Raw genomic sequence first — 115343 nt, 5'->3', positions numbered from 1 at the left:
TGCCGACGAGCACGAACCCGATGAGGAACCTGGTGAGGCTCCGCTCTAGCATGACGTACACCCCGGTGCCGTACATGACGGCCATCAGGACGACGAGGGTCAGAGAGGCGCTCATCGTTCGGCCTCACTCGCCGAGAACTCGTCCGTACTCTGCTCGTCGATGTCGGCTTCCTCCTGTTGACGGTCGACTTCGGCCCCGAGACTGCGCAGGATGTCGAGCGCCAGTCCGACGACGACGAGGTAGACGCCGATGTCGAAGATGCTGGACGTGCCGAACGAGAGGTGTCCGAGGATCGGGACGTCGGCCGAGAAGTACGCGGACTGGAGCGCCTCGCCGCCGAAGAACAGGGAACCGACGGCCGTCCCCACCGCGAGCAGCAGCCCGACGCCGAGCACCTTGCCCGCGTCGATCGGCACGGCTTCGCCGAGCTCGTAGCGTCCGCCGGCGAGATACCGCATCACGAGCGCGAGGCCGGCGAGCAGACCACCGGCGAAGCCGCCGCCCGGCTCGTTGTGGCCGACGAAGAGCAGGAAGACGGAGACGACGATCGCCGGGTGGAAGAGGAGCCGCACGAGGACCTCGAGGAGGATCGAACGGTTCGCCTCGGCGATCGCCCGGCCACCGATGAGCCATGAGTGCCGCCCCACCGCATCGCGAGGCGCCTCCATCTCGCTGTCCGCGAGGTGGGGGTCGGACACGACCTGGGATCGGAGGCCCGGGATACGTCGGCGCCGCGCACCGCTGAGGCGCGGGACCTCGGCGCCCCGCTGTGAGACGAAGAGCAGGCTCGCGATACCGGTGGCCACCACGACGAGCACGGAGATCTCCCCCATGGTGTCCCAGGCTCGGATGTCGACGAGCATCACGTTGACGATGTTCTTGCCGTGGCCCTCCTCGACGGCGAGCCGGGGCAGCTCGGTCGCGATGCTCTCGGCCTGTCGCGCGCCCAGGGCGATGACCCCGATGAGCCCCATGACCAGGCCGGTCAGCGTCCCGATGACGACCCGACGGACGCGGTGGACCGGGGCGTTGCGCTGGGCGATCTTGGCCGGGAGTCGGCGGAGCACGAGGACGAACACCACGATCGTGATCGTCTCGACGAGGGCCTGGGTCAGCGCGAGGTCGGGAGCGCCGTGCAGGGCGAACAGCGCCACGAGCCCGAAACCGGTGACGCCGACGAGCAGCACGGCGGCCATGCGCTGCTTCGCCCGGGCGGCCGCGATCGCCGCGGTCGCCATGATGAAGGCGATGGCCACCTGGGCGGGATAGTCCCACAGCCGGATCTCGCTCGGCCAGGCACGCCCGAGGAGGGCGATCGTGCCGAGGGTCAGGACGAAGACCACGAGGATGGTGGACAGGTACTGGACGAGCCCGCCGCGCTGGGCGAACAGGGTGACCTTCGCGGAGAGCCGGTCGATGCCCTGGGTCGCCGCCCAGTAGCCCTTCGAGGAGTCGATGAGGGGTGGCAGGCGGTCCTGCAGACGCGCGACCGGGAGCCTCCAGCGGAAGAGCAGCAGACCGAGCAGCACCACGACGGCCGAGATGCCGAGCGCCGGCTCGAGGCCGTGCCAGAGCGCGAGGTGGTAGTCGCCCTCCCCCACGGAGTCCGCGTACGGCGCGAGCACCGCGTCGATGGGCTTCGTCGCGAAGCCGAGAGCGATGGTCGCGACGGCGAGGATGCCCGGCGCGATCATGATCGTTCCGGATTCGGCATGCAGTTCGGTCGGCGCGGCGCCGCGTCGGTCTCCGAAGGCGCCCCAGAGGAACCGGGCGCTGTACGCGACGGTCAACACGGACCCGACGGCAGTGCCGATGATCGCGACCCAACCCCACACGTCGCCCTCGAGCGCGCCCTCCAGCAGTGAGGTGAAGACGGCCTCCTTCGCGACGAACCCGAAGAGCGGTGGGATACCGGCCATCGACGCGACCGCGATCGCCGCGATGACGGCGAGCACCGGCGTCTGACGCCCGAGACCGGAGAGGTGCCGCCAGTCACGCGTCCCAGCACGGTGGTCGATGATGCCGACGACGAGGAAGAGTGCCGCCTTGTAGATGGCGTGGGCGAGCAGGAGCGCGACGGCGGCCAGGGCCGAATCACGGGTGCCGTACCCCGAGATGACCATCAGGAACCCGAGTTGGCTCACCGTCCCGTAGGCCAGGACCAGCTTGAGGTCGTACTGACGCAGCGACCGCCAGGCCCCGGCGACCATGGTGAGGACGCCCAGACCGACGAGCATCGCGTCCCAACCCGGGGTGTCGGCGTAACCGGGAGCGAGTCTCGCGACGAGGTAGATCCCCGCCTTCACCATCGCCGCAGCGTGCAGGTATGCGCTCACGGGCGTCGGTGCGGCCATCGCGGCCGGCAGCCAGAAGTGGAACGGCACGAGCGCCGACTTCGAGATCGCGCCGACGAGGATGAGGAGGATGGCGACGGTGGTCGCGGGGCCGGTCAGACCCTGCTCGACGATCGAGGCGAGCGAAGTGCTCTGCGCCTGCACGGAGATCATGATGACGCCCACGAGCATGACGAGCCCGCCGAAGGTCGTCACGAGGAGCGCCTGCAGCGCGGCACCGCGACTCTCCTTGCGATCGGTGTAGTGCCCGATCAGCAGGTAGGAGAGCACACTCGTGATCTCCCAGAACATGAACATGACGATGATGTCGTCGGCGGTCACCAGGCCGAACATCGTGCCGGCGAAGGCGAAGAGGAGCGCGGCGAAGCGACCGAGGCCGGGCTCGGTCGACGAGAAGTAGCGGCCGCAGTAGAGCAGCACGAGGGCACCGACGCCGGTGACCACGAGGGACAGCAGCCAGGCGAGCGTGTCCATCCGGAACGAGAGCGCGATGCTCAGCTGCGGGATCCACTCGATCGTCTCGACGACCGTACCGCCGGACGTGACCGTGCCCGTTTGGAAGAGCGTCCAGACGAATGCCGCCGCGGGCATACACGCGATGACGTAGAAGACCTTCGTCGACAGCACTCGAGTGAGTGTGGGCGTGGCGACGGCGATCGCAGCAAAAACTAGCAGGATTGTCGCCATGCAGGTCTCCCGGGTGGTGGCGGCCTCTGGACTCCCAGGTTAGCAGCCCGTCGGTACCCCTCCGACCCCAGGAACGACGACAGGCCCCCGCCGAAGCGGGGGCCTGTCGTCGACTCGGCAGCGTGTGACAACGTCCGGAGTGGAGATGGGGGGAATTGAACCCCCGTCCACTGCTGTGATTCTGCGCCTTCTACGGGCGTATCCCTTAAAATGTTCTACTCGGCCCCGACCATTGACAAGGGCATCTTGGTCGACGGGCCCAGCCGAAGAAAAGTCCCGGATGACGTCGCGGCTCCGTCATCCAGCAAGTCCCCTAGATGACGCCAGGATCCGAGACGGGGACACGCTCGGTCTGACGGACTATCGGGCTCGCTTAAGCAGCGAGGGCGAAGTCAGTGCGCTTAGAGTTGGCACTTGTTGTTTTGCAGAGATCGTTAACGAGATAACCCTGCATCCTCGACCCGCTTCTCGCAGTTTCGCAGGCAATGTCGAAACCGATCATCCCCATGGACTCAGCGCCTCGGAGAACGAGGCGAAGAGGGTCGTTGTCACACGCTGTCGAGTTGTCAATCCACCGCGAACGGTGAACGAGCACCTTGCGGTGCAGCTTGCAAGTCTACCGCGCCCCAGGGGCACCTGTCACCTATTCGCCGAGCCGGTTCCTGGTGGCCATCGCACGCGCGGCCTCACGGGTGTCCTGCTTCTCGCGGAGGGCATGCCGCTTGTCGTATTCCTTCTTACCCTTCGCCACGGCGATCTCCACCTTGGCCTTGCCGTCCTTGAAGTAGATCTTCAACGGCACGAGGGTGAAGCCACCCGGGGCGATCTTGTGGGCGATCTTGTCGATCTGCTCGCGGTGCAGCAGCAGCTTGCGCTTGCGCCGTGGCGGGTGGTTCGTCCACGTGCCCTGACCGTACTCGGGGATGTGCACCGCGTCGAGCCACGCCTCACGGCGGTCGATGAAGGCGTACCCGTCGACGAGCGACGCCCGCCCGGCTCGCAGCGACTTCACCTCGGTACCCGTCAAGACCATGCCGGCCTCGTAGGTGTCCTCGATCGTGTAGTCGTGGCGGGCCTTGCGGTTCGTGGCCACGACGTTCTCGCCCCGTTCCCTCGGCACGGTGTACTCCTGACGTTCTGGTTCGGATCCATCGGAACGGACCGGCCGCGATCGCGGCAGCCTGTCAGTCTAACGCAGAGCGAGCGGTGCGGCGGCCGCACTGCCTCCCCGTTAGACCTTGAGGTACCGCGAGATCGCGAAGTTGGCCGAGATCGCCGCCAACAGCACGCCGACGAGCAGCAGGATCGGGAGAACCACGAAGGCGTCACCGAGATCGACGAAGTTGACGTACCGCATGCGGTCCGCCAGGTATCCCTGGACGAACACCTGGACGATGGTGATCACCGCCCCGGCCGCGAGGATGGAGCCGATGAGCGCGGCGAACACACCCTCGAGGATGAACGGTGTCTGGATGAACCGGTTCGATGCACCGACCAATCGCATGATTCCGAGTTCCCGGCGTCTCGAGTACGCCGACAATCGGATGGTCGTCGCGATCAGCAGGGCTGCGGCGACCAGCATGAGTGCCGCGATCCCGATCGCCGTGTAACTGGCGATGTTCAGGACCGAGAAGATCTGGTCGAGGTACTGGCGTTGATCCGTCACCTGCTCCACGCCCGCGACGCCGGAGAACGCCTCGACGAGCACGTCGGACTGCGAGGCGTCCTTCATGTTCACCCAGAAGGTCTCGGGCAGCTGGTCCGCCGTGACGAACTGTGCGATGTCGTTGCCCTTGAACTGCTCTTGGAAGTTCGTGAACGCCTGCGCCTGGTCCTCGAAGTAGAACTTGTCCACGAAGGGTGCGAGGGTCGACGACTCCAGCGCACTCTGGACGGCGGCGCGCTGCTCTTCGGTCGCGGCGCCGGCGGCGCAGGTGTCGCCCGCGCTGTCGGCGGTGCAGAGGTAGATCGCGACCTGTGCGCGGTCGTACCAGTAGTTCTTCATCTGGCCGATCTGCATCTGCAGCAGGACGGCCGTACCGACGAAGGTGAGCGAGATGAACGTCACGAGCACGACGGAGACGACCATCGAGACGTTGCGACGCAGGCCGTTCCAGACCTCGGACCAGATCAGTGCGAGTCTCACTTGGTCGGCCCCACGTTCTGCTCTCCGTCTTCAGTGCCGCGCGCCGCGGCACGCAGGCCGAGTCGCTCGGCGAGCGACAGGTGTTCGACCTCGATGGGGTCGATCTCGTTGCGTGCCGGGAGCCCGATGGGGCCCGTGGCGTTGCTCAGGCGTTGCGGAGGCGCGACCTCCGGGACCGCAGCCGCCGGCGGGACGGCGGGCTCCGCTTCCGGCGTCGACGGCTCGGCCTCGGGCGCTTTCGGTGTCGACTCCTCGGTTCGCGTCGCCGGGGTTTCAGCCTCGGTGACGGGCGCTGCGGCCGATTCCTGGATCGGCGTCGAGCCGGACACCCGGGTGACGACCTCGTCGGTGTCGGCCTGCGGCGTGGTCTCGCGCGAGACCGCGGCGGGCGCGGTCGGTGCGGCTGGAGCGGTCGGCGTGGCGGCGGTGGCGGCGACCGCAGCTGCGGCCACGGCACTCGTCGTGGGCTCGGAGCTGGCAGCGACGGATGAGGTCGTGGTCGTCACCGGAACCGAGGAGGTCTCGACGGCGGGTGCGACCGGGGTCGAGGCCGTTGCGGGGGTCGTCTGCGCCGACGGGGCGGCAGCCTTGGAGGATCCTCTGACGAGACCCGGGATGGCCGCGGTCGTGCCGTATCCACCGTGGCGTTCGTCACGGACGATCTGACCGTCCTGCAGCTCGATCACCCGGCGCTGCATCTGATCGACGAAGCCGGCCTCGTGCGTGGCCATGACGACCGTCGTCCCACCGGCGTTGATGCGCTCCAGCAACTGCATGATGCCGGCGCTGGTGGCGGGGTCGAGGTTACCGGTCGGTTCGTCGGCGAGCAGGATCTGCGGCTTGTTGACGATCGCGCGGGCGATGGCGACGCGCTGCTGCTCACCACCGGACAGCTCGTGCGGCAGGCGCTGCGCCTTGCCGTCGAGTCCGACCATCTTGAGGACGTCGGGGACGGCCTCCTGGACGAATCCGCGCGACTTGCCGATCACCTGGAGGGTGAAGGCGACGTTCTGGTAGACCGTCTTGCTCGGCAGCAGTCGGAAGTCCTGGAACACGACCCCGAGGCTGCGCCGGAAGTACGGCACCTTGCGGTTCGAGATGGAACCGAGGTCGTGGCCGAGCACATGGATCTTGCCCTTGCTCGGCTTGTCCTCCTTGAGCATCAGGCGGAGGCAGCTCGACTTCCCCGACCCCGAGGCACCGACGAGGAAGATGAACTCTCCCCGGAGGATCTCGAAATCGACGTCGTTGAGCGCGGGACGCGAGGTTCCCGGATACTTCTTGGAGATGTGATCAAACCGAATCATGGCTCCTTGAGCTTAAGGAGCGACCTGCCGATTACGGGCAGGACACGCCCGCGATCCGTACCCTGTACGAGGGCTGGGCGAACACTATGCCGCGCTGCGCTACTCCGGCTTCGACATCGACCGCCAGCGGATGCCCGCGGCGATGAACCCGTCGAGATCGCCGTCGAACACCGCTGCGGGGTTCCCCTGCTCGTGCTCCGTCCGCAGGTCCTTGACCATCTGGTACGGCGCGAGCACGTAGGAGCGCATCTGATCGCCCCAGCTCGCCGTGATGGTGCCGGCCAGCTCCTTCTTCGTCGCGGCCTCCTGCTCCTTCTGAATCAGGAGGAGCCGTGACTGGAGCACCCGCATCGCCGCGGCGCGGTTCTGGATCTGGCTCTTCTCGTTCTGCATCGAGACGACCGTGCCGGTCGGCAGGTGGGTGATGCGAACGGCGGAGTCGGTCGTGTTGACCGACTGGCCGCCAGGGCCGCTGGACCGGAAGACGTCGACACGGATGTCCGACTCGGGGATCTCGACGATCTCCGTCTCCTCCATGAGCGGTATGACCTCGACGGCGGCGAAGCTCGTCTGTCGCTTGCCGGCGGCACCGAAGGGGCTCATGCGCACCAGGCGGTGCGTGCCCGCCTCGACGCTCAACGTGCCGAAGGCGTACGGTGCGTCGACCTCGAAGGTGGCCGACTTGATGCCGGCCTCCTCCGCGTAGCTCGTGTCCATGACGGTGACCGGGTACTTGTGCTGCTCGGCCCACCGCAGGTACATACGGAACAGCATGTCGGCGAAGTCGGCGGCGTCCACACCACCGGCGCCCGCGCGGATGGTGACGACGGCGGGGCGCGGGTCGTACTCGCCGCTCAGCAGCGTCTGCACCTCGAGGTCGCCGAGCACCTTCTGGAGGCTGATGAGCTCCTGGCGGGCCTCTTCGGCCGACTCCTCGTCCTGGGCGTCGGTCGCGAGTTCGATGAGCACCTCGAGGTCGTCGAGCCGGTTCGCGATGCTGGTGATGCGGGCGAGCTCGGACTGACGGTGGCTGAGGGCGCTCGTCACCTTCTGCGCGTTCGTCGTGTCGTCCCAGAGATCCTGGGCACCCGCCTGCTCGCTCAGCGTCGCGATCTCGGCTTCGAGACGGTCGACGTCGACGACGGTGCGGATGTCGTCGAAGGTCGAGCGGAGGGTACTGATCTGTGTGGAGAGGTCCAAGTCAAACATTTGGCTTCAGCCTACCGCGCAGGGCCGCGGGCGTACGATCGAGGGGATGACTTCCGACGAACGCCCGTTCCAGCTGCGCTCCGTGGCCGTCTCGGTCTTCCTCCCCACACTGTTGTTCTCGATCGGTGAAGGCGCCATCATCCCGATCATCCCGGCCGTCGCCGGGAACCTGGGGGCGACGCTCGCCGTCGCAGGCGTCATCTCCTCGCTCATCATGCTCGGCGAACTCGTCGGCGACGTCCCGTCCGGGTGGATCGTCAGTCGGATCGGCGAACGCTTCGCGATGATGTGGGCGGCGCTGCTCGCGGTCGTCGGGGTCGCGACGGCTGCCATCTCCCCCAACCCGTTCGTCCTCGCCGTGGGCATCTTCTGCATCGGGCTCGCGACCGCCGTGTTCGGTCTGGCCCGGCACGCGTTCATGACGACGTACGTGCCGATGCGGTACCGGGCGAGGGCGCTCTCCTCCCTCGGCGGTGTCTTCCGCGCCGGCACGTTCATCGGCCCGTTCCTGGCCGCAGGCGTCATCCACCTCACCGGGACGTCGCAGGCGGCGTTCTGGGTGATGGTCATCTGCTGCGCCGGCTCCGCGGTCACCCTGCTCGTCCTCCCCGACCCGGCGGAGATGTTCGGGCGGCCGCCGTCGACGCGCACCGCCGACGGCGAGGAGCGGACCGAGGGTGAGGAGCTCGCGTCCGAGGAATCGAGCGGCCTCATCGCGTCGATCCGCGCGCACGGCGCCGTCCTCACCCGGATGGGCACCACCGCCGCACTCGTCGGCGCCCTGCGCTCGTGCCGCGCGGTGCTACTCCCACTGTGGGCCGTGAGCATCGGCGTCTCGGAGACGGACACGGCGCTCATCATCGGCGTCGTCGGCGCGGTGGAGTTCGCCCTCTTCTACGCCAGCGGTCAGGTGATGGACCGCTGGGGGCGGATCTGGACCGCCGTCCCCTCGATGATCGGGCTGGGCTCCGGGTTCATCGTCCTGGCCTTCACGCACGACCTCGATGAGGCACGGGTCTGGTTCATCGCCGTCGCGCTCGTGCTGGCACTGTCCAACGGGCTCGGTAGCGGCATCCTCATGACCCTCGGCTCCGACCTCGCGCCACCGGACCGTCCCGCGCCGTTCCTCGGCGCCTATCGCTTCCTGGGCGACGCGGGCACCGCCGCCGCTCCACTGGCGATGTCCGGGATCACCGCGGCTGCGTCGATCTCCCTCGCCGCCGGCACCATCGGCGGTGTCGGGCTCATCGGCGCGTTCCTCCTCTTCCGGTTCATCCCCCGCTTCATCGATCGCGGCACGCGCCCGTTCCCCTGATCGTCGGCAGGTCCGTCCGCCCTCACCAGAAGACACTGCGCGCACTCGCGGTCGCCTCGATCCGGAGGCCCTGCGGGACGAACAGCGTCAGCATCGGCGGCCGCCAGTCCGACGCCAGCGAGACCTCCGCGCTCCGGCCGTCGGGCGTCCGCGCCGCGACGATCTCGACTCCGGTGAGCGCACCCGCACCACCGGTGGCGAGGTCGTCGCGTGCACTCGAACGGACCGAGTCGTCATCGAGGACAGGTCGGAAGGTTCCGTCGGGCTGGATCGTGACGTCGTCGATGGAGAAGGACTCCGCGGCGGTCGCGGCCAGGCGGTCGGCGAGGTCGAGGAGCCGCTTGTGCTCCACGTATAGGGATGTGGCAGCGCTCCCGACGAGGACCACGGCGAGCGCCACCACGGCGAATCCGATGGTCAGGAGCATGGTGGACCCGTCCTCCTGACCGACGTCCGGACGCCGTCGTCCTTCCGGCGCCCTCATCCCGCCTCGCTGAACCGGGAGTCGAACCGGGAGATCGGTGCCGTCGCGGCGCCGGTCACGGGGACCGCGGCCTGGACGCCGACGATCTCGGGCATCAACGGCAGGACGACGAGGATGTCGACGGTGACCGTGACGGCACCGCCGCGCTGCCCGCACGGGAGACCGGCGGGCGCACAGTCGAGCGTGACGGATGCCTGGGACCGGTCGAGCCCGAAGTCGTCGAGCGCGAGTGCGAGCGCGTCCTCGACGCGGTCGCGACCCCTGGCGTCGTCGTCGGCCCGAGCGTAGAGTTTCGCCGCCTGCGCCGCAGCCCCGCCAGCCGCGAGCACTGCGGCCTGCACCTCGGCGAGCGCGACGATGAGATAGACGATCGGCACGAGGAGGACCAGACCGACGGTGATGAACTCGAGGGAGGCCGATCCGTCGTCGTCCAGTGCGGTCGGTCGGTGACGCAGCTCATCACTCGAGTGTCTCGAGGACCGCATGACCCTCCACCTCCAAGACGCCGGGCAGTCCGATCAAGCCCACGACCGGAAGCGGTGCGCGGACGGTCACGGTGACGACGCTTGCTCCGCGATGATCGGCCAGCGTGGCGCTGACGTCACCCGTGTAGCCCTCCCCCACGGCGACGGCGATGAGCTGGCGTGCCCGGTCGGCGCCGTCGAGCAGCTCGGTGTCGGCCAGTGCGCCGAACCGGGCTCCCTCCGCCGCCGCGTCGATGAGCGTGTTCCGGACGTGCAAGGCGAGCGCGAGCTGGACCACGGACATCATCAGGACGGTGAGGATCGCTCCGACGAACACGAACTCGGCGACGGCTGATCCGTCCTCGCCGCGCAGGAGTCGCGTCCGCCATCCGCCGATCCCGGGCTCAGATGCCGGAGACACGGTCGATGGCCTGTTCGAACACCTGCGTGAGCGCCGGGCCGGCGACACCCCAGATGAGGAGGACGAGCCCGGCCGTCATGAGGGTGATGAGGACCCAGCCGGGGACGTCGCCGCGCTCCTCGGCGACGAGGGAACGACTCCGGTGGAGCGTGCGGTCGAGGAAGGAGGGGGAGGACATGTGGAACCTTTCGTCAGAAGCCGGTCCGGAGCACGAAGACTCCGGGGAAGACGGCGATGATGATGGACAGGGGCAGGATGAGGAAGACGAGGGGCACGAGCATCGCGACCTCCTTCTTCCCGGCGGATTCGAGGAGACGGCGTTTGGCGGTGTCGCGTCCGTCGTGTGCGTGATCGAGGAGCACGGCTGCGACCGGTGTGCCGCGTTCGAGCGCACCGAGGATCTGGTCGACGCATCGCGACAGCATCGGCATCGCGAGTCGTGCTTCGAACTGCCGGAGTGCGGTGGCGAACGGGATACCGGTGGAGACGTCCGCCATCACCCGGCGGAACTCCCTACCGAGCTCCCCGCTGGACCCGATGCGCGCCACGCGGTCCATGGCATCCGTGATCGCCTCGCCCGCCGCGAGACTCAGACTGAGGAACTCGAGCACCGTCGGCAGCTCCTCCTCGATCCGCGCGAGGCGGCGACTGGCGGCGAGCGCCAGCAGCTGGTCGCGGAGGACGATCCCGGCCACCGCCCCGACCGCGGGAAGCGGTGCTGCGAACGGGAGTGGGAGCCGACCGTTGCTGAAGGAGAACACGGCGAGCGCCGCCGCGACCGCGAAACCGCCGAGCCCCCAGAGGAGTTGCAGCAGTCGGTACCGCTCGAGCGTCGGGCCCCCGGCTTGACCCAATCGACGGATGACGAGTTGCTGATCGGCGCCGACCAGGCCGAGCGACCATCGAACGGCGCGGAGGACCGGGACCAGCAGGGTCCCGAGGACCGGTAGCGGGTCGGTCGAGCGGCGCGCGGCTTGTGACCGGGCGTCGCTGGAGAGGTCGGCGACGTAGGGGGCGATGCGGTCCGCGAGCCGCGGTCGTCCGAGTGCCGGCAGGAGCATCGCGAGCGCCCAGAGGCCGACCCCGAGCAGCGCTCCGAGGCTGAGCGCCCACGCTCCGTCGGCACTCACCGGAACCACCGTCGTTCGGGCTGGAGGCGTCCGACGCGGAGCATCGCCTGGTAGGCGAGCGCGGAGACCACGACGCCGGCGATGATCAGGACCGCTCCTTCCCGGGAGTTGTAGGCGGCCGAGGCTTCCGGCCGGGACGACAGGAGCAGGAGGATCGCCCATGGTGCTGCGACGCCCAGCCTGGCGGCGTTCACCACCCAGGACTGTCGCGCCTCGGCCTCGGCTCGGATGGCCGACTCCTCACGCAACCCCGCGGACAGCGCTCGGAGCACCGCCGGCAGTTCCGTGCCGCCCACGTCGCGGGCCATGCGCACCGTCTCGAGGATGCGGTCGGCGACCGGGTCGGCGAGCGCGGTCTTCAGGTCGTCGATGCCGTCGGCGAAGCGGCCGGCAGCCCGGTAGTCGGCGCTGAACGCGGCGAACGCCGGGCGGAGCGGTGCGGGTCCAACGGTGTCGAGCGCAGCCACCGCATCCGGGAGCGAGAGCCCTGACCGGATCGCGGACAACAGGTGGTCCACGACATCCGGCCACAGTCCCCGCTGCAGGCGACGTCGAGAGGTGGCGCGGGCTCGGAGCACGATCACCGGGGCGACGAGTCCGGCGACGGCGACGACGGCGCTCAACGGCAGGACCCGGCAGAGCGCCTGGACCACTGCGCCGGAGACGAGACCGGCGAGGACGGAGACCACGATGGCGGCCGCCCAGTACCGACCGGGCAGACCGGCCAGGATCAGGAGTTCGCGGAGCGCAGCGACCGGCCTCCACCGCTCCAGGGTGTCGCGTAGCGGCTCAGGGTCCGGCCACCACCAGGGTGCGACGGTGAGGAGGAGGCCTGCGGCGAGGACCGCTCCGACGACGAGACTCATCGCTCGCCGACGGCGAGGATCGATGCGAGCGAGATCCCGGCCGCACGGTACTTGGCGTCGTTCAGCGGGAAGCGACCGGTCGCGCGGAGCTCTCCGTCGCGCTGCTCGAAGAGCGTGGAGGCCTCGATCATGTGGGACTCCCCGCTCCCGCCGACCGCGATGATCTCCGCCACCCGCCGGCGTCCGGAGCGGTCGAGCTCGCAGTGCACGACGAGGTCGACACAGGATGCGACGGCCGGGCGCACGAACCCCGAGTCGATGTTCCGCCCCGCCAGCAGTGGCAGCGTGCAGAGCTTGCCGATCGCGTCGCGCGCGGAGTTCGCGTGGATACTGCAGAGCCCGGGCAACCCGCTGTTGAGGGCGATCAGAAGGTCGAGGCTCTCCGCCTCCCGGACCTCACCGACGACGATGCGGTCCGGCCGCATCCGGAGCGCCTCCTTGATGAGCCGCCGGAGGGTGATCTCTCCCGTGCCCTCGAGGCTGGCCTGTCGGCATTGCATCGCGACGACGTCGCGGTTGCCCGGCGCGAGCTCAAAGGTCTCCTCGACGGTGACGATGCGGAGGGCTGGGTCCAATGAGGCGATGAGGGCGCCGAGCATCGTGGTTTTGCCGGCCTGCGTCGCTCCCGACACGAGCAGGTTCGCCCCCGCGGTCATGCTCGCGCGCAGGAACTCGGCGGCCTGATAGCTGATCGACCCCGCGGCCACCAGCTGACCGAGATCACGGATCCGCGCAGAGAACTTCCGGATGTTGATGGACATGTGCCGACGCGTGACGTCGGGGATGACGACGTGCAGCCTCGAGCCGTCCGGAAGCGAGGCGTCGACGAACGGGTTCGCGAGGTCGACCCGTCGACCGGTGGCGCGAAGCATCCGCTCCACGAGGTCGCGGACGTCACCCTCGCCGAGGACCACGTCCGTGAGCTCCGACACCCCGCCGCGGGCGACGAACACCTTGGTCGGCTCGTTGATCCAGATCTCCTCGACACCCGGATCATCGAGCAACGGCTGGATCGCACCGAACCCCGTCACCGCGGCGAGCACCTCGCTCGTCATCCCGTGCTCATCATCGATCAGCGGCGTCGTGTCGTTCAACGCCCGCTCGTTGTAGCGACGCACCTCCTCACGGGCGATCCTCCCCGCTCCCCCACGCCGACCCGGCTCCCCGAACTCCTCACGCACCCGGTCACGCACGCGCGCCGTGATGATCTCCGCCGCTGTCCCCATGCCGCCATCCTGACGAACACCGGCCACACCCCGCAGCAGTTATCCACAGCTCCACCCGCTCGACGCGTCACCGAGCGGTCACTAGGCTCGGGGACCGTGCCGACCACCTTCCGCATCGACGGCTCCCGCATCCACGACATCTCCTCGTTCTACGAGGTGATGAACGAGCTGGTGATGCAGGACGAGGACTGGGATCTCGGCCCGAGCCTCGACGCCCTCGACGACGTCCTCTACGGCGGGATCGGCTCGCTCCGCGATCTCGACGACATGCACTTCGTCTGGACGGAGCATGACGCGAGCCGCACCGCACTCGGCGTCACGGCGACCCGCGCCTGGTTGCAGAAGAAGCTCGAGCGGGGCGCACCGTTCGACACGGCCCGGATCGCCGCGCAGCTCGACGACCTCGACGCCGGCCGGGGCAAGACCTACTTCGACCTCCTCCTCGAGGTCTTCGCCGGCCACCCGGACATCCGACTCGAACTCGCCTGACCCGGTCGGAGCCCGGCGGTCGCGGTCAACCCGCCGCGCTCAGACCGTGGCAAACCGCTTCGCCGAACGCTCCTTCGCCTTCTGCGCCTCGACCTCGCGATCCTTCGGCGGGGCGGTCGTCACGAGGTCTTCGAGCAGATGGCGGGTGATGTGGGCGATCTCCGCGACCGCTCGATCGAACGCCTCAGCGTTCGCCTGGGACGGCTTCGTCGACCCGCTGATCTTCCGCACGTACTGGAGCGCCGCGGCCTCGACCTCGTCGTCGGTCGCCGCCGGCTCGAAATTGTGAAGGGTGTGGATGTTCCGGCACATGCAGGCATGGTAGCCCCGACGCACACCAGGATCCAGAGGTGATTTCGATGCTGGTCCCAGGCCGCAACCGCTTGCGGCGGTCGACCCGAGCCGGAAGAGTGGGCGCCATGATCAACGGCTACACCGCAGACCAGGTCCGAGCGGCAGAGGCACCACTCTTGGACGCAGGGGAACCGCTCATGGCGCGAGCCGCCCACGGCCTCGCCGAAGAACTGCGGGCGGTGCTCGCCGATCGCACGGCGGGCGTCGAGGGCGAGGCACCCGAGGTTTGGAAGATCCTGCTGCTCGTCGGCTCAGGCGACAACGGCGGTGACGCCCTCTTCGCGGCGGCGGAGCTCGCCGGCACGACCGGTCCGGACGACGTCCCGCTCGACCTCGTCGTGGCGAGGACCGGTGACCACGCCCACGAGGCGGGCTACGCCGCGGCGGTCGAGGCCGGTGTCCGCTTCCTCATGAACTCCCCCGCCGAACCGGACGACACCGCCGACGAGGCCAAGGGCGCCGCGATCGTCGTCGATGCCGTCTTCGGGATCGGGGCAAGCCGGAACCCCACCCTGCGCGGTGCGCCGAAAGCGATCGTCGAGGCGGTCCTGCCGGTCGTGCAGAACTCCGGCGGACCGACCGTCGTCGCCGTGGACGTCCCGAGCGGCATCGACCCCGACGAGGGAAGCGTCCCCGAGGGTGCTGTCCTGCCGGCGGAGGTCACGGTCACCTTCGGCGCGGTGAAGGCCGGGCTCCTCATCCCACCCGGCTCGGCCTACGCCGGCGACGTCCGCCTCATCGACATCGGTCTCGGACCGCAGCTCGCCGACGTCACGCCGTTCACGACGCTCGACCAGGCGGACGCCTGACGAGCAGCCACGCACGGTTCGCCGCCTGGGCGGTCGGCATCACCGACCGTCCAGGCGGTGCATGACGTTCAGGACCCGACGGCGGCAGCCGATCGCCCTGATGCGACACCCGCGAGCGCGTGGCCCGCGAGCGAGCCGAGGGTCCGGAGCCCGTCGCGCGACAGCACCGACTCGAGGTGCCCCTGGACCGACGCGAACCCACGACCACGCATCGCGAACACGTCGCCGGACGCCGCATCGGCGGCGATCTCGACCCCACCGACCGGAGCCTCACCCGCCAGCCGTGCGGTGAAGGTGTTGTAGAACCCGATCAGCGACTGCTCACCGAAGAGGTCGAGGTCGAGCTGCAGCCCCTGTCGTGGCGCGTCGAGGCGTTCGATCGGCAGCCCGAGCTGGATCGCCAGCACCTGATGGCTCAAGCAGACGGCGAGCAGCGGCGCTCCGGCGGCGAGACGCGCGGATACGATCTCGTGCATCCGGCGGACCCGCGGGTCGGCGAGGTCGAGCGGGTCGCCTGGACCCGGGCCGGCGACGAGGAGGTCGACGTCCACGAGCGCGTCGGTCACCGCCGACCAGTGCTCCACGCTGACGGTCATCCCGAAGTGGCGCAGCTGGTGGGCGAGCATCGCGGTGAACTCGTCCTCGGCGTCGACGATGACCGCGGTACGGCCCGACAGTGAACCGACGGGCGCCGGGTGCTGCGGCTGCAACCAGAAGGACGCCAACCGCTCGTTCCGCGCTCGGAGCGCGTCCTGCACTCCGGGTTCCGCCGCGAGGTCGACGGTCGGGCCGAGTTCGGCGGGTGCCATGACGCCGAGCGCAGTCAGCACGCCGGCCGCCTTCGCCGCCGTCTCGGCGACCTCCGACTCGGGATCCGAGTGACGGACGAGCGTCGCACCGGCGGGAACGCGGACGAGACCGGCGTCGTCGACGTAGGCGGTACGGATGAGGATCGGTGCGTCGAGTTCGTAGTCGCCGTCGCCCACCGGGGTGAACAGCGCGAGCACGCCGGAGTAGTAGCCGCGCGCGTTCCGCTCATGGCGGGCGATGACCGAACACGCGTTCTGCATGGGCGAGCCGGTGACCGTCGGTGCGAACATCGTCAACCGCAGGACCTCGCGGACGTCGAGTTCGCTCGTCCCGGCGAGCAGGTACTCGGTGTGGGTGAGGCGCGACATCTGCTTGACGTAGGGGCCGAGGATGCGTCCACCGGAGGCACACACCCGGCTCATCATCTTCATCTCCTCGTCGACGACCATGAAGAGCTCTTCCGTCTCCTTGACGTCGCCGAGGAACGCGCGGAAGTCGTCGCCGGTCGCGCCGGAGCGCGGGTGGCGGAAGGTGCCGCTGATGGGGTTCATGGTGACGGTGCGTTCACCGGTCGACGCGTCGCGGGCGACCGCGACGTGGCGCTCGGGCGTCGCACCGGCCATCGAGACGCCCGGCGTGTGCACGGCGAAGGTCCAGTAGGCACCGGTCTCCCCCGACAGGAGCGCCCGCAACCAGGCGAGGACGGCGCGCTCGGCCGGCACCTCGGTCGTCGCGGTGAACTCGCGGCGGATGACGAAGTTGGCTCCCTCGCCGCGTCCGATCTCGTCCTCGATCACGCGGCGCACGATCGACGCGTAGTCCTCGTCGGACACGTCGAACCCGCCGTCGACCAGCGGGACCGCGTCGGCGGGGAGTCGGTCGAGCAGCTCGGCGAGCGTCACCGTCTCGCGCTCGCTCACCACGAGGCAGCGCAGAGGGGCACCGTCGTCCATCGCCGCGAAACCGCGCTCGCGCACCTGGCGGTAGGGCACGAGGGTGAGAACCTCGGGCTGGTGGTCGTCGCCGGCGGATCCGAGCGGGATGTCGGCGAGCGACTCGACGTCGACGACCTCGCCCGTGCAGAGGTCGACGGTGTCGCTGCCGTGTCGGCGGAGCACCGCGAACGGGAAGTCGGGGCCGGCGTGCAGCACGCGGTGGAGCAGGGTGGTCATGGTGGTGTCCTCAGGCTGGGACCGATCCGACAGGGCCTCCGAACGAGAACGACCGCCCTGTCAGGCGGTCGAGTCGTCGTGTGTGCACGTGCGCGGTCCGCCTAGGAGGCGGGCCACCAGCTCGTTGCACACGTCGTTCGCATGGAGCCGAGCATACACGGGCCGACCCGGGCTCCGCTGGCCGCGGCTCATCCTCGAAGCTCAGGACGTTCCCGACCTCGCTCCCGTAGACTGAGCGGGCCGCGGGAGTGGTGGAATTGGCAGACACGCAGGATTTAGGTTCCTGTGCTTTCGAGCGTGAGGGTTCAAGTCCCTTCTCCCGCACGCGACATCGTCGTACGCCGTTCCATCCCTCCCCCGACAGCAGGAGCTCCGCATGGTCCACACCGCCCTCATCCCCTGGCTCGACCCGGAGGGCATCATCACGGCCGTCGGTCCCTGGGCCCTCGTCGTGGTCTGCGCGATCGTCTTCGCCGAGACCGGCCTCCTCGTCGGATTCCTGCTCCCCGGCGACACCCTGCTCGTCATCACCGGCCTCCTCGCGTTCGGCTCCGCCCGCGTCATCGAAATCGACATCTGGTGGGTCTGCCTCGCGATCGGGTTCTCGGCGTTCCTCGGCGGCGAGGTCGGATACCTCATCGGGCACAAGCTCGGGCCGAAGGTGTTCGAACGCAAGGAGTCCGGCCTCTTCAGCATCAAGAACGTCGAGCGCACGAACGCCTTCTTCGAGCGCTTCGGCGCGCTCGCGGTCATCCTGGCGCGCTTCGTCCCGATCGTCCGGACCTTCGCCCCGGTGGCGGCCGGCATCGGCCACATGAACTACAAGAAGTATTCGCTCTACAACCTCATCGGCGCGCTCATCTGGGGCGCCGGGCTCACCTTCTTCGGCTACCTGCTCGGGTACATCCCCCCGGTCGCCACCTTCGTGCAGAACTACATCGACGTCATCCTCATCGGGGCCGTCGTCCTCACCCTCATCCCGACCACCTGGCACTACATCCAGTCCAGCCGGAAGGCGAAGGCGCTGCAGGGCACCATCACCGAGGAGGAGCGTCGGGCTGCGGCTTCGAAGCTCGCCGACCAGGACGTCTTCAAGCGCGACCGCGGGAACGACACGGTCTGATCACCGGTGGCGCCGCTCGCACGAGCGGTCGCGACAGCCGGGCCCGCCCCGCACGTCAGCGGTGGTGGGACTCCTCGTGAGAGGCGTGCTCCTCGGGTTCCAGCTGGAACGTCGAGTGCTCGACGTCGAAGTGGTCGTGGAGGCACGAACCGAGACGGTCGAGCAGCTCCCCCGTGCCACCATCGGCGAACACCTCCTGCTCGACGACGACGTGTGCCGAGAAGACCGGCTGTCCGGACGTGATCTGCCAGACGTGGACGTCGTGAACGGCGACGACGCCGTCGGTGCCGAGCAGGTGGTCCCTGATCTCCTGCACGTCCGTGTCGGACGGTGCGGACTCGCTGAGGACGTGGACGACGTCGCGGAGCAACGACCACGCCCGCGGCACGATCATCGCGGCGATCGCGAGCGACGCGATGGCATCGGCCTGAGCGAAACCCGTCGCCATGATGACCACCGCGGCGATGATCACGGCGATCGAACCGAGGAGGTCACCGAGGACCTCGAGGTACGCACCGCGCATGTTGATCGACGTGTCACGGCCGCCGCGCAGCACCTGGAGGGCGGCGAGGTTCGCCACGAGACCGATGACGGCGACGATCAACATCGGAAGGCTCCTGACCTCCGCGTCCGCCGGCTCGACGAGGCGGGACACCCCCTCGATGAGGACCGACACCGCGACGGCGATCAAGATGAGCGCGTTGATGAGCGCTCCGAACACCTCCGCGCGCTGATACCCGAAGGTCTGCCGGTCGGTGGCCGGTCGGGCGGCGACGATCGTGGCGACGAGCGCGATGATCAGCCCGGTGAGGTCGGACAGCATGTGCCCGGCGTCGGCGAGCAGGGACAGCGAACCACTCACCCAGGCGCCGACGAGTTCGACCACGAGGACGGTCGCGATGATGGCGATCGCCACCGCGAGTCTCCTGCGGTTGGCGGTGCCGGCGTGTGCGTGATCGTGACCCATGATGCATCAACCGTAGGAGCTTCCCAGCGCCCGCGGAAGGGTTCATGCCGAGATAGGAATGGTCCTGAGTATCATGCTCAGCTGGCGGTCGACGCGGGCCCCTCGGGCACGAGCCGCTGCAGCACCGGGACGAGCGCCCGGAAGGCGAGTGCGCGGTGGCTCAGCTCGTTCTTCTCAGCCGGTGACAGCTCCGCCGCCGTCCGATGCTCGCCGTCCGGGATGAACGCCGGGTCGTACCCGAAGCCGTTGGTCCCGCTCGGCTCCGTCGCGAGGGCTCCGCGCCAGGTGCCGACGGCGACGTGCTCGAACGGCTCCATCCCATCGATCCCAGGCGGCACCACGAGGGCGAGGTGGCAGGCGAACCACGCGGCACGATGCTCCTCGTGCACGTCCTGCAGCTGATCGAGGAGGAGGGCGAGATTCGCGGTCGAGTCGTGCTGCGAGCCGGCCCAGCGCGCCGAGAAGATCCCCGGCGATCCCCCCAGGATCTCGACGCCGATGCCGGAGTCGTCGGCGAGCGCGATGGAACCGGTGTGGGCGGCGGCGACCCGCGCCTTGATCAACGCGTTCTCGCTGAAGGTCGTGCCGTCCTCGACGGGCTCCGGGCCGTCGTAGGCGAGGACCCTGATCCCTGGGACGTCGCGGCTGACGAGCCGCTGGAACTCCTCGACCTTGTGCTGGTTGTGCGTCGCGAGGACGATCTCGACGCCCATCAGCGTCCGAGGGCCTCGAACTGGATGGCCTTGAGCGACGCTGCTCCACCGACGGCGAGGTCGAGCAGGGAGTCGAGTTCGCGACGGTCGAACGGCGCGCCCTCGGCCGTCCCCTGCACCTCGACGAACGATCCGCCGCCGGTGACGACGACGTTCATGTCGGTCTCGGCGCGTACATCCTCGACGTAGGCGAGGTCGAGCATGGGCACACCGTCGATGATCCCGACCGAGACGGCCGAGACGCTGTCGGTGAGGGGCGAAGCCTTCTGCGAGATGAACTTCTTGCCGCGCGCCCACTCGATCGCGTCGGCGAGGGCGACGTAGGCGCCGGTGATCGCCGCTGTGCGGGTGCCACCGTCCGCCTGCAGGACGTCGCAGTCGATGACGATCGTGTTCTCGCCGAGGGCCTTGGTGTCGATCACGGCTCGGAGGCTCCGACCGATGAGTCGGGAGATCTCGTGGGTACGACCGCCGATCTTGCCCTTCACCGCTTCACGGTCCATCCGCTCGTTGGTGGAACGGGGCAGCATCGCGTACTCCGCGGTGACCCAGCCGCGACCCTTGCCGTTCAGCCAGCGCGGCACACCGTTGGTGAACGAGGCCGTGCAGAGCACCTTCGTCCGGCCGAAGCTGATGAGTGCCGAACCCTCGGCCTGCTCGCTCCAGCCGCGCTCGATCGTGATGGGACGCAGCTGGTCGTTGGTGCGGCCGTCGGCGCGCGCGATGTCACTCATGGATGTGCTCCTCGAACTGGTGGGATGGAAGGTCGATGACGCCGGTCTGGACGAGCGAGACGGTGGAGATCTCCCGGCCCATCAGACGGTTGGCGAGGGCGATGAAGTCGTCGGCACTGCTCCCGGTCGCCTCGTACCGGTGGGTGGCAGGTTCGCTGCTGTCGCGCAGCAGGTCACGGGTGACGAGCACGCGGTAGACGTCGTTCGCCGTCTCGGTGTCGCTCGAGACGAGCGACACCTGCGGACCCATCACGTAGCTGATCGCGCCCTTGAGGAAGGGGTAGTGGGTGCATCCGAGGACGACGGTGTCGACGCCGGCGTGCCGGAGCGGGGCCAGGTACTCCTCCGCAGCCTCGAGGAGGTCGGGGCCGGTCGTGACGCCGGCCTCCACGAACTCCACGAAGCGAGGGCAGGCCTGGCCGAACACCGTCAGCTCGGGATTGACCTCGAAGAGGTCCTGATACGCCCGCGAGTTGATCGTGCCCTCGGTCCCGATGACGCCGATGCGCCCGTTCCTCGTGCTCCGGACCGCGGTCCGCACAGCGGGCTGGATCACCTCGACCACGGGGACCGAGTAGCGTTCGCGTGCATCGCGGAGCATCGCCGCCGATGCGGTGTTGCAGGCGATCACCAGCATCTTCACGCCCTGGTCGACGAGCGAGTCGAGGACCTCGAGCGAGTAGCGCCGCACGTCGGCGATGGGCTTCGGGCCGTAGGGCGAGTGGGCCGTGTCGCCGATGTAGATCACGGACTCGGCGGGGAGCTGGTCGCTGACCGCTCTCGCCACCGTGAGTCCGCCGACGCCGGAGTCGAAGATGCCGATGGGTGCGTCGTTCACGATGACCCAGCCTACCGCCCCTGCCGACGGACGTCGCTGACCGACCGATCACCACGTTCCGAGCACGCTCGCGGCTAGGCTGAACGGGTGCACGAGTCCTCAGCTCTCCTCACCGACCGATACGAACTCACGATGCTGGACGCCGCCCTCCACCGCGGCACCGCGGATCGGGAGTGTCTGTTCGAGCTGTTCGCCAGACGCCTCTCCGGCGGCCGCCGCTACGGCGTCGTGGCCGGCACCGGCCGGTTCCTCGAACTGCTCAAGCACTTCCGCTTCGGTGAATCGGAACTCGAGTGGCTGGGCGAAGAGGGCGTCGTCAGCACGACGGCGCTCGACTGGCTCGCCGACTACCGCTTCTCGGGATCGATCTGGGGCTACCGCGAGGGAGAGGCCTTCTTCCCCGGTTCGCCGATCCTGGTTGTGGAGGGCACGTTCGCCGAAGCCGTCATCCTCGAGACCCTGGCGCTCAGCGTGTTCAACTACGACAGCGCCGTCGCCACGGCCGCCGCGCGCATGACCTCAGCGGCGGGCAGCCGCCCCCTGGCCGAGATGGGCTCCCGTCGGACGGGCGAGCGGTCGGCCATAGCCGCAGCCCGGGCAGCGTACATCGCCGGCTTCAGCGCCACCTCGAACCTCGAGGCCGGACGCAGCTGGGGCATCCCCACGATGGGGACGGCCGCACACTCCTTCACCCTCCTGCACGACTCCGAGGAGGACGCCTTCCGAGCCCAGATCGACACGATGGGCGCCGGGACCACGCTGCTCGTCGACACCTACGACATCGAGGAGGCCGTGCGACTCGGCGTCCGCCTCGCCGGCCCGGAGCTGGGAGCCGTGCGCATCGACTCCGGCGATCTGCCGATCGTCGTCGACCAGGTCCGCCGCCTCCTCGACGAGCTCGGCGCCACGTCGACCCGCATCACCGTCACCAACGACCTCGACGAGCACGCCGTCGCTGCTTTGGCCGCGTCCGCGGTCGATTCCTACGGCGTCGGCACCTCCGTGGTCACCGGCTCCGGATCCCCCGCCATGGGCATGGTCTACAAGCTCGTGGCGCACCGCGACGACCAGGGCGACTGGATCAGCGTCGCGAAGAAGTCGGCGGAGAAGGCGACCGTCGGCGGCCGCAAGACCGCTGCGCGCGCCTACGACCGGCACGGGGTCGCCCGCGAGGAGCGCATCTACCTCGGCGACGGTCCTGCGGGCGAACACGAGGGTGCGGCCGACGCCGCCTCGGAACGCCCCCTGATGGTCCAGCTCGTCGAAGGCGGACTCGTGGACGAGCAGTACCTCGGCGCCGCGGGGACGCGCCAGGCGAGGGAACACCGGGCACAGGCGGTGGGGGAACTGCCACCCCGGGCCGTCAGCCTCACCCGCGGCGACCCCGTGCTTCCGACCGTCTACCTCGAAGGCTGACCGCGGCGACGCGTCTCAGCGTCGGCCGCGGTGCGCTCCAGCGTCAGTCGCGAAGGAGCTTCTCGTAGATCTCCTTGCATGCCGGGCAGATCGGGAACTTCTCGGGGTCGCGACCCGGCGTCCACTTCTTGCCGCAGAGCGCCTTCACCGGCTTGCCGCTCAACGCCGACTCGAGGATCTTCTCCTTCTTGACGTAGTGCGAGAACCGCTCGTGATCGCCGGGCTCGATGTTCTCGCTCTCGATCAGCTCCTCGAGCTCACGATCCATGATCGCCGTGCTCCCACCGTCGGGCGTGCCACCGGGATCGATCGTGCTCATCTGCTGCTTCGTGCTGTCATGCTGCGCCATGGCTCCATGGTACCGCCGGACGGCACCCGGGTCTCCTGCGGGCCGATCCGGTCGCGGGCGGCCGGTCAGTGCGAGCTGGCGAAGCCGACGATCTCGGGGCTGCGGCGGTCGAAGACGCGACCGCCGGCGAAGATCCCGATCGCGAGCACCAGGATGCCCGTACCCGCACCGACCGCGAGTGCCCCGAAGTTCCAGTTCGGCTCACCGGTGAGCCCGAGCACGGCCAACCACCCGGCGGGGATCGTGAGGAGCACCGTACCGAGCAGGCTCAGGAACTGTGCGGACATACCGCTGCTGCCCGGGACCTGCGGCTGCTGGAACGGGCTGTCGCCGGGAAGCGACGTCGGGTACGGGAACCGCGCGGACACGAAGCTCGCGATACCGGCACCGCTGAACAACAGGCACGTGCTCACGCCGATCATCGACGGCAGGGCGTCCCAGTCGCCGTAGAACAGGATGCTCAGCGTCGACCCGACCGCGATGAGCGGGATGCCGATGAGGAGCACCGGGAAGAGCCGGCCGATCCGGTCCGATCGTCCGCGGACCCCCGAGGCGACGTGCAGCCAGACCGCGGTCGAATCGAAGGCGAGGTCGTTGTGCAGGAGCCAGCCGAGGAACCAGCACACGACCGGGAGTGGGACGAGTGCGAGGACGTTCATCGGGATGCCGGCGACGAGCATGGGCACGAAGAAGATGAAAGGCGCGATCGGGATGATCACGAGGGAGACGAGGTACCGCGGGTCGCGCAGCCAGTAGGTCATGCTCCGAGCGGCGATGGCGCCGGACGGGGAACCGGGGAGCAGGTCGAACCAGCCCAGACCGGTGCTGTCGCGGCCCGTCCCGAGGCGTTCCGGCGCCACGAGCAGTCGGGCGACGAACGCCTGCCAGGCGAACCAGAGCAAGGCGATGGTCGCCGCGGTGAGCAGCAGCTTGACGACCGCCGGCGCGATGCCGCCGAGTGCGGCATCACCGGGGAACGACCAGACTGCGCCGAGCGGGGTCCAACTGAGGATGTCAGCGACCCGGCCCAGGACGGCGAATCCGTCGCGCTGCCAGTCCACGGTGGTGAGGGCGATGATCGCCGGGGCCACGGCGATGATGAGCACCAGCCCGAGGACACCCATGACCTCCTTGGCACGACGCGTTGAGAGGAGGCTCGCGGAGATCGAGGTGGCGATCCGGGCCAGGAGCGCGCAGAGCAGCACGCCGAGGACCGCGGAGACCACGGCGAAGACGGCGGGCAGCGGCGACCGCGACCAGGTGACCACCGACGAGGCCGCGAGGACGGCGAGGACGAGCGACGGCACCGACACGAGCGCCGTCACGAGCAGGCCGGCGGACAGGGTGCGGTTGGGCAACCCGAAGAGGGAGAACGCCCGTGGATCCAGCTGATCGTCGACACCGAAGACGAGCGGAAGGATGATGAACCCGAGGACGACGGCCGATCCGGCCAACACGAGCAGGTTGCGGGTGACCTCCGGGTCGCCACCACGCAGCGCGACGAGACCGGTGCTCGCGAGCACGACGATCCACACGCCGACCGCGATCGCGAGGACGAGCCCGACCAGTCGCCAGGGGCTGCGGCGGAACGCATTGAGCGTCAGCTGCAGTTTCAGTCGGAGAAGCTGTGCAACCATTCCATTCCCTCTGCCGACTTGCGGCCCCCGGCGAGCTCGACGAACCGCTCCTCGAGCGTGCCCGTTCCGCGCACCTCGTCGACGGACCCGGCGGCCAGCACCTTGCCCTGCACGATGATGGCCACGTGATCGCACACGCGCTGAATGAAGTCCATGCCGTGGCTCGAGAGCACGACGGTTCCGCCGTTGGCGACGTACCGCTGGAGGATCTCGATGACGTTCGCCGCGGACACCGGGTCGACCGATTCGAACGGCTCGTCGAGGATGAGGAGCCGCGGCGAATGGATGAGTGCGGCTGCCAGCGCGATCTTCTTCGTCATGCCCGCCGAGTAGTCGGAGACGAGACGACCGAGCGCGTCGTCGAGACCGAAAGCACGGGCCAGATCGGCGGTCCGCGACTTGACGGTCGCGGGGTCGAGCCCCCGCAGGACACCGGAGTAGTAGAGGAGCTGGCTGCCGGTCAGGCGGTCGAAGAGCCGCAGCCGGTCGGGCAGCACACCGATCGCCCGCTTGGCCTCGGCGGGATCCTGCCAGACGTCGACGCCCTGGACGGTGATCGACCCTGCGTCGGGACGGAGGAGACCCGTGACCATGGACAGCGTGGTGGTCTTGCCGGCCCCGTTGGGCCCGACGATGCCGTAGAAGGAGCCGCGGCGGACCTCGAGGTCGACGCCGTCGACCGCGACCGTGTCGCCGAACTGCTTGACGAGTCCCGAGATCGACAGGACGACGGGATGTGCGTCGTCGGCAGCCTCGGTGCGCTGCGTCGTCGTCGCTGCGGGCGACGAGGGGGCGGCGGACGGCGGGGTCGACGCGGGACGGCCGACAGGACGCTTGGGGGCTGCCGCCGGAGCGACGACCTCATCCTGCGGAGGCGCCACCGACACGGACTCCGACGGTGCCGGCGTCGTCTGCGGGGCCGTGTCGTCCGCAGCCTGCTCGGCAGTGGATGACGCGGTCGTCGGGGTCTCGGTCTGCGTGTCGTCGGACCGAGGCTCGTCGACGACGATCCGGTCGGCGACCTCGGGGGAAGGCTGCTCGGACGGGGCCGACGTCGTCGCCCGGTCGACCGATCCCGGTGCGCTGACCTCGTCGAGGACGCCGGCGACCGCGGCGGCGGTCTGTTCGGTCTGCTTCGCGGCGCTGGTGCGCGCCGGTGTGCGCTTGGCCGGCGTCCGGGCCGTCGTGTACTTCGTCGTCGAGGTCCGGGCGGTGGTCGTCTTGGCGCCTGCGGCCTTGGTCGCCGGCTTCGCGGCTGCGGGGCGCGCCGTCGTCGACCTGGGCGTCTTCGGGGCGGTGGTCGTCTCGGCCGACTCAGTGCTCTCAGCATTACCGGCTGCAGCAGCCGACTTCGCGGGCGTGCGCTTCGCGGCGGTGGTTCGCGCCGTCGTCGACTTGGTGGGCGTGGTCTTCGCCGTCGAGGTCCGAGCGGTCGTCGAGCGTGCCGTGGTCGTCTTGGGCGCCGGTGTGGTCGCGTCCCCGGACTCGCCCGAGGTCTCGCTCGCCGACCTGGTGCGGGTGCGGGGCGTGCTCGGCCGCTTCGCCGGGGCCTTCGCCGTTCCGGAAGCCCGAGGCGTCGTCGAGCGGGGTGCGCGCTTCGGTGCCGTCGGCGTTGCAGCGCCCTGATCGTCGGAAGCGGTCGTCGGCGCAGGTGCACCCGCGGCGTCGGCGGGGTTCGGCGTGCCCGGACTCGTCGACGTGCCGTCGGCAGGCGCGGGCTGCTGAGCGGGATCTGGCGGAGTCGTGGAAGTCACCAAGCAAACCTACCAACAGCGGCGGCCGCAGCGGACAGCGGAGTCTCAGGATGAACGGTTGACACATCTCCCCCAAGCTGTGTAAACGCCGGGTGGTCGATCACAAAACGACAACGGACCCTGGGAACCCCTGACAGACGGAGTTCACCGCGGCTAGCCTGTATTTTGGCATAACGGAGTGTCTTTCAATGCACGTCTTGGTTAATCCTCGGTGAATCGTCCACAGCATCGTGGCACCGCGTGATTCCATACCCACACTGAGGAGAACAACGTGACCACCCAGGTAGTGATCCTTGCCGCAGGGATGGGCAGCCGTCTCGGCCGCTCGCTCCCCAAGCCCCTGACCGAGCTCAGCGACGGCCGCACCATCATGCAGCAGCAGTTCGACAACATCCACCACGCGTTCGGAGCGAGCGCCAAGGTGACGATCGTCGTCGGCTACAAGCTCGAGCACATCATTGAGGCCTTCCCCGACGCCTCCTTCGTCTACAACGAGCAGTACGACCAGACCAACACCTCGAAGAGCCTCATGCGCGCCCTCGCCGCGTCTCAGGCCGGCGGCGTGCTCTGGATGAACGGCGACGTCGTCTTCGACCCGGCCGTCCTCGACCGCGCTGCCGCGATGATCGCCAAGGACCGTTCGTTCGTGACCGTCAACACCTCCAAGGTGTCCGACGAAGAGGTCAAGTACACGACGAGCGCCGAGGGTTACATCAAGGAGCTCTCGAAGACCGTCGTCGGCGGGCTCGGCGAGGCTGTGGGCATCAACTACATCTCGTCGCAGGACAAGACGATGCTGCACCGCTACCTGACCAAGGTCGGCGACCAGGACTACTTCGAGCGCGGCATCGAGCTTGCCATCGAGCGCGAAGGCATGCTCGTCGAGCCGGTCGACATCTCCGACCTCTACGCGGTCGAGGTCGACTTCGCCGAGGACCTCGAGCGCGCGAACCTCTTCGTCTGAGGGTCCCGTCCACATCGCACACGAACGCCGTCCCGACGCTGAGCGTCGCGGGCGGCGTTCCTGCGTCGCCTCGATAAGGTTGGTCACGTGAGTTCTTCTGCTGAAACGCGGCCAAGGATGTCGCGTTCGGCGAGGTATCGCCACGCGCTCTGGATCCTGACCGTCCGAGACCTGCGTGTGCGCTACTCGACGAGCGCGCTCGGCTACGTGTGGTCAATCCTCGACCCCCTCGTCATGAGCGGGATCTACTGGTTCGTCTTCACACAGGTGTTCCGGCGCGACGTCGGCGAGGAACCGTACATCGTGTTCCTCCTCGCCGCCCTGCTGCCGTGGATGTGGTTCACCGGATCGGTGTCCGACAGCACGCGCGCCTTCCTGCGCGAGGCGAAGCTCGTGCGTTCGACGACGATCCCCCGGACCATCTGGGTGAACCGGATCGTGCTGTCGAAGGGCATCGAGTTCCTCGCGGCGCTTCCGGTCCTCGCGGCATTCGCGATCTTCAGCGGTGCCCAGGTGAACCTCGACATCGTGCTGTTCCCGCTCGCCATCGTCATCCAAGCCGTCCTGACCATCGGGCTCTGCCTGATCGTCGCTCCGCTCGTCGTGTTCTTCCGCGATCTCGAGCGAGCCGTCAAGCTCGTCCTGCGGTTCATGTTCTACGCGACGCCGATCATCTACAGCACGACGGCACTGCCCGACAAGATCGAGCCCTTCGCGGCGTTCAACCCGCTCAGCGGCATCTTCGCGCTGTACCGTTCCGCGTTCTTCCCACAGGAACTCAACTGGCACCTCGTGGGCGTGTCCGCCGCCATGTCGGCCGTCATCCTCGCGGTCGGTCTCCTCGTCTTCAAGCGCTGCGAGCGCTCCGTGCTGAAGGAGATCTGATGCCCACAAGCAACTCGACCGCCGGTCGGCCGGCGATCTCGGTCGCCGACGCAGGTATCCGGTTCCGGCGCAACCGTGGCGGTCGGCGGAGTTTCAAGGACCTCTTCGCCGGACGTGACCGCCGCTCGAAGCCGGGCGAGTTCTGGCCCCTGCGCCACGTCTCCTTCGATGTCGCCCCCGGCGAGGCGATCGGCGTGGTCGGTCGGAACGGTCAAGGCAAGTCGACGCTGCTCAAGCTCGTCGCCGGTGTCGTCCTCCCCGATGAGGGCACCGTGGGCGTCCGCGAGGGTGTCGCGCCGCTCATCGAAATCACCGGAGGCTTCGTCAACGATCTGACCGTGCGCGACAACGTGTACCTGACGGCCGGCCTCCACGGCATGTCCCGCCGCGAGATCGACGGGCGGTTCGACGACATCATCGCGTTCGCCGAGATCGCGGACTTCATCGACACCCCGTACAAGCACCTCTCGAGCGGGATGAAGGTCCGCATCGCCTTCGCGGTGATCGCGCAGCTCGAAGAGCCGATCATCCTCGTCGACGAGGTCCTCGCCGTCGGCGACCGGGCGTTCCGCGAGAAGTGCTACCGGCGCATCGAGGAACTCCTCGAGGGCGGGCGCACCCTGTTCTTCGTCTCGCACAACGAGAAGGACCTCAGGCGGTTCTGCACGAGGGGGCTCTACCTCGACAAGGGGGCGCTCGTTCTCGACGCCCCGATCGACGACGTGCTCGACCGCTACAACGCGGACTACAACAGCTGAGCCCCGCCAGCAAGCATCAGTCGACCCGCAGTGGGTCGACGTAGACTGGCCGCCCCGCCCACGAGGAGGTCGTCATGACCGGACCGCAGCAGGGACCCGTTCCGGGTCCCGCCCAGTTCCCCACCGCCGCAGCACAGCAGCCCACACTGCCCGAGCCGGGATGGGTGCGGGCGCTCGACCGACTGCTCTGGGTCCAGCGACCGGTGGTCGTGGCGCACATCCGCTCGATCCGGCGGATGTACCCGAACGCGACGGCCGACCAGCTCATCCGCGTCCTGGAGCGCCGGTACCTCACGACGGTGACGACGACGGGAGCCGCCGTCGGCGCGACCGCTGTGGTCCCGGCGATCGGGACGGCGACGACCCTCGCGCTCTCCGGTGTCGAGACGGCGGGGTTCCTCGAGGCGACCGCCCTGTTCGCCCAGTCGGTCACCGAGGTCCACGGCATCGCCCTGGCGGATCCGATGCGATCCCGCGCGCTCGTCATGACCATGATGCTCGGCAAGGCCGGAACCGACCTCCTGCGCAACTTCGGATCCCAGGCGGCCGGCAAGGGAGTCCCGCGGCAGGCGTTCTGGGGCCAGACGATCACCCAGGGCCTGCCGTCGATGATCGTGGGCCCCGTCGCCGACCAGTTGCGGGTGCGCTTCGTGAAGCACTTCGCGGCGAGCGGCAGCGCCGGTGTCATCGGCAAGGCGCTCCCCTTCGGCGTCGGAGCGGCCGTCGGCGGTATCGGCAACCACATGCTCGGCCGACAGGTCGTCCGTGCTGCCCGCCAGGCGTTCGGACCGGCGCCCTTCGTCGTCCCGCTCGACCTCGAACCGCGGATGCGGGCCGTCTCCGGCCGGTCCGGCCTCGGGAAGATCCGCGACCAGGTGTTCCGCCGCCGGAAGCACCTGGCCATCGAGTCAGGCGGCGATGCGGCCGTCGGCGACGGGTCCGAGCAGCGCCCCTGACCGCTCGAGGCCGGCGGCGGACCGCTCCCGACCGGGCCGCCCGGGATGCGGCATCCCTCCAGGTCCATCGCGTACCGTCGGAGGGTGAGACTTCCCTTCCTGCGCCGCCCCCAGAAGCCGTTCCCGGAAGGTCGCCACTTCGCGGTGACCTGGGGCCTGTCGGACGACTTCGGCGGCATGACCGAGGCGATGCTCCAGCGCTCCCGCGCGTTCATCAGACTGGCGGACACCCCGGTCGACGTCCTCACCTTCGACCACCGACCGGACTACCCCGAGTTGGAGTCGCGGCTGCGCACGCGCGGAGACCTGATCGACGGCCTCCGGGTCGTCAACCTCTGGGATTGGCTCCGCGACAACCCCCTGCCGGGTGGTTCCCTCGACCTGGCGCGCCACGGGTTCACCCCGCTCCCCCTCGACGAGGTCGGCAGCGAACGACGCCGCGGTGACGCCGTCCTCAGCCGCGAGCGACACGACGACTCGGGTCAGATCCTGCAGGTGGACGTCTACCGAGCCGACGGCACCCTGCTCCTGTCCGACCGCCGCGACACGCGTGAACGGGGCGTGAAGGGCGGCCGCTCGGTCGTCCTCTGCGACGAGCAGGGTCGTCCAGTCCGCTCCTGGGGGCGCATCTGGTCGCTGTACCGCGCCTGGTTCGACGCAATCACCGCAGGCGGGCCGGCCTGGATGATCGTCGACAGCAAGACCATCGCCCCGTTCGTCCTGAGCTACCGGAAGCGCAACGTCGTCACCGCGCACGTCGTGCACGCCTCGCACCTCCAGGGCACGGAACGGCCACACGGTCGGCTGCGGGAGTCGCGGCGAGCGGTGTTCGAGGCGCTCGACGACTTCGACCTCGTCGCGCTCCTGAGCGATCGACAGCTCGCGGACGTGACGACCATGCTCGGCGAGCACGCCTCGCTCAGTGTCATCCCGAACTCGCGCGAACTCGTCGCCCCGGAGGTCGCACGTGCGCCTCGACCGCGCAGCCGCGGGATGTTCCTCGGCTCGCTCACGGCTCGCAAGCGGCCGGCGCACGCGATCCGCGCCGTCCTCGCCGCCACGTCCACGGATGGGCCTCCCCCGACGCTCGACGTGTACGGCGGCGGCGAGCTGCTCGACGAACTGCAGTCGCTCCTCACCGCCGAAGACCCGGACCACCGCGTCGTCCTCCACGGCTACGACCGCTCCGCCCGGCAGCAGCTCGGCTCGGGTTCGTTCCTCGTGATGACCTCAACCTCGGAGGGCTTCCCGCTCGTGCTCATCGAGGCGATGGCAGCCGGATGTCTTCCCATCGTGGTCGACGTCCCCTACGGACCGGCCGACATCGTCCGCGACGGTTGGAACGGGTTCCTCGTGCCGTCCGCGGAACCGGCCGTCGTGTCGGCCGCCATCGAGCGCCTGCTCGCCCTTCCTGAAGCCGAAGTCGACGCGATGCGTCGCAACGCCAGAACGACCGCGGAGCAGTACGACGACGAAGCCGTCACCCGTCGGTGGGCTCAGGAGTTGCACTCGGCCGCTCGCCGGAAGAAGCGGAACGCGCTCGTCCCTCGCGTCGGCTGAGCATCCGGGAGCGCACCGCCGCGACCCCCGTCTGTACCCCTCGGCCGACGCGGCGCGCCAGGCCATGGGACGGACGCTCGACGAGCTGGAAGAATCCGGCGGCGATCAGCAGGCTGAGTGGCACGCCCACGATGCCGACCAGCCACCAGCGCTCGTCGCCGAACATGAAGGCGAGTGTGGCCAGGATCGGGGCGTGCACGAGGTACAGGCTGAACGACACCTTGCCGAGCCAGAGGACGGGCGGGGTCTCGAGGAGCCTCCTGGCGAACGGGCTTCCGATGGCGACGACGATGAGGCCGGCCGCGCCCACGCCCGACAGGCCCCAGAGCGCCTGGCCCAGGGTCGAGGAGGACTCGACGTACGGTCGGGAGAGCCAGCTCGCGACGAGCAGGAGCGCGGAGCCGGCCGTCAGCATCGCCCACTGCAGGGGGCGGGACCGATCCGCCGCCCAGGCGCGGAGGTCGTCGAGTCTGACGGCGATCAGCGTGCCGATGAAGAAGGCCGGCAGGTACACGGCGGCGTCCATCCCGGCGACCCGCCCGAGCACCATGACCACGGCCATCAGTGCGGCGATCGGCCACGCCCAGCGACGCAGCAGCCGAGCGAGCAGGACGGCGACCGGGAGGAGGAGGGTGAAGATCAGCTCCCAGCGCAGCGACCACAGGGTGTTCACCAGGTCGTAGCTCACCGGCGTCAGGGTCGCCTCCGTCAGGAGGTGCAGGGGGTCGACGCTCGTCGCGTTCGCATTCGCGATCCACTCACCGGTGGTCACCGACGCCGGATCCCTGGGGATGAGCAGGATGAGTGCGGCGGCGAACAGCAGTGAGCCCCAGACGGGGAGGTAGAGGCGCACGAATCGGGCGGCGAAGAACCCTGGCCAGCTCGCACCGCCTCGCAACAGCGGGAGCGCGACGACGAGACCACTCAGGACGAAGAACACCTGCACCGCCTCGGTGCCCGCGAAGAGCAGCTTCAGCGGTGTCTCGGTCGCGATGTCCCAGGCGGGCTCCGAGATCCGGCCCGTCGCGAAGGGTCGTGCGAGCAACGACACGTGGTAGAGCACCACGACGACGCTGGCGACGCCACGGACTCCGTCGAGGGAGGCCAGTCGCCCGGAGGACGGATTCACCTGCCCGACCCTACGCGGCTCTCCTGGGCGCGGACTCAACGGCTCGTGGTGCCTCGGGCGCGATCCTCGTCGTCGCCCTCGTCTTCGTCCTCGTCGTCCTCATGCTCGTCGAGCTCAGGCCGGCCATCGGCGTGCGCGAGGGCGAACCGTTCCCACTCCGACATCAGATGTTCGATCGCGCTGTGGAACCTCGCCGTCGTCACCCCGGGCGTCGTGTCGCCGAAGTAGTACTGGACCCAGTGCTGCAGTCGAGCGACCGTCTCGGGATCACCGAGGAGCCGGTCGACCCCGTCGACGATGTCCGCTGCGTCCGATGCATCGAGCCACTCGCACGCCGAGAGGTACCCTCCGGTGTCGATCTCCGCCTCCGGGTTCACCGGGCGGGTGATCATGAGCGGCTTCCCGCTCGCGAGGCGGTCGTATACCATCGCGGAGATGTCGACGATCGCCGCGTCCGCAGCCGCCAGCTGCCAGCCGAGGTCGGCACCCGTGTCGACGACGTGCTGGGCCGAGGCGTCCGCACGGTTCGCCTCCTGGAGCGCGGCCATGATCTCGCGGTTCGCAGTCGCGTAGGCCGGATCGATGACACCGCTCCTCGGGTGCGGGCGGTACACGACGCGGTGCCGCCCGGTCGCGATGAGTGCTCGGACGAGGGCGACGCCGTGGCTCGCGATCGAGCCGTACGCCGCAGCCGCGCGGTCGCCCTCCCAGGTGGGCGCGTACAGGACGACGGTCCGCTCATCGGGCGTGTAGGGCAGCTCGCCCGAATAGTGGTCGGCCTGCGGGCGGCCGATCATGATCGCACGCTTGTCGAAGTCGTAGTCCCAGAGCACCCGCTCCAGCCGGTTCCTCGCCGCCTGGCCGGCGATGAGGCTGTAGTCGTAGGCCTTGAACTGGTTCGTCGTCATGTACATCTTGTCGCTCTCGCCATGGTTGACGAAGACGTGCCAGCGGGAGCCGTAGCGGAACATCTGGAAGTTCTTCGCGTTCTGGTTGACGTACAGCACGACGCGGATGTCCTGTTCGGCCAGTGTGCGCTCGAGGGCGACGACCGTCCGGACGTAGGCCGTCGGGATCGGCGACTCCTCGAACAGCTTCGCCGCAGCCGTCGCACCGCGGCTGAGGATGAGGACGGGCCACTGCTTGGACAGTTCGGCGAGCGGCCGGTACCACTGTCGGATCTGGTACATGTTGACGGCACCGTCTGCGAAGTACACGGCCACCTTGTAGCGCCCCGGCTCGATCACGGGAGCCGCCTGCATCTGCGCCGCGAGGACGGCTCTGGCCCGACGGTTGGCGAGCAGGTCCTTGGCGAGGGTGATGGCACGACGACCGTCTCTGATCAGTCCCATGTCAGCTCCAGCATCCGTCAAGCGTAACGACGCCAGGTCACGGTGGGATCACGACGGGTGCCCGCCGCTCAGATGACGGGAGGTCGTCCTGCGCGCGTCATCCGCCAGACCGTCCGCCAGCGCAGTGGGCGACGTTCGCCGGGGTCCGTCCGCCAGCCCTCGCGCCAGCCACCGAACCAGGGGCGGAGGGCCTCCGGCTTCCGCCACCACCGGATCACCTGGATCGCGGTCCAGGAGCCCACGTACAGCGGGATGAGCGGCACGGGGAGGTTCCGCCGCGCGAGCCAGACCCGGTTCCGCGCGTTGAGCCGGTAGTAGGCGGTATGCCTCGTCGGTTCGGTCACCGGGTGGTTCGCTTCGAGGGACGCCTCGTACCAGGCTCGCCTCCCCTGGTCCCAGACCCGCCAGGCGAGCTCGATGCCCTCATGCGCGTAGAAGAACGGGTCTGCCCATCCACCGACGGCGTCGAACACCGACCGCGGCAGCAGGACGGCCGCTTCGAGGCAGGAGAACACGGCGCTCGAATGCCTGGGGTCCTTGTCGCGAGTGCGCGGCACCCAGCGGGACGGCGTCGCTGCACCGTCCGCGTCGGCGAGCCGGGGCTGGATGAGGCCGATGGAGCGGTCCGCGTCGAGCATCGCGATGGCGTCGCGGAGGAACGTGGTGGACGGGATGGTCGCGTCGTCGTCGAGGAAGAAGACGAACTCCCCCTGCACGGCGTCGGCACCACGGTTGCGTCCGGCGGGGATCCCGAGGTTCTCCGACAGGGCCAGGCCTCGAGCGCCGTCCGGAAGTCCGGTCGGCTGCCAGCCGTTGCCGACCACGACCACGTCGAGCTCCACCGCTTGCTGGGCGAGCACGCTCTCCACGGCTGCGGTGAGTTCGACCGGGCGGGTCCCCTGCGTCAAGACCACGACGCCGACGGAGCGCGTGACCGGGATCGGGCCGGACATCACGCGTGGAGCCGTTTCGACGAGACGATCGCGATGAAATGCCCGACGAGCGTCAGGAGTGCGAGCGGTACGAGGATCGCGAGCACCCAGCGCATCGCCTCGACGTCGCCGACGAACAGGCCGACCACGGAAGCGGCGAAGATCACCATGGTGAGTTCGACCGAGTGGAAGAGCCGGTGGAACGGGAGGAACCGCGCCACCGTCCGCGCCGTCGCGAGCAGTCCCCCGCGCGGCGCCGACTCCTCCGTAGAGTAGGTGAGTTTCGGCGCCCCGAACCCGGCGCGGGCGACGCGCACCATGTCGTTCAGTGCCTTGTTGAGCACGACGAACAGCGCGAGCGCGAATCCGAGGGTGATCCAGACGAGGTCCTCGGGCGCATCGACCGGCCACGCGGCGGCACGGATGCCGAGCGCGATCGCGATGAGTGACTCGGTGGAGTAGTGGCCGACCGAGTCCAGGAACGCACCGGCCGGACTCGACGTCCGCCGCCAGCGCGCGACCTCACCGTCGCAGCAGTCGACGAGCATCTGCGTCTGGCCGAGTACGAGTGCGAGGGACGCACCGCCGAATCCGGGGATGAGGAGCGCGGCGGCGGTCGCCCAGCCGGTCAGGATCATCAGACCCGTCACGCCGTTCGCACTGATGCTCGTCCGGAGCAGCAACCACGTGACGTACGGCGACAGGTCTCGCAGGTACAGGTCGGCGGTCCAGTGCTCGGCGTTCTTCCGCGCGCGGACCTCCGGCGGTTGCGCCACGGCTCGGAGTTCGGCGATCGTCCGCGGGGGCGTGAGCCGTGGACCGGTTCCGGCCGTGCTGGGATCCGACATCTAGACCGCCTTCGGTGGATTGCGCAGCGCGGAGATGCCCTTCGCGAGCGAGCAGTAGCCGAGCACGAACCCCGTGCCCCAGCAGAAGTGGATGCACGGCAGGACGGCGAGCATCCAGAGGCTCGTGCGTATCCCGTCCCGCCCGGTGACCACGATGCTCGCGAGCAGCACGATGGCCGCATAGGCGATGGGGGCCGCGAACCCGATGAGCAGCCACGGTGTCGCTCCCGCACCCAGCTGGACCAGGCCTCCGAGCCCGAGCAGTGTGCCGAGCACGATGCCGAGCACCAGGACCGGCGGCGCGAAGTACCGGAGCGTGCCGCGGGTGGGGAAGCTCCGGCTGAGCTCGCCGCGCCAGAGCCCGGTGGAGAAGAACTGTCGCGCCAGGGCCCGCATGCTCGCACGCGGGCGGTAGACGACGCGCAATGCGGGCGTGAACCAGACGAGGCCGCCGGCCTGCTTGATCCGGCGGTTGAGCTCCCAGTCCTGTCCGCGTTTGATGCGCTCGTCGAACATGCCCACCCGCATCAGCATCTCGCGATCGAAGACGCCGAGATAGACCGTGTCGGCCGGCCCCTCTCGACCGCCGACGTGGTGGGGTGTGCCACCGAGTCCGACGCGCGAGCCGTACGCCCGCGCCACCGCCGTCTCGAAGCTCGTGCGCCCCTGGGCGTCCATGATGCCGCCCACGTTCTGCGCCCCCGTGCGGAGCATGGTCTCGACCGCGAGTCGCGCGTAGTCGTCGGGCAGCTCCGAGTGGGCGTCGACCCGGATGACGATCGGATGCGTCGACGCGGCGATCGCCAGGTTGAGCCCGGCCGGGGTCGACCCGACGCGGTTCTCCAGCACGTGGATGCGCGGGTCGGCCGCCTGGAGCTCTCGGACGAGCTCGGTCGTGCCGTCGATGCTCGGCCCGACGGCGATCGTGATCTCCACGTCACCGGCGTAGTCCTGCGCCAGGAGGCTGTCGACGGCTGCCCTGACGTGTCGGACGTCGTTCAACACCGGCATCACGTAGGAGACTCCGGGTAACGACGGTGCGTCGGCCTGGCCTGTGTCGTTCGACATGGGGGTTCACTCCGTGTTTCGTTCGATCGAGCCTAGCAGCCGGTCGTCGGGGTGGCCCGGACGCGGGGGACGCCCGCACGGAGGCCGTGCGGGCGTCCTCCGGGGCATGACGCCCCGGGTGTCAGAGCGCGAGCTCGCCGAGCGTGACCTCGGCGGTCTGCGAGTCGTTGCCGCGGGTGAAGGTGAGCTTCGCCGTCGCCCCGGCCGCGAGCGCCCGCACCTGAGCGGTGAGGTCGTTCGCACCCGTGACCGGGACGCCGTTGAACTCGGTGACGATGTCCCCGGACTTCAGACCCGCGGCCTGCGCGGCGCCGTTGTCGGTGACCTTGTCGATGAGCGCGCCGGCGACCGTGCTCTTGGCGTCGCTCGAGGCGTCCTTCACGGTCGCGCCGAGCAGGCCGTGGGTCGCCTTGCCCGTCTTGATGATCTCGTCAGAGACGCGCTTGGCGATGTTCGCCGGGATGGCGAAGCCGACGCCGATGCTGCCGCTCTGCGAGGACGAGTCGGTGCTTCCGGCGCTCGCGATCGCGACGTTGACACCGATGAGCTTGCCGGTGCCGTCGACGAGCGCGCCACCCGAGTTGCCGGGGTTGATCGCCGCGTCGGTCTGGATGACCGCGATGGAGATCGAGGAGGTCGGCGCGGTCGGGGTGGTCTGCCCCGGCACGTCGAAGTTCCACGGGCTCTGGTTGTCGCCGTTCGAGTCGCCGGACCCGCCGTCGTCGCTCGATCCGGAGTCCGGAACGGCGGAGGAGGCGACGGTGATGCTCCGGTTGAGGGCGCTGACGATGCCGTCGGTGACGGTCCCCGCCAGTCCGAGCGGCGCACCGATCGCGACGGCAGTCTCGCCGACGTTGAGCTTGTCGGAGTTCGCGAACTCCATCGGGCTGAGACCCGAGGCGTCCTCGAGCTTGATGACCGCGAGGTCGTAGATCGGGTCCGTGCCGACGATCTTGGCGTTGTACAGCTTGCCGTTCGCATCGGTGACCCGGATGGTCGGGTCGGCGACCTGGCCGTCCAGGGTGACCACGTGCGTGTTCGTCAGGACGTAACCGTCCTTGCTGAGGATGATCCCCGAACCGGTACCGGCGCTCTGCCCGCCCTGGACCGAGAGCGTCACGACGCTCGGCCCTGCCGTCGCGGCGATGGCCGTGGTCAGGCTGACGTCGGCGTCGTCGTTGATGGTGAACGCCTTCGAGCCAGCCTCGTTGCTCGAGACACTCGACTTCGTCGCGTTCGTGACCCAGAGCGTCGCCCCGGCGCCGGACGCTCCTCCGATGAGGGCGCCGACGGCGAGCATCGCGACCATGCCCGCGAGCGGGCGGTTGGTCTTCTTCGTCCGCGCTGCCGGTGGCGTTGGGACGCCAGGGTGCTGCCCGGTCGGCTGCTGGGCGTAGGGGGACGCACCGTAGGGACCGTGCTGCTGACCGGGCTGCGGCTGGGCCGTGGGCTGCTGACCGGTGGGCTGCTGGTAGGCGGCGTACGGGTTCGGCTGCTGCTGACGGGAGAAGGCTGCGGACGGCTGCTGCGGCGCCTGCTGGTACGGCGAGCCCTGCTGGGCCGCGCCGTACGGCTGCTGCGTCGGCTGACCGGCGGGCGGTGCGACCGGTGGCATCGCGGTCGGGGGCGGGAAGTACGCTCCTGAGGTCGACGGCCGTGCCTCGCTCGCGGGAGGCACGGTGCCGCCCGTCTGCTCAGCGGGTGCGGACTGCGGCGCGGTCTCACCGTTCGGGGTGGACTGGGGGTGTTCGGCGGGCTGCTGTCCGTCTGCGGTGTCGGTCATGGCGATTCTGCTCCTTCCAAGCGCAGTCAGCTTCCCGTGCTGAGCTGAGTGTTTCATTCGCGCCCGCTGTGCGCCGGCTAGGGCTTCGCCGCAAGGACCTGCGCACGGTGTCCTAGATTGGGAGCGGCCCGCGCCCGCGGCCACGGAGGGAGATCGACATGGTGGTTGACGGACCCTGGCGGCGCACCGCCGAAGGCGCCGGCCTCGTCGACGAGGACGGACACGTCTCGTCGACGATCTTCGCGGAGATGAGCGCGCTCGCGCTGCAGACCGGAGCCGTCAACCTCGGCCAGGGGTTCCCCGACGAGGACGGGCCCGAGGCGGTCCTCGCCGAGGCGGTCGCGGCCATCGAGCGCGGCGAGAACCAGTACCCACCCGGCCCGGGCACCCTCGATCTCCGCACCGCGATCAGCGAGCACCAGCGACGGTTCTACGGTCTCCAGCCCGACCCGCAGGGAGAGGTGCTCGTCACCGCCGGAGCGACCGAGGCGCTCGCCGCGACCCTGCTCGCCCTCGTCGAGCACGGCGACGAGGTCGTGACCTTCGAGCCGTTCTACGACGCGTACGGCGGACTCATCGCCCTCGCCGGCGGCCGGCACCGGACGGTCAAGCTGCGCGCCCCCGACTTCCAGCCGGACCCGGACGAGCTCCGCGCCGCCGTCACCGATCGGACCAGGATCATCCTGGTCAACACGCCGCACAACCCGACCGGCACCGTCCTCGACCGCGCGACGCTCGACCTGGTCGCCGAGTTGGCGGAGCGCCACGATGCGATCATCGTGACGGACGAGGTCTACGAGCACCTGACCTTCGACGTCCGGCACGTCCCCATCGCGACGCTGCCGGGTGCCGCCGGACGCACAATCACGATCTCGTCCGGTGGCAAGACCTTCAGCACGACCGGGTGGAAGATCGGCTGGTTGAGCGGACCCCGCGAACTCGTCACGGCCGTCTCGACGGTCAAGCAGTACCTCAGTTACGTCAACGGCGCACCGTTCCAGCCGGCGATGGCGACCGGACTCCGGCTGCCCGACGCCGCGTTCACGGCCATCGCCGACGGCCTGCGCGGCAAACGGGACCTCCTGAGCGCTGGCCTCTCCGCCGCCGGGTTCGACACCTTCCGACCGGGCGGCACCTACTTCATCGTGGCCGATGCGGCACCGTTGGGCTTCGACGACGCTGCGGCGTTCTGCCGGGCACTGCCCGAGCTCGCCGGGGTCGTGGCGGTGCCGCTGTCGGCGTTCTGTCTCGACCGGCACGACCCGGACTACGCGTCGCTGGTCCGGTTCGCGTTCTGCAAACGCGTCGAGGTGCTGGAGCGGGCCGTCAACGGCCTCGCCCGACTCAGCAGCTGACGCTCCGATGCACACGACGACGGGCACCGGATCGCTCCGGTGCCCGTCGTCTCATCGATCCGCTACTTGGTGAGCGAGTCCACGTACTCCTGGTTGTCGCTGATCCACTGCTTGACGACGGGCGCGTAGTCCTTCGAGTCCCCCTCGTTGAACATCGCGTTCTCGAGCGAGAACAGTCGCTCCGAGTCGAAGTCGAAGTCCTTCAGCCACCCGGCGAGCGTCGGGTACTCGTCCGCGAAGTCGGCCTTGCCGAAGCTGTGGATGCCTTCGGCATCCCCGAGGGCGCCCTTCGGGTCCTCGAGGTCCTTGATCGGGAACGCGTCGTAGGCCCAGTGCGGACGCCACAGTGTGACGGCGATGTTCTCGCCGGCGTCGGTCGCGGCCTTCAACTCCGAGAGCATCGCCGGGGTGCCCGAGGTCAGGAATTCCCAGTCGTCGAGGCCGTACTCGGGGATGACCTTGTCCTGGGTGGCCTCGGTCAGTCCGGCACCGGGGTCGATGCCGACGAGGCGGCTGTCGAAGAGGTCCGCGTTGGCCGCGAGGTCCTCGAGCGAGTCGACCGGGGCGTCCTCGTTGACGGCGATCGTGAGCTTGGCGTCGGTGTTCCAGGCGCCGAGGTCGACGACGTCGTCACCGAACTTCTCGATGTAGCTCGCGTGCGTGGTCGGCAGCCAGACGTCGAGCGTCAGGTCGTAGTCACCGGTGCTGAGGCCGGAGAACACCGGGGCGGGCTCCGCCTCCTCGAGGGTGACGTCGTAGCCCTGCTCCTCGAGCACGGCCTTCCACAGCTCGGAGGCCGCGATGCCCTCGTCCCAGCCGCTGAACACGGCGATGGTCACCGCCTGCTTGTCGCCGTTCTCGAGCGTCTCGTCCGAGGCGCCCGCGGAGCAGCCGGAGATGGCGAGCGTCGCCGCCGCCCCCGCTGCGATGGTGGTTGCGATCTTGGTGCGGTACTGCATGTTCGATGATTCCTTTCGTCCCGCGTGACGCGGGGATCGGTGTCGTCGGATGGAAGCTGTGTGCCGGTGGGTCACCGCACGGCGGTCGGCGACTCGGCGGGAGTGCGCTGCTCCTCGCCTGAGGCGGTGCTGTCGGTCGTCGTGGTGCTCGAGGCAGGCGCCGGTCGGATCCCGCCGGGCGAGGACGGGGCAGCCTTCGTGCGCTTCCCGCGCTGCTTGCGACCGCCGCCGAGGGAAGCCGTGAGGCGGTCCAGGAAGATCGCCAGGATGACGACCGACAGGCCCGCTTCGGAGCCGAGCTGGATGTCGATCCGGGAGAGGCTCTTGACGACGTCGCCACCCAGACCGCCGGCGCCGACCATGCCGGCGATGACGACCATGGAGAGCGAGAGCATGATGACCTGGTTGACTCCGGCCATGATGTTCGGCATCGCGAGCGGCAGCTGGATCTGGCGGAGGATCCGCCACGAGGAAGCACCGAACGCGTTGCCGGCCTCGACGACCTCGCGGTCGACGTTGCGGATCCCGAGTTCCGTGAGACGGACGGCCGGGGCCAGCGCGAAGACGATCGTCGCGACGATGCCCGGGACGACGCCGATGCGGAACAGGATGAGCGCGGGGATGAGGTAGACGAACGCGGGAGTCGTCTGCATGAAGTCGAGCAACGGCCGGATGATCGACGACGCGACCTTCGAGCGGGCCGCCAGGATGCCGAGCGGAATCCCGATCACGATGGCGATGAGTCCGGCCACGAGCACGAGCGAGAGCGAGTCCATCGCGTTGTCCCACTGCTCGACGCCGACGATGATCAATAGCCCGACCGCGGAGCCGACGGCGAACACCGGGCCCCGTGCGACGAAGGCCAGCAGGGCGGCGACGATGATGATCACCCAGAACGGCGGACCGCTGAGCACGAGGTCGACGCCGTCGTACAGCCCCTGGAAGACGCTCCGGATGACGTCGAAGACGGGCTGGAAGACGTCGGTGATGAAGTCGACGAAGGCTTCGACCCACGCACCGATCTCGGGGCGGGTGATGGCGTCCAGGAACCCGGACGACTGGAGACGGATGCCGTTCATCGGACACTCCCTTCCGGCAGGCTCGCTGCCGGTTCGGCGGCGCTGGTCTCGATCGACGAGGTCACGTCGTCGGGGTGCTGCGGGTCCTCCGCGGTCGACCGCAGGGTCGCCGTGATGAGCTCGACGGGCACCGTCGCCGGCGGCCCGACGAGGCTGATCTCGTCCGTGTTGGTCGGAACGTTGCCGACGGCGGCGAGCAGGGTCACCCGCGGGACGACGCCGAGCAGGCGCGTCCGCTCGTCCACGACCGCGACGGGCAGGGCACTCTCGACGGCGGACTCGAAGAGGTCGACGAGCGCCGCCTCCGGCGAGACCGTGGCGAGGTCGGCGGTGATGACGCTGCCGAGCTCGTGGTCGCCCGCACGGACGAGTCGCAGCACGTCCTTGTCGCGGACGACGCCGAGGAGCTGCCGACCCGGACCGACCACGAAGGCGGTCGAGGTCTGCAGGTCACGCATGATGCGCAGGGCAGCCCTGGGTCCGGCGGATGCGGAGACGACGGAGCGCGCGGGTTCCATCACGCCACCGGCGGTCAGGACGCGGGCGCGGTCGACGTCCTGGACGAACTGGGCGACGTAGTCGTTCGCCGGGTCGGTCAGGATGTCGTTCGGGGTGCCGACCTGGACGATCCGGCCGTCGCGCATGACGGCGATCCGGTCGCCGAGGAACATCGCCTCGTTGAGGTCGTGGGTGATGAACACGATGGTCTTGCCGAGCTCGGCCTGCAGCTCGACGAGCTGCTCCTGCATCTCGCGGCGGATGAGGGGATCGAGCGCGGAGAACGCCTCGTCCATGAGGAGGATGTCGGTGTCCGAGGCGAGTGCGCGGGCGAGGCCGACGCGCTGCTGCATCCCGCCTGAGAGCTGGCCCGGGAGCTTGTCCTCCCAGCCTGCGAGCCCGACGCGCTCGACGACGGCCTGGGCCCGCTCGCGTCGTTCAGCGGCCGGCACACCCTTCACCTCGAGTCCGTAGGCGGCGTTCTCGAGCACCGTGCGGTGCGGCAGCAGGGCGAAGTGCTGGAAGACCATCGAGATGTTGTCCTGTCGGACCGCACGCAGCTGCTTCGAGGACACCCCCGAGATCGGCTTCCCGGCGATGGTCACGGTGCCCGCCGTCGGCTCGAGCAAGCCGTTGAGCATCCGGATCAGCGTCGACTTGCCCGAGCCGGAGAGGCCCATCACGACGAAGATCTCGCCCTGCTTCACCTCGAACGAGGCGTCGATGACGGCTGCGGTCGTCCCGCCGGAGGCGAGTTCGTCTCGCGACGCACCGGCCTGCAGGCGTTTCACGGCTTCCTTCGGCTTCCTGCCGAAGACCTTGTACAGTCCCGTCGCGGAGACGGCAATCGTTTCGGTCATGTGTTCTCCTGGAAGCGCACGCGGAACCGCGGTGCGCTCTTCCTGTCGATCGTCAGGCCGGGTCGAACGGCTCTCGATCCGCCCCATCGGCGCACTGATGGACAGCGCGCGGGCTCGGATCACGTGGGGCGACAACGGCTACCGCGTGGCGTTCGACCGTACGTCCAGCACGCCGTCACGGGGCGACAGGGGGCGGGACGCGGTTACGTAGGTCAGCCCTTGCGGGCCGTCGACAACGCTAACGAAACTCACAGCTGCTGGCTAATCGACGATCCCCCAAAAGGCGGACATCGCGCACGGCCTCCATGGCAAAACCGAACATGGTCAGGGTTTTCCGCCGAACATCTTCGTTATGCGTTCGTGACCTTCGCTCGGCCGGTACTGGCGTGGATCGCCCTCACTCCCCCACCGCGACGCCGATGAACGAATGATCGAACACCAGACTCGTGCGGGTCGAGGCGACCGTCGGATCGGCCGACAGGTGCTCGACGACGAAGTCGCGGATGTGGGCGCTGTCCCGCGCCGCGAGATGGATGACGAAGTCCTCGGAGCCGCCGAGGAAGAACACCTGCACGACCTCCGGGAGCTGTCGGATGCCGGCGCTGAACTCGGCGATACGGGCGCGAGCCCCCGCCCTGATGTTGACGCTGATGAGCGCCTCCAGACCGAGCCCGACCGCGACCGGATCGATACGCGCCGAGAACCCCGTGATCACGCCGCGATCGACGAGCGACCGCACCCGGGCGACGCACGTCGAGGGGGCGATGCCGACGAGCTCCGCCATGCGGGCGTTCGTCATGCGTGCGTTCTCCTGCAGGAGCCGCAGGAGTGCGTGATCGACGTCGTCGAGGTCCGCACGCCCGTGCAGATTGTTCGTCATCCTGCGCCCACTCTCTCTTTCAGCCGAATCATCATCGAGTTCAGATGCGAATTCCGCAAAAGCTGCGGTGTTCATCCGGCTGAAACGCAGCAACCTCAGAATAGTCGCACACCGTCCACCGACGAGCGGGAGAGCCGAGCCTTGGCCCAGCCTGCGAGAGGAACCAGCCATGCGAATCGGCATCCCCACGGAGATCAAGAACAACGAGAACCGGGTCGCCGCGACACCCGGCGGCGTCCACGAACTCGTCCGACACGGCCATGAGGTCGTCGTCCAGGCGGGCGCCGGCCTCGGATCCGGCAATGACGATGACGCGTATCGCACCGCCGGGGCGACCATCGCCGCCGACGCGGCCTCCGTCTGGGCGGCAGGCGACCTCCTGCTCAAGGTGAAGGAGCCCGTCGCCGCCGAGTACGGCTTCCTGCGGGCCGACCAGACGCTCTTCACCTACCTGCACCTCGCGGCGGACCGTCCCCTCACCGACGCCCTGCTCGCCTCTGGGACCACCGCGATCGCCTATGAGACCGTGCAGCTCCCCAATCGCTCTCTGCCGCTCCTGCAGCCGATGAGCGAGGTCGCAGGACGACTGTCCACGCAGGTCGGCGCCTACCACCTCATGCGCGCCACCGGTGGACGCGGGATCCTGCTGGGCGGCGTGCCCGGAACCCCCAAGGCGAAGGTCGTCGTCATCGGCGGCGGGGTCGCCGGCGAGCACGCCGCAGCCAACGCGCTCGGCATGCAGGCGGACGTCACGATCATCGACATCTCCATCCCTCGCCTCCGCGAGCTGGAGAACCGCTTCAGCGGGCAGATCCAGACCAGGCCGTCATCGGCGTACGAGATCGCGGAGCAGCTCCGCGACGCCGACCTGGTCATCGGCTCGGTGCTCATCCCCGGGGCCCAGGCCCCGAAGCTCGTCACCGACGCCATGGTGGCGGACATGAAGCCCGGCTCGGTGCTCGTCGACATCGCGATCGACCAGGGTGGTTGTTTCGAGGGCTCCCGGCCGACGACGCACGACGACCCGACGTTCCGTGTCCACGACAGCCTCTACTATTGCGTGGCCAACATGCCCGGCGCCGTCCCGGAGACCTCGACGCGCGCGCTGACCAACGCCACCCTCCGGTACGCACTCGCCATCGCCGACCAGGGCACGGGAGCAGCAGTGGCGGCCGACGCAGCGCTCCGCGCGGGCGTCAACATCCACGCGGGTGCGATCACCAACGCCGGCGTGGCCGCGGCGTTCGGCCTCCCGGTTGCAGCGCTCGACTGACCCTCGAGCCCGGACCACCCACACCCGGTCACCGAGCCTGTCGAAGTGCCCCGACCCGACCGCCCTTCGACAAGCTCAGGGACCGAGTCGTGCCGGACCACACTTCTCCGGAAACGACGAAATCCCGGTCTCGAGGAGACCGGGATTTCATCTTTTCTGTTGCAGGGGCAGGATTTGAACCTACGACCTCTGGGTTATGAGCCCAGCGAGCTACCGAACTGCTCCACCCTGCGGCACAAGAGATAAACCTAGCATGCATTCTGAGGGCGTGCAAATCGCGTGCCGCCAAGCACTCCGATTCCGGCCGAATCCCTCCCCCTGGAACGCCGAACGGCGCCGCCCGTCAGGGCGACGCCGTTCGGATTGCAGGCTCGGAATCAGCCGTTCAGCAGAGCCAGCGCCTGCGCCAGTGCGTCGGAGATCTTCTTGTCCGCCACCCCGTAGGCAGCCCAGTCACCGCTCGCCATGGCCGCGTCCTTCTCGACCATCGCGGCCTTCGCCTGGTCGAGCAGCGTCTTGATCTGCGCATCCACCGTCGGGTCGCCTGTGCTCGGGGTCGAGCCCGTGTCGGTACCGCCGGTGTCCGTGCCGTCCGTCGGGGGCGTCGTGCTGTCTCCGGGGACGTTGGTGTCACCCGCGTCCGCACCCGAGTCGCCGCCGAACAGGACGTCGAGCGCCTCGTCCAGCGTGTCTTCGAAGGCGATCTGGTCGCCGAAGGCGACGAGCACCTTCTGCAGGAGCGGGAAGCTCGTGTCACCGGTGGACTTCACGTAGACCGGCTGCACGTAGAGCAGACCGCCACCGACCGGCACGGTCAGCAGGTTGCCGTTCAGCACCTCGGTCTGGCCCTGCTTCAGGATGTTGATCTGGCTCGACACGCTCGGATCCGAGTCGAAGGTGTTCTGCACCTGGCCGGGGCCCGGCACGGTGTCGTCCTTCGGCAGGGTCAAGAGTCTGATCTTGCCGTAGTCGGAGCTCCGCTTGCCGTCCTCGGCGCCGGCGTTCGCATCGACCGCGAGGTAGCCCGTCAGTACGTTCCGCGACTGCTCACCGCCCTGACGCGGGATGAACGTGGAGTACAGGGAGAAGGACGGCGCGTCCTGCTCGGGCAGCTGCATCGTCAGGTAGTACGGCGGCTGGTACTTCTTCTCCGTGTCGGTCGACTGCGGGTCGTTGGGGGTGACCCACGCGTCCTCGCTCGAGTAGAACGAACCGGCGTTGGTCACGTGGTACTGGCCGAGCACCGAACGCTGGACCTTGAAGAGGTCGGCCGGGTACCGGACGTGGCTCATCAGATCGCCGGACATGTCCGACATCGGCTTGACCGTCGACGGGAACACCTTCTGCCAGGTCTTGAGGATCGGATCCTGGTCGTCCCAGCTGTAGAGCGTCACCTTGCCGTCGTACGCGTTGACGGTCGCCTTCACCGAGTTCCGGATGTAGTTGACGTCGTCGAGCGCATAGTTCTGCGCCGGCGTGACCGAGTCGGAGATCGTGTCGGACAGGCTCACGGTCTTCGAGTAGGGGTAACTGGCGCTCGTCGTGTAGCCGTCGACGATCCAGACGATCTGACCGTCCACCACGGACGGGTAGGGGTCGGAGTCGAGCGTCAGGTAGGGAGCGACCTTCTGGACCCGGGTGAGCGGGTCGCGGTCGTAGAGGATCTGCGACTGGCTGTTCACGGAGTCGGAGAGGAAGATCTGCTCCGACTGGAACTTGAGTGCGTAGACGAGCTTCTTGAAGACGTTGTCGAGCTTGGGCCCGCCATCGCCGTCGAAGGTCGTGTAGGTCTGCGACTCACCTTGCGTGCCCGACGGGTAGTCGAGCTCCACCGGGTCCGCGCCCTTGGGAGCGCCGACGATGGAGTAGTCGGGCGACTGCTCACCGAAGTACACGCGCGGTTCGAAGTCGCCGAGCGCGCCGGTGGTGGGGATACCGGACTCGAGGAAGACCGGCTCACCGGAGGCCGAGCGCTGGTTGCCGTAGGCCGCGACCAGACCGTACCCGTGGGTGTACACGACGGTGTTGTTGATCCACGACTGCGAATTGTCGAGGCCGGCGACGTTCAGCTCGCGGACCGCGACGACGGCGTCCTGCGTCTTGCCGTCGATGTTGTAGCGGTCGACGTCGAGCTGCTTGTCGAAGGAGTAGAACTGCTTGAACTGCTCGAGCTGCGCGACCGAGGCGCTCACGAGCGACGGGTCGATGATCCGGATGTTCGCCGTGGTCTCGGCGTCCTGACGGAGTGCTCCGGGGGTCGCGTCGGTGGTGGCCGCGTACTCCTCCTCCTCGACGTCGGCGATCCCGTAGGCGTCGCGGGTCATGTCGATGTTCCGCTTGATGTACGGCGTCTCGAGGCTCTTCGCGTTCGGCTCCACCTGGAAACGCTGGACGATCCACGGGTAGAGGCTGCCGACGATGAGGGACGCGACGATGAGCAGCGCGGTACCGACGAGCGGCAGACGCCAGCGGCCGGTGAACGCGGTGACGACGAACAGGACGGCGACCATGAGCGCGATCCCGGCGAGGATGACCCGACCGGGGATGGTGGCGGCGACGTCGGTGTACGAGGCGCCGGTGATGAGCGTGCCGGTGTCGTTCAGCGTCGTGTACTGATCGAGCCAGAGGCTGACGGCCTGCAGGATCAGGTACAGCGCGGCGAGCACCGAGATCTGCACGCGGGCCGCCATGGAGATCCAGACCTCACGGCTGACCACCCGGATGCCTCCGTAGAGGTAGGTGACGACGGCGGTGGCGATGAGGGCGATCAGGACGACCGCCGAGGAGAAGGCGACCACGGCCTGGAAGAACGGCAGGTCGAAGAGGTAGAACGACACGTCGAGGTTGAACTGCGGGTCCTTGGTGCCGGACGGGGTGCCGTTCATCCACAGCAGCACCAGCTGCCAGCGCGAAGCCGCGGCGACACCGCCGAAGAGGCCGAAGAGCGCCGGGATGCCGTAGGTCGCGAGTCGGCGGAGCGGCTCGACCACCTGCTGGTAGCGGTCGACCTGCGAGCTGAGCTTCGCGTAGACCGGACGGGTCCGGTAGGCGATCTCGATGGCGAGCCAGACGGGCAGGGCCATGCCCACGAACCCGACGAGGAACATGGCGATCGCCGCGATCCACTGCGTGGTCAGGACCTCGGTGAAGCCGAGCTGTTGGAACCACAGCAGGTCGGCGTAGAACCCCGAGAACACGAAGAACCCGATCAGGAGCGCGGCGATGATCGCCACCGTGATCGCGATCGGGGCGCGTCGGCGCTGAGTGGACAGGGGCTTCTCTGCTGCTGCGGATGTCACGTGTGGCCTCTTCAGATAGGGGTCGTCCCACCCATCCTAAAGCGGCCGGGCTGGGAGAGCGCCCGAAGCGGTCAACCGGCCGAGCAGGTGGGCAGCTTGCTCGTGTCGGCTCCGTCCGCGATGGCCTTGAGCGCTGCGAGCGAATCGTCGAGGGTCTTCACGGCGAAGACCGTCAAGCCGTCCGGAACGTGTCCGGCGACCTCGTCGCAGTTGCTCTCCGGTGCCAGGAACCACTCGGCCCCGGCGTCCTTCGCGCCGAACAGCTTCTGCCGGATGCCGCCGATCGCGCCGACGTTGCCGTCGGCGTCGATCGTCCCGGTACCGGCGACGTCCTTCCCGCCGTTGAGCTCGCCCGGGGTGAGCAGGTCGATCATGCCGAGCGCGAACATCATGCCGGCGCTCGGCCCGCCGACGTTGTCGAGCTGGATGGTGATGTCGACGGGGAGGTCGTAGGTGGTCTTGGTACCGATGCCGATCACGGTCGAGGTCGTCCCGTCCGACGCGGTCGCGGTCGTCGGCGTGATCTCGACGGTGCTCGCCGCTCCCCCGCGCACGATGTCGATCGTGACCGGCTTGTCCGTGCCGTTGGCGTTGATCGCGTCCCGCAGGCCGGCAAGGCCGGTCACCGGCGTACCGTCGACCGCGACGATCTCGTCGTCGAGCTGCAGCACACCCTGCGCGGGGGCACCTTCCGCGATCTGTGCAACCACGATGTGCTCGGGGACCTCGTACCCGAGCTCTCGCAACGCCGCCGCGACCGAGTCCTGCTGCGAATCGACCATGAGGGTCGCGTTCTGCTCGTCGCGCTGCTCGGTCGTGACGCCGGGCGGGAAGTAGAGGTCCATCGGCACGACGGCGCGGCTCGGGTCGAACCAGGCCGAGACGATGTCGAGCCAGCCCGGGCTCCGTTGCGGGTTCCCGACCAGCTGGACCGTCAACATGTCGAGTGTGCCGCCGGTCTCGTAGGTCTGCTCGTCGTGGACCTCGATGAGCGGGACGTCGCCGTCGTCGCCCTCGGTCGTACCCAGCACGTTGAACACGGGACCCGGCTGTTCGATGACGTACGGCGCGGGTACCGCCGAGAGCACGCCGAGGAGGACGAGCGAGAGGCTGAGCACGATCCACCCGAACCGGGCGCGACGATTGCGACCCGGACCGGTCGGCGCCGAAGCGGTGGGAGCCTCATCGGCGAAGAGCGACATGCAAGCCTTCCGGAGTGTTCGCGGTGGGCGGAAACCCGACCAACCATACCCCGGCGATTCTTCAGCGAGGTGCGACTAGCGTAGAAGGCCCAGCACCGAGCTATCTGAGAGGCGGCTGACGTGCCAGAGGATTCCGACAAGAGTCCGGAGGACGAGTTCCGCGACATGCTCCGCGAGCTCCTCTCCGGCAACGGTTCGTTCGACCCGAGCCAGCTCGCCGGCGCCGCCGGCCTCCCCAGCGATCCGGCCAGTCTCGCTGCGCTCATGTCGCAGCTCCAGGGCGCACTCCGCTCCAGTGGCGACGGCATCAACTGGGACACCTCGCTCCAGCAGGCGAAGACCATCGCCGGAGACGGCGCCCAGGACACGACGCCCGAGCAGCGCGCGGCGTTCGAGCAGGCGTTCCACATCGCCTCCCTGTGGCTCGCCGACGTCACCGACGTCGCCGAGCTGTCGAGCGAACCGGCCCTGTACACGAGGACGCGCTGGGCCACGAAGACGATGCCGTTCTGGACGCAGCTCGCCGAGCCGGTGGCCACGAACATCGCGAACGCCCTGACCGGCGTACTCACGGAACGCGCGCCCGAGGAGCTGTCGAGCATGATCGCGAACGCCGGACAGCTCGTCCGCGGCATCGGCGGCACGCTCTTCGCCATGCAGCTCGGACAAGTCGTCGGTCAGCTCTCCAAGGAGGTCGTCTCCGGCGGCGACATCGGCATCCCACTGCTCGACGACAACGAGGCCGCCCTGGTGCCCCAGAACGTCGCCGACTTCGGCGAGGGTCTCGACATCCCGGCGGATCAGGTCCAGATCTACCTGGCGGTCCGCGAACTCGCGCACGCACGACTCTTCCGCCACGCCCGCTGGCTCCGCCTGCATCTCATCTCCTCGATCACCGACTTCGCGCGCGGCATCCGGATCGACACCGATCGACTCGAGGAGCTCGCCGAGAGCTTCGACCCGTCGAACCCAGAGGAACTCCGGGAGGCCATGACGAGCGGGGCACTCATCCCCGCCCGCACGGAGGCACAGGACGCGAGCCTCGCTCGACTCGAGACGACGCTCGCCCTCATCGAGGGCTGGGTCGACGTGGTCACCGCGGCAGCCACCGAGCGCCTCCCCCGCTCCGCGGCCATCGCGGAGACCGTCCGCCGACGCCGCGCCGCCGGTGGGCCGGCCGAACAGGCCTTGGGCGCGCTCGTGGGACTCGAGCTGCGACCCCGCCGGCTGCGCGAGGCTGCGCAGATGTGGCAGCAGGTCACCGACGCCGTCGGTACCGCGCAGCGTGACGCCCTGTGGTCGCACCCCGACCTCGTGCCGACCGCCGCCGACATCGACGCCCCGGAGGCGCTCATCGCGCGCCTCGAAGCGGAGGCCAGGGGCGAGCGTCCCGAGCAGGACGAGATGGATCTCGCGCTCGAAGACCTCCTCCGTGGCGAGGAACGCGGCGACCAGCACGACGACGAGCCCGGTTCGGAGCCCTCCGGCCCGAACGGTGCCGGCGGCCCCCCGGTCTGATCCACAGCGACGCTCCACAGCTCGTCCTTCCGGGCGGGCTGTGGAGAGTGACGACGCGACCGGTCGTCGACCCGTCATCATCGATGGATGACGACGCGCCTCGATCCCAGGAGACCGCTGCTCTGGCGAACCCCGCACAGCCTGCAGGTGGGAGTCGATGAAGCGGTCCTGCTCGACAGCGTCCGGACCGAGACCGAGCAGGTCGTCGCGGCACTGCGTGCCGGCTTCCCGGCTCTCGTCGAACGACGGCTGCCGGACGCCTTCGACATCCCAGCCCAGGAGTTCGATCGCGTCCTCTCGACGCTCGACCCGGTGATCGAGCACGACGCCCCCGCTTCCGGACCCACCGTGACGCACCGGGTCGTCGTGGACGGCGCGAGCCCGGCGGCCGAACTCCTCCGACGTCTCCTCTCCGAGCAGGAGGCGGTCGAACTCCTGCCACCGGAGTCGGGGTCGACCGGATCCGGGTCGCAGCCCGACCACGTCGACGTCGCCGTCCTCTTCGCCGACTTCGTCATCCCGCCGAGTCGGTACACGCGCTGGCTGCGCGACGACGTCCCGCACCTGCCGGTCGTCTTCAGCGATCGTGTCGTGAGGATCGGGCCGTTCGTGACACCCGGTTCAGGGCCGTGCCTGCACTGCGTCGAGCTGCACCGCACCGACGACGATCCGGCCTGGCCGGCCGTCGCCTCCCAGCTCCTCGGGCGCCGCTCACCACTCGACACCCAGCTCCTCGGCGCGGAGGTCGCGACCCGCGTGACCCGCCTGGTGCTCCGACACCTCGACGCGTCCCAGCCCATCCTCGCGAGCACCCAGCTGGTGGTCGACGCCGCGACCGGTGGGGTCAGGCGCCGCGTCGTCCGGGAGCACTCGAGGTGCGCATGCCGAGCTCTGCCAGGAATCGCGACGGCTCGCGTCGACCCCCACGTTGCTGCATCTCGGACCAGGACAGGTTGAGCAGCCGCTTGGCGCGCGTGATGCCGACGTAGAGGAGCCTCCGTTCCTCGTCCGCCTGCTCGAACTGTTTCGCGTAGGAGATCGGCAGATAGCCCTCGGAGAGCCCGATGAGGTGCACGGCCTCCCACTCGAGGCCCTTCGCCGAGTGCAGGGTCGCCAGCGTGACCGCCTCGACCGTCGGCTCGTGCTGCGCGGCCTGCCGCAGTTGCAGCTCATCCGTGAAGGCGCGGAACGAGGTCCCCTCCGGCGCCTGGTCGACGAGCCCCATGATCGCGTTGAGCGACTCCCAGCGGTCGCGCACCGCACCACCACCGTCGGGCGGGTCCTGGCTCCAGCCGAGCGACCGGAGCACGTCGCTCACGGACTTGAACAGGGGCTCACCGCTGATCGAGACGGAGGCCGCGCGGAGCTGGAGCAGGGCCTGCCGCACCTCGGGCAGCTCGAAGAAGCGCTTGGAGCCGTGCATGACGTAGGGCACGCCGGCCTCACCCAGGGCCGTCTCCAACGCCGCCGCCTGCACGTTGATCCGGTAGAGCACGGCGATCTCCGAGGCAGGGACGCCCGCCTGCAGCTGCACGAGGATCTCCGAGGCCACGCCTCTCGCCTCGGACAACTCGTTCGGGTACTGCCGCAGGCCGACCGCCGGCGTCTCGGGCCGTGCGGTCTGGGTGCCCTCGTCGTCGCGTGCGGTGGCCGCTGAGAGATGCAATGCCCCCGGGCGCCCCCGCATGAGCGTGTTCGCCGCGGCCACGACCGGCGGGGCGGAACGGTAGTTGCGCTCGAGCCGGACGACCGTGGCGTCGTGGTACCGGGTCGGGAAGTCGAGCAGGTAGTCGGAACGAGCACCGGCGAAAGAGTAGATGGTCTGGCTCGCGTCGCCGACGACGCACACGTCCCGTCGTCCACCCAGCCAGAGTTCGAGGAGTCGGTGCTGCAGCGGCGAGACGTCCTGGTACTCGTCCACGACGAAGAAGCGGTACTGCTCGTGCACCTGCATGGCGACGGCGGGCTCGGTCTCGATCATGCCGGCGCATGCGAGCAGGACGTCCTCGAAGTCGATGCGCCGGCGCTCGTCCTTCAACTGCTCGTAGGTCTCCTGAAGCGAGACGACCTGCTCGAGGGACAGCTTGGCCGGCAGCGGCCGGTTCGACGCCGCATACTGCTCGAGGGTCAGGCCGGACACCTTGCGCCATTCGATCTCGCCCGCCACGTCGCGCAGGGTCGCGGTGTCGACCCGCAACCGGAGCCGTTCGGCCGCGTGCCCGAGCACCCGGCCCTTGCTCTCGACGAGCGCAGGCACCTGTCCGCCGACGACCTGGGGCCAGAAGAAGTTCAGCTGCGAGAGCGCGGAGGCGTGGAAGGTCCTGGCCGAGACACCCTCGGCTCCGAGTGCCCGGAGCCGGCCACGGAGTTCCGCAGCGGCGCGGCTGGTGAAGGTGAGCGCCATGACGCGCGACGCCGTGTAGGTCCCGGTCGCGACGCCGTAGGCGATGCGATGGGTGATCGCGCGGGTCTTGCCGGTGCCTGCGCCGGCGAGCATGCACACGGGTCCGCGGAGCGCCTCCGCTGCGACGGCCTGGTCGGGGTCGAGTCCGGCCAGCAGTTCGGCCGGACTGCTCATCGGGACCCCTCGGTGGTGCCGCGCCTCATCGAGACCAGGATCCGCGAAGCCATTCGTCGATCACGGCTCGTGCGATCGACGACGGTCCGGGGAGGATGACGTCGGTGGCCGGGTCCTCGAGTTCCTCCCGAGTGAACCACCGCAGGTCGAGGATCTCCTGGCCGTCCGGGACGAGCGCCTCCGGATCCTGATCCTCCGCGAGCGGCGCGACGAAGCCGAGCATGAGCGAGCGCGGGAACGGCCACGGCTGCGAACCGAGGTAGACGGGCGTGCCGAGACGCATCCCCGACTCCTCGAAGATCTCGCGGGCGACGGCCTGCTCGAGGGACTCGCCGGCATCGACGTAGCCGGCCAGCAGCGAGTAGCGGTTGTGCTCCCACATCGCGTTCGACCCGAGCAGGATCCGTCCCTGAGGATCGACGACCGCGACGATGACCGCGGGGTCCATGCGCGGGAAGAGTTCGTTGCCGTCGACCGGGCAGTGCCGTGCCCAGCCGGCGTTGCGGACCGTGGTCGGCGAGCCGCAGTGCGCACAGAACGGCTCGGCGCGATGCCAGCCGGCGATCGCCAGCGACGTCGCCAGGATCCCGACGTCGCGGTCGGACAGCCGGTGTCCGCTCCGACGGAGGTCGAACCAGCGGTCTTCGTCCTCGGTGATCGCGTCGGCGTCGGCGTCGGCGAGGACCCACAGCAGGATGTCGGTGCCCCGTGGTGTCCCCGGGGTGTCTTCGACGGTGCTTCCGAGGTAGACCATGAGCTCCGGCTCGGGCAGCTCCGAGGGATCCAGGAGGTCGAGCGCGTCGCCGGTCACGAGTGCGCGCCGACCGCGGAGGACGACGGCTCGGGCGTTCGGATCGACCCGCAGTCCGTCGAGCACGTCCGGTCGTGAACGGAGCTCGCCGTGACGGTCGAGTCCGCCTCTCGCGAGCGGTAGACCGGCGAGTGCGCGAACCTGAATCGTCATGGACAACCTCTCTGAGGGCGTGGCGAGCGCGGCTCACCGGGACGGCCCCGTACCCTGGATGTCATGGCCAGATCCCATCTCACTCTAGCCGCGTTGGCCACCTCGGCCGTCGCCGACCTCCAGGTCCGCGGGTCCGGCGCGCACACCGCCGGCGGCGAGGGGAACTACGACGCGGCCCGTCTCGTGACGGCCGACGGGCGCGAGCTCATCGTGCGCATCCCGACCTCACAGCAGGCCGAGACGGAGCAGTCCGCGGACCTCATCGCCCTTCGCGCACTCACGCCCGGTATCCGCAGCAGGTTGCCCTTCGACGCTCCAACCGTCGTGGGCCAACTGCCCGTCGACGGCACTCGCGCCGTCGTGCTCGACTTCGTGGCCGGCAGTCACCTCGACCCGACCGCGCTCGGCCGCGACGAGGTCCTCTCCGACTCGCTCGGTGCCGCGGTCGCCGCGATCCACTCCCTCCCGTCGGCCTTCATCGCGGAAGCGGGCCTCCCGCTGCTGTCCACCGAACTCATCCGGGCGGACGCGCACCGCATCGTGTCCCGCGCCGCCGAGACGAGGCTCCTCCCGACCGCCGTCCGGGAGCGCTGGCAGGCGGCCGTCGAGGACCACTCACTCTGGCAGTTCCAGCCCACCGTCATCCACGGATCCCTCGCCGCCGACCGGGTGCTCGTCATCCGTCAGGACGGCCACGGCTTGGTCAACGGCGTCATCGAGTGGGGCTCGCTGCGGGTCGGCGACCCGGCCCTCGACCTCCACTGGATCGCGACGCTCGGCGCGACCGGCGAGCAGGCGCTGTCCGCCTACGCGGCCTCGTGCTCCCGCGGACCCGACCGCTTCGTCACGCTCCGCGCCCGCCTCTACGCGGAACTCGAGATCGCCCGCTGGCTCCTGCACGGTCGCGACAGCCATGACGAGACCATCGTCGAGGACGCGGTCGCGATGCTCGACGGGCTCGTCGACCGCGTGCTCGGCGACGTGACGGACCCCCTCGGCACCACGACCGGACCCGTCCTCGACGTCGACGAGGTCGAGGACATGCTCGACCGCACGCCGATCGGCTCGTCCTCCCCCGGCATCGCCATGCAGACCGACACCTATGACCGGTCAGAGCTCGAGCGCGCCCTCGGCCGCGATCCCGGCGGCTCGGACGACGACGACACCGACGAGGGTGAGGCCGACGAGGATCGCGACCACGCCGGAACCGACGCGGACGCGAACGCCACGGATCAGATCGACACCTCGTCGTTCGAGCTCTGGGACTCGGCGGCCTCCCCGAAGGACCGCTCCCACTCCGACAGGAGCTCCTCCTCCGAGTAGAGGCGTTCCGGCCGGAGCTGCACGTCGTGGCTCACGTAGTAGAGCACGGCGTCGATGCGCTCGGGGTCGACCTCCCGGTGGTGCGCGTACGCCAGACGGTAGAGCGCGAGCTGGAACGAGGCGTTCCGCATGTCCTCCGGCGTCGTGGGTACCGCGCCGGTCTTCCAGTCGACGATCTCGAACCGGTCCCCGCGCTCGAACACCGCGTCGAGCTTGCAGACCACCACTCGTCCGGTGTCGCCGAGCGGCACGTGGATCTCGGTCTCGACCTCGATCGGTCGGACGTCCGCCCATTCCGAGGCGAGGAACCGCTCGGTGAGCTCGTCGAACCCGATCCCCTCCGACGCGTCCGGCCCCGGGCGTTCGACGTCGAGCTCCTCTGGGAGCGCGTCGACCAGCTCCTGCAATCCGAAGCGTCCGTAGTGCGCCTCGACCCACGAATGGAACCGGGTCCCGAGGCGGGTCTGCCGGTAGGGCCGCTGCGGGACGGGGCGACGCAGACGTTCGAGTGCGGCCTCCGGTTCCGTGACGAACTCCTTGAACTTGGACGCGGGGATGCGCACGGGGAGCTCACCGCGCGCGGTCGTCGTCGCGGCACGGCGTCGTTCCTCGAGGAGCAGCGTCAGCTCGTTCTCGAGGGGGCCGAGGGTCGCCAGCAGCTCGGACTCGGACCGCCCGCGCCGCTGGTCGACCTCGGCCGCCGCCCGCTCGACGACGCTCCGACGCGCGCCGAGCGGATCGAGTGGCCAGTCGAGGGCCGCGGCACCGGAGTCGACCGGGTTCTCCTCGAAGGCGGAGGCGGCGGGGAGCGGTGCGATGACGCCCGCCGAGGCCAGCTCCAGGAGGTAGGTGCTCGCAGCACGGGGCCGCTTCCGATCGCCCGACCAGAACGAGCCGGTGAGCAGGAGGTCGTGCTTGGCGCGGGTCACCGCCACATACGCGAGCCGGCGTTCCTCGTCGAGCGCGCGTTCGCCGAGCGCTTCCGAGAAGGCGAGCTGAGCGTCGACGACCTCCTTCCGCGTCTCGGCCGTCCGCCAGGCGAACTCCGGCAGCTCCGCTGCGTCGCCTCGGAAGTCGTACGGCAGCGTCCCGAGACGGACCCAGCCCTTGCCGTCCTTTGGTTTGGCTGGCAGTTCGTCGACCACGAGCCGCGGGATCGCGACATGATCCCACTCGAGGCCCTTCGAACCGTGGATGGTGAGCAGTTGGACCGCACCCTGGTCGGGTGCGTCGCTCGCCGGTCCGAGGTCGTCTCGGGCGAGCGAGCGGTCGATCCACGCCAGCAGGCTGCCGAGCGTCACCTGCTCCTCCGCCTGGATGAACGAGATGACCTCGTCGTGGAACGCCTGCAGTCTGGCCGGAGCGCGCGCCGCGGAGCCGGTCGACTCGTTCGCGACGACCTCGATGTCGAGCCGCAACTCGCGCTCGACCGCTCTGACGAGATCGGGGAGGCCGCTGCCCGCACGACGCCGCAGGGAGGCGAACACCAGTCCGGCCTCCCGAAGACGCGAACGCGCCTCGTCGGTGAACCCGGCGGCGAGGCCGGCCGGCACGCGGTCGGCGGCGATGAAGTCGAGCGCGTCGATGATCGACCGCCCGTCGTCGTCGGCGACCGACTCACGGAGCCGGGCGGCCAGTTCGGCGTCGTACCGCTTCGTCTTCCAGTCGATGGCCTGCAGGTACCGGGCCACCTCCACGAGGTGACCGAGGTCGTGGACGCCGATCCGCCAGCGAGGCCCGCTCAGGAGCCTGATGAGCGAGGACCCGGCACCGGGATCGTGGATGACCCGCAGTGCCGCCGTCACGTCGACGATCTCCGGCGAGGAGAGCAGACCGCCGAGGCCGAGGATGTGGTGCGGGACGCCGAGCGCGGCGAGGCCGTCGGCGAAGTCCTGCATCGGTCGGCGCGCCCGGAACAGGATCGCGGCCGAACCGGCCGGGTCTCCCCCGCGTTCGGCGAGCAACCGGTCCGCGCACCACTCGGCGACCATCCGGATCTCCTCGGCACCGGTCTCGGGGAACTCGACGGCGAGGGAGCCCGCCCCGGCACCGGGCTTCGGCTCGAGGTCGAGGACTCGCAGCTTCCCCGCCGTCTGCGCCTGCTGCTGCAACGGGCGGACGAGGACGTTCGCGGCTTCGAGGACCGTGCGGTCGTTCCGCCAACTCGTGGACAGGTTGAACTGGGTGGCGGCGACCTCCCGACCGAAGTCGCGTGAGAACCGTGCGAGGTTCGCCGCGCTCGCGCCGCGCCAGCCGTAGATGGACTGGTGCGGGTCGCCGACCGCCATGACGGGGTGGTCGGCGAACAGGGTCGACAGCAGTCTGGTCTGCACGACCGAGGTGTCCTGGTACTCATCGAGCAGGACGACGCCCGCGCGATCGCGTGCGACGGCGGCGACCTTCGGCGAACGTTCGCAGGCGGCGAGCGCGAGGGCGACCTGGTCGGAGAACTCGACGAGTCCCTGCCGGCGCTTCTCGTCGGCGTAGCGGTGCGCGAGGTCGAGCAGGACCGGCAGGGCACCCACGACCTCGACGGCCTGGTCGATCTGCGCGTACGCCCCGCGACCGCCGTCGGGGAGCTCGCCGATGCCGACGAACCGTTCCACGAAGCCGAGCAGCTCCTCGGTGGTGCCGTCGATCTCGGCGAGCTCGTGACTCAGCGAGAGGACGAGCTCGGCCACCTGGTCGACGGACTTGCCGAGGGTGGCGAGCCGTTCGTCTCCGTGTCGGACCACGACGCGCCTCGCGAGTCGCCAGGCGGACGCCTCGGACAGCAGGACCGACTCGGGCTCACGGCCCACCAGGAGGGCGTTGTCGCGGAACAGGGCGTTCGCATAGGCGTTGTAGGTGGACACCTCGGGACGGTCGAAGAGCGCGTCGGCCGCGGGATCCAGGATCCCGATGTCCTGCAGGGCGGCGATCCGCTTGCCGATCCGTGCCGCCAGCTCACCCGCGGCCTTCCTGGTGAAGGTGAGCCCCAGGATCCCGTCGACGTTCACGTGCCGGTTGGCGAGCAGCCACACGACGCGTGACGCCATGGTCTCGGTCTTCCCGCTCCCGGCACCGGCGACGACGAGTACGGGTGCCATGGGGGCCTCGATGACCTCGACCTGCTGCGTCGTCGGTTGTGGGAGGCCGAGCAGGCCGGCGAGCATCTCGGCCGAGTAGGTCTCCTCCGTGCTCACGAGCTCACCGCCGGGACGACGTGGATGGCGCACTCGCCGAACGCGAACGGGTCATGACAGTGGGTCCCGACGCGGGCCTCGAACACCGCGCCGGCCATGCCGACCGCGTCCGCCAGAACACGCTCGCGGAAGCGCTCGAGGGCTTCGTCGTCGAAGGCGGGCTGGGCCGGGTCGTAGTACTCCTTGCGCTTCGTGCCGGCCGACACGACGATGAGCTTCGCGCCACCGCTCAGCAGCCCCTCAGTACCGGTGATCGCACCGGACGCCAGCGCGAGCTGGTAGGCACCGAGCTGCGCCATGTCGGCGACCTCCCGGTCCTGTCTGGGCGCCGAGCCGCCGGTCTTGAGGTCGGCGATCACGACGCGTCGCGTCCCGTCGGCGTCGGGCACGAGTTCGACGCGGTCGATCGAGCCGCCGAGCACGGCCGCGCCGCCCAACTCACCGATGGGGATGCGGAGGCTGAACCGGCTCTCGTTGCCGATCGAGGTCACGCCCGCCCGCTCCGCGTCGTGGAGGTACGCCGACAACCGGTGGACGAGTTCCGCCGCACGCCGTTTCGTCGCCGCGCCCTCCCAGGCCGCCTCGAAGTGGAGTTCGTCCCAGCGGTCCTCCACCGCTGCCCAGAGCGCGGCCTCGTCGGAGGACTCGGCGTGTTCGAGCGCGGCGTGCACGATCGTGCCGAGCCCGGAGGCGAACCCGGAGGCTCCGCCGCCCAGTCGGGCGATCGCCCAGTGCAGCGGGCACTCCTCGAAGGCCTCCATGCGGGACGGGGAGACCGGCAGCTCCTCGACGGCGGGGTCGTGCAGCGGTGCCGTCGAGCTCGGTGCGGCCACGCCGTACCACTCCTCGGTCGGAGCGCCGGGGACTCCCACTGTCGCGAGGATGGCCAGGGCCGAGGCGGACGCGGCACGCTCGGCCGGGTCCGCGGGGCGGATCCGGCGGGTGAGCGAGCGACGCAGGGTGCCGACGAGCCCCCGGAGCGACAGGGGCGACAGGGATGCCCGGTGCGGATCGGGTTCCGGGAGCAGCGTGAGGAACGGGCTCGCCTGGTGGTCGTCGTCGACGACCGCGACCACCATGAGCGACCGGTGCGCACGGGAGGTCGCCTGGGCGAAGAGTCGGAGCTCGTCGTGGAGGACGGCGCGTCGTGCGTCCGCCGTCGCCGTGGCCGTGCCCTCCAGCAGCTCCACAAGCTCCGAGGCGCCGAGCAGTGAGTCGCGGACCCGCAGGTTGGGCCACACGCCGTCCTGCATGCCGGCGACGACGACCGTGTCGAACGCGGTCCCGACCAGGGCCGCGGGCGTCGCGATCGTGACCGCCTCCCGGAGGCCCGTCGGCGCGAGGGAGTCGTCGCCGACCGTCTGTTCGAGCAGGCGGTCGAGGAAGACGGAGGCCGGGGTGTCGGGCTCCGCCTCGACGAAGGTGCGTGCCGCATCGGCCAGCTGGGTGATCGCGTCGAGGTCGCGGTTCGCCTCCTCGGCGGCCTGACCGCTGCCCTTCGACAGCGAGACCCAGGAGCGCTCGAGCCTGCTCCGCGACCAGAGGCCGTAGACGAGCTCCTCGGCCGAAGCGCCCGCCGCCGCCTGCGCGCTCGCCTCGGCAAGGCTGTCGGCGAGTGAGCGGGCGCGGGCGGCGGAGGGTGTCTCGAGTCCGATGAGTGCACCGGGGACGGCGAACGCCTCTTCCAGCAGGCGGTCCGCGCTGCGGTCGAGGCCCTCAGCGAGATCGGCGTGCCGGAGCGCTGCCCGGAGTCGCCTGACCCCGATCGAGTCCAGTCCGCCGAGCGCGCTGTGGAGGAGTTCGGTCACGACCTCGGCGTCGAGCGGCGTCCGTCCGAGCGCCACCGACATGGCGAGGAGGACCGACCTGACGAACGGGTGGTCGCGCAGCGGTGCTCCGCCGGTGCTCGCCCGGGTGGGCACCTCGAGGGAGGACAAGCCCCGTTCGATCGCCGGGATCAGCCCGCCGCTGCGGACGACCACCGCCATGTCGGCCCACGCGACGCCGTCGAGGACGTGGCGCTCGCGGAGGAAGCGTGCGACGACCGCGATCTGCTCGGCCGGGGAACCGGCCGCCACGGTGACGACGGAGTGCTCGGGGGCCTCCGCGTCATCGACCGGTGGCGCGGCCGTGCGATGGAGTCCGGCGCCGGCCGTGCCGATGCGTTCGGCGACGCCGCGGATGGTCGCCCGGATGTCCGGCGTCCCGCGGTGGACCTGCCCGAGGACGAGCGTGTCCACCGGGCGACCGAGCACCTCGGCGAACCGCCCGAGCGCGTCGGCTCGGGCACCGTGGAAGGCCCCCGTCGTGAGGTCGGGGTCGCCGAACGCGACGATCGTGACCCCGTGTCGGGCGAGCGCGGCGAACAGCTGCAGGACGCCGTGGGTCGCCTCCTGGGCGTCGTCCACGAAGACCACCCGCAGGCTGCCGAGCACGCCCGTTCCCGGTTCCTGTTCGTCGAGGAGCCGAACGGCGCGGGCGAGGGCCGCCGCGGGCGTGAGGTGTCCGCGCCAGTCGTCGGCGAGGAACCCCTCGATGAAGCCCGCGGACGCGACCCACTCGGGACGCCCGTGCTCCGTACCGAGCCGACGCAGCTCGGCGGGCGCGACGTCGTGTTCGACGCTGCGTTCCATGAGGTTCCGGAGCTCGGTGCGGAACCCCTGCAGGCGCCTGACCTCGGGACCGAGCTCCGCGGGCCACAGTGGACCGGTCGCGTCCTGTTCGTCGCCGAGGAGTCGCTCGGCGATGGTCTGGTCCTGCTCGCCGCCCGTCAGCAACCGCGGTCGTCCTGAACCGGCGAACGCCCCGGAGCCCGCGATGACCTCGAGCGCGAGGGAGATGGCGGTGCGCGCCAGGGATCCGGGTGTGGCGCGCGCGACCCGTGCCTCGAGGCGGTCGCGGAGGACCTGCGCCGACGACCGGGAGGAGGCGATGACGAGCACCTCGTCGGTACGCAGACCGCGCGAGTGCACGCGTTCCGCGACCGCTTCGATGAGCGTCGTGGTCTTGCCCGTGCCGGGAGCCCCGAGCACGACGGCGGACCGGTCGTCCGCGAGCCGCAGCACGGCCGCCTGCGAGTCGTCGAGCCGGACGCGCGTGCCGACAGCCGGGTCGCCGACGGGCGTGCGGTCCGCGTCACGGACCGCACCCGTCGGATCGTCGGAGGCGTCGGGAACGGTCATGGTCCGCACGTTACCGGAGCCTCCCGACATCACCGCGACGGCCGACCGGCGTTCCGCTGTTCGCTGACAGCAGCCGACCCGCGCCGGTCGGAGGACCACGACTCCCGTAGTCTTGCCCTACGCAACCGAAAGGCACTCAAGGTGGAAATTCGCATCGGAATCCTCAACAGCCCTCGCGAGATCGGCTTCGAGACCTCGCAGCCGGCGTCGGAGATCGAGCAGGCGGTCAAGACCGCGCTCGAGACGGACGCCAAGCTGCTCGCACTCAAGGACGACAAGGGCACCAGCTACCTCATCCCGACCGCGGGCATCGGCTACGTCGAGCTCGGAACCGAGGAGTCCCGCCGCATCGGATTCGTCGGCTGACCATGGAACTCCTCTTCGTCGTGCTCGGCGGTGCCATCCTCGGTCTCGCCGTCCGTTACCTCCTGCCCGGCCGCGACCAGCACGGGGCCGCGCTCATCCCGGCGGTCGCGACGCTCGTCGCCGCCGTCGTCTGGGTCGCGGCGACGTGGGCCGGCATGGCGTGGGACGGCGGCTGGATCTGGGTGCTCGCCTTCGGCGCGTCCGTCGTCGTGAGTGTGGTGGTCGACCTCGTGCTCGTCCGCGTCCGCACCTCCTCGGACGAAGCGATGCTGACCCGCTTGCAGCAGGGCGTCGCCGCCTGACCCGAGGCGCTCGATCGATCGACGCCGTCGCTCCACCCGGAGCGGCCGCGTCGTCGTGTCGGAGGGGACGACCGGTCAGGCCGTGAGCCCGAGCGCGTCCATCCGTCTGGTGTGGTTCGCGATGAGCTCCGTGTAGACCGGTTCGACCCGGGCGTCGTCCGGCAGCGCCTTGCTCTCGGTCACGAGGGCGGACCTGGCGACGAGCATGGTGTCGCCGAGCAACCGACGGCCCCACATCGCGAGCGTCGAAGCGCGCTCGGGGTGCGATGCGATCACCCGGTGCAGGATCCCGACGAGCGGGTCCTCCTCCGGACCGGGGGCGACGATCGCGGCCAGGTCGCGGGCGTCCGCTCCGTCCAGGCCGCGCGCGAGCTGCGCGAAGAACTCGTCGAGGAAGCCCCGCGCCACGAGGACGCCCAGCAGGAGTTCGTCCCAGGTGCCGGTGCGCAGGATCGCCTGGAACTCGTCCCGCGTGCGTGCGTAGGGTTCGAGCACGGCGCCCGGGTCGTCGCTCGTCCGGCGGAGCCAGGCGAGTAGCGCCTGGTGCTTGCGCAGCGCCGTGGCGGCGGCCTCGGCGACCGTCTCCCGATCGGCGTCGTTCGGAGCGTGCTCGACCGCGAACGACAGCGTCATGAAGAACCCGAGCTGCAGTTGCGCCACCTGACCGAGGTAGTCCGCGGTGCTGGGCGCGAGCTCGTGGAGGTCGACACGGGTCGCCTGGACGGCGTCCTCCCGCGAGCGCAGACGAGGCGTCTGGGTGCCGGGACGCCGACGTCGTGCAAACCAACGAGCCATGCGACCACCCTATCCGCAGCGCGCCGATCGCCGTGTTCCGCGCGCCCAGCGGCCTCTCGGGACGTCCCGGGTAGAATAGCCGTGCCCCGGCGTCGGATCGGGGCCCTACACCTGTGTGCAATCGAAGGTGTAGACCATGACTGCACTGACAGGTATCTCCGTGACTTTCTCTGATCTCGGTGTCGACCAGGACATCGTCGACGCCCTCACGACCAAGGGCATCATCGAACCATTCCCGATCCAGGAGCAGACGATCCCCCTCGGGCTCGCCGGCCAGGACATCATCGGCCAGGCCAAGACGGGCACGGGCAAGACCTTCGGGTTCGGCATCCCGATCGTCCAGCGCCTCGGCCTCGACCCGGCTCCCGGCGTCAAGACCCTCGTCGTCGTCCCGACCCGTGAGCTCGCCGTCCAGGTGTCCGAGGACATCGAGATCCTCATCTCGAACCGGTCGACGACGCTCGTGTCCATCTACGGCGGCAAGGCCTACGAGGGTCAGATCGAGCAGCTGAAGGCCGGCGCCCAGATCGTCGTCGGCACGCCCGGCCGTCTCATCGACCTCAACAACCAGCGCCTCCTCGACCTCTCTGGCATCACCGAGATGGTGCTCGACGAGGCCGACAAGATGCTCGACCTCGGCTTCCTCGCCGACATCGAGAAGCTCTTCTCCAAGACTCCCGCCGCGCGTCACACGATGCTGTTCTCGGCGACCATGCCCGGTCCGATCGTGGCCCTGGCCCGCCGCTTCATGAGCAAGCCGATCCACATCCGTGCGAGCGACCCCGACGAGGGGCTCACGCAGGCCAACATCAAGCACCTCATCTACCGCGCGCACTCGCTCGACAAGGACGAGGTGATCTCGCGCATCCTGCAGGCCGAGGGTCGCGGCAAGACCGTGATCTTCACGCGGACCAAGCGTGCCGCCGCGAAGCTCGTCGAGGAACTGACCGACCGCGGGTTCAACGCCGCAGCGGTGCACGGCGACCTGAACCAGGAGCAGCGCGAGCGGGCGATGGCGTCGTTCAAGGCCGGCAAGCGCGACGTCCTGATCGCCACCGACGTCGCCGCCCGTGGCATCGACGTCGACGACGTCACCCACGTCATCAACCACACGATCCCCGAGGACGAGAAGACGTACCTCCACCGCGTCGGCCGTACCGGTCGCGCCGGGAAGACGGGTATCGCCGTCACGTTCGTCGACTGGGACGACCTCCACAAGTGGGCGCTCATCAACCGCGCCCTCGAGTTCGGTCAGCCGGAACCGACGGAGACCTACTCCTCGAGCCCGCACCTGTTCACCGACCTCGGGATCGCCGAGGGCACGAAGGGCCGACTGAAGCCCGCGAAGGCCGTCGAGCCCGCCCCGCGGCGCGAGGGTTCGCGGAGCGCCGGCGGACGCGACGGTTCGCGGACCGGCGGCGGACGCGACGGTTCACGGACCAGCGGCGGTCGCGGAGGTGAGCGCGGCGGACGCGGAGGCGACCGCACGCAGCCGACCAGCACCCGCCTCGAGTCCCAGCCGAGCACCCGCGTCCACTCGCGGACGCACGACGCCGCCTCGACCGACACCGTCGACCGCAGCGCGCCCGCAGCAGGCACCCACGACGGCCACGGTCCGGAGCACCGCGACGGCAACAGCGCTCCCCGCCGCCGGAGCCGGACGCGCCGCACCGCTCCCCCGGCCCCCACGGCGTAGATCCGCCACGCAGAACGCCCGCACCCTTCCGAATGCGGGCGTTCTGCATGTCGCGAGCGCTGCGCTCGACACGATTGATGACCGAAGGATACCGGTCCCTGAGGCAGTCGAAGGGTGCTCCGACCGGCGTCCCCTCACATCCGCTGCGCCCCCGTGGGCACTTCGACAAGCTCAGTGACCGGGAGAAGTACACCCCGGTCCCTGAGCGTGTCGAAGGGCACTCCGGGCGCGCCCCAGATCAGTCGGGTAGGACGGGCGCCGAGCCGGTGGCCTCGGCCACGATGCGTCGGACCACGTCGATGTCCGTGGTGTTCTCGCCGAGGCGGTTCGGCTTCCCGGTTCCGTGATAATCGCTCGAACCGGTCGCGACGAGACCCAGCTCGGAGGCGATCCGCCGCACGACGACTTTCCCCTCCTCGGTGTTCTCGCGATGCTCGATCTCGAGCCCGAACAGGCCCGCGTCAGCGAGTTCGCGGAAGTACGGCTCGGGCAGCATCCGGTCGCGGCCGGCCGGGACCGGGTGGGCGATCACGGGGACGCCACCGGCGGCGCGGACGAGCTTGACCGCGGTGAGCGGGTCGGGCGCGTAGTGCGGCGCGTAGTACCCGGTGCGCGGATGCAGGATGCCGTCGAAGGCTTCGCCACGGTCGGCCACGATCCCGAGGGCGACGAGGGCATCGGCGATGTGGGGCCGTCCGACAGTCGCCCCTTCGCGGGTCTGCGCGAGGACATCCGCCCAGGACAGCGGGTAGTCGCCACCGATGCGTGCCACGATGCCTTCGGCCCGCCGGAGCCTGGACTCCCGGATCTTCGCAGTCTCCTGGAGCAGGTCGCCGTTCAACGGATCGATGAGGTATGCGAGCAGGTGCACGCTCCGCCACTCGTAGCGGGTGCTCAGTTCCATTCCGGGGAGCAGGGTGATGCCCTGGCGGCGCGACTCGACGGACGCCTCGGCCCAGCCGGCGGTGGAGTCGTGGTCGGTGAGGGCGATCGTGCCGAGCCCCGCGGCACCGGCCGCGCGCATCAGCTGCGTCGGCGTCTCCGTGCCGTCCGAGACGCTCGAGTGCGTGTGCAGATCGGCGGGGCCGTGCATGTCTCGAGCGCTCACCACGCTTCCACCCTAGTCGCAGGTCCTGCCCCGAGGACTCCCAGACCGCTCGCCTACGCTGACGCGGGTGCTGAAGACCGTCGGTGGCGTCATCGCGGCCGTGCTCGCGATCGCGACCACGGCCCTGCTCGTCGTCGCCGTCCTCCCTGGGCTGTTCGGTCTCGAGCAGGCCCAGGTCGTCGTCCAACTGAGCGCGTTCCGCCTCCTCGTGGCGATCGCCGCCGCGGGCGGCGCCCTCCTCTGCCTCGTGACGGCGATCCTCGTCCGGGGATCCCGCCGCGTGCTCCCCGCCATCCTGGCGGTCGTCCTCGCCGCGGTCTCGGTCACCGGCGCCGTCGTCACGGCCAACCGCGGGGTCGACGACCAGATGGTCGCCGGAGAGGCGACCGACCTCGCGGATCAGGTCACGGTCCTCGCCTGGAACACCCTCGGCGACGCCGTCGACCCCGGGACGATCGCGGCGATCGCGGTGCGTGAGGGCGCCGACGTCGTCTCCCTGCCGGAGACCTCGTCCGACACCGCGGCGGTCGTCGCCGCCGCGATGACCGCCGCCGGACGGCCGATGGTCGCGCATTCGACCGACGCCGACGCAGGAGGGACGAGCCTCCTCATCAGCACCGGACTCGGCGAGTATGCGGTCCGTGCACCGACGGCGACCGGCCCGACCGCCATCGAGCGCTCGGAGACCCTCATCGCCGATCCGGTCCTCGGTCGCGGACCGACCCTCGTCGCGGTCCACACCACGGCCCCACTGCCGAGTCGGCTCGCCGACTGGCGCGCGGAGCTCGCCGATCTCGCCGGCCGCTGCACCGACGACGCGGACGTGATCATGGCCGGCGACTTCAACGCGACACTTGACCACCTCGCCGGGTTGCGCGGCGTCGGCGATCTCGGCGCGTGCCACGACGCCGCCGCGGCCGACGCGGCAGCCGGGCTCGGTACCTGGCCGACCGAGCTCCCGGCGGTCCTCGGCGCACCGATCGACCACGTCATGGCGACACCGGGATGGGTCACGGTGTCGGCTCACGTCCTGACCGACGTCGACGGCACGGGCAGTGATCACCGGCCCGTGGTCGCGACGCTGCTCCCCCGCACGGCGAGCTGAGGGTCGGGCGCCTGTCGCGACCGCAGTGCGACAATGGAGGCATGGCGACTTCCGCAGACACATCCAGTTCGAACACCGTCCAGACCGAGGCGACCTCCAACCGGGCGGCCGCCTGGTCCGAGGGCTTCCGTGCCTTCATCGGCACCGGGTGGGCAGACCGCCCAGAGGTCCTGCCGGAGCCGCGGGAGACCGCCGGCCTCGCAGCGGCTCGTCGTGAGCGCCTCTCGGCCCAGTTCCCCGGTCAGCGTCTCGTCCTCCCCGCGGGCGGGATGAAGCAACGGTCGAACGACACCGACTACCTGTACCGGGCGCACTCCGCCTTCTCGTACTACACCGGCTGGGCGGCCGACACCGAGCCCGACAGCGTCCTCGTGCTCGATCCCGAGGAGTCCGGCCACACCGCGACCCTGTACTTCCGCGAGCGAGCCGGCCGCGACACCGACGAGTTCTACACGAACGCCGCGATCGGCGAGTTCTGGATCGGCGCGCGTCCGTCGCTCGCCCAGGTGGCAGCCGACCTCGCGGTCGCGACCGCCGACCTCTCGGCGTTCACCGCCGACGCCGCCGATCTCACGGTCGACGTCGACGACGACCTGACGCGCGCCGTGTCCGAGATGCGCCTCGTGAAGGACGCCTACGAGATCGCGCAGATGCGTCTTGCCGTCGACGCGACCGCGCGCGGCTTCGACGACGTCGTCGCCGAACTCCCGGAGGTCCTCGCTCACCAGCGCGGCGAGCGCATCGTCGAGGGCGTCTTCGCCGGGCGGGCTCGCGCCGACGGGAACGGCGTCGGGTACGAGACCATCGCCGCCGCCGGGCCGCACGCCTGCATCCTCCACTGGACGCGCAACGACGGACGGGTCGTCCCGGGCGACCTCATCCTCATCGACGCCGGCGTCGAGCTCGACAGCTACTACACCGCCGACATCACCCGCACGATCCCGGTGTCCGGCACGTTCACCGAGGTCCAGCGTCGGGTCTACGAGGCCGTCCGTGAGGCGGCCGACGAGGCCTTCGCCATCGTCCGCCCCGGCATCCGGTTCCGCGAGGTGCACGCGGCCGCGATGGCGGTCATCGCACGCAAGACCGCCGAGTGGGGCCTGCTCCCCGTCACCGCCGAGGAAGCCCTCCTGAAGGAGAACGAGCAGCACCGGCGGTACATGGTGCACGGGACGAGCCACCACCTCGGCACCGACGTGCACGACTGCGCCCAGGCCCGCCGCGAGATGTACGCCGACGCCGTGATCGAGCCCGGCATGGTCTTCACCATCGAACCCGGCCTCTACTTCCAGGTCGACGACCTCACGGTCCCCGAGGAGTACCGCGGCATCGGCGTCCGGATCGAGGACGACATCCTCGTCACCGAGGACGGCGCGGAGAACCTGTCAGCCGGCATCCCGCGCACCGCGGACGAGGTCGAGGCCTGGCTCGCGCGCTGAGCCCGGCCGCCGGGCGACGGCTCGGAGCCTGACGCGGCTGGATCAGCCCGCGTCGGTCTCCGGGCCGCGCTCCAGGAGGTTGCGTGCGCGGTTCGCGAGCTCACCGCCGACGATGAGGTCGTAGCGCGTCGCCACGACGAGCGTGGCCGAGGTGTACTCCTGCCGCTTGCGGGTCACCGAGTACGACACGATGCCGAACAGCATGCCGAACGCGGCACCCATGAGTACCGCGGCGCCGAGCAGCATGAGGTTCGTCTCGGGGTTGAAGATGACGAGGACGAGCCCGAGGAACAGTCCGAGCCAGGCACCGCTGACCGCACCGGCTCCCGCAGCACGGCCGTAGCTGAGGCGACCGGTGACGCGTTCGACGCTCTTGAGATCACTGCCGACGATCGAGATCTCCTTGACCGGGAAATCGGTGTGGGCGAGCGACGAGATCGCGGCCTGCGCGGACTCGTAGCTCTCGTAGCTGGCCACCATCTCGCCTCGCGGGATGACGCCGAGCGCCGGGGCGCCCTTCCGGCCGAACTGTCGCGGATCACTCATGCCTCCATCCTCTCACCCCGCCCGGAGCGGGCACTCCAGGCCGACCACCGGCGGGTAGGTTAGTAGTCGTGAGTGCAACCAGAGTGTTCGTCGCCAGGCTCGCCGGGTGCACCGTCTTCGACCCCGCGGGCGATCGTGTCGGCAAGGTCAGGGACGTGCTCGTCGTCTACCGCACCGGCAAACCCCCGCGGGTGGTCGGCCTCATCGTCGAGATCCCCGGGAAACGCCGTGTGTTCGTGTCGATCGGCCGCGTGACGAGCATCGGCGCCGGGCAGATCATCACCACGGGACTCATCAACGTCCGCCGATTCGAGCAGCGCGGTGGCGAGGTGCGGGTGATCGCCGAACTCTTCGGCCGACGCGTCGTCTTCCGCGCCACCGGCGAGGAGGCGACGATCGAGGACGTCGCCATCGAGGAGCAGGGTCCCGGCGAGTGGCAGGTGTCGCAGCTGTTCGTCCGCCGCCCGAAGACCACCGCCTCCCCATTCGTAAAGGGCCCGACGACCTTCGCCACCTGGAACGAGCTGCGCGAGGAGCAGGAGCTCGGCGAGGCCCAGTCCGCCGAGCAGCTCATCGCGACCTACGCCGACCTGAAGCCGGCCGACCTCGCGAACACGCTCCTCGACCTCCCGCGCGACCGGATGATCGAGGTCGCGGAGGAGCTGTCTGACGACCGCCTCGCGGACGTGCTCGAGGAGATGCCCGAGACGGACCAGGTGCAGATCCTCGCCCAGCTCGACGACGACCGCGCAGCCGACGTCCTGGATCAGATGCAGCCGGACGACGCGGCCGACCTCATCGCCCAGCTCCCCGAGGACCGCGGTGAGCACCTCCTCGAGCTCATGGAGCCGGAGGAGGCGGAGGATGTCCGCATGCTGCTCCGGTTCGACCCGGAGACCGCAGGTGGCCTCATGACGACCGAGCCGATCATCCTCTCCGCCGACGCCACCGTCGCGGAGGCCCTCGCGTCGATCCGTCGCTCCGAGCTGGCGCCGGCGCTGGCGGCCGGCGTCTGCATCACCCTGCCGCCGTACGAGTCGCCGACGGGACGCTTCCTCGGAATGGTGCACTTCCAGCGCATGCTCCGCTACCCGCCGCACGAGCGCCTCGGGACCCTGCTCGATCAGAGCCTCGATCCGGTGGGCGTGCGGACCTCCGCCGCCGAGGTCTCGCGGATCCTCGCGAGCTACAACCTCGTCCAGGTACCCGTCGTCGACGAACAGCACCGGCTCCTCGGCGTCGTGACGATCGACGACGTCCTCGACTACCTGCTCCCGGACGACTGGCGCAGCATCGACGAGAACGATGAACTCCCGGCGTCGGAACAGCGGCTCGGATCGAACGGAAGGAGGGCAGGTCGTGGCACGAGCTCCCCGCAATGAGGTCCGGCTCGACGCTCCGAAGGGGCTTCGGAGTTCCGTCCGTTCCATCCGCCGCGCCCCGGCCTCGCGCGACCGCTTCGGCCGGTTCACCGAGTGGATCGCCCGGGCGATGGGCACGCCGTGGTTCCTCCTCGGCCTCACCCTCTTCGTCATCCTGTGGATCGCGTGGAACACCTACGGTCCACTCGCCCTCCGGTTCGACTCCGTCGACATCGGCTTCGTCGCCCTGACCCTCGTGCTGTCGCTCCAGGCCTCGTATGCGGCGCCGCTGATCCTGCTCGCCCAGAACCGACAGGACGACCGCGACCGCGTGCAGATCGAGCAGGACCGTCAGCGGTCCGAACGCAACCTCGCCGACACCGAGTACCTCGCCCGTGAGGTCGTCGCCCTGCGACTGGCCCTCAAGGACATGGCGTCGAAGGACTTCATCCGCGCCGAGCTGCGCTCCCTCCTCGAGGAACTCGATCGGGATCGCACCGACCAGCCCGAACACGACGGGCCCGAGCGTCGGCGTGGCTGACGCCGGCGCGGCTGACATCGGCCTCGCCGAGCGGATCAGGACCGCGCTCGCCCGAGTCATCGACCCGGAGATCCGCAAACCGATCACCGAACTCGACATGGTCGGCCCGATCACGGTGGACGACACCGGGGCCGCCGACGTCACCATCAAGCTCACGATCGTCGGCTGCCCGGCAGCGGCGAGCATCGAGCGCGACGTGCGTGAGGCCACCGCGGCGACCCCCGGGGTGACGAGCGTCGCGGTCGACGTCCAAGTGATGACGACGGCGGAGCGTCAGGCACTCACGGAGCGCCTGCGTGGCGGCCGCAGCGCCCGCGGCATCCCGTTCGGCCCGGACTCACTGACCCGCGTGTACGCCGTCACAAGCGGCAAGGGCGGTGTCGGGAAGTCGACGGTGACCGCGAACCTGGCCGTCGCACTCGCCGCCAGCGGCCTGCGGGTCGGCCTGGTCGACGCGGACGTCCACGGGTTCTCCATCCCGGGGCTCCTCGGACTGGTCGAGAACGGCTTGGCCGTCAAACCGACGCAGGTCGGCGACATGATCCTGCCGCCCGTCGCCCACGGTGTGAAGGTCGTCTCGATCGGCATGTTCATCGACGCACCGACGGACGGCACCACCGCCGTCGCCGTCGCCTGGCGCGGACCGATGCTCCACCGCACCATCCAGCAGTTCCTGACCGACGTGTTCTTCGGCGACCTCGACGTGCTGCTCCTCGACCTCCCGCCCGGCACCGGGGACGTCGCCATCTCCATCGGCCAGCTGCTCCCCCACGCCGAGGTGCTCGTCGTCACGACACCGCAGCCGGCCGCCGCCGAGGTGGCCGAGCGCAGCGGCGTGGTGGCGCGCCAGACCGGGCAGCGCGTCCACGGCGTCATCGAGAACATGGCGGGTCTCCCCCAGCCCGACGGCAGCGTCCTGCAGCTGTTCGGCTCAGGGGGTGGCGAGGCGCTCGCGGCGCGGCTGTCGATCGGCCAGGACGCCCCGGTACCGCTCCTCGCCTCGGTCCCGCTCAGCGTTCCGCTTCGGGAGGGCGGGGACGCCGGGCTGCCGATCGTCCTCTCGGATCCGACGGATCCCGCGGCTGCCGAGATCCTCCGTCTGGCCGGTCGGCTCGCTGCGAGACCTCGTGGCCTCGCCGGTCGTCGTCTCGGCGTCAGCACGAGCTGAGCCGTCCGGGTCGGACGTGTGCGACCGAAGCGGACTCAGGTGGCTTCGAGGTCGAACGGGGGCGCGGCGGTCTCTCCGGCGGCGAGTCGGCGCAGGCGCTCGTCGGTCGCCGCCTGGATCGATTTCGGCTTCTCGAGCGACGGAACGGCTGCAGCGGCGGCCGCGGCCGCGGGAGCCGCGTCGAGCGGAGCGGTCGTCGCGACCGTCGGCGTCACCGGAGGCTCGTCGTCGAGGAGCGCCTCGCGGATGATGCGTCTCGGATCGTACTGACGCGGGTCGAGCTTCTTCCAGTCGACCTCGTCGAACTCCGGCCCCATCTCCTCGCGCATCCGGTCCTTGGCGCCGGAGGCGAGGTCTCGGAGGGTGCGGACGAGTCGCGCCAGTTGCGAGGCGTAGTACGGCAGCCGTTCCGGACCCAGCAGGAACACGGCGATGACCCCGATGATGAGGAGTTTGTCGAAGGTCAGACCGAACACGACATCAGACTACCGCGCGAGCCTCAGCTGTCGGAGCAGTTGCAGGCCATACGCTGGGATCCGGAGGCAAGGTGTCAGAACACAATCTCAATTGGAAGTACGCGGGCGACGTGGTCGTCGAGAGCGCGGCGATGCTCACGGCGCGCGCTCACGCGCACGAACTGGGTGTCGAACCGATCTCTCCCGCGATCGGCGCGCAGATCGCGGTGGTGGCCGCGGCCACCCGCGCGGAGTCCATCGTCGAGGTGGGGACCGGCACCGGTGTCTCCGGGCTCTGGCTGCTCCGCGGCGCCACGAGCGCGGTGCTGACGTCCATCGACACCGAGATCGTGCACCAGCAGCAGGCACGCGCGGCGTTCACGGAGGCCGGCATCACGACCAATCGCATCCGCCTCATCACCGGCAGCGCGCTCGACGTCCTGCCGCGGATGAACGAGAACTCCTACGACCTCGTCCTCGTCGACGGCGACCCGGGATCGGTCATCGAGTACGTCGAGCACGGACTCCGTCTGGTGCGTCCCGGCGGCACCGTGCTCGTCCCGCATGCGCTCTGGCGAGGCCGCGTGGCCGATCCGGCTCAGCGGGACGAGACCACAGGACTCTTCCGCTCGCTCGTCCAGGAGATCTCCGCGTCCGACGCGGTCGTCAGCGCCCTGTCCCCCGCCGGCGACGGCCTCCTGCAGATCACCAAACCGAACCTCTGAGCCCTCCGTACGACGACGAACCGGCCGCCATCCTGACTCTGAGAGCAGTGATGACGGCCGGTTCTCGGCTCATGCGGCGTCGGTGACGGGGTTCAGCCCGCGCTCACCACACCCGCGAGTGCATCGTGCAGTTCCTGAGCCTCTGCGTCGTTGACCGACACGACGAGACGCCCTCCCCCTTCAAGAGGCACTCGCACGATGATGAGCCGACCCTCCTTCACGGCCTCCATTGGCCCGTCTCCGGTGCGTGGCTTCATTGCGGCCATGCGAGTCCCCTCTCGTTATTCGACTGACCCCCATTATCTCGTATCACGGGGGCTCGTGATAATCCTGAGCGCGGCGAGGCGCAGGATGACGCCCGATCCGCGCTCAGGGAATGGTCCAATACGCGTTCGCGAGGCCGTACATGACGAAGATCCAACACCATTGCAACGCCAGCGAGAGGATGACGACGCCACCGCGGTACCAGCGGTTCCGTGGGACGGCGACCGCACCGAGGAGCGGGAAGACCGGCACGAGCAGCCGGAAGACACTCGTCTGCGGGAAGAACACCGCGAAGAGGTAGAGGAGGTAGGACCCCACCCACAACCGCAGGTCGGCACCGAGCCGGCGCACCGGCGGGAGGAACAGGAGCACGACGGAGCCGACGAAGATCGCGGCGACGACGGCGATGCCCGGACCATCCCCGAACCAGAACTGACCTCCCTGGATCCAGGCGGAGAACGGGACCAGGGGCTGCTCCCCGATGAAGGCGGCCCGCCACGCCAGCTCCGTCTCGAGGTAGGCCTCCGGCGTCCCGGTGACGAGACCGGCGATGACCATCCACGCGAATCCGGCTACGGCGGCTAGGGCCCCGCCCGCGAGGATGAGGACGACCTCCCGGCGCGCGAGCGGGTCGCGGTGACGGGTGACGATCCGCACGATGAGATGGAGGCCCAGCAGGAGCGAGAAGGCCAGGACTCCGGGGCGGGTGAACGCCATGACCGGGATGACCGCGAGGAGCCAGCCGTACCGGCGCGTCACGAGCAGGAGCAGTGCGAGCGTCAGCAGCAGCAGGAACATCGATTCCGCGTAGGCGACCTGGAACAGGGCGCTGAGCGGGGCGATGCAGAACAATACGACGGCGAACATCGCCCGTTCGTCGCCGAGGCGGATGCGCAGGAGCCGGTGGAACAGCAGGGCCGCCCCCAAGCCGCAGCACAGCGAGACGATCACGGCCATGACCGGCCACGGCAGGAAGGTGACGACCGAGAGCGCCTTCACGACCCCCGGATAGACCGGCATGAACGCCCACGCGTTCTCCGCGACCCGGCCGGCATCGTCGAGCGGCAGCTGGGTCGGGTAGCCGTACGTCGCGATCCACCAGTACCACTGTCCGTCCCAGCCGGCGGCGAGCGTGCCGAGCGAGGGGAACGCGCCGAACCGGGAGTCCGGCGCCTGCAGCAGACTCGCGACCGCGAACATCGCGGTCGTCACCAGGCGGGACAGCACGTACACGATGGTGATCCGCCCCCACCAGGGCAGGCGGGCCCAGCGCCGGAGCATCGACGGCCGCTCCTCGACCTCGGTCGAGTGGGCCGCGTCAGCGACCATCGGGCCCGGTCAGCCAGGCGCGGAGCCCGCGCTCGCAGTCCTCGATGTGCGCGAGCGGGACGCGCTCGTCGTCGGCATGGGCGAGGAGCGGGTCACCCGGTCCGTAGTTGACGGCGGGGACGCCGAGTGCGGAGAAGCGTGCGACGTCCGTCCAGCCGTACTTCGGGGCCGGTGTCCCGCCGACCGCGGCCAGGAAGTCCTGGGCGATCGGCGCGTCGAGCCCGGGACGAGCGCCCTCCGCGACGTCGGTCTGCACGACCTCGAATCCGGAGAAGAGCTCCTCGAGGTGGGCGAGCGCCTCGGCACCCGTCCGGCTCGGAGCGAAGCGGTAGTTCACCTCGACGGTGACCAAGTCCGGGATCACGTTCCCGGCGACGCCGCCGGTGATCCCGACCGCGTTGACGCCCTCGCGATAGACGAGCCCGTCGACCTCGACCTCCCGTGGCGTGTACGAGGCGAGCGTCGCCAGGACCGGGGAGATCGCGTGGATCGCGTTGACGCCGACCCAGCTCCTGGCCGCGTGCGAGCGCTTGCCGTGGGCGCTCACGTGGACGCGCAGCGTTCCGTTGCAGCCCCCCTCGACGCCGGCGTTGCTCGGCTCGCCGAGGATCGCGAAGTCACCGATGAAGAGGTCGGGACGGTTCCGCGCGAGACGCCCGAGGCCGTTGAGGTCGGATGCGACCTCCTCGTTGTCGTACCACATCCAGGTGATGTCGACGATGGGATCGGTGAGCTCAGCCGCGAGCTTCAGCTGGACCGCGACGCCGCCCTTCATGTCGACCGTCCCCCGACCCCAGAGCACCGCCTCGCCGTCGCGCTCCTCGAACCGGGTCGGGACGTTTCCGTTGATCGGGACGGTGTCGATGTGGCCGGCGATGATGACCCGCTGTGCACGTCCGAGCGAGGTGGAAGCGACGACGGTGTCGCCGTCGCGCACGATCGTCAGGTGCTCGAGACCCTCGAGCGACGCCTCGATCGCGTCGGCGATGCGGGCCTCATCCCCCGAGACGGAGGCGATGTCGCACAGCTGCTGGGTGAGTTCCACCGAGGAGACGGACAGGTCGAGTACGGGGACTTCGGCTGGCATGGCACCAGTGTATTGGCCGTCGGCCTGAGTGTTGGCCGGTACCCTGGAGCCATGACCGCTGCGCCTGCCGAGACCCCTGTTCCGACTCACGCCTGGGGCTCCGGCCTCGCGACCATCGCCGCCGACGGCACCGTGCTCGACACCTGGTTCCCCGAGCCCTCGCTCGGACGGATCCCCGAGGGCCGCGATCGCTGGATCGCCCCCGCAGACCTCGAGGCCCTCGCGACCGACGACGAGCGCCGGGCCGTCCGCATCGACATCGTCACGGTCGAGATCGAGCTGCAGGCCGCTCCGCAGAGCACCCCGGACGCCTACCTGCGGCTGCACCTGCTCAGCCACCTGCTCGTCCAGCCGAACACGATCTCGCTCGACGGCGTCTTCGCGCACCTCCCCATCGTCGTCTGGACCAACGCCGGCCCCGTCCACCCCACGGACTTCGACCGCCTCCGACCGTCGCTCCTCCGCGCCGGCATCCACGCGACCGGCATCGACAAGTTCCCGAGACTCCTCGACTACGTGACGCCCGACAAGGTCCGGATCGCCGACGCCTCGCGCGTCCGGCTCGGCGCCCACCTGGCACCGGGCACCACCGTCATGCACGAGGGCTTCGTCAACTTCAACGCCGGGACCCTCGGCGCGTCGATGGTCGAAGGACGCATCTCGCAGGGCGTCGTCGTCGGCGACGGCAGCGACATCGGGGGTGGTGCGTCGATCATGGGGACGCTCTCCGGCGGCGGGACGCAGCGGGTGGCGATCGGTCAGCGCGCCCTCCTCGGCGCCAACTCCGGCATCGGCATCTCGATCGGCGACGACTCGGTGGTCGAGGCGGGTCTCTACGTGACCGCGGGCACCAAGGTCGTCCTCGCGGGTGCTGCGGCCACGGCCGAAGGCGCGCCGCGTACGGTCAAGGCGGTCGAGCTGTCGGGTGTCCCGAACCTCCTGTTCCGTCGGAACTCGCTCACCGGTGCCGTCGAGGTGCTCCCCCGCTCGGGCTCGGGCGTCGAGCTGAACGCGGCACTGCACGCCTGACCCGGCCTCCCGGGACCCAGAACGGCCCCGCATCCGAGGTGGATGCGGGGCCGCCCTTCGACAGGCTCAGGGACCGAACCGGACGGGACTAGCGCGTCGGGAAGGGACGCTCGGGCGAACCCGTGTACAGCTGCTGCGGGCGCCCGATCTTGGTCTGCGGGTCGAGGTTCATCTCACGCCAGTGGGCGATCCACCCGGGCAGGCGTCCGATGGCGAAGAGCACCGTGAACATCCGCGTCGGGAAGCCCATCGCCTTGTAGATGACGCCGGTGTAGAAGTCGACGTTCGGGTAGAGCTTGCGCTCCTTGAAGTAGTCGTCCTCCAGGGCGATCTGCTCGAGCTCCTGAGCCAGGTCGAGCAGCGGGTCGTTGATGCCGAGCGCCCGGAGCACCTCGCCGGCACTCTCCTTGACGAGCTTGGCGCGCGGGTCGTAGTTCTTGTAGACGCGGTGCCCGAAGCCCATGAGCTTCACGCCGTCTTCCTTGTTCTTCACGCGGTCGACGAAGCGCTGCACGCCCTCGCCGGACTCCTGGATCCGGCCGAGCATCTGCAGGACAGCCTCGTTCGCGCCACCGTGCAGCGGACCCGACAGGGCGTTGATACCGGCGGACACGGAGGCGTAGAGGTTCGCTCCGGTGGAGCCGACGAGGCGGACCGTGGAGGTCGAGGCGTTCTGCTCGTGGTCCTCGTGCAAAATGAGCAGGAGGTCGAGCGCCTTCGACAGGACGGGATCGATCTCGTACGGCTCGGCGAGATTGCCGAAGTTCAGCTTGAGGAAGTTGTCGACGAAGCTCAGCGAGTTGTCGGGGTAGAGGAACGCCTGCCCGACCGACTTCTTGTGCGCGTAGGCGGCGATCACCGGGAGCTTTGCGAGCATGCGGACCGTCGTGAGCTCGACGTGGTCGGGATCGTGCGGATTGGCGTCCGACTCGTAGTAGGTCGACATGGCCTGCAGGGCGCTCGACAGGACGGCCATCGGGTGCGCCGTGTGCGGGAGCGCCGAGAAGAACCGCTTGAGGTCCTCGTGGAGAAGCGTGTGGCGCCGGATCTTCTCGTCGAATCCGCCGAGTTCGTCGGCCGTCGGGAGCTCCCCGTGGATGAGCAGCCAGGCGACCTCGAGGAAGGTCGACTGCTTGGCGAGCTGCTCGATCGGGTAGCCGCGGTAGCGCAGGATGCCTTGGTCGCCGTCGATGTACGTGATCGCCGACTTGGTCGCAGCGGTGTTGACGAACCCGTAGTCGAGCGTGGTCAGGCCGGTCTGCCGCGTGAGCGAGGAGATGTCGATACTCGACGCGCCCTGGGCTGACTGGTGGATCGGGAATTCGGCCGTTCCGCCGGGGTAGTTCAGGGTGACCTGATGCGTCTCGGTGGAAGCCTGTTTCTCGACGTCGCCCACGGCGCCTCCTCATATCTTTGTGCGATAGGGACTCGACATCGCCCTCCGATACGACGGCGTGTCACATACAGCCTAATCGGCTTCGGACCCTACTGCTGTTTCCCACAGTGATCCGGCGACTTCCTTGGAGTTCACCCCGAAATCGGGCGGAGTCCCCGAAGTCTGGCCGCGGCGGCCGCGATGCGCTCGTCTGAGGCGGTCAGGGAGAGCCGCACGTGTTGCGGTCCGGCCTCGCCGTAGAACACCCCTGGACCCGCCAGGACACCGATCGACGCCAGGCGGTCGATACTGACCCAGGCGTCCTGGCCCTCGGTGATCCACAGGTACAGTCCCGCCTCGCTGCGGTCGACCCGGAACCCGGCCTCGCGGACTGCCGGGAGCAGCACCTCACGGCGGGCGCGGTACCGGGCCTTCTGCTCCGCCACGTGGGCGTCGTCGCCGAGCGCCGCGACCATGGCGGCCTGCAACGGGGCCGGCAGCATGAGACCCGCGTGCTTCCGGACGGTGACCAGCCGACGCACCAGGCGCTCGTCGCCCGCGAGGAACGCGGCACGGTAGCCGGCGAGGTTGGACTGCTTGCTCAGGGAGTAGATCGCGAGGACACCCTCGGTGTCGCCGTCGGTCACGCGTGGATCGAGCACGGACGGGGTCGGCGTGTCGGACCATTCCCCCTCCCAGCCGAGTTCCGCGTAGCATTCATCGCCCACGAGGACGGCGCCGAGTTCGCGGGTTCTGGCTCGGGCCGCACGCAGCTCGTCGACCGACAGGACACGGCCGTCGGGGTTGCCGGGGGAATTCAGCCAGACCAGCCGGGTGCTCTCCGGCCATTCGGCGGGGTCGTCGGAGGCGAACGCCTCGGCTCCGGCGATCGCCGCGCCGACCGCGTACGTCGGGTAGGCGGCCACCGGGTGGACCACGGTGTCGCCGGCGCCCAGGCCGAGGAGGAAGGCGAGCAGCGCGACGAGTTCCTTCGAGCCGATCGTCGGGAGGACGGCGTCGAGGGTGAGCCCCTCCACACCACGACGGCGCGCGAACCAGACGACGATCGCCTGCCGGAGTTCGGGCGTCCCCACCGTGGTCGGGTACGCGTGTGCGTCCGTGGCCGCCCGGAGCGCATCCCGGATGAGGCCGGGAGTCGGATCGACCGGCGAACCGATCGAGAGGTCGACGATGCCGTCGGGGTGGCGACGGGCCTGCTCCGCATACGGGACCATGAGGTCCCAGGGGTAGTCGGGCAGCGGCTGCAGTGCCACGCGACTACTCGTGGGCTTGTGGCGGCAGCGCGGCGATGAGCGGGTGGTCCGAGGGGATCACGCCGACCTTCGCCGCCCCACCCGGGGAACCGATCTCGTCGAAGAACTCGACATTGGCCTTGTAGTAGTCCGCCCACTCCTCGGGAAGGTCGTCCTCGTAGTAGATGGCCTCCACCGGGCAGACCGGCTCGCACGCACCGCAGTCGACGCATTCGTCGGGGTGGATGTAGAGCGACCGTTCACCCTCGTAGATGCAGTCGACGGGGCATTCGTCGATGCAGGCGCGGTCCTTCACATCGACGCACGGCAGGGCGATCACGTAGGTCACGGGCGGGTGGCTCCCTTCACGAGCACTGAATTGTCCAGTCTACGCCTGCGGCGAGACGGGGAACGGTTCGGGCGCCGGTCCCGCGGGACGGTCGTCGCGCTTGCGGGCGCGCTCCGGGAGCTTCGGCCACGCCACGACGAGGACGGCGATGAGACCGGGGGCGATGGTCCAGACGAGGCCCGAGACGCTCTGCGGGATGAGGACGGAGCCGCCGGTGCTCTCGAGCAGCAGGATCCCGATCATGAGGATGACCCCGAGCGCCGCTGCCGACGCTGCGAGCCGGTCTCCCAGGACGATGCGGAGTCCCACCAGGAGCATGGCCACGCCGAGGATCCCGAGCACCAGTCCGACCGGGAGGGCGACACCGAGGACGGAGGGCGCCCAGGCGTGCGCGACCGTGCCGATGGCGCCGTACGCCAGACCGACGAGGAAGGCGAGGACGATCCCGATCACCCGCGACGCCGTGGACTGCTCGTGCGGTGCGTCCTGCTGCGGCGGTGTCGGCGGGAACCAGCGGTCGTCGCCGACCGTGCGGCCGTCTGGGAGGCTGGGGTCGGGGGCCGGATCGGTCATCCGCCGATTGTATCTGGACAGCCTCAGCATCAGGCGCTATGGTCGACGTCGGATAAGGTTAGCCTTACCCAACCGCGTTCCGAAGTCGCAGCGCCCCGCCCGGACCACGGTCCCCGCCCGGCGCGCCCTCGGATGCATCCCCACCCCGCAGACGACGGCCTCCCCCGGGCGACCGCCTGCTCGACGCCCGAAAGTCCGGTCACGTGCTCGCGAACTACCTCATCGGCCTCCGCGAAGGCCTCGAAGCCGGCCTCATCGTCGGCATCCTCGTCGCCTACCTGAACAAGCTCGGCCGCCGGGACGTCCTCCCCCGGTTGTGGCTCGGCGTCGCCGTCGCGATCGTCGTCTCGCTCGGCGTCGGTGCCATCCTCACCTGGGGACCGTACGGGCTGAGCTTCCAGGCGCAGGAGATCCTCGGCGGCGGACTCTCCATCCTGGCCGTCGGGCTCGTCACCTGGATGATCTTCTGGATGGGGCGCAACGCCCGAGAGCTCAAGCACGACCTCGAGTCACGACTCGACGCCGCCGTCGCCGGATCGGCGATCGGCATCGTCGTCCTCGGCTTCATCAGCGTCGGCCGCGAGGGCATCGAGACCGCCCTCTTCATCTGGGCGAGCGTCAACTCCGGTGAGAGCGCCGTCGTCGGCTCGATCGGCGCGCTCCTCGGCATCCTCACCTCCGTCGTCATCGCGTATCTCATCTACCGCGGATTCGTCCGGATCAACCTCGGCACCTTCTTCACGTGGACGGGGCTCTTCCTCGTCGTCGTGGCTGCCGGCGTCCTCGCCTACGGCGTCGGCGACCTCCAGGAAGCGGGCGTCATCCCCGGCTGGGGGCAGGCCGCGTTCAACCTGAGCGCGATCATCCCTCCAACGAGCTGGTACGGCACCGTCCTCGGCGGACTCTTCAACTTCACCCCTGCCCCGACCTGGGCGCAGTTCGGTGCGTGGCTGCTGTACCTGATCGTCACGCTCGTCTGCTTCATCCGGGTCTCGGGTCTCGGCCGTCGGCGCCCGACGGCGGTCACGACCCCGGTCGCGACGAACGCCTGACCCGGTCCCCGCCCCACCACGAACCAAGCACCAGCACCTTCCGACAGGAGTCTCCATGCAGCACCGCATCATCGCCGGCCTCGCCGGCGCGGGCGTCCTCGCCCTCGCCCTCACGGGATGCGTCCCGAACAAGACCGGCGGCGACGCGCTCACCGTCGCCATCACCGACGACTCGTGCTCGGTGTCCGTGGCGAAGGCGACGGCCGGTGCCGTGACCTTCTCGATCACCAACAACGGCACCGACGTCAACGAGTTCGAGATCCTCGCCTCGGACAAGCTGCGCATCGTCGGCGAGAAGGAGAACGTGACGCCGGGCCAGACGGTGTCCTACGTCGCACAGCTGAACCCCGGCACCTACTACACGGCCTGCAAGTTCCAGCTCGTCGGCGCACCGGTCGGCCTCGCCGAGTTCACCGTGACGGGCGAGAACGCCGCCGTCTCGAAGGACGAGCAGGCGCTCACCGACCAGGCCGTGACGAACTACGTCGCCTACATCAAGTCGCAGGTGGCCGAACTCGTGCCGCAGGTGAAGGCCTTCACCGACGCGTACGCCGCCGGCGACGACGAGACCGCCCGTCAGCTGTTCGCGACGACGCGCGTCTCGTACGAACGCATCGAGCCGACGGCCGAGGCGTTCGGCGACCTCGACCCGAAGATCGACTACCGCGAGGTCGACGCCGTGGCTGAAGGACTCGACTGGACCGGCTTCCACCGGATCGAGAAGGACCTCTGGCCACCGGCAGCCGACGCGCTGAACTCGGACGGCACGAGCGCGCTGACGGACTGGACGCCGTCGACGCCGGAACAGCGTCAGCAGTTCGCCACCGGTCTCGTCGACGACGTGCAGCAGCTGTTCGACCTCGTCTCCGAGAAGGACTTCACCGTGAGCCTCGGCGACATCTCGAACGGTGCCATCGGTCTCCTCGACGAGGTCGCCGTCGGCAAGATCTCCGGTGAGGAGGACTGGTGGTCCCACACCGACCTCTACGACTTCGCGGCCAACGTGCAGGGAGCCGAGGTCGCGTTCGGCAACGTCAAGGACATCGCCGCGAGCAAGGGTGACGCCGGCACGAAGCTCGTCGGCCAGATCGAGACCGAGTTCACGGCGCTGCAGGACCTGCTCGCGAAGTACGGCAGCCTCGACAGCGGCTTCGTGAGCTACGACACCGTCACCGAGGAGCAGCGCAAAGAGCTCTCCGACCAGGTGAACGCCCTCTCCGAGCCGCTGTCGCAGCTCACCCACACGGTGCTCGGCGTCGCCGAGTAGCACCGAACGGATCCACCGCCGCCTCCGCGGCGCGCCGGGCCGGAACCGCTCAGAGCATTCTGGGGGTTCCGGCCCTGCGGCCTTCCAGCCATCCCTGAATAGCATGAGGTCCGATGACCGAGCACACTCCCCCCACGACTCCTGCAACCGAGGCAGGGTCCACGCCCACCGCGTCTGGACCCGAGGCAGGATCGACGCCCACCGCGCCTCAACCCGGCGCCGCGTCCGCACCACCGAGCGACCCGCCGCGGCGCGGGCTGTCGCGCCGGGCGCTGTTCGGCCTGGCCGGAGCGGGCGCCGCAGGGCTGGCGGCCGGAGCCGGCGCGACCGCGGCCATCACCGCCGCTGTGAGTGCCTCGGCGAGTGCCACGGGCGTCACGACGGTCTACCCGTTCAACGGGGCCCACCAGAGCGGGATCACGACGCCGGCGCAGGACCGCCTGCACTTCGCCGCGTACGACGTGTCGGCGGGCACCACTCAGGAGGAGCTCATCGAGCTGCTCCAGGACTGGAGTGTCGCCGCGGCACGCATGACGCAGGGGAAGGAGGTCGCCGACGGCGGTGCCGTCGACGGCTCCCCGCTCGCTCCCCCGGTCGACACCGGAGAAGCGCTCGGACTGCCCGCCAGCGGGCTCACGATCACCTTCGGGTTCGGACCCACGCTCTTCACCGCCGAGGACGGCACGGACCGGTTCGGCATCGCCGACCGTCGCCCGGCCGAGTTGGAGAAGCTCCCTCGCTTCACGGGCGACAACCTCCAGGCGGGCCTCACCGGTGGCGACCTCTGCATCCAGGCGTGCGCCGACGACCCGCAGGTCGCCGTGCACGCGATCCGTAACCTGAGCCGCATCGCGTTCGGACGTGCCTCCATCCGCTGGTCGCAGCTCGGCTTCGGTCGCACTTCGTCGACCTCCACCAGCCAGGTCACCCCGCGCAACCTGTTCGGGTTCAAAGACGGCACCGCGAACGTCAAGTCCGAGGAGACCAAGACGGTCGAGGAGCAGGTCTGGGTCCAGGACGGAGACAGCGCCGCCTGGCTGAGCGGTGGTTCCTACCTCGTGGTCCGGAAGATCCGCATGATCATCGAGACCTGGGACCGCGCGCAGCTCCAGGAGCAGGAGCGCGTCATCGGTCGGAGCAAGGGCGAGGGCGCACCGCTGTCGGGCGGCAAGGAGTTCACTGAGCCCGACTTCGATGCGGTCGGCGCAACGGATCAGCCGCTCATCGACAAGCACTCACACGTGCGCCTGGCGCACCCGACCCAGCTCAAGGGCACGAAGCTCCTGCGACGCGGATACAACTTCGTCGACGGCAACGACGACCTCGGGCGGTTGAACGCGGGGTTGTTCTTCATGTCGTACCAGCGATCGCCGAAGCAGTTCATCGACGTGCAGCGCGCGCTGGCCACCGATGCGCTCAACGAGTACATCAAGCACGTCGGGTCGGCGATCTTCGCGGTGCCCCCGGGCGCGAGCAAGGACGGCTGGGTCGGCGAGACGCTCTTCGCGTAGGACACGTCCGGTCGCTGACCCCCGGTCACTGAGCCCTCCCTGACCGGTCACTGAGCCTGTCGAAGTGCTACTTGACCGTCACCGTGTAGAGGATGCTGTCCGCCGAGGCGACGAGCTTCACGTCATAGGCCGTCGTCGACAGCGTCACGATCGAACCGTCGCCGTTCGCGATCTCCCCGTCGATCGTGAAGCCCGCCGCGACGAGCGCGTCCTTGGCTGCGGTGGCGGCGTCGGTCGCCTGCACCGTGACGACGAAGGTGTCCTTGCCGTCGACCGTCCCACGTCCACCGTTGACCGTGCCGTCGACCACCGGGACCGCGTCGACGGGGTATCCGTCCGGCAGCCCCTCGTCGAGGTTCACGTCGAAGTCGCCACCGGTGGCGTCGCGGATGCCCTGCTCGACGGAATCCTTGACGGTCGACTCGATGACGCTGCACCCGGCGAGCGTCGGAGCGAGGACGAGGGCGGCCAGCAGGGCGAGGGAGGCGGGTCGGCGCATGCGATCAGCTTAACGACCGGATGCCCGGTCTTCCTGAGAGGACCGGGCATCGGGTTGGAGCGTCTACTGCCTACTCGGACTGCTTCTTGAGACGCGAGTAGCTGCGCTGGCGGGCCTGAGCATCGAGCTCGACCTTGCGGATGCGCACGTGCTCGGGCGTGACCTCGACGCACTCGTCCTCGCGGGCGAACTCGAGGCTCTCCTCGAGCGTGAGGACGCGCGGCGGCGTCATCGACTCGAAGTTGTCGGCCGAAGACTGACGCATGTTGGTCAGCTTCTTCTCCTTGGTGATGTTGACGTCCATGTCGTCGTTGCGCGAGTTCTCGCCGATGACCATGCCCTCGTAGACCTCTTCGGTCGGCTGCACGAAGAACGACATGCGCTCCTGCAGCGCGATGATCGCGAAGGGGGTGACGACGCCGGAGCGGTCGGCGACGATCGAGCCGTTGTTGCGCGTCGTGATCGTGCCGGCCCACTCCCCGTATCCGTGTGCCAACGCGTTGGCGATCCCCGTGCCGCGCGTGGCGGTGAGGAACTCGGAGCGGAAGCCGATGAGGCCGCGCGACGGGACGATGAACTCCATGCGGACCCAGCCGGTGCCGTGGTTCGACATGTTCTCCATGCGACCCTTGCGAGCGGCGAGGAGCTGGGTGATCGCGCCGAGGTGCTCCTCGGGGGCGTCGATGGTGAGGTGCTCGTACGGCTCGTGGACCTTGCCGTCGATGCGCTTCGTGACCACCTGCGGCTTGCCGACGGTGAGCTCGTAGCCTTCGCGACGCATCTGCTCGACGAGGATGGCGAGCGCGAGCTCTCCACGGCCCTGGACCTCCCACGCGTCGGGTCGACCGATGTCGAGGACCTTGAGTGAGACGTTACCGATGAGCTCGCGGTCGAGGCGGTCCTTGACCATGCGCGCGGTGAGCTTGTGGCCCTTGACCTTGCCCATGAGCGGCGAGGTGTTGGTACCGATCGTCATCGAGATGGCCGGGTCGTCGACCGTGATGGCCGGCAGCGCGCGGACGTCCTCGGGGTCGGCCAGGGTGTCGCCGATCATGATGTCGGCGAAACCGGCGACGGCGACGATGTCGCCGGGGCCGGCGCTCTCGGCCGGGTAGCGGTCGAGTGCCTTCGTGATCATGAGCTCGGTGACGCGGACGTTGTGGACGTCGCCGTCGTGGCGGACCCAGGCGACCGTCTGGCCCTTCTTCAACGTGCCGTTGAAGATGCGCAGGAGCGCGAGGCGACCGAGGAACGGCGAGGCGTCGAGGTTCGTGACGTGCGCCTGGAGCGGGTGCTCGTCGTCGTACTGCGGAGCCGGGATGTGCTCGAGGATGGCCTCGAAGAGCGGCTCGAGGTCTTCGCTGTCGGGCAGTTCGCCGTTGGCGGGCTTGTTGGACGACGCACGGCCGGCCTTACCCGAGGCGTACACGACCGGGACGTCGAGGATGGCGTCGAGGTCGAGGTCGGGGACGTCGTCGGCCATGTCGCTGGCGAGACCGATGAGGAGGTCCTGGCTCTCGACGACGACCTCGTCGATGCGCGCATCGGGACGGTCGGTCTTGTTGACCAGGAGGATGACGGGCAGCTTGGCCTCGAGCGCCTTGCGGAGCACGAAGCGGGTCTGCGGGAGGGGGCCCTCGGACGCGTCGACGAGGAGGACGACACCGTCGACCATGGACAGGCCGCGCTCGACCTCTCCGCCGAAGTCGGCGTGACCCGGGGTGTCGATGACGTTGATCGTGATCGGGCCGTCGGTGGCGTGTTCGCCCTTGTACGAGATCGCCGTGTTCTTGGCGAGGATGGTGATGCCCTTTTCGCGCTCGAGCTCATTCGAGTCCATGGCGCGTTCTTCGAGGTGGGCGTGTTCGGCGAAAGAGTTGGTCTGTCGCAGCATGGCGTCGACGAGGGTCGTCTTGCCGTGGTCAACGTGGGCCACGATCGCGACATTGCGCAGATCGGAACGAGTGGCGAGCGCCATAAAAGGGTGGCTTCCTTCAAGTGGATGGGATTCGGGCACGATGGTGCCGACGGACCATCATACCGCAGGAGTCCTGGCCGGGGGCTGAACGGCGACGGGCACCGGCGGTTTCCCGCCGATGCCCGTCGTCCTCAGGGTTCAGGAGGAACCCGTCGTGTCGCTTACTTCTTCCAGCCCACGTTCTTCCAGTCGATGGTCTCGAACTGGGTCGGCCCGTAGTTCACGAGGCCGGTCTTGACGCCGTAGGTGTACGGCACCGGGAACAGCGGGAGCGTGGTCGCGAGGGCGACGATCTTCTTGTCGATCTCCTTCGCGATCTCGAGGCGCTTGTCGGGGTCGAGCTCCGCGTTGGCGCTCGCCCAGAGGTCACCGAGCGAGTCGTCGGTGACGCCGGGGAAGTTCTGCCCGGAGTCGGCCGGGTAGAAGATCGACTCGGTGCTGGAGATCGGGAAGGCGGTGCCCTGCCACGCGAAGCTCACGGCGTCGAAGTCGCGGGTCTCGGTGGTGACGTACTTCGTGAAGAAGTCGTCCGAGGGGACGGTGTCGATCTGCAGGTCGAAGCCCGCCTCCTTCACCATGGCCTGCACCTGCTGCGACGTCTCGGCGGAGACCGGGTTGTCGGAGTCGATGACGTAGCGGACGGTCAGCTTCTGGCCGTCCTTCTCGCGGATGCCGCCGCTGCCTTCCTTCCAACCGGCGTCCTCGAGCTGCTTCTTGGCCGCGTCGATGTCGTAGCCGAGCACCTTGGAGGCGTCGTCCTCGTAGCCGTCCTGGCCCGGGAGGAAGATGAGGTTGTTCAACAGGTCGGTCGGTGCGTCGATCGCGGCGAGGCGGGCCTCGGCGATGGTCTGACGGTTGATCGACTTGGCGAACGCCTGCCGGACCTCGGGGTCGCTCAGGACCTCGGACGTACCGTTCAGGGTGATGTGGTTGTACGTCGTGCCGCGCGAACGCTGGATCTCAGCGTCGCTGCGCTTCTTGGCCGTCTCGTAGTTGTCGGCGTTCGAGCCGATGCTGAAGACGTCGATCTCACTGTTGGAGAACGCCTGCGCGAGACCGGAGCGGGACACCTGCTTGAAGATGATGTTGTCGAGCTTCGGCTTGTCGCCCCACCACTTCGGGTTGGGCGCGAAGGTCACGACCGCGCCGGTCTGGTCGATCTTGCTGACGATGTACGGGCCGCCGGAGACGTAGGTGGTGCCGTCAGCCGCGTAGGGGCCGGTCGCCCAGAGGGTGTTGAAGGACTCCGGCGTCGCGCCGAGCCACTTCGGCCAGATGTTGCCGAGAATGGAGGGCCAGTCGGCGTTCTTGTTCTTGAACGTGATGAGGACGTCCTGCGGGCTGTCGCCGGCGGTGACGGACTCGATGTCCTTCCACACGTTGGTGGCGGTGGGCGCGTAGGCGGGGTCGACGCCGTTCAGTGACTTCCAGGTGGCGGCGAAGTCGTCGACGCTCATGGCGGTGCCGTCCGACCAGACAGCGTCCGGGTTGATCTTGATCTCGACGACCTGCGGGTCCTCGGTCTTCAGCTCGACGGAGGTCGCGAAGTCGGGGTTCGCCTCCCAGGTGCCGTCCTCCTTGATGTTGATGAACGACGGCGTGTACAGGTTGCTGAGGAACTGGTCGTCGACGGTGCCGCTGTCGAGGTTGTAGAGGTTCCAGTTCGCGGGGATCGCGTCGACGGCGAGGTTGAGCGAACCGCCCTGGGCGATCTGGTCGGCGTCGGCGCGCTCCCAGCCGGTGCCGGACAGCTCGGCGGGCTTCGACGTCGAGCCGCCACCGCCTGAACCGCCTCCAGTGCAAGCCGTCAATGCGAGGGCGACGATCGAGACGCCGGCGAGGATCATCCCGCCGCGCCGCTTCGATCCCTGTGTTCTGGAACTCATCGAGATCCACCTTTCGTGACGTGTAACTGCGCAACGCCGCACCGATGCGGAGCGGAAGGCGCGCAGGCCAATGTGGACCATCTTGCACCCGCTCCGGGGATCCCCCACAAGTGGGCACGAATTGTTACCGTTTCGATTTCTCGACGGTACGAGCCGGAAACATACGTTTCGTTTCCTGAGTACACGCGTCGTTTTCTGATTCCCGATGGTTCGGGGTTACAGTGTCTCCACCCCACGAGGGGAGCACAGCTGACGGGACGACGCGGTCCCGCACAACGACTTCGCAAGGCTGGTACATGATCGGGTTCATTGCACGGCGGTTGGTCAACTACCTGTTCCTCTCCGCCATCGCCACCATGCTGGGCTACGTGCTCGTGAGCATGACGCTCCAGCCCTCGGCCCGGTTCCTCGGGAAGAACCCGCCCATCCCGCAGTCCTCGATCGACGCGGCGCTCGACAAGATGGGCGTCAACCCGAAGGTGCCGCTGCTCGAACGCCTCTGGGACTGGGTCACCCAGCTCGTGACCACCGGGTCCCTCGGCGTCAGCACCCGCGGCACCCAGGTCACGGCCGACATCTTCGAGCGTTCGGGTACGAGCCTCCGACTCCTCGTCATCGGCACCATCCTGGGCGCGGTCATCGGCGTCGCCCTCGGCGTCTGGGGCGCTGTCCGCCAGTACCGGGCCAGCGACCAGATCATCACCTACGCCTCGTTCACGATCCTCGCGATGCCCGTCTTCGTCATCGGCGTCGTGCTCATGATCCTCGCGACGTCGCTCAACCAGGCGGTCGGCACGAACGTCATCAACTTCACCGGCGAGTACACCGCCGGCTTACAGGGCGGGTTCTGGACACAGTTCGGCGACCGGGCGATGCATCTGCTGTTGCCCACCATCACCCTCACCGTCGGCGCCGTCGCCTCGTACTCGCGGTACCAGCGCAGCGCCATGCTCGACGTGATGAGCGCCGACTACATCCGGACCGCCCGCTCGAAGGGCCGGACCCGCGGCTCCGCGATCATCCGACACGGCGTCCGCGTAGCGCTCATCCCGATGTCGACGTTCTTCGCCTACTCGTTCGGGCTCATCCTCACCGGCGCGAGCGTGACGGAGAACGTCTTCAGCTGGCACGGCATGGGCGAGTACCTCCTCACGAGCGTCTCGAACTCGGACATCAACGCCGCCGCCGGAACGATCCTCTTCACCTCCATCCTCGTCCTGATCGCCGGAACCCTCTCCGACGTGATCTATGCGGCGCTCGACCCGAGAGTGCGGGTGTAACGACATGGCGCTGACCGACCCATCGACCCTCACCGTCGGGGAACCCGAGACGATGCGGGATACGCCCAAGCGGCCGCAGTCCCGCGGACGCACGATCCTCCGGAAGGTGCTCGCCACGAAGCGCGCCCGCATCGGTGGAGGCGTCCTCCTCTTCATCATCCTCTGGGCCTTCATCGGCCCGCTGCTCTCCCCCTGGTCCTTCACCGACCAGGACGGCCTCGCCTTCAGCCAGCCGCCCTCGCTGTCGCACTGGTTCGGCACGAACAACATCGGCCAGGACGTGTACGCGCAGACCCTCGTCGGTCTGCAGAAGTCCATCGTCATCGGCCTGATCGTCGGCCCGGGGGCGGCGATCATCGCCGGACTCGTCGGGGCCATCGCCGGTTACGTCGGCGGCGTCTGGGACAAGGCGATCGTCTGGCTCATCGACCTGCTCCTCGTCATCCCCGGCTTCTTCCTCCTCGTGCTCCTCAGCCCGGCGTTCAAGTCGCTCTCCTGGCTCGCCCTCGTCGTCTTCCTCGTCCTGTTCGGCTGGATGGTGCTCGCCCGCGTCATCCGCGGGCAGACGATGTCGCTCCGCGAACGCGAGTACGTCAAGGCCGCTCGCTTCATGGGCGTCCCCGGGTTCACGATCATCCGTCGGCACATCATCCCGAACGTCGCGAGCCTCCTCATCATCGACGCGACGCTCGGCATCGGCGCGGCGATCCTGTCGGAGACGACGCTGAGCTTCTTCGGCTTCGGCGTCCAGGCACCCGACGTCTCGCTCGGCACCCTGCTCGCCGCCGGTGCGAGTGCGGCCGTGACGCGGCCCTGGCTGTTCGTCTTCCCGGCAGCGATCCTCGTCATCACCGTGCTCGCCTCGAGCCTCCTCGGCGACGCCCTCCGCGACGCCATCGACCCGACCTCAGGAGCCAACCGTGACTGACCCCCAGGCGACAGCGCCGCTCCTCAAGGTCGACGACCTCACCGTCACCTTCCCCAACGCCGGCACGCCCGTGCACGCCGTCCGCGGTGTCTCCTACGAGGTGCGGCGAGGCGAGTTCCTCGGCATCGTCGGCGAGTCGGGCTCCGGCAAGAGCGTCTCCTCGATGGCCGTCATGGGGCTGCTCCCGACCAACGCGCAGGTGAGCGGCAGCATCCGCTACGACGGCGTCGAGCTGCTCGGCCAGTCCGACAAGGAACTGTCGAAGATCCGCGGGCGCGACATCGCCATGATCTTCCAGGACCCGCTCTCGGCCCTCACACCCGTCTACACGATCGGTCAGCAGATCGCCGAGGGGCTCCGCCTCCACGACTCCGCGCTCTCGCAGCGCGCCGCCGAGACCCGGGCCGTCGAACTGCTGAAGATCGTCGGCATCCCGAACGCGGAGCGGCGTGCGAAGTCGTTCCCGCACGAGTTCTCCGGCGGCATGCGTCAGCGGGCCATGATCGCGATCGCCATCGCGAACGACCCGCAGCTGATCATCGCCGACGAGCCGACCACCGCGCTCGACGTCACCATCCAGGCGCAGATCCTCGAGGTGCTCCAGAAGGCGAAGGACATCACCGGCGCCGCCGTGGTGCTCATCACGCACGACCTCGGTGTCGTCGCCGGCAACGCCGACCGGGTCGCCGTGATGTATGCGGGCCGGATCGTCGAGACGGCACCCGTCGTCCCGTTGTTCCGCGAACCCCTCATGCCGTACACGATCGGTCTGCTGCGATCCATGCCGAACATGGCCGCGAACCAGCAGGAACGACTCGTCCCACTCGAGGGACGCCCACCGCTGTTGACGACCGTGCCGACCGGCTGCCCCTTCGCCCCGCGCTGCCCGATCGCCGTGGCCGCCTGCCTCGAGGGTGAACCGGCGCTGCTCCCCGTCCTCGACGGTCCCGTCGAGGACCCGACGACCTCGGTCGACCACACCGCGGCGTGCATCCGCGCCGGCGAGATCGCCGACGGATCGCTGCGCCGCCCGGAGATCTTCCCTCGGCCGGACGAGGTGCCGGAGGAGCTCGTCGCCGAGGTCGCCCAGGAGACCGTACTCGACGTCCGCGGCCTGACCCGCGCCTTCCCGCTCACGAAGGGCGTCGTGTTCCGTCGCAACATCGGCACCGTCCGCGCGGTCGACGGCGTCTCGTTCAGTGTGCAGCGCGGACGCACCCTCGGCCTCGTCGGGGAGTCCGGCTGCGGGAAGACGACGACGATCATGGAGATCCTCGAACTCGCCAGGACGCAGGGCGGCAGCATCCACGTGAACGGGGTCGACACCGCGACGCTGTCGAAGCCCGACCGCCGGAAGCTGCGCAGCGACATCCAGGTGGTGTTCCAGGACCCGATGGCCTCGCTCGATCCGCGCATGACGATCGAGGACATCATCGGCGAACCGTTGACCGTCCACGGGGTCTCCCCCACCGAGATCCGCTCACGCGTCGGGGCCATGCTCGAACTCGTCGGCCTGGAGCCGTCCTTCGCCGGCCGGTACCCGCACGAGTTCTCGGGTGGCCAGCGACAGCGCATCGGCATCGCCCGGGCGCTCGTCGTCGAACCGAAGATCCTCGTGCTCGACGAGCCGGTCTCAGCGCTCGACGTCTCCGTCCAGGCCGGCGTCATCAACCTGCTCGAAGACCTCAAGCAGCGACTCGGACTCTCGTACCTCTTCGTCGCCCACGACCTCGCCGTCGTCCGGCACATCGCCGACGACGTGGCGGTCATGTACCTCGGGCGCATCGTCGAGTACGGACCCAGTGCCACGATCTTCGACGACCCGAAGCACCCGTACACGCAGGCGCTCCTCTCCGCGGTGCCGGTCCCGGACCCCGAGATCGAACGCAGCCGGCAGCGCATCCTGCTGAACGGCGACCTCCCCTCCCCCAGCGACGACCGGGTCGGCTGCAGTTTCCGGAGCCGCTGCCCGCTGTTCCAGTTGCTGCCGGCGGAGAAGCAGGCGGTCTGCGAACGCGACGATCCGCGAGAACGCCCCGTCGACGGACGGCTCGTGGCGTGCCACCACGCGGAGAGCGATCGGCTCGTCACCGCCTGATCGAGCCGCACGGCCCCCGCGGGTCGGCGGCCTGGAAGGATGGTGGATGTGAACGACGCGACGAACGCCGGCAATCGGACCACCCTGCGGAGCACGAGCGGCTTCTGGATCCTCGGGGTCACCGCCCTCCTCATGGTCTTCTTCATCATCGACGCCGTCGGCCGCGGGGCCTGGGGCTTCGCGGTCCAGGCGCTCCCGTGGGAGCTCCTCGTCGTGTGGCTGGTCTACCTCGTCCTCGTCCGTCCCTGCATCGTCATCGAGCCGTCGCAGCTGACCATCGTGAACGTGGGGCGTCTCCACGACATCCCGTGGTCGCGCATGGAGGAGGCGACCAGCCGCTACCAGCTCACGGTGCTCCTCCGCGACGGTCGGAAGATCACGAGCTGGGGCGCACCGAGCGCCGGTCTCGACCGTCCGTCGATGATCGGCGGACGCGCCGGACGACGCGGGGTCGACCATCAGGACCGCGCGGCAGGTGTCCGCCGACCCGGTCGCGCCGGGAACGAGGGTCCGACGGCCGTCGACCTCATCGACCGCGCGCACGAACGCTGGGGCCGGATCGACCCGAAGGACGACCGCCTCGCCACCTCGCGCTGGGACGTCGTCGCCCTCGGCGTCACGGCCGCACTCGTCCTCTGGGGCGTCGCCTCGGCGCTCCTCGGCTAGCGACCGGCGGACGCCTCCCACAACGTCGAAGGGCGGTGCCACGGATCACTCCGCGGCACCGCCCTTCGACGTGGTGCGCCGGTTACAGCGCGAGCTCGATCCCGGCGCCGGGGATGGCGTCGAGGAGTTCCCGCGTGTACTGCTGCTTCGGGTTCTCGAAGACGTCGTCCGTGGTCGACGCCTCCACGATCTTCCCCTTCTGCATGACCGCGACGTTGTCGGCGATCACGCGCACGACCGCGAGATCGTGGGTGATGAAGAGGTACGTCAGCTGCAGCTCCGACTGGAGGTCGGCGAGCAACTGCAGGATCTGCGCCTGGACGAGGACGTCGAGCGCGGACACCGCCTCGTCGAGGACGACGATCTCAGGCTTCAACGCGAGTGCGCGAGCGATCGCGATGCGCTGACGCTGTCCACCGGAGAGCTCGTTCGGGTACCGGGTCGCGACCGCCTGCGGCAGCGAGACCTGATCGAGGAGCTCCAGCACGCGCGCACGGCGGGAGGCCTTGTCGCCCACCTTGTGCGTGACGAGCGGTTCAGCGATCGTGTTGCCGATGTTCCGCAGCGGATCGAGGGAACCGTAGGGGTCCTGGAAGACCGGCTGCATCTTCCGACGCAGCGCGAGGAGGCCCTTGCGATCGAGCCCCTCCATCGCCTTGCCACCGATGCGGATCTGGCCGGACGTCGGTGTCTCCAGCTGCAGGAGCAGCTTCGCCACGGTCGACTTCCCGGATCCGGACTCGCCGACGAGCGCCATGGTGGTGCCCCTCGGGATCTCGAACGAGACGCCGTCGACGGCCTTGAGCTCCCGCTCAGCCGCCTTCTGCCCACGGATGTTGTAGACCTTCTCGAGGTCCTTGACCACGATCGCGGCTTCCGCGTCCGGCTGGGCGGCCTGCGCCGCAGCGCGGTGCTCGGCGGCGACGATGAGGTCGATGCCCTCCGAACCGACGGGAGCCTCGTGATCGAGGGTCTCGAGCGATCCGGTCGCCGACTGGATGCGACGCGAAGCCAGGCTCGGCGCCGCTGCGACGAGCCGCTTCGTGTACGGGTGCACCGGGTTCTGCAGGATCTCGACCGACGGACCGGCCTCGACGATCTGCCCCTTGTACATGACGATGAGCTTCTCGGCACGCTCGGCCGCGAGACCGAGGTCGTGCGTGATGAAGAGCAGCGCCGTGCCACTGTCGCGGGTCAGGCTCTCGAGGTGGTCGAGGATCTTCCGCTGCACCGTGACGTCGAGCGCCGAGGTGGGCTCGTCCGCGATGAGCAGCTTCGGGCTCGACGACAGACCGATACCGATGAGCACGCGCTGACGCATACCGCCGGAGAACTGGTGCGGGAACTGCTTCAGGCGACGGTCGGCGTCGGAGAGGCCGGCCTGCTGGAGCACCTCGATCGCCTTGGCGCGGACGGCCTTCTTGCCCTGGGCGATGCCGTTGGCACGGATGGCCTCCTCGACCTGGAATCCGATGTTCCACACCGGGTTCAGGTTGGACATCGGGTCCTGAGGCACGAAACCGATCAGGCGTCCGCGGACGTCCTCGATCTCGTTGCGCGACAGCTTCGAGAGGTCGCGCCCTTCGAAGAGGATCTCGCCCCCGCTGATCTTGCCGGTACCGGGCAGGAGGTTGATGATCGCGTGCGCGGTCGTCGACTTCCCGGATCCGGACTCACCGACGATCGCGACGGTCTCACCCGGCATCATGGTGAACCCGGTCTTGCGGATGGCCTGGACCGTTCCGCTCTGGGTGCGGAAGGTGACCTCGAGGTCCTTGACCTCGAGCAGCGGCTGCTGGGTGTTCATCTGGCTCGCGTTCAACGCAGGGCCCTCGCCTTCGGGTCGAGCGCGTCTCGCAGGACTTCGCCCATCATGATGAAGCTGAGCACGGTGAGCGACAGCGCGATCGACGGGTAGATCAGCACCTGCGGGGCCGTGCGGAGGTCACGCTGCGCCTGGCTGATGTCGTTGCCCCAGGACATGGTCTCGCTCCCGAGCCCCACGCCGAGGAAGGACAGCGTCGCCTCGGCGACGATCGCGGACGCCAGCGAGATCGTGATGACGACGATCACCGGAGGGATCGCGTTCGGCAGCACGTGGCGCAGGAGGATCTTGAAGCGGGAGACACCCAGCGCGATGGACGCTTGGACGTAGTCCGCGTTCTTGACCCTGAGCACCTCCGCTCGAAGCACTCGGGCGACTGATGGCCAGGCGAACAGACCGATCGCCAAGGAGATCGTCCACACGCTCCGGTACTTCGCGAGCACCGACATGACGACGACGGCCGCGAGGATGTACGGGATGGAGAAGAAGATGTCGCCGATGCGGGACAGCACCGAGTCGACCCAACCGCCGTAGAAACCGGCGAACGCGCCGAACACGATGCCGAGCGTGGCCGTGATCAACGTCACGATGAGCCCGACCGACAGCGACGTGGAGGTCCCGTAGATGACCCGCGCGAAGATGTCGCAGCCCTGCTTCGTGAACCCGAGGATGTGGCCGGCCTCAGGCCCGCCGTTGCTGTTCTCGAGGAAGCACTGGTTGTTCGGGGGCGTCTGCGTGAAGAGGAAGGGGAACAGGCCCACGACCACGACGAGCAGGATGAGGACGGACGAGATCCAGAACATGGGACGACGGCGCATGAACGCCCAGGCGTCGGTCCAGAGGTTGCTGACCTTCTCGTCGACCTTGACGGCGTCGATGACCGCGAGGGGGGTCTCTTCGAGCGGCGCGACGAAGTGATTCGGGGATCGCTTGATCGTCGGCTCCTGATCATTACTTGACATAGCGGATCCTTGGGTCGAGCACGGCGTAGAAGAGGTCGATGACGAGGTTGATGATGAGGTAGAACAACACCATCACCGTCACGAAGGACACCACGGTCGGGCCTTCTCCTCGGAGGATGGCCTGGTAGAGCGTGCGGCCGACACCGGGGACGTTGAAGATGCCCTCGGTCACCGTGGCGCCGACGATCAGCACACCGAAGTCCACCGCGAGGTAGGTCACGACCGGGATCAGCGAGTTGCGCAGGATGTGCACGGGGATGACCCGGCGACGGCTGAGGCCCTTCGAGTACGCCGTACGGACGAAGTCGAGCGACTGCGTCTCGATGACCGAGGACCGGGTCAACCGCACGATCTGCGCGAAGCTGATGGTGGCGAGGACCAGTGCGGGAAGTAAGAGGTCTTGTATCGGCGCGCCCGGGCCGACCGTCGGTCTGAACCACCCGAGCTGGATCCCGAACACGTACTGCGCGACGAACGCGATGACGAAGACGGGGAGCGAGATGAGGATCAGGCTGACCACGAGGAACGAGGCGTCGAAGATGCCACCCTTGCGGATGCCGGAGATGAGACCGATCGTGATGCCGGCGACCATCTCGAAGAAGACGGCGATGACGGCGAGCCGCAGCGTGACCGGGAAGGCCTGCGCGAGGATCTCGCTGACCGGCTGCCCGGAGAAGGACGTTCCGAGGTCGCCGGTGAAGATGCCGCCGAGGTACAGGAAGTACTGCACGATGAACGGCTTGTCGAGGTTGTACTCGGCGTTGAGTTGAGCGATCTGCGCGGCGCTCGGCGTCTTGTCGCCGAACAATGCGAGCACGGGATCACCGGGCAACGCGAAGACCATGAAATAGATGAGGAATGTCGTGCCGAGCAGTACGGGGATAGCCTGCAGGACACGACGAAGAATGTAACCGCCCATGGTGTGGGACTCCTGAACTCGTGAAGCTGGGTGGGCCCGGAAGAACCGGACCCACCCAGCTATGCCGCTACAAGACTACTTGGTGATCTCGTAGTACAGCGGCACCGAGTTCCAACCGAACTCGACGTTCTGCACGCCTTCGCCGAAGCCGCCGCTCACGTTCTGGTACCAGAGCGGGATGGCCGGCAGGTCCTTGAAGAGGACCGCCTGGGCGTCCTGGAACTTCTTGTTCGCAGCGTCCAGGTCGGTCTCGGACGAACCCTCGGAGAGGAGCTTGTCGAACTCGGGGCTCGAGTAGTCACCGTCGTTCGAGGAAGCACCGGTCGCGTAGAGCGGAGCGAGGAAGTTGTACAGACCCGGGTAGTCGGCCTGCCATCCGGAGCGGAACGCCGTCTCGATGGAGCGGTTGGTGATGCCGGCGCGGAAGTCACCGAAGACGGCGACCGGGACGCCCGAGGACTCGATGCCCAGGACGTTCTTGATGCCGTTGGTCACTGCGTCGACCCAGGCCTGGTGCGGCCCGTCGGCGTTGTACGCGATCTGGAAGGAGCCGTCCCACGGGGAGATGGCGTCGGCTTCGGCCCAGAGTTCCTTGGCCTTCTTCTCGTTGTACTTGAGGACGTCGTTACCCTCGATGTCCTTCGAGTAGCCGTCGATGACCGGCGAGGTGAAGTCGGTCGCCGGCGTGCGGGTCCCGTTGAAGATGACCTTCGTGATCTCTTCACGGTTGATCGCGTACGAGATGGCCTGACGACGCAGCTGACCCTCTTCACCGCTGAAGTGCGGGAGGCGGGACGGGATCGTGAAGGACTGGAACACGGCGGCCGGCTGGTTGACCGCACGGTCGCCCAGGTCGTCCTGGTAGGTGGAGAGCGCGGAGTCCGGGATCTGGTCCAGGACGTCGAGGTTGCCGCTCAGCAGGTCGGCGTAGGCGCTGTCGAAGTCCTTGTAGAACGTGATGGTCAGGCCACCGTTCTTGGCTTCGCGGCCACCCTTGTACTCGTCGTTCTTGACGAGTTCGATCGACTCGTTGTGCTTCCACGCCTTGTCGCCGTCGACCTTGTACGGGCCGTTGCCGATCGGGTTCTGTCCGAACTCGTCCGTGACCTTGCCGGCCGCGTCGAACGCTGCAGCGGGCAGCGGGTAGAAGGCGGAGTAGCCCAGACGCAGCGGGAAGTCCGATGCAGGTGCGGACAACTTCACCGTGAAGGTGGTGTCGTCGACGACGCTCAGGCCGGTCAGGGGCTGGCCGTCTTCGTTGTAGCCCTCGACGTCAGCGAAGAACGAGGCGTTCTTGCGGAGGTTGACGACGGCGTCCTGCCATGCCATGACGAACGAGTCAGCGGTGACGGGGTCGCCGTTGGTGAACTTCTGATCAGCCTTGATCTTGATCGTGAAGGTGGTCGAGTCATCGGTGTCGATCGACTCGGCCAGGTCGTCGACCGGCTTGCCGTCGGCCGCGTAGTAGCGGAGGCCTGCGAAGACCTCGTCGATGATCTTTCCGCCACCGACCTCGTTGGTGTCGCTGGGGATGAGGCCCGACTCCGGCTCGGAGCCGTTGGTCGTGATGACGGATGATGCGCTGCTGGTGCTCTCGCTGCTGGAACCGCCACCGGAACAACCGGTGAGGACGAGAGCCCCTGCTGCGATGATGGCGGCGGCAGAGCCGAACCGACTGAACTTCACAGTTCCTCCTTGGGGAAAGGGCAAGCGAAAACAGCGCATCGTGTGCGCTGGATCGCTCTTTGAATACTCTGACGATAAGCAGAAGCAGGACGGCGAGCAAACTGGGACGCCAAACGTTACACAGCGGTAACCCAATCGACGGATTGTTGCTCACGGATGCTTTTTCGTGCACGGATCCCGCCCACGACGCAACAGAACGATCATGATCGCAAAACTCGTGCGGTCGCTTCGTCGTTCTGGATACGAATCGTAAGGCGCTCATCTCCCGATATCCGCCGAGCGGACGCGCAGATGGTATGCGGTGCGCTCGGAGCCACCAGCCAGCAGAATGGACCGGTGAGCGAGCAGAACACCACCGAGCGGGGACCGGACCTCCCCGAGGGCGCCGGAGACAGCCGTCGCTGGTGGGAGATCGGCATCGTCCTCGCGCTGAGCCTCGGGGCGTCGGCGGTGTACTCGATCATCTCGCTCATCGCGAAGCTCACCGCGGGGCCGCCGCTCTCCGATCAATCTGCGGCGATCAACACCACGCAGGCCACCCGGGAGTGGCTCGACTTCAGCTACCAGTTCCTCGGGCTCTTCTTCCAGCTCGCGCCGGTCGCCCTCGTCATCTACCTGCTCTGGCAGCCCGGACGCAGCGGCTTCGCGCGGATGGGACTCGACCTCCGCTCACCCGGACGCGACCTCGGCCGCGGTCTGCTGCTCGTCGCCGCGATCGGTGTCCCCGGCATCGGTGTGTACGCGTTGGGCCGCGCACTCGGCGTCACGGTCGCGGTCTCGACGTTCCCCGACACCATGTACTGGTGGACGATCCCGATGCTCGTCTTCTCCGCCCTCCGCGCCGGCCTCCAGGAGGAGGTCATCATCATCGGCTATCTGTACACCAGGCTCCGCGAGATCGGGTGGGGGTGGTGGACGATCATCCTGTCGACCGCAGTCCTCCGCGGGAGCTACCACCTATACCAGGGCATCGGGCCGTTCTTCGGCAACGTCGCCATGGGGATCGCGTTCGGCTGGTGCTACAAGCGCTGGGGTCGGGTGATGCCCCTCGTCGTCGCGCACACGGTCATCGACATCATCTCGTTCGCGGGCTTCCCGCTCGCCGTCGCCTGGTGGCCGGAGATCTTCGCCGCGACGCCGTCCTCCTGATGACCCGTTCGCCCATCACGGGACGAATGAGCACTCCCTCGCCCACGAATGGGCGAGGGAGTGCTCATGGACCGGCTAGGCGAAGGCCTCGGGCGGCGGGCAGGCGCACACGAGGTTGCGGTCGCCGTACGCCTGGTCGATGCGACGCACCGGCGGCCAGTACTTCGTGCGCACGAGCGTGTGCACGGGGTAGACGGCGAGCTCGCGCGAGTACGCGTGCGTCCACTCCCCCTCGATGACCGACTGGGCCGTGTGCGGCGCCCCGACGAGCGGGTTGTCGTCGGCAGGCCACTCGCCCGCCGCGACGGCGTCCGCTTCCGCCTTGATCGCGATCATCGCGTCGACGAAGCGGTCGACCTCGGTGAGGTCCTCACTCTCGGTCGGCTCGACCATGAGCGTCCCCGCGACGGGGAACGACATCGTCGGCGCGTGGAAGCCGTAGTCGACGAGGCGCTTCGCCACGTCGTCGACGGAGATCCCGGTCGCCTCCTTGAGCGGACGGAGGTCGAGGATGCACTCGTGCGCCACGAGGTCGCTGTCGCCCGTGTACAGGACGGGATAGTGGTCGCGCAGTCGCGCAGCGATGTAGTTCGCCGCGAGCACCGCGGCACCGGTCGCCTCGCGGAGCCCTTCCGAACCCATCATGCGGACGTACGCCCACGAGATCGGCAGGATGCTCGGGCTGCCGTAGGGAGCCGCAGAGATCGGACCGCCGTCGTGCACGACCGTCCCGCCGCCGAGCAGCGGGTGCTCGGCGCGCTGCGCCAGCGGGTGACCGGGCAGGAACGGCGCGAGGTGCGCCTTCGCCGCGACCGGCCCGACACCGGGGCCGCCACCGCCGTGCGGGATGCAGAACGTCTTGTGCAGGTTCAGGTGCGAGACGTCGCCGCCGAACTCCCCGAACCGCGCGTAGCCGAGCAGGGCGTTGAGGTTCGCGCCGTCGACGTAGACCTGGCCGCCGGCGTCGTGCACGGCCTGGGTGATGGTCTTCACCTCGTGCTCGTACACGCCGTGGGTGGACGGGTAGGTGATCATGAGCGCGGCGAGGGACTCGGCGTTGGCCTCGATCTTCGACCGGAGGTCGTCGAGGTCGACGTTGCCCTGCTCGTCGCACGCGACGACGACCACACGCATGCCGGCGAGGACGGCGGAGGCCGCGTTCGTGCCGTGCGCGCTCGACGGGATGAGGCAGACCGTCCGCTGCTCGTCGCCGTTCGCGCGGTGGTAGCCGCGGATGGCGAGGAGGCCGGCGAGCTCACCCTGGCTGCCGGCGTTCGGCTGGAGGGAGACGGAGTCGTACCCCGTGACCTCGGCCAGCCAGGTCTCGAGCTGGTCGACGAGCTCGAGGGAGCCTGCGACGTCCTCGCGCGGGGCGAACGGGTGCAGCCCGGCGAACTCGGGCCAGGTGACGGCCTCCATCTCGGTGGCGGCGTTGAGCTTCATCGTGCACGAACCCAGCGGGATCATCCCCCGGTCGAGCGCGTAGTCGCGGTCGGCCAGCTGCTTGAGGTACCGCATCATGGCGGTCTCCGAGTGGTGCGTGTTGAACACCGGGTGCGTCAGATACTCGGTCTCGCGGGCAAGCGCGGCCGGGTACTCCGACACGGCACTCGGACCGAACGCCGAGGCGGACGACCCCTCGTCGAAGACGTACGCCGACGGCTCTCCGGGGGTGGCGTTCCCAGCGGTCGTGAGCACCTCGACGAGCGTCGGGACGACGCTCTCGACCGCGCTCACCTCGTCGAAGCTCATCGAGACGGTCGTCTCGTCGACGGCCCACAGCAGGAGGCCGCGGTCGTGCGCACCCGCCACCACCGCTGCGCTGTCGGCGACGCGTACCTGCAGGGTGTCGAAGTAGTGCTCCGTGAGCACCTCGACACCCGCCGACCCCAGCAGACGGGCTGCACTCGCGGTGGTCGCGTGCACCGACTGCGCGATCCGCTTGAGCCCGTCGGGCCCGTGGTACACGGCGTACATCGCGGCCATGACCGCCAGCAGGACCTGGGCCGTGCAGATGTTGCTCGTGGCCTTCTCACGGCGGATGTGCTGCTCGCGCGTCTGCAGCGTGAGCCGGTAGGCGGGGTGACCCGCCGCGTCCTGGCTGACGCCGACGAGGCGACCGGGCATCTGGCGCTCGAGGCCCTTGCGGACCGCGAGGTACCCAGCGTGCGGCCCGCCGAAGCCCATCGGCACGCCGAAGCGCTGGCTCGTCCCGACCGCGATGTCCGCGCCGAGGGAACCGGGCGAGGAGATGAGCGTGAGGGCGAGGAGATCGGCCGCGACGACCGACACGCCGCCGGCCGCCGTGACCGCCGCGATGATCGCCGACGGGTCCCACACGAGCCCGGAGGCACCGGGGTACTGCACGAAGACACCGAACGCCGCCGGGAGCTCCTCGGGCGAGGTGGTCGACAACGGCAGCTCGACGAGGTCGATGCCGACCGCTTCCGCGCGACTCCGGAGGAGCGCCTTCGTCTGCGGGTACGCGTCGGCGTCGACGATGAACGTCGCGTCGGCGAGCTTCGAGGCCCGGCGCGCGAGGAGCATGCCTTCGACGACCGCGGTGCTCTCGTCGAGCATCGAGGCGTTGGCCGTGTCGAGACCGGTGAGGTCGGCGACCATCGTCTGGAAGTTGATGAGCGCCTCGAGGCGGCCCTGCGAGATCTCGGGCTGGTACGGCGTGTAGGCCGTGTACCAGGAGGGGTTCTCGAGGACGTTCCGCTTGATGACCGCCGGCGTGATCGTGTCGAAGTAACCGAGACCGATCAGGCTCCGGTTCACCGTGTTGCGGCCGGCGAGCTCACGGAGTTCGGCGAGCGCCGCCCGCTCGGTCGCGGCGTCGGGGATGCTCGACGAGGCGAGTTCGGCGGCCGTGATGGCGGACGGGACGGCCGCGGCGAGCAGAGCGTCGACGCTGTCGTACCCGACGGCGGCGAGCATCGTCGCCTGGGCGGCGGTATCGGTTCCGATGTGCCGTTCTGCGAAGCGGTCCGCCATCACTCGCCCACCAGCGCGGCGTAGTCGTCCCAGCTGAGGAGCGTGTCGGGCAGCGCGTCGTACCGGACCGAGACGAGCCAGCCGGCACCGAACGGGTCGCTGTTGACGAGCGACGGGTCGTCGACGACGGCATCGTTGGCCTCGACGACCTCGCCGTCGAGCGGGGCGAAGAGCTCGCCGACGGACTTCGTGGACTCGATCTCGCCGACCACGGTGCTGGCCGAGAGCGCCGCACCGACGGCGGGGAGGTCCACGAAGACGACGTCGCCGAGCTTCTCGGCGGCGTAGTCGGTGATACCGATGACGGCGAGATCGCCCTCGACGCGGATCCACTCGTGCTCGGCGGTGTACTTGAGGGTGGTCTTGTCGGCCATGGGTTACTTCTCTCTCGAATAGAAGGGGAGCGTGGTGACGGTCGCGGGGATCCGCGTGCCGCGGACGTCGATGTCGAGCACGGTGCCCGGCTCGGCGTGGTCGGGGTGCACGTAGGCCATGGCGATCGGGTGTCCGAGGGTTGGCGACAGCGCCCCGCTCGTCACCTCGCCGATGGTCGTGTCGCCGGCGAGGACACGGTAACCGGCGCGACCGGCGCGACGCCCCTCGGAGACGAGGGCGACGAGCACCGGTGCGTCGTCCGCCGGACCGGCCTCGACGGCGTCACGACCGATGAACGTGCCGTGCTTGCCGAGTGCGACGACGCGGCCGAGTCCGGCCTGCACGGGCAGCATGTCCGGACCGAGCTCGTGGCCGTACAACGGCATGCCGGCTTCGAGCCGGAGCGTGTCGCGACTGGCGAGCCCGGCGGGGACCAGTCCGATCGGTGTCCCGGCGGCGACGATGGCGTTCCACAGCTCCACGGCGTCGGCCGCGTCGACGTACAGCTCGAACCCGTCCTCGCCGGTGTACCCGGTGCGCCCGATGAAGACCGTGCCGTTCTCGAAGGAGGCACCCGTCGCGCGGTAGTACTTCACCTCGTCGAGGGAGGGCAGTTCGTCCAGGATGTGGAGCCCCTCGGTCGACTGGAGGATGGCGCGGGAGGCGGGCCCCTGGACGGCGATGAGCGCGATCTCGTCGCTGCGGTCCATGACGACCACGTGCTCGAACGCCGCGGCCCGCTCGGTGAGCGCTGCGACGACGGCGTCGTGGTTGCCCGCGTTCGCGACGACGAGGTACTCGTGCTCACCGTTGCGGTAGACGACGAGGTCGTCGATGATGCCGCCGACCTCGTTCAGCAGCAGGGAGTACTTGGCCTGGAGCAGATCGATGGCGGACAGCTTGCCCGCGAGCGCCTGGTCGAGGAAGTCGGCGGCGTCGTCGCCCACGACCTGGATCTCGGCCATGTGGGAGATGTCGAAGATGCCGGCGGCGGTGCGGACGGCGTGGTGCTCGGCGAGGTCGCTCGAGTACCGCACGGGCATCTGCCATCCGGCGAAGTCCGTGAAGCTCGCGCCGGCGGCTTCGTGGACGGCATGGAGCGGGCTGGTTCGTTCGAGGTCGGTCACGAGTTCTCCGGGGTCGCGTGGTGCGCTGCGGGCACCTGACGGCGCCCGTTGGGAACTCCCCCTCTGTCATTGGCCTGAGAGCTTCACGAGCGCCGCTGCTGCGGACACTGCTTTCACCGTCGGCGAGCGCACCACGAACGTGCGCTGCTTTCCAGAGTGGCCAGTCCGATGCGGTACAGGACCTGAGAGATTGGCGGGGAGGCTTGCTCCTTCGGTGCCGGCGTACCGGCTCTCCCGCATCGTGTTTGCGGCCCGATGTTCGATTGAGCCGCCAGCATATCGCGAGTGGTCGCTTCGGCGCAGGACCTTGTTCGAGTCAGGTGTACACTAAGCCTGTATCGAGTACAGGTCATTTCTACCTGAAGTGCCGCCAGTGCTCCGGAACACGGAGATCCCCCATGCAGCGATCGACGACTCCCGCGGAGCAGACGGACCCGCAGGTCGGCCTCGCGGTCTCGACCGTCATCTTCACGCTGCGAGCCGACGACGGGTTCGGCGCGACCGACCCGGAACCCGGCATCTGGCTCCCGCTCGTCCGGCGCATCCGTGAGCCCTACGACGGCCTCTGGGCGCTGCCGGGCGGCCCGCTCGGTGCCGCGGAATCCCTCGCGGACGCGGCCTCGTCGACCCTGGAGACCACCACCTCCCTCCGCCCGCGGTACCTCGAGCAGCTGTACGCGTTCGGCGACCTCGACCGCTCCCCCGCCGAGCGCGTCGTCTCGATCGTCTACTGGGCGCTCGTCGGGTCCGACGAGGCGAAGCGCACGCGGCTCGGCCAGAACGTCCGCTGGTTCCCGGCCGACGCCCTCCCGCCATTGGCGTTCGACCACCGCGACATCGTCGAATACGCCCTGTGGCGGCTCCGCAACAAGCTCGAGTACAGCCACATCGCGCACGCCTTCCTCGGGGAGACCTTCACCCTCTCCGAACTCCGGGAGGTGCACGAAGCGGTGTTGCAGAAGCAGCTCGACCCGGCGAACTTCCGACGCCAGGTCGAGTCCTCCGGTCTCGTCCTGCAGACCGACGAACTCCGTACCGGTGGGCGTCACCGCCCGGCGCGGCTCTACCGGTGGACCCAGCCCGTCACCCGACCGGAGACCCCGTCGCCCGGCCGGTCGACGAGCCGCCGGCCCACGACGTCCACCCCGACCACCCGTCAGCAGTCCGAGGAGCCAGCATGACCATCACCGCATCCGTCGACGACACCATCCAGCAGATCACCGAGGGTGCGTCCGACGGCGCGACCTGCGCGCCCGAACTCGCGGCCGGTCCCTGGGTGTTCGACCTGCAGCCGCCGAGCTATGGCCCCGGCGCGTCGATGGGCGACGTCATCCCGACCGGTTCGCCGCGACAGGGCCAGCTCCCGGCCGCCTACCGCGACGCCTCCAACGATGAGCTCCACCGCCGCATCGTTGCCGCGAAGCAGACCCTCGGAGACCGCGTCGTGATCCTCGGACACTTCTACCAGCGCGACGAGGTGGTCCAGCACGCCGACTACATCGGCGACTCCTTCCAGCTCGCGAACGCGGCGAAGGCACGCACCGAGGCGGAGGCGATCGTGTTCTGCGGTGTGCACTTCATGGCCGAGACCGCCGACCTGCTGTCCGGACCCGAGCAGGCCGTGATCCTCCCGAACCTCGCCGCCGGATGCTCGATGGCCGACATGGCGGACATCGACCAGGTCGAGGAGGCGTGGGAGGCCCTCGAGGCGCTCTACGGGACCGAACCGGACACCGACGGCCGGGTACCGGTCATCCCCGTCACCTACATGAACTCCTCGGCGGCGCTCAAGGGCTTCTGCGGTCGGCACGGCGGGATCGTCTGCACGTCCAGCAACGCGGAGACGGTCCTGCGGTGGGCCTTCGAGCGCGGACAGCGGGTGTTGTTCTTCCCGGACCAGCACCTGGGTCGGAACACCGCCAAGAAGCTGGGCGTGCCGCTCGAGCACATGCCGATGTGGAACCCGAACCGCCCGCTCGGCGGCAACGAGGCGACGGACCTCGAGCAGGCCGAGGTCATCCTGTGGCACGGCTTCTGCTCGGTGCACAAGCGGTTCACCGTCGACCAGATCGACCGCGCCCGGGCGCAGCACCCCGGCGTCCGGGTCATCGTGCACCCCGAGTGCCCGATGGCGGTCGTCGACGCCGCCGACGAGGCGGGATCGACGGACTACATCCAGAAGGCCATCGCGGCGGCGCCGGACGGCACCACGTTCGCGATCGGCACCGAGATCAACATGGTGCAGCGTCTCGCCGCACAGTACCCGCAGCACACGATCTTCTGCCTCGACGACGTGATCTGCCCTTGCTCGACGATGTACCGGATCCACCCCGGCTACCTGGCCTGGGTGCTCGAGGGACTCGTCGCGGGCGAGGTGCTCAACCGCATCACCGTCTCTGACGACGTGGCCGTCCCGGCCCGCCTGTCGCTCGAGCGCATGCTCGCCGCGAAGCCGCCGGTCGCCACAGGAACCCAGGCCGGCTGACATGGCGACGGTGCTCGTAGTGGGGAGCGGGATCGCCGGTCTCGTGGCCGCGATCCACGCGAGTGAACGGCACGAGGTGGTGGTCGTCACGAAGGACGTCCTCGGCCAGAGCAACACGCGCTATGCGCAGGGCGGGATCGCCGGGGTCATGTTCGACGACGACCGCGTCGAGGACCACGTCCGGGACACGCTGCTGGCCGGCGCGGGGCTGTGCGACGAGGAGGCCGTCCGGGTGCTCTGCACCGAGGGGCCCGAACGGATCCGCGAGCTCATCGCCTTCGGTGTGGCGTTCGACCGCGACGGCGACGCCTTCGCGAAGGGCCTCGAAGCGGCCCACTCGTACCCCCGGGTGCTGCACGCCGGCGGTGACGCGACCGGCGCGGCGATCGAGACGGCGCTCGTCGAGATGCTCGCAGCCCGGCGGGTCACCGTGCTGGAGCACACCGACCTCGTCGACCTGGTGGTCACCGCTGGGAGGGTCACCGGTGCGCACCTCCGGTCCTCCGAGCGCGGTGCGTTCACCGTCGACGCCGACCAGGTGATCCTCGCCACCGGCGGTGTCGGACAGCTCTACCCGTTCACGACCAACCCGGCGGTGGCAACGGGCGACGGCGCCGCTGCAGCACTCCGTGCCGGCGCGGTGCTGGCCGACGTGGAGTTCGTCCAGTTCCACCCGACCGCACTCGCCGCACCCGGCAGTTTCCTCGTCTCCGAGGCCGTCCGCGGCGAGGGGGCCGTCCTCCGGGACGCGAACGGTGAACGCTTCATGCGGGCGCTCCACCCCGACGCCGAGCTGGCGCCCCGGGACGTGGTCGCCCGCGGGATCGCGCGGACCATGGCAGCGCAGGGTGGCGCGCCGGTGACGCTCGACGCGACCGCACTCGGCGCGGACCGCCTCGCCGCGCGGTTTCCGGGGATCGACGAGCACCTCCGAGCCTCCGGCGTGGACTGGTCGCGCACACCGGTCGCCGTCGCCCCGGCCGCACACTATTGGATGGGCGGCATCGCCACGGACCTCGACGGCCGGACCACCCTGCCCGGACTCCTGGCCGTGGGCGAAGTCGCACGCACGGGCGTCCACGGCGCCAACCGCCTCGCCTCCAACTCGCTCCTCGAGGGTGCCGTCTTCGCGGCCCGCGCCGTCGCGGCGATCGATGCGGCGCCGGGTCCGATCGCCGGTCGCCCGAGGCTCGGCGGTCAGCGGGTCGTCCTGGATCCCCGTGCGGCCGATGACGATCCCGGGCTCCGAGCGGATCCCATCGAGCCTTTCAGCCGGTCGGCGCTCCACGCCGTGATGTGGCGGGATGCCGGGCTGGTCCGTGACGCGCGTGGTCTCGAGCTCGCGCGCCGGACGCTGGACCGGTGGTCGACCGAGCTCGACGACGTCATCGCCACACCGCGATCGGTCGCAGCCGCCGAGGACCGCAACCTCCTGCTGCTCGCCCGGGCCGTGGTCGCCGCTGCCCTCGCGCGCACCGAGTCACGCGGTGCCCACGCCAGGGACGACCATCCCGGTGTCGATCCGGATCAGGCGTCGCCGATCGCGATCGTCCTCGCCTCCTCGGCCGACGCGCCCCAGCCCACCACCCACCCATCCGTGAATGGAACCGTGCTCGCACCATGCTGACCCCACACCTCATCGACACCACCGTCACCGCGGCCCTCGTCGAGGACGCCCCGTGGGGCGACCTGACGGCGGCGACCCTCATCCCGGAGGACGCCACGGCCTCGGCCTCCCTGGCCGCCCGCGAGGCGGGCGTCTTCAGCGGTTCGGCCGTGTTCGAGGCGGCGTTCCGACTGACCGACCCACGCATCACGGTCGCGTTCCTCGTCGCCGACGGCGAGCGCTTCGCCGCTGGCGACACCATCGCCATGGTGTCGGGTCCGGCTCGTGCCGTCCTGACCGCTGAGCGCGTCGCCCTGAACTTCGTGCAGCGGATGAGCGGCATCGCGACCATCACGGCGGCCTACGTCGAAGCCGTGTCCGACACCCGCGCCCGCATCGTCGACACCCGGAAGACGACCCCGGGCCTGCGCGTCTTCGAGCGCCACGCGGTGCGATCGGGTGGCGGGCACAACCACCGCCACTCGCTCTCCGACGCCGTCATGGTCAAGGACAACCACCTGGCGGTCCTCCTCGAGCGCGGCCTGACGGTCACCGAGGCCTTGCTGCGGGCTCGCGAGGAGCTCCCGCACACGACGACGATCGAGGTCGAGGTCGACCGCCTGGACCAGATCGAGGCGGTGCTCGCGGCGGGCGTCGACACGATCATGCTCGACAACTTCACCGTCGACGAGCTCCGCGAGGGCGTCGCGCTGATCGCCGGCCGCGCCATCGTGGAGGCGAGCGGGAACGTGACGCTGTCGACGGTGCGGGCCATCGCGGAGACCGGCGTGGACGTCATCTCCTCCGGCGCCCTCACGCACAGTGTCCGCTCCCTCGACCTCGGACTCGACGTCTCGGTCGACTGAGATGCTCTACCTCGACAACGCGGCCACGACGCCGGTGCGCCCCGAGGTGCTCGAGGCGATGTGGCCGTACCTGACGAGCACCTTCGGCAACCCGTCGAGCCATCACACCGTCGGCGAGGCGGCCGCCGAGGCGTTGCGGGATGCCCGGCGACGCGTCGCCACCGCACTGGGCGTCCGAGCTGGGGACGTGGTGTTCACCTCGGGCGGCACCGAAGCGGACAACCTCGCGGTCAAGGGCATCACCCTGGCGGCGCTCGATCGCGGACGCCATGTCGTCACCTCGCCGATCGAGCACGAGGCGGTCGCGGAATCGGTCGCGTACCTCACGCGGTTCCACGGCGTCGAGGCCACCGTCCTCCCGGTGGACGGGACCGGCCTGGTCGACCCGGCCGAGCTCGCCGCTGCACTCCGGCCGGACACGGTGCTCGTCTCGGTGATGGCGGCCAACAACGAGATCGGCACCGTCCAGGACCTGTCGGCGCTCGGAGCCGTCACCCGGGCCGCTGGGGTCCCCTTCCACACCGACGCCGTGCAGGCGGCGGGATGGCTGCCGCTCGGACTGGATCGCCTCGGCGTGGACGCGCTGAGCCTCGCCGGCCACAAGCTCGGTGCTCCGAAGGGCGTCGGACTGCTCGCCGCGCGCGGTTCCCTGCCGCTGGAACCGCTCCTGCACGGTGGCGGTCAGGAACGCGGTCGCCGGAGCGGGACCGAACAGGTGGCCGCCGCTGTCGGGCTCGCGACGGCGCTGGAGCTCGCCGAGCGTGATCGGATGGAAGCGGTCGACCGCGTCAGCGGGCTGCGTGACGCGTTCATCGCGAGGGTCCTGAACGAGGTCCCGCGCGCTCGGTTGACGGGCCACCCCGAACGACGCCTGCCGGGTATCGCGTCGTTCGTGTTCCCCGGGACCTCTGGTGAGGCGGTCCTCCTCGAACTCGAACGCCGCGGTGTCATCTCCTCGAGCGGCTCCGCGTGCGCCGCCGGCAGCGACGAGCCGTCACCGGTCCTCCTCGCGATCGGCATCGCTCCGGAGGTCGCGCAGACCGCCGTGCGCTTCAGTTGGACCGCCGCCGTCACCGCGGCCGAGCTGGACCGGACGGCGAGCGCCGTCGTCGCCTCGGTGGAGGCCGTCGCGGATCTCCGCTGAACCCCACGACGCCCGACCGGACGGATCCGGCCGGGCGCTCGGTGCCGGGTGTCCGACGCCGGGTGTCTGGCGGCGCTCACCGCCGGAGGCTGGGCTACGGTGGGATCCATGAGCACCGAGCAGGACGCGGCAGACCGCGCACGACGTCGACACGACAACGAGGACGCTGACGCCGTCACCCGGTTCCTCGCCGAGCGCGACCCGGAGTACGACCTCCACACGGAGCGCCTGGTCGACCCGGAGGAGGTCATCCTCAAGGACTGGCTGCCGCACGCGACCCCGACCGACGGCGGTGCCCCCGCTCCCTGAGCGACGACGCCCATCTGCGCCGGGTCGTCTCATGATCTAGCCGGACACGCCTCGGAACACAAGTGGTTGCCGCGCGGGCGCGGGTCCGCGAGGCTGGAACGGTGACCGAGAGTCGGGATCAGAGACGGAGCTGACATGGGATTCCTGGACAACGCCAAGGACGCTGCTGAGGCGACCGGCCGGAAGATCGGCGAGACCGTCGAAGACGCCAAGGACCGGATCGGCGACAAGGTCGACGAGGCCAAGGCCGACGCGAAGGTGAAGCAGGCGGAGGCCGACGTGAAGAAGGCCGAGGCCGAGCGCGACACCACCGAGGCGAAGAACGACTACAAGGAGCAGCTGCGCGACTGACGCGCCCCCTGAACGACGAGGACCCCGCCTGGCGAACGCCGCGGGGTCCTCGCTCATGTCCGGGGCATGTGTCGTGCTCCCCGGCGACGACCGGGGCCGGCGACGCCGGTGTGATCCCCGAGATCCACCGGGAAATGGTTCTGACAGCGCCGATCTCGAGTGCCATCATGAACGGTAGCCGCGGACGCCCGGCCCGCGACCCGTTCCGACGAGGTGGCCGACATGTCGATCCTCCACACCATCCCCGAAGCCGATGCCGATGCGACGACGGCCGCGATGTACGACGACGACATCGCCGACCAGGGTTTCGTCGCTGCGCACACGAAGGTGATGGCGTTGAACCCCGGGGCCTACGCCGCGTGGGAGGCGCTGATCGGTGAGATCGCCCGACCGCTCGGCCTGCGACGCTACGAGCTCGTGACGCTCGCCGCGGCGCGAGGGACGCGGTCACGGCATTGTCGTCTCGCTCACGGCCGGAGATCGCTTGCGCTGTTCGAGGAGGACCAACTCGTGCGCATCGCGGCGGACTATCGCGACGCCGACCTGAGCCCCGCGGAGGTCGCGATGATGGCCTTCGCGGAACGGGTGGGTCGCGACTCGGACCGGATGACCGACGCCGACAGCCTGAGTCTGCGCCAGCACGGCTTCTCCGACCGGGAGATCCTCGACATCACGCTCGCCGCGGCCGCCCGCAACTACTACAGCCGCGCGATCCAGGCGCTCGCGGTCGACGTCGACGTTCCCGAGGAGATCGGACCCGAACTCCGTGACGCGCTCCTCCGGGGCCTCTGAGCGGTACCGACGCGGGCTAGCGCTCCGTGACCTGGCCTGCCTCGACGACCCACCGCCGCTCGATCCGGACGGTGTCGAGCATGCGGCGGTCGTGGGTGACGAGGAGCAGTGTTCCGTCGTAGCTCTCGAGCGCCTCCTCGAGCTGTTCGATCGCAGCGAGGTCGAGGTGGTTCGTCGGCTCGTCCAGGACCAGCAGGTTGATCCCCGTCGCCTGGAGCACGGCGAGCCCGGCGCGGGTGCGCTCCCCCGGTGACAGCTCGTCGACGGGCCGGTTCACGTGGTCGGCCTTCAGCCCGAACTTCGCCAGCAGCGTCCTGACCTCTCCCGGACTGAGGTCGGGCACGATCGCCTCGAAGCGGTCGGCGAGCGGCTCCGTGCCGACGAGCAGTGAGCGGGCCTGGTCGATCTCGCCGATCCGCACACTCGAGCCGAGGCTCGCGCTGCCCGCGTCGGGTTCGCGACGACCGAGCAGCGTCGCGAGCAGGGTGGACTTGCCGGCGCCGTTGGGCCCGGTGATGCCGATGCGATCGCCCACGTTCACCTGGAGCGACAGGGGGCCGAGCTGGAAGTCGCCCTGCCGGACGACGGCCTCGGACAGCGTCGCGACGACCGTGCTCGAACGCGGTGCGCTGCCGATCGTGAACTGCAGCTGCCACTCCTTGCGCGGTTCCTCGACCTCGTCCAGTCGGGCGATGCGGCTCTCCATCTGCCGGACCTTCTGGGCTTGCTTCTCCGAGGACTCCGCCGACGCCTTCCGCCGGATCTTGTCGTTGTCGGGCGCCTTCTTCATCGCGTTCCGCACACCCTGGCTGGACCACTCCCGCTGCACCCGGGCGCGACCGATGAGATCGGCCTTCTTGTCGGCGAACTCGTCGTAGGCGTCGCGGGCGTGCCGCCTGGCGACCTCGCGCTCCTCGAGGTAGGCCTCGTATCCGCCCCCGAAGACGCGGTTGCTCTGCTGCGCGAGGTCGAGTTCGAGGACGCGCGTGACGCAGCGGGCGAGGAACTCTCGGTCGTGGCTGACGAGCACCACACCCCCGCGCAATCCCTGCACGAAGCGTTCGAGCCGCTCCAAGCCGTCCAGGTCGAGATCGTTGGTCGGTTCGTCGAGGAGGACGATGTCGAATCGCGACAGCAGCAGCGCCGCCAGTCCGACGCGGGCGGCTTGCCCGCCCGAGAGTGACGTCATCATCGTGGTCGTCACATCCGCGTCGAGGTCCAGCCCGAGGTCGGCGAGGACCGCGGGGATCCGCTCCTCGAGGTCGGCCGCCCCGCTCGCCAACCAGCGGTCGAGGGCGGCGGAGTAGACGTCCGCGGAGTCTGCGCCGGCCTGCGGGGGTTCGGCGAGCGCCGCGGCGGCCGCGTCCATCGCCTCGGTCGCCGCAGCGCAGCCGGTGCGCCGGGCGATGTAGGCGGCGACGCTCTCGCCGACGACGCGCTCGTGTTCCTGCGGGAGCGCGCCCACGAAGGCGTCGGAGGGCGACAGCGTGATCGTGCCGGCCTGCGGTTCGAGGGAGCCGCCGAGGAGCTGCAGCAGCGTCGACTTCCCCGCGC

At 69.3% G+C, this 115343-nt stretch carries 101 protein-coding genes, 2 tRNA genes, 1 other RNA gene and 1 riboswitch (2 of these 105 running past the window's edge); of the genes, 42 read left to right on the top strand and 62 right to left on the bottom strand.

Annotation, left to right across the window (positions count from 1 at the left end; all coding sequences use genetic code 11):
- From ITJ66_RS08830 to prfB, 7 genes are all read right to left on the bottom strand, one after another.
- Positions 1-115, bottom strand: the start of a protein-coding gene (locus ITJ66_RS08830; protein WP_137241919.1) for an NADH-quinone oxidoreductase subunit K. 365 nt of this gene lie to the left of the window's left edge; the window shows 115 of its 480 coding nt (coding positions 1-115); the start codon lies at positions 113-115; its stop codon lies off the left edge, out of view.
- Positions 112-3042: a Na+/H+ antiporter subunit A gene (locus ITJ66_RS08825; protein WP_194644394.1), complete on the bottom strand. Its 2931-nt coding sequence runs from the start codon at positions 3040-3042 to the stop codon at positions 112-114. The genes ITJ66_RS08830 and ITJ66_RS08825 overlap by 4 nt, the downstream gene beginning before the upstream one ends.
- 137 nt (positions 3043-3179) lie before the next feature.
- Positions 3180-3548: a transfer-messenger RNA gene (gene ssrA, locus ITJ66_RS08820) on the bottom strand.
- A gap of 137 nt (positions 3549-3685) precedes the next feature.
- Entirely contained in the window at positions 3686-4162 is a 477-nt protein-coding gene (gene smpB / locus ITJ66_RS08815; RefSeq protein WP_056007115.1) for an SsrA-binding protein SmpB, read from the bottom strand.
- A gap of 111 nt (positions 4163-4273) precedes the next feature.
- The gene (gene ftsX, locus ITJ66_RS08810; RefSeq protein ID WP_064296231.1) at positions 4274-5188 is read right to left on the bottom strand and encodes a permease-like cell division protein FtsX; all 915 of its coding nucleotides are present in this window, start codon (positions 5186-5188) and stop codon (positions 4274-4276) included.
- Entirely contained in the window at positions 5185-6495 is a 1311-nt protein-coding gene (gene ftsE, locus ITJ66_RS08805) for a cell division ATP-binding protein FtsE (RefSeq protein WP_194644393.1), read from the bottom strand. The genes ftsX and ftsE overlap by 4 nt, the downstream gene beginning before the upstream one ends.
- Before the next feature lie 99 nt (positions 6496-6594).
- Complete coding sequence (gene prfB, locus ITJ66_RS08800; protein ID WP_079705593.1) at positions 6595-7704, bottom strand: peptide chain release factor 2; 1110 nt, start codon at positions 7702-7704, stop codon at positions 6595-6597.
- Between the two features lie 46 nt (positions 7705-7750).
- On the opposite strand from prfB, the gene ITJ66_RS08795 reads away from it, so the two are divergent.
- Complete coding sequence (locus ITJ66_RS08795; protein ID WP_137241922.1) at positions 7751-9019, top strand: MFS transporter; 1269 nt, start codon at positions 7751-7753, stop codon at positions 9017-9019.
- Between the two features lie 22 nt (positions 9020-9041).
- Here ITJ66_RS08795 and ITJ66_RS08790 read toward each other — a convergent pair whose 3' ends face one another.
- Genes ITJ66_RS08790 through ITJ66_RS08760 form a run of 7 tightly spaced genes read right to left on the bottom strand, consistent with a single transcriptional unit; the run spans position 9042 to position 13610 of the window.
- Entirely contained in the window at positions 9042-9446 is a 405-nt protein-coding gene (locus tag ITJ66_RS08790; protein WP_137241923.1) for a hypothetical protein, read from the bottom strand.
- Positions 9447-9499: 53 nt separating this feature from the next.
- Positions 9500-9988, bottom strand: coding sequence for a TadE family protein (locus ITJ66_RS08785; RefSeq protein WP_194644392.1), 489 nt, complete (start codon positions 9986-9988; stop codon positions 9500-9502).
- Positions 9963-10388 carry a TadE/TadG family type IV pilus assembly protein gene (locus ITJ66_RS08780; RefSeq protein WP_274499701.1) on the bottom strand — a complete coding sequence of 142 codons (426 nt, stop codon included), beginning with the start codon at positions 10386-10388 and terminating at the stop codon, positions 9963-9965. The genes ITJ66_RS08785 and ITJ66_RS08780 overlap by 26 nt, the downstream gene beginning before the upstream one ends.
- A complete protein-coding gene (locus ITJ66_RS08775; protein WP_194601507.1) occupies positions 10372-10566 on the bottom strand; it encodes a hypothetical protein in 195 nt (64 codons plus the stop codon). The genes ITJ66_RS08780 and ITJ66_RS08775 overlap by 17 nt, the downstream gene beginning before the upstream one ends.
- Before the next feature lie 13 nt (positions 10567-10579).
- The gene (locus ITJ66_RS08770; protein ID WP_194644391.1) at positions 10580-11518 is read right to left on the bottom strand and encodes a type II secretion system F family protein; all 939 of its coding nucleotides are present in this window, start codon (positions 11516-11518) and stop codon (positions 10580-10582) included.
- Positions 11515-12384, bottom strand: a complete 870-nt coding sequence (locus ITJ66_RS08765) for a type II secretion system F family protein (protein ID WP_159878302.1) — start codon at positions 12382-12384, stop codon at positions 11515-11517. Before ITJ66_RS08765 ends, ITJ66_RS08770 begins: the two co-directional genes overlap by 4 nt.
- Positions 12381-13610 carry a CpaF family protein gene (locus ITJ66_RS08760; RefSeq protein ID WP_194644390.1) on the bottom strand — a complete coding sequence of 410 codons (1230 nt, stop codon included), beginning with the start codon at positions 13608-13610 and terminating at the stop codon, positions 12381-12383. The genes ITJ66_RS08765 and ITJ66_RS08760 overlap by 4 nt, the downstream gene beginning before the upstream one ends.
- A 96-nt stretch (positions 13611-13706) precedes the next feature.
- Here ITJ66_RS08760 and ITJ66_RS08755 point away from each other — a divergent pair, with 96 nt between their 5' ends.
- Entirely contained in the window at positions 13707-14099 is a 393-nt protein-coding gene (locus tag ITJ66_RS08755; RefSeq protein ID WP_194644389.1) for a barstar family protein, read from the top strand.
- 39 nt (positions 14100-14138) lie between these two features.
- Here ITJ66_RS08755 and ITJ66_RS08750 read toward each other — a convergent pair whose 3' ends face one another.
- Positions 14139-14411, bottom strand: coding sequence for a DUF2277 domain-containing protein (locus ITJ66_RS08750; RefSeq protein WP_159878298.1), 273 nt, complete (start codon positions 14409-14411; stop codon positions 14139-14141).
- Between the two features lie 107 nt (positions 14412-14518).
- Between ITJ66_RS08750 and ITJ66_RS08745 the strand changes: the two genes are divergently transcribed.
- Positions 14519-15262, top strand: a complete 744-nt coding sequence (locus ITJ66_RS08745; protein WP_192018177.1) for an NAD(P)H-hydrate epimerase — start codon at positions 14519-14521, stop codon at positions 15260-15262.
- A gap of 68 nt (positions 15263-15330) precedes the next feature.
- Here the strand turns inward: ITJ66_RS08745 and ITJ66_RS08740 are convergent, their stop codons facing one another.
- Entirely contained in the window at positions 15331-17244 is a 1914-nt protein-coding gene (locus ITJ66_RS08740; protein ID WP_194644388.1) for an anthranilate synthase family protein, read from the bottom strand.
- A 242-nt stretch (positions 17245-17486) separates the two neighbouring features.
- On the opposite strand from ITJ66_RS08740, the gene ITJ66_RS08735 reads away from it, so the two are divergent.
- Both ITJ66_RS08735 and ITJ66_RS08730 read left to right on the top strand, forming a co-directional pair.
- A tRNA-Leu gene (locus ITJ66_RS08735) sits at positions 17487-17568 on the top strand.
- 52 nt (positions 17569-17620) lie between these two features.
- Positions 17621-18367, top strand: a complete 747-nt coding sequence (locus ITJ66_RS08730) for a DedA family protein (RefSeq protein WP_064296207.1) — start codon at positions 17621-17623, stop codon at positions 18365-18367.
- 55 nt (positions 18368-18422) lie between these two features.
- Here the strand turns inward: ITJ66_RS08730 and ITJ66_RS08725 are convergent, their stop codons facing one another.
- The 4 genes from ITJ66_RS08725 to murI form a co-directional block, all read right to left on the bottom strand.
- Entirely contained in the window at positions 18423-19334 is a 912-nt protein-coding gene (locus tag ITJ66_RS08725) for a cation diffusion facilitator family transporter (RefSeq protein WP_194644387.1), read from the bottom strand.
- A gap of 77 nt (positions 19335-19411) precedes the next feature.
- A complete protein-coding gene (gene rdgB / locus ITJ66_RS08720; protein ID WP_194644386.1) occupies positions 19412-20047 on the bottom strand; it encodes an RdgB/HAM1 family non-canonical purine NTP pyrophosphatase in 636 nt (211 codons plus the stop codon).
- Positions 20047-20781 carry a ribonuclease PH gene (gene rph, locus ITJ66_RS08715; RefSeq protein ID WP_064296204.1) on the bottom strand — a complete coding sequence of 245 codons (735 nt, stop codon included), beginning with the start codon at positions 20779-20781 and terminating at the stop codon, positions 20047-20049. The genes rdgB and rph overlap by 1 nt, the downstream gene beginning before the upstream one ends.
- Entirely contained in the window at positions 20774-21619 is an 846-nt protein-coding gene (gene murI, locus ITJ66_RS08710) for a glutamate racemase (RefSeq protein ID WP_071260977.1), read from the bottom strand. The genes rph and murI overlap by 8 nt, the downstream gene beginning before the upstream one ends.
- Positions 21620-21706: 87 nt before the next feature.
- Between murI and ITJ66_RS08705 the strand changes: the two genes are divergently transcribed.
- Complete coding sequence (locus tag ITJ66_RS08705; RefSeq protein ID WP_194644385.1) at positions 21707-23035, top strand: nicotinate phosphoribosyltransferase; 1329 nt, start codon at positions 21707-21709, stop codon at positions 23033-23035.
- Positions 23036-23078: 43 nt separating this feature from the next.
- Here the strand turns inward: ITJ66_RS08705 and ITJ66_RS08700 are convergent, their stop codons facing one another.
- The 3 genes from ITJ66_RS08700 to ITJ66_RS20140 form a co-directional block, all read right to left on the bottom strand.
- Positions 23079-23354, bottom strand: a complete 276-nt coding sequence (locus ITJ66_RS08700) for a DUF3039 domain-containing protein (protein ID WP_064296346.1) — start codon at positions 23352-23354, stop codon at positions 23079-23081.
- Positions 23355-23449: 95 nt separating this feature from the next.
- Positions 23450-25021, bottom strand: coding sequence for a hypothetical protein (locus ITJ66_RS08695; RefSeq protein ID WP_194644384.1), 1572 nt, complete (start codon positions 25019-25021; stop codon positions 23450-23452).
- Positions 24997-26775, bottom strand: coding sequence for an ATP-binding cassette domain-containing protein (locus ITJ66_RS20140; RefSeq protein ID WP_370582596.1), 1779 nt, complete (start codon positions 26773-26775; stop codon positions 24997-24999). The genes ITJ66_RS08695 and ITJ66_RS20140 overlap by 25 nt, the downstream gene beginning before the upstream one ends.
- A gap of 271 nt (positions 26776-27046) precedes the next feature.
- On the opposite strand from ITJ66_RS20140, the gene ITJ66_RS08685 reads away from it, so the two are divergent.
- The 5 genes from ITJ66_RS08685 (at position 27047) to ITJ66_RS20135 (ending at position 31898) form a co-directional block, all read left to right on the top strand.
- The gene (locus ITJ66_RS08685; protein ID WP_064296200.1) at positions 27047-27739 is read left to right on the top strand and encodes an NTP transferase domain-containing protein; all 693 of its coding nucleotides are present in this window, start codon (positions 27047-27049) and stop codon (positions 27737-27739) included.
- A 117-nt stretch (positions 27740-27856) separates the two neighbouring features.
- A complete protein-coding gene (locus ITJ66_RS08680) occupies positions 27857-28624 on the top strand; it encodes an ABC transporter permease (protein WP_085510553.1) in 768 nt (255 codons plus the stop codon).
- Entirely contained in the window at positions 28624-29382 is a 759-nt protein-coding gene (locus ITJ66_RS08675; RefSeq protein ID WP_191940812.1) for an ABC transporter ATP-binding protein, read from the top strand. Before ITJ66_RS08680 ends, ITJ66_RS08675 begins: the two co-directional genes overlap by 1 nt.
- Positions 29383-29456: 74 nt before the next feature.
- On the top strand, positions 29457-30338 hold the full coding sequence (locus tag ITJ66_RS08670; protein ID WP_191940811.1) for a hypothetical protein: 882 nt from the start codon (positions 29457-29459) through the stop codon (positions 30336-30338).
- A gap of 84 nt (positions 30339-30422) precedes the next feature.
- Positions 30423-31898, top strand: a complete 1476-nt coding sequence (locus tag ITJ66_RS20135; protein ID WP_194644383.1) for a glycosyltransferase — start codon at positions 30423-30425, stop codon at positions 31896-31898.
- Here the strand turns inward: ITJ66_RS20135 and ITJ66_RS08660 are convergent.
- The 6 genes from ITJ66_RS08660 to ITJ66_RS08635 all read right to left on the bottom strand — a co-directional run bounded on the left by ITJ66_RS08660 (position 31819) and on the right by ITJ66_RS08635 (position 39010).
- Positions 31819-33027, bottom strand: a complete 1209-nt coding sequence (locus ITJ66_RS08660; RefSeq protein WP_194644382.1) for an acyltransferase — start codon at positions 33025-33027, stop codon at positions 31819-31821. The genes ITJ66_RS20135 and ITJ66_RS08660 overlap by 80 nt on opposite strands.
- 35 nt (positions 33028-33062) lie before the next feature.
- Positions 33063-34379, bottom strand: coding sequence for a CDP-glycerol glycerophosphotransferase family protein (locus ITJ66_RS08655; RefSeq protein WP_194644381.1), 1317 nt, complete (start codon positions 34377-34379; stop codon positions 33063-33065).
- Between the two features lie 68 nt (positions 34380-34447).
- Positions 34448-35332: a glycosyltransferase family 2 protein gene (locus tag ITJ66_RS08650; protein WP_194644380.1), complete on the bottom strand. Its 885-nt coding sequence runs from the start codon at positions 35330-35332 to the stop codon at positions 34448-34450.
- Positions 35332-36159 carry a CDP-alcohol phosphatidyltransferase family protein gene (locus ITJ66_RS08645; RefSeq protein ID WP_194644379.1) on the bottom strand — a complete coding sequence of 276 codons (828 nt, stop codon included), beginning with the start codon at positions 36157-36159 and terminating at the stop codon, positions 35332-35334. Before ITJ66_RS08645 ends, ITJ66_RS08650 begins: the two co-directional genes overlap by 1 nt.
- The gene (locus ITJ66_RS08640) at positions 36160-37227 is read right to left on the bottom strand and encodes a glycosyltransferase family 2 protein (protein WP_194644378.1); all 1068 of its coding nucleotides are present in this window, start codon (positions 37225-37227) and stop codon (positions 36160-36162) included. It abuts the gene before it with no gap.
- 121 nt (positions 37228-37348) lie between these two features.
- A complete protein-coding gene (locus tag ITJ66_RS08635; RefSeq protein ID WP_194644377.1) occupies positions 37349-39010 on the bottom strand; it encodes a trypsin-like peptidase domain-containing protein in 1662 nt (553 codons plus the stop codon).
- A 158-nt stretch (positions 39011-39168) separates the two neighbouring features.
- Between ITJ66_RS08635 and ITJ66_RS08630 the strand changes: the two genes are divergently transcribed.
- A complete protein-coding gene (locus ITJ66_RS08630; protein WP_194644376.1) occupies positions 39169-40365 on the top strand; it encodes an aminotransferase class I/II-fold pyridoxal phosphate-dependent enzyme in 1197 nt (398 codons plus the stop codon).
- A gap of 62 nt (positions 40366-40427) precedes the next feature.
- Here the strand turns inward: ITJ66_RS08630 and ITJ66_RS08625 are convergent, their stop codons facing one another.
- The 4 genes from ITJ66_RS08625 to ITJ66_RS08610 form a co-directional block, all read right to left on the bottom strand.
- Positions 40428-41324: a glycine betaine ABC transporter substrate-binding protein gene (locus ITJ66_RS08625; protein WP_079705563.1), complete on the bottom strand. Its 897-nt coding sequence runs from the start codon at positions 41322-41324 to the stop codon at positions 40428-40430.
- 71 nt (positions 41325-41395) lie between these two features.
- Entirely contained in the window at positions 41396-42403 is a 1008-nt protein-coding gene (locus ITJ66_RS08620; RefSeq protein ID WP_124769028.1) for a proline/glycine betaine ABC transporter permease, read from the bottom strand.
- Positions 42400-43761: a glycine betaine/L-proline ABC transporter ATP-binding protein gene (locus ITJ66_RS08615; protein WP_191940801.1), complete on the bottom strand. Its 1362-nt coding sequence runs from the start codon at positions 43759-43761 to the stop codon at positions 42400-42402. The genes ITJ66_RS08620 and ITJ66_RS08615 overlap by 4 nt, the downstream gene beginning before the upstream one ends.
- Positions 43762-44158: 397 nt before the next feature.
- The gene (locus ITJ66_RS08610) at positions 44159-44641 is read right to left on the bottom strand and encodes an Lrp/AsnC family transcriptional regulator (protein ID WP_079705560.1); all 483 of its coding nucleotides are present in this window, start codon (positions 44639-44641) and stop codon (positions 44159-44161) included.
- Between the two features lie 169 nt (positions 44642-44810).
- Between ITJ66_RS08610 and ald the strand changes: the two genes are divergently transcribed.
- A complete protein-coding gene (gene ald, locus ITJ66_RS08605; protein ID WP_194644375.1) occupies positions 44811-45914 on the top strand; it encodes an alanine dehydrogenase in 1104 nt (367 codons plus the stop codon).
- Positions 45915-46073: 159 nt separating this feature from the next.
- Here ald and ITJ66_RS08600 read toward each other — a convergent pair.
- From ITJ66_RS08600 to ITJ66_RS08590, 3 genes are all read right to left on the bottom strand, one after another.
- A tRNA-Met gene (locus ITJ66_RS08600) sits at positions 46074-46147 on the bottom strand.
- Positions 46148-46291: 144 nt separating this feature from the next.
- Complete coding sequence (locus ITJ66_RS08595; RefSeq protein WP_138946733.1) at positions 46292-49213, bottom strand: UPF0182 family protein; 2922 nt, start codon at positions 49211-49213, stop codon at positions 46292-46294.
- Positions 49214-49284: 71 nt separating this feature from the next.
- The gene (locus ITJ66_RS08590; protein ID WP_194644374.1) at positions 49285-50415 is read right to left on the bottom strand and encodes a PDZ domain-containing protein; all 1131 of its coding nucleotides are present in this window, start codon (positions 50413-50415) and stop codon (positions 49285-49287) included.
- Between the two features lie 165 nt (positions 50416-50580).
- On the opposite strand from ITJ66_RS08590, the gene ITJ66_RS08585 reads away from it, so the two are divergent.
- Together ITJ66_RS08585 and ITJ66_RS08580 are read left to right on the top strand one after the other, a co-directional pair.
- Positions 50581-51933, top strand: a complete 1353-nt coding sequence (locus ITJ66_RS08585) for a zinc-dependent metalloprotease (RefSeq protein ID WP_194644806.1) — start codon at positions 50581-50583, stop codon at positions 51931-51933.
- Between the two features lie 87 nt (positions 51934-52020).
- Positions 52021-52890, top strand: a complete 870-nt coding sequence (locus tag ITJ66_RS08580) for a TOMM precursor leader peptide-binding protein (RefSeq protein WP_194644373.1) — start codon at positions 52021-52023, stop codon at positions 52888-52890.
- Here the strand turns inward: ITJ66_RS08580 and ITJ66_RS08575 are convergent.
- Positions 52778-54511, bottom strand: a complete 1734-nt coding sequence (locus tag ITJ66_RS08575) for an ATP-dependent helicase (protein ID WP_194644372.1) — start codon at positions 54509-54511, stop codon at positions 52778-52780. The genes ITJ66_RS08580 and ITJ66_RS08575 overlap by 113 nt on opposite strands.
- 25 nt (positions 54512-54536) lie before the next feature.
- Positions 54537-55475 carry an NAD(+) diphosphatase gene (gene nudC / locus ITJ66_RS08570; RefSeq protein WP_194644371.1) on the bottom strand — a complete coding sequence of 313 codons (939 nt, stop codon included), beginning with the start codon at positions 55473-55475 and terminating at the stop codon, positions 54537-54539.
- A gap of 63 nt (positions 55476-55538) precedes the next feature.
- Between nudC and ITJ66_RS08565 the strand changes: the two genes are divergently transcribed.
- On the top strand, positions 55539-56798 hold the full coding sequence (locus ITJ66_RS08565) for a phosphotransferase (protein ID WP_194644370.1): 1260 nt from the start codon (positions 55539-55541) through the stop codon (positions 56796-56798).
- Here ITJ66_RS08565 and ITJ66_RS08560 read toward each other — a convergent pair.
- Both ITJ66_RS08560 and ITJ66_RS08555 read right to left on the bottom strand, forming a co-directional pair.
- On the bottom strand, positions 56708-59983 hold the full coding sequence (locus ITJ66_RS08560) for a UvrD-helicase domain-containing protein (RefSeq protein WP_370582595.1): 3276 nt from the start codon (positions 59981-59983) through the stop codon (positions 56708-56710). The genes ITJ66_RS08565 and ITJ66_RS08560 overlap by 91 nt on opposite strands.
- Entirely contained in the window at positions 59980-63165 is a 3186-nt protein-coding gene (locus ITJ66_RS08555; RefSeq protein ID WP_194644369.1) for a UrvD/REP family ATP-dependent DNA helicase, read from the bottom strand. Before ITJ66_RS08555 ends, ITJ66_RS08560 begins: the two co-directional genes overlap by 4 nt.
- A 141-nt stretch (positions 63166-63306) precedes the next feature.
- Here ITJ66_RS08555 and ITJ66_RS08550 point away from each other — a divergent pair, with 141 nt between their 5' ends.
- Entirely contained in the window at positions 63307-63531 is a 225-nt protein-coding gene (locus tag ITJ66_RS08550) for a DUF3107 domain-containing protein (protein WP_064296179.1), read from the top strand.
- Positions 63532-63533: 2 nt separating this feature from the next.
- Positions 63534-63833 (top strand): hypothetical protein, encoded by a 300-nt coding sequence (locus tag ITJ66_RS08545; RefSeq protein ID WP_079705552.1) that lies wholly within the window; start codon positions 63534-63536, stop codon positions 63831-63833.
- A gap of 75 nt (positions 63834-63908) precedes the next feature.
- Here ITJ66_RS08545 and ITJ66_RS08540 read toward each other — a convergent pair whose 3' ends face one another.
- Positions 63909-64628, bottom strand: coding sequence for a ferritin-like fold-containing protein (locus ITJ66_RS08540; RefSeq protein WP_086473650.1), 720 nt, complete (start codon positions 64626-64628; stop codon positions 63909-63911).
- 136 nt (positions 64629-64764) lie between these two features.
- Between ITJ66_RS08540 and ITJ66_RS08535 the strand changes: the two genes are divergently transcribed.
- Complete coding sequence (locus ITJ66_RS08535) at positions 64765-66324, top strand: DEAD/DEAH box helicase (RefSeq protein WP_194644368.1); 1560 nt, start codon at positions 64765-64767, stop codon at positions 66322-66324.
- 238 nt (positions 66325-66562) lie between these two features.
- Here the strand turns inward: ITJ66_RS08535 and ITJ66_RS08530 are convergent, their stop codons facing one another.
- Positions 66563-67417, bottom strand: a complete 855-nt coding sequence (locus ITJ66_RS08530; protein ID WP_194644804.1) for a PHP domain-containing protein — start codon at positions 67415-67417, stop codon at positions 66563-66565.
- A gap of 82 nt (positions 67418-67499) precedes the next feature.
- Here ITJ66_RS08530 and ITJ66_RS08525 point away from each other — a divergent pair, with 82 nt between their 5' ends.
- Together ITJ66_RS08525 and ITJ66_RS08520 are read left to right on the top strand one after the other, a co-directional pair.
- Positions 67500-68537, top strand: a complete 1038-nt coding sequence (locus ITJ66_RS08525) for an endonuclease/exonuclease/phosphatase family protein (protein WP_194644367.1) — start codon at positions 67500-67502, stop codon at positions 68535-68537.
- 41 nt (positions 68538-68578) lie between these two features.
- Positions 68579-69976: an aminopeptidase P family protein gene (locus tag ITJ66_RS08520; protein ID WP_194644366.1), complete on the top strand. Its 1398-nt coding sequence runs from the start codon at positions 68579-68581 to the stop codon at positions 69974-69976.
- Positions 69977-70018: 42 nt separating this feature from the next.
- Here ITJ66_RS08520 and ITJ66_RS08515 read toward each other — a convergent pair whose 3' ends face one another.
- On the bottom strand, positions 70019-70522 hold the full coding sequence (locus ITJ66_RS08515; protein ID WP_194644365.1) for a general stress protein: 504 nt from the start codon (positions 70520-70522) through the stop codon (positions 70019-70021).
- Between the two features lie 68 nt (positions 70523-70590).
- Between ITJ66_RS08515 and ITJ66_RS08510 the strand changes: the two genes are divergently transcribed.
- From ITJ66_RS08510 to ITJ66_RS08500, 3 genes are read left to right on the top strand one after another with little or no spacing between them, the layout of a single operon-like run.
- Entirely contained in the window at positions 70591-71904 is a 1314-nt protein-coding gene (locus ITJ66_RS08510; RefSeq protein WP_079705545.1) for a magnesium transporter MgtE N-terminal domain-containing protein, read from the top strand.
- Positions 71882-72424 (top strand): DUF1003 domain-containing protein, encoded by a 543-nt coding sequence (locus ITJ66_RS08505; protein WP_071261025.1) that lies wholly within the window; start codon positions 71882-71884, stop codon positions 72422-72424. The genes ITJ66_RS08510 and ITJ66_RS08505 overlap by 23 nt, the downstream gene beginning before the upstream one ends.
- A complete protein-coding gene (locus ITJ66_RS08500) occupies positions 72417-73592 on the top strand; it encodes an Mrp/NBP35 family ATP-binding protein (RefSeq protein WP_194644364.1) in 1176 nt (391 codons plus the stop codon). Before ITJ66_RS08505 ends, ITJ66_RS08500 begins: the two co-directional genes overlap by 8 nt.
- Before the next feature lie 35 nt (positions 73593-73627).
- Here ITJ66_RS08500 and ITJ66_RS08495 read toward each other — a convergent pair whose 3' ends face one another.
- Complete coding sequence (locus ITJ66_RS08495; RefSeq protein ID WP_079705542.1) at positions 73628-74068, bottom strand: Sec-independent protein translocase TatB; 441 nt, start codon at positions 74066-74068, stop codon at positions 73628-73630.
- A gap of 71 nt (positions 74069-74139) precedes the next feature.
- Between ITJ66_RS08495 and ITJ66_RS08490 the strand changes: the two genes are divergently transcribed.
- Positions 74140-74772 (top strand): O-methyltransferase, encoded by a 633-nt coding sequence (locus ITJ66_RS08490; RefSeq protein ID WP_064296167.1) that lies wholly within the window; start codon positions 74140-74142, stop codon positions 74770-74772.
- Between the two features lie 92 nt (positions 74773-74864).
- On the opposite strand, the gene ITJ66_RS08485 is transcribed toward ITJ66_RS08490, so the two are convergent.
- From ITJ66_RS08485 to dapE, 3 genes are all read right to left on the bottom strand, one after another.
- Positions 74865-75038, bottom strand: coding sequence for a DUF3117 domain-containing protein (locus tag ITJ66_RS08485; RefSeq protein ID WP_079002123.1), 174 nt, complete (start codon positions 75036-75038; stop codon positions 74865-74867).
- Between the two features lie 103 nt (positions 75039-75141).
- Positions 75142-76365, bottom strand: coding sequence for a hypothetical protein (locus ITJ66_RS08480; RefSeq protein WP_228501535.1), 1224 nt, complete (start codon positions 76363-76365; stop codon positions 75142-75144).
- The gene (dapE, locus tag ITJ66_RS08475; protein WP_071261029.1) at positions 76355-77452 is read right to left on the bottom strand and encodes a succinyl-diaminopimelate desuccinylase; all 1098 of its coding nucleotides are present in this window, start codon (positions 77450-77452) and stop codon (positions 76355-76357) included. The genes ITJ66_RS08480 and dapE overlap by 11 nt, the downstream gene beginning before the upstream one ends.
- 51 nt (positions 77453-77503) lie before the next feature.
- On the opposite strand from dapE, the gene dapD reads away from it, so the two are divergent.
- On the top strand, positions 77504-78481 hold the full coding sequence (gene dapD / locus ITJ66_RS08470) for a 2,3,4,5-tetrahydropyridine-2,6-dicarboxylate N-succinyltransferase (protein ID WP_194644363.1): 978 nt from the start codon (positions 77504-77506) through the stop codon (positions 78479-78481).
- Between the two features lie 88 nt (positions 78482-78569).
- On the opposite strand, the gene ITJ66_RS08465 is transcribed toward dapD, so the two are convergent.
- The 4 genes from ITJ66_RS08465 to ITJ66_RS08450 all read right to left on the bottom strand — a co-directional run bounded on the left by ITJ66_RS08465 (position 78570) and on the right by ITJ66_RS08450 (position 82031).
- Positions 78570-79829: a citrate synthase gene (locus ITJ66_RS08465; RefSeq protein ID WP_064296340.1), complete on the bottom strand. Its 1260-nt coding sequence runs from the start codon at positions 79827-79829 to the stop codon at positions 78570-78572.
- Positions 79830-80008: 179 nt separating this feature from the next.
- On the bottom strand, positions 80009-81130 hold the full coding sequence (dapC, locus tag ITJ66_RS08460; RefSeq protein WP_370582594.1) for a succinyldiaminopimelate transaminase: 1122 nt from the start codon (positions 81128-81130) through the stop codon (positions 80009-80011).
- 4 nt (positions 81131-81134) lie between these two features.
- Positions 81135-81458, bottom strand: a complete 324-nt coding sequence (gene fdxA / locus ITJ66_RS08455) for a ferredoxin (protein WP_079705538.1) — start codon at positions 81456-81458, stop codon at positions 81135-81137.
- A 39-nt stretch (positions 81459-81497) separates the two neighbouring features.
- A complete protein-coding gene (locus ITJ66_RS08450; RefSeq protein ID WP_079705537.1) occupies positions 81498-82031 on the bottom strand; it encodes a hypothetical protein in 534 nt (177 codons plus the stop codon).
- Positions 82032-82234: 203 nt separating this feature from the next.
- Here ITJ66_RS08450 and efeU point away from each other — a divergent pair, with 203 nt between their 5' ends.
- The 3 genes from efeU (at position 82235) to efeB (ending at position 85861) form a co-directional block, all read left to right on the top strand.
- Positions 82235-83083, top strand: a complete 849-nt coding sequence (efeU, locus tag ITJ66_RS08445; RefSeq protein ID WP_192005229.1) for an iron uptake transporter permease EfeU — start codon at positions 82235-82237, stop codon at positions 83081-83083.
- A gap of 55 nt (positions 83084-83138) precedes the next feature.
- Entirely contained in the window at positions 83139-84350 is a 1212-nt protein-coding gene (efeO, locus tag ITJ66_RS08440; protein ID WP_192018202.1) for an iron uptake system protein EfeO, read from the top strand.
- Positions 84351-84463: 113 nt separating this feature from the next.
- Entirely contained in the window at positions 84464-85861 is a 1398-nt protein-coding gene (gene efeB, locus ITJ66_RS08435) for an iron uptake transporter deferrochelatase/peroxidase subunit (RefSeq protein WP_194644362.1), read from the top strand.
- A gap of 67 nt (positions 85862-85928) precedes the next feature.
- Here efeB and ITJ66_RS08430 read toward each other — a convergent pair whose 3' ends face one another.
- From ITJ66_RS08430 to ITJ66_RS08420, 3 genes are all read right to left on the bottom strand, one after another.
- The gene (locus ITJ66_RS08430; protein ID WP_124769011.1) at positions 85929-86360 is read right to left on the bottom strand and encodes a hypothetical protein; all 432 of its coding nucleotides are present in this window, start codon (positions 86358-86360) and stop codon (positions 85929-85931) included.
- Between the two features lie 70 nt (positions 86361-86430).
- Positions 86431-88338: a translational GTPase TypA gene (typA, locus tag ITJ66_RS08425; protein WP_194601746.1), complete on the bottom strand. Its 1908-nt coding sequence runs from the start codon at positions 88336-88338 to the stop codon at positions 86431-86433.
- Positions 88339-88499: 161 nt separating this feature from the next.
- Positions 88500-90224, bottom strand: coding sequence for an ABC transporter family substrate-binding protein (locus ITJ66_RS08420; protein ID WP_194644361.1), 1725 nt, complete (start codon positions 90222-90224; stop codon positions 88500-88502).
- Positions 90225-90520: 296 nt separating this feature from the next.
- Between ITJ66_RS08420 and ITJ66_RS08415 the strand changes: the two genes are divergently transcribed.
- The 4 genes from ITJ66_RS08415 to ITJ66_RS08400 are packed head-to-tail and all read left to right on the top strand — an operon-like array spanning position 90521 to position 95196.
- Positions 90521-91504 carry an ABC transporter permease gene (locus tag ITJ66_RS08415; protein WP_079705532.1) on the top strand — a complete coding sequence of 328 codons (984 nt, stop codon included), beginning with the start codon at positions 90521-90523 and terminating at the stop codon, positions 91502-91504.
- Between the two features lie 4 nt (positions 91505-91508).
- Positions 91509-92432 (top strand): ABC transporter permease, encoded by a 924-nt coding sequence (locus tag ITJ66_RS08410; protein WP_191940786.1) that lies wholly within the window; start codon positions 91509-91511, stop codon positions 92430-92432.
- Complete coding sequence (locus ITJ66_RS08405; protein WP_194644360.1) at positions 92425-94530, top strand: ABC transporter ATP-binding protein; 2106 nt, start codon at positions 92425-92427, stop codon at positions 94528-94530. Before ITJ66_RS08410 ends, ITJ66_RS08405 begins: the two co-directional genes overlap by 8 nt.
- Before the next feature lie 48 nt (positions 94531-94578).
- Positions 94579-95196 carry a hypothetical protein gene (locus tag ITJ66_RS08400; protein ID WP_194644359.1) on the top strand — a complete coding sequence of 206 codons (618 nt, stop codon included), beginning with the start codon at positions 94579-94581 and terminating at the stop codon, positions 95194-95196.
- Positions 95197-95278: 82 nt separating this feature from the next.
- Here the strand turns inward: ITJ66_RS08400 and ITJ66_RS08395 are convergent, their stop codons facing one another.
- The 4 genes from ITJ66_RS08395 to ITJ66_RS08380 all read right to left on the bottom strand — a co-directional run bounded on the left by ITJ66_RS08395 (position 95279) and on the right by ITJ66_RS08380 (position 100588).
- Positions 95279-97003: an ABC transporter ATP-binding protein gene (locus tag ITJ66_RS08395; protein ID WP_064296416.1), complete on the bottom strand. Its 1725-nt coding sequence runs from the start codon at positions 97001-97003 to the stop codon at positions 95279-95281.
- 11 nt (positions 97004-97014) lie between these two features.
- Positions 97015-97983, bottom strand: a complete 969-nt coding sequence (locus ITJ66_RS08390; RefSeq protein WP_064296417.1) for an ABC transporter permease — start codon at positions 97981-97983, stop codon at positions 97015-97017.
- Positions 97973-98902 carry an ABC transporter permease gene (locus ITJ66_RS08385; RefSeq protein WP_064296418.1) on the bottom strand — a complete coding sequence of 310 codons (930 nt, stop codon included), beginning with the start codon at positions 98900-98902 and terminating at the stop codon, positions 97973-97975. The genes ITJ66_RS08390 and ITJ66_RS08385 overlap by 11 nt, the downstream gene beginning before the upstream one ends.
- 75 nt (positions 98903-98977) lie before the next feature.
- Complete coding sequence (locus ITJ66_RS08380) at positions 98978-100588, bottom strand: ABC transporter substrate-binding protein (RefSeq protein ID WP_229938667.1); 1611 nt, start codon at positions 100586-100588, stop codon at positions 98978-98980.
- 336 nt (positions 100589-100924) lie between these two features.
- On the opposite strand from ITJ66_RS08380, the gene ITJ66_RS08375 reads away from it, so the two are divergent.
- Positions 100925-101737, top strand: coding sequence for a CPBP family intramembrane glutamic endopeptidase (locus ITJ66_RS08375; RefSeq protein WP_307783541.1), 813 nt, complete (start codon positions 100925-100927; stop codon positions 101735-101737).
- A 75-nt stretch (positions 101738-101812) separates the two neighbouring features.
- Here the strand turns inward: ITJ66_RS08375 and gcvP are convergent, their stop codons facing one another.
- Genes gcvP through gcvT form a run of 3 tightly spaced genes read right to left on the bottom strand, consistent with a single transcriptional unit; the run spans position 101813 to position 106236 of the window.
- Positions 101813-104734: an aminomethyl-transferring glycine dehydrogenase gene (gene gcvP, locus ITJ66_RS08370; RefSeq protein WP_194644356.1), complete on the bottom strand. Its 2922-nt coding sequence runs from the start codon at positions 104732-104734 to the stop codon at positions 101813-101815.
- Positions 104734-105108: a glycine cleavage system protein GcvH gene (gene gcvH / locus ITJ66_RS08365; protein ID WP_064296422.1), complete on the bottom strand. Its 375-nt coding sequence runs from the start codon at positions 105106-105108 to the stop codon at positions 104734-104736. The genes gcvP and gcvH overlap by 1 nt, the downstream gene beginning before the upstream one ends.
- Positions 105109-105111: 3 nt before the next feature.
- Positions 105112-106236, bottom strand: coding sequence for a glycine cleavage system aminomethyltransferase GcvT (gene gcvT, locus ITJ66_RS08360; RefSeq protein ID WP_194644355.1), 1125 nt, complete (start codon positions 106234-106236; stop codon positions 105112-105114).
- Between the two features lie 161 nt (positions 106237-106397).
- Positions 106398-106483: riboswitch (glycine riboswitch) on the bottom strand.
- 151 nt (positions 106484-106634) lie between these two features.
- Here gcvT and ITJ66_RS08355 point away from each other — a divergent pair.
- The 8 genes from ITJ66_RS08355 to ITJ66_RS08320 all read left to right on the top strand — a co-directional run bounded on the left by ITJ66_RS08355 (position 106635) and on the right by ITJ66_RS08320 (position 113789).
- Positions 106635-107417, top strand: a complete 783-nt coding sequence (locus ITJ66_RS08355) for an NUDIX domain-containing protein (RefSeq protein WP_194601769.1) — start codon at positions 106635-106637, stop codon at positions 107415-107417.
- A complete protein-coding gene (nadA, locus tag ITJ66_RS08350; protein ID WP_194644354.1) occupies positions 107414-108721 on the top strand; it encodes a quinolinate synthase NadA in 1308 nt (435 codons plus the stop codon). Before ITJ66_RS08355 ends, nadA begins: the two co-directional genes overlap by 4 nt.
- A gap of 1 nt (position 108722) precedes the next feature.
- A complete protein-coding gene (gene nadB / locus ITJ66_RS08345) occupies positions 108723-110348 on the top strand; it encodes an L-aspartate oxidase (RefSeq protein ID WP_194644353.1) in 1626 nt (541 codons plus the stop codon).
- Positions 110342-111193: a carboxylating nicotinate-nucleotide diphosphorylase gene (nadC, locus tag ITJ66_RS08340; RefSeq protein WP_194644352.1), complete on the top strand. Its 852-nt coding sequence runs from the start codon at positions 110342-110344 to the stop codon at positions 111191-111193. The genes nadB and nadC overlap by 7 nt, the downstream gene beginning before the upstream one ends.
- A 1-nt stretch (position 111194) precedes the next feature.
- Positions 111195-112337: a cysteine desulfurase family protein gene (locus ITJ66_RS08335; RefSeq protein ID WP_137241971.1), complete on the top strand. Its 1143-nt coding sequence runs from the start codon at positions 111195-111197 to the stop codon at positions 112335-112337.
- A gap of 108 nt (positions 112338-112445) precedes the next feature.
- The gene (locus ITJ66_RS08330; protein ID WP_064296429.1) at positions 112446-112646 is read left to right on the top strand and encodes a hypothetical protein; all 201 of its coding nucleotides are present in this window, start codon (positions 112446-112448) and stop codon (positions 112644-112646) included.
- Between the two features lie 135 nt (positions 112647-112781).
- On the top strand, positions 112782-112997 hold the full coding sequence (locus ITJ66_RS08325) for a hypothetical protein (RefSeq protein WP_079705518.1): 216 nt from the start codon (positions 112782-112784) through the stop codon (positions 112995-112997).
- Positions 112998-113219: 222 nt separating this feature from the next.
- Positions 113220-113789: a carboxymuconolactone decarboxylase family protein gene (locus ITJ66_RS08320; protein WP_194644351.1), complete on the top strand. Its 570-nt coding sequence runs from the start codon at positions 113220-113222 to the stop codon at positions 113787-113789.
- 16 nt (positions 113790-113805) lie between these two features.
- On the opposite strand, the gene ITJ66_RS08315 is transcribed toward ITJ66_RS08320, so the two are convergent.
- Positions 113806-115343, bottom strand: the 3' portion of a protein-coding gene (locus ITJ66_RS08315; protein WP_194644350.1) for an ABC-F family ATP-binding cassette domain-containing protein. The gene runs 118 nt beyond the window's last position; only the last 1538 of its 1656 coding nucleotides appear in the window; its start codon lies beyond the right edge, outside the window; it ends in the stop codon at positions 113806-113808.

The sequence above is a fragment of the Plantibacter sp. VKM Ac-2885 genome, from assembly GCF_015351205.1.
Classification (GTDB): Bacteria; Actinomycetota; Actinomycetes; order Actinomycetales; family Microbacteriaceae; genus Plantibacter; species Plantibacter auratus.
The sequence above is the reverse complement of the archived record's forward strand: the minus strand, read 5'-3'. Positions and strand labels throughout refer to the sequence as shown.

What these genes read in the sequence shown, in the direction of transcription:
- ITJ66_RS08825 (WP_194644394.1), bottom strand. Translation starts at nt 3,042, where the DNA reads ATGGCGACAATCCTGCTAGTTTTTGCTGCGATCGCCGTCGCCACGCCC.
- ftsE (WP_194644393.1), bottom strand. Translation starts at nt 6,495, where the DNA reads ATGATTCGGTTTGATCACATCTCCAAGAAGTATCCGGGAACCTCGCGT.
- prfB (WP_079705593.1), bottom strand. Translation starts at nt 7,704, where the DNA reads ATGTTTGACTTGGACCTCTCCACACAGATCAGTACCCTCCGCTCGACC.
- ITJ66_RS08795 (WP_137241922.1), top strand. Translation starts at nt 7,751, where the DNA reads ATGACTTCCGACGAACGCCCGTTCCAGCTGCGCTCCGTGGCCGTCTCG.
- ITJ66_RS08790 (WP_137241923.1), bottom strand. Translation starts at nt 9,446, where the DNA reads ATGCTCCTGACCATCGGATTCGCCGTGGTGGCGCTCGCCGTGGTCCTC.
- ITJ66_RS08785 (WP_194644392.1), bottom strand. Translation starts at nt 9,988, where the DNA reads ATGCGGTCCTCGAGACACTCGAGTGATGAGCTGCGTCACCGACCGACC.
- ITJ66_RS08775 (WP_194601507.1), bottom strand. Translation starts at nt 10,566, where the DNA reads ATGTCCTCCCCCTCCTTCCTCGACCGCACGCTCCACCGGAGTCGTTCC.
- ITJ66_RS08765 (WP_159878302.1), bottom strand. Translation starts at nt 12,384, where the DNA reads ATGAGTCTCGTCGTCGGAGCGGTCCTCGCCGCAGGCCTCCTCCTCACC.
- ITJ66_RS08760 (WP_194644390.1), bottom strand. Translation starts at nt 13,610, where the DNA reads ATGGGGACAGCGGCGGAGATCATCACGGCGCGCGTGCGTGACCGGGTG.
- ITJ66_RS08750 (WP_159878298.1), bottom strand. Translation starts at nt 14,411, where the DNA reads ATGTGCCGGAACATCCACACCCTTCACAATTTCGAGCCGGCGGCGACC.
- ITJ66_RS08745 (WP_192018177.1), top strand. Translation starts at nt 14,519, where the DNA reads ATGATCAACGGCTACACCGCAGACCAGGTCCGAGCGGCAGAGGCACCA.
- ITJ66_RS08740 (WP_194644388.1), bottom strand. Translation starts at nt 17,244, where the DNA reads ATGACCACCCTGCTCCACCGCGTGCTGCACGCCGGCCCCGACTTCCCG.
- ITJ66_RS08730 (WP_064296207.1), top strand. Translation starts at nt 17,621, where the DNA reads ATGGTCCACACCGCCCTCATCCCCTGGCTCGACCCGGAGGGCATCATC.
- ITJ66_RS08725 (WP_194644387.1), bottom strand. Translation starts at nt 19,334, where the DNA reads ATGGGTCACGATCACGCACACGCCGGCACCGCCAACCGCAGGAGACTC.
- rdgB (WP_194644386.1), bottom strand. Translation starts at nt 20,047, where the DNA reads ATGGGCGTCGAGATCGTCCTCGCGACGCACAACCAGCACAAGGTCGAG.
- rph (WP_064296204.1), bottom strand. Translation starts at nt 20,781, where the DNA reads ATGAGTGACATCGCGCGCGCCGACGGCCGCACCAACGACCAGCTGCGT.
- ITJ66_RS08700 (WP_064296346.1), bottom strand. Translation starts at nt 23,354, where the DNA reads ATGAGCACGATCGATCCCGGTGGCACGCCCGACGGTGGGAGCACGGCG.
- ITJ66_RS08695 (WP_194644384.1), bottom strand. Translation starts at nt 25,021, where the DNA reads ATGGTTGCACAGCTTCTCCGACTGAAACTGCAGCTGACGCTCAATGCG.
- ITJ66_RS08680 (WP_085510553.1), top strand. Translation starts at nt 27,857, where the DNA reads ATGTCGCGTTCGGCGAGGTATCGCCACGCGCTCTGGATCCTGACCGTC.
- ITJ66_RS08675 (WP_191940812.1), top strand. Translation starts at nt 28,624, where the DNA reads ATGCCCACAAGCAACTCGACCGCCGGTCGGCCGGCGATCTCGGTCGCC.
- ITJ66_RS08670 (WP_191940811.1), top strand. Translation starts at nt 29,457, where the DNA reads ATGACCGGACCGCAGCAGGGACCCGTTCCGGGTCCCGCCCAGTTCCCC.
- ITJ66_RS08655 (WP_194644381.1), bottom strand. Translation starts at nt 34,379, where the DNA reads ATGGGACTGATCAGAGACGGTCGTCGTGCCATCACCCTCGCCAAGGAC.
- ITJ66_RS08650 (WP_194644380.1), bottom strand. Translation starts at nt 35,332, where the DNA reads ATGTCCGGCCCGATCCCGGTCACGCGCTCCGTCGGCGTCGTGGTCTTG.
- ITJ66_RS08645 (WP_194644379.1), bottom strand. Translation starts at nt 36,159, where the DNA reads ATGTCGGATCCCAGCACGGCCGGAACCGGTCCACGGCTCACGCCCCCG.
- ITJ66_RS08640 (WP_194644378.1), bottom strand. Translation starts at nt 37,227, where the DNA reads ATGTCGAACGACACAGGCCAGGCCGACGCACCGTCGTTACCCGGAGTC.
- ITJ66_RS08635 (WP_194644377.1), bottom strand. Translation starts at nt 39,010, where the DNA reads ATGACCGACACCGCAGACGGACAGCAGCCCGCCGAACACCCCCAGTCC.
- ITJ66_RS08630 (WP_194644376.1), top strand. Translation starts at nt 39,169, where the DNA reads ATGGTGGTTGACGGACCCTGGCGGCGCACCGCCGAAGGCGCCGGCCTC.
- ITJ66_RS08625 (WP_079705563.1), bottom strand. Translation starts at nt 41,324, where the DNA reads ATGCAGTACCGCACCAAGATCGCAACCACCATCGCAGCGGGGGCGGCG.
- ITJ66_RS08620 (WP_124769028.1), bottom strand. Translation starts at nt 42,403, where the DNA reads ATGAACGGCATCCGTCTCCAGTCGTCCGGGTTCCTGGACGCCATCACC.
- ITJ66_RS08615 (WP_191940801.1), bottom strand. Translation starts at nt 43,761, where the DNA reads ATGACCGAAACGATTGCCGTCTCCGCGACGGGACTGTACAAGGTCTTC.
- ITJ66_RS08610 (WP_079705560.1), bottom strand. Translation starts at nt 44,641, where the DNA reads ATGACGAACAATCTGCACGGGCGTGCGGACCTCGACGACGTCGATCAC.
- ald (WP_194644375.1), top strand. Translation starts at nt 44,811, where the DNA reads ATGCGAATCGGCATCCCCACGGAGATCAAGAACAACGAGAACCGGGTC.
- ITJ66_RS08590 (WP_194644374.1), bottom strand. Translation starts at nt 50,415, where the DNA reads ATGTCGCTCTTCGCCGATGAGGCTCCCACCGCTTCGGCGCCGACCGGT.
- ITJ66_RS08585 (WP_194644806.1), top strand. Translation starts at nt 50,581, where the DNA reads ATGCTCCGCGAGCTCCTCTCCGGCAACGGTTCGTTCGACCCGAGCCAG.
- ITJ66_RS08580 (WP_194644373.1), top strand. Translation starts at nt 52,021, where the DNA reads ATGACGACGCGCCTCGATCCCAGGAGACCGCTGCTCTGGCGAACCCCG.
- ITJ66_RS08575 (WP_194644372.1), bottom strand. Translation starts at nt 54,511, where the DNA reads ATGAGCAGTCCGGCCGAACTGCTGGCCGGACTCGACCCCGACCAGGCC.
- nudC (WP_194644371.1), bottom strand. Translation starts at nt 55,475, where the DNA reads ATGACGATTCAGGTTCGCGCACTCGCCGGTCTACCGCTCGCGAGAGGC.
- ITJ66_RS08565 (WP_194644370.1), top strand. Translation starts at nt 55,539, where the DNA reads ATGGCCAGATCCCATCTCACTCTAGCCGCGTTGGCCACCTCGGCCGTC.
- ITJ66_RS08555 (WP_194644369.1), bottom strand. Translation starts at nt 63,165, where the DNA reads ATGACCGTTCCCGACGCCTCCGACGATCCGACGGGTGCGGTCCGTGAC.
- ITJ66_RS08545 (WP_079705552.1), top strand. Translation starts at nt 63,534, where the DNA reads ATGGAACTCCTCTTCGTCGTGCTCGGCGGTGCCATCCTCGGTCTCGCC.
- ITJ66_RS08540 (WP_086473650.1), bottom strand. Translation starts at nt 64,628, where the DNA reads ATGGCTCGTTGGTTTGCACGACGTCGGCGTCCCGGCACCCAGACGCCT.
- ITJ66_RS08535 (WP_194644368.1), top strand. Translation starts at nt 64,765, where the DNA reads ATGACTGCACTGACAGGTATCTCCGTGACTTTCTCTGATCTCGGTGTC.
- ITJ66_RS08530 (WP_194644804.1), bottom strand. Translation starts at nt 67,417, where the DNA reads ATGCACGGCCCCGCCGATCTGCACACGCACTCGAGCGTCTCGGACGGC.
- ITJ66_RS08520 (WP_194644366.1), top strand. Translation starts at nt 68,579, where the DNA reads ATGGCGACTTCCGCAGACACATCCAGTTCGAACACCGTCCAGACCGAG.
- ITJ66_RS08515 (WP_194644365.1), bottom strand. Translation starts at nt 70,522, where the DNA reads ATGAGTGATCCGCGACAGTTCGGCCGGAAGGGCGCCCCGGCGCTCGGC.
- ITJ66_RS08485 (WP_079002123.1), bottom strand. Translation starts at nt 75,038, where the DNA reads ATGGCCGCAATGAAGCCACGCACCGGAGACGGGCCAATGGAGGCCGTG.
- ITJ66_RS08480 (WP_228501535.1), bottom strand. Translation starts at nt 76,365, where the DNA reads ATGGTCGCTGACGCGGCCCACTCGACCGAGGTCGAGGAGCGGCCGTCG.
- dapE (WP_071261029.1), bottom strand. Translation starts at nt 77,452, where the DNA reads ATGCCAGCCGAAGTCCCCGTACTCGACCTGTCCGTCTCCTCGGTGGAA.
- dapD (WP_194644363.1), top strand. Translation starts at nt 77,504, where the DNA reads ATGACCGCTGCGCCTGCCGAGACCCCTGTTCCGACTCACGCCTGGGGC.
- ITJ66_RS08450 (WP_079705537.1), bottom strand. Translation starts at nt 82,031, where the DNA reads ATGACCGATCCGGCCCCCGACCCCAGCCTCCCAGACGGCCGCACGGTC.
- efeO (WP_192018202.1), top strand. Translation starts at nt 83,139, where the DNA reads ATGCAGCACCGCATCATCGCCGGCCTCGCCGGCGCGGGCGTCCTCGCC.
- efeB (WP_194644362.1), top strand. Translation starts at nt 84,464, where the DNA reads ATGACCGAGCACACTCCCCCCACGACTCCTGCAACCGAGGCAGGGTCC.
- ITJ66_RS08430 (WP_124769011.1), bottom strand. Translation starts at nt 86,360, where the DNA reads ATGCGCCGACCCGCCTCCCTCGCCCTGCTGGCCGCCCTCGTCCTCGCT.
- typA (WP_194601746.1), bottom strand. Translation starts at nt 88,338, where the DNA reads ATGGCGCTCGCCACTCGTTCCGATCTGCGCAATGTCGCGATCGTGGCC.
- ITJ66_RS08420 (WP_194644361.1), bottom strand. Translation starts at nt 90,224, where the DNA reads ATGAGTTCCAGAACACAGGGATCGAAGCGGCGCGGCGGGATGATCCTC.
- ITJ66_RS08415 (WP_079705532.1), top strand. Translation starts at nt 90,521, where the DNA reads ATGATCGGGTTCATTGCACGGCGGTTGGTCAACTACCTGTTCCTCTCC.
- ITJ66_RS08410 (WP_191940786.1), top strand. Translation starts at nt 91,509, where the DNA reads ATGGCGCTGACCGACCCATCGACCCTCACCGTCGGGGAACCCGAGACG.
- ITJ66_RS08395 (WP_064296416.1), bottom strand. Translation starts at nt 97,003, where the DNA reads ATGAACACCCAGCAGCCGCTGCTCGAGGTCAAGGACCTCGAGGTCACC.
- ITJ66_RS08390 (WP_064296417.1), bottom strand. Translation starts at nt 97,983, where the DNA reads ATGTCAAGTAATGATCAGGAGCCGACGATCAAGCGATCCCCGAATCAC.
- ITJ66_RS08385 (WP_064296418.1), bottom strand. Translation starts at nt 98,902, where the DNA reads ATGGGCGGTTACATTCTTCGTCGTGTCCTGCAGGCTATCCCCGTACTG.
- gcvP (WP_194644356.1), bottom strand. Translation starts at nt 104,734, where the DNA reads ATGGCGGACCGCTTCGCAGAACGGCACATCGGAACCGATACCGCCGCC.
- gcvH (WP_064296422.1), bottom strand. Translation starts at nt 105,108, where the DNA reads ATGGCCGACAAGACCACCCTCAAGTACACCGCCGAGCACGAGTGGATC.
- ITJ66_RS08355 (WP_194601769.1), top strand. Translation starts at nt 106,635, where the DNA reads ATGCAGCGATCGACGACTCCCGCGGAGCAGACGGACCCGCAGGTCGGC.
- nadA (WP_194644354.1), top strand. Translation starts at nt 107,414, where the DNA reads ATGACCATCACCGCATCCGTCGACGACACCATCCAGCAGATCACCGAG.
- nadB (WP_194644353.1), top strand. Translation starts at nt 108,723, where the DNA reads ATGGCGACGGTGCTCGTAGTGGGGAGCGGGATCGCCGGTCTCGTGGCC.
- nadC (WP_194644352.1), top strand. Translation starts at nt 110,342, where the DNA reads ATGCTGACCCCACACCTCATCGACACCACCGTCACCGCGGCCCTCGTC.
- ITJ66_RS08335 (WP_137241971.1), top strand. Translation starts at nt 111,195, where the DNA reads ATGCTCTACCTCGACAACGCGGCCACGACGCCGGTGCGCCCCGAGGTG.
- ITJ66_RS08330 (WP_064296429.1), top strand. Translation starts at nt 112,446, where the DNA reads ATGAGCACCGAGCAGGACGCGGCAGACCGCGCACGACGTCGACACGAC.
- ITJ66_RS08325 (WP_079705518.1), top strand. Translation starts at nt 112,782, where the DNA reads ATGGGATTCCTGGACAACGCCAAGGACGCTGCTGAGGCGACCGGCCGG.
- ITJ66_RS08320 (WP_194644351.1), top strand. Translation starts at nt 113,220, where the DNA reads ATGTCGATCCTCCACACCATCCCCGAAGCCGATGCCGATGCGACGACG.